109 protein-coding genes, 1 tRNA gene and 1 pseudogene (2 of these 111 only partly in view) are annotated in these 114,623 nt (G+C 73.5%); 85 read left to right on the top strand and 26 right to left on the bottom strand.

Annotation, left to right across the window (positions count from 1 at the left end):
* The 6 genes in view from QJ852_19170 to QJ852_19145 are tightly spaced (at most 50 nt apart) and all read right to left on the bottom strand, a layout consistent with a single transcriptional unit that may run on beyond the window.
* Positions 1-247 carry the 5' portion of a sec-independent translocase gene (locus QJ852_19170; GenBank protein WGX95270.1) on the bottom strand. Its footprint begins 101 nt before the window's first position, so 247 of the gene's 348 nt are visible here — the first part of the coding sequence; it begins with the start codon at positions 245-247; its stop codon lies off the left edge, out of view.
* 40 nt (positions 248-287) lie between these two features.
* Positions 288-1,433 (bottom strand): P-loop NTPase, encoded by a 1,146-nt coding sequence (locus QJ852_19165; GenBank protein WGX99480.1) that lies wholly within the window; start codon positions 1,431-1,433, stop codon positions 288-290.
* Between the two features lie 50 nt (positions 1,434-1,483).
* The gene (locus QJ852_19160; GenBank protein ID WGX95269.1) at positions 1,484-2,017 is read right to left on the bottom strand and encodes a DUF1003 domain-containing protein; all 534 of its coding nucleotides are present in this window, start codon (positions 2,015-2,017) and stop codon (positions 1,484-1,486) included.
* The gene (locus tag QJ852_19155; protein ID WGX95268.1) at positions 2,014-3,273 is read right to left on the bottom strand and encodes a CBS domain-containing protein; all 1,260 of its coding nucleotides are present in this window, start codon (positions 3,271-3,273) and stop codon (positions 2,014-2,016) included. Before QJ852_19155 ends, QJ852_19160 begins: the two co-directional genes overlap by 4 nt.
* A gap of 26 nt (positions 3,274-3,299) precedes the next feature.
* Positions 3,300-4,853, bottom strand: coding sequence for a sulfatase (locus QJ852_19150; protein WGX95267.1), 1,554 nt, complete (start codon positions 4,851-4,853; stop codon positions 3,300-3,302).
* Positions 4,850-5,860, bottom strand: a complete 1,011-nt coding sequence (locus QJ852_19145) for a formylglycine-generating enzyme family protein (GenBank protein WGX95266.1) — start codon at positions 5,858-5,860, stop codon at positions 4,850-4,852. The genes QJ852_19150 and QJ852_19145 overlap by 4 nt, the downstream gene beginning before the upstream one ends.
* Before the next feature lie 68 nt (positions 5,861-5,928).
* On the opposite strand from QJ852_19145, the gene QJ852_19140 reads away from it, so the two are divergent.
* From QJ852_19140 to QJ852_19110, 7 genes are all read left to right on the top strand, one after another.
* Positions 5,929-7,044 (top strand): endonuclease/exonuclease/phosphatase family protein, encoded by a 1,116-nt coding sequence (locus tag QJ852_19140; protein WGX95265.1) that lies wholly within the window; start codon positions 5,929-5,931, stop codon positions 7,042-7,044.
* Between the two features lie 139 nt (positions 7,045-7,183).
* Positions 7,184-8,590 carry a phospholipase D-like domain-containing protein gene (locus QJ852_19135; protein WGX95264.1) on the top strand — a complete coding sequence of 469 codons (1,407 nt, stop codon included), beginning with the start codon at positions 7,184-7,186 and terminating at the stop codon, positions 8,588-8,590.
* Positions 8,591-8,707: 117 nt separating this feature from the next.
* Complete coding sequence (locus QJ852_19130) at positions 8,708-9,757, top strand: hypothetical protein (GenBank protein ID WGX95263.1); 1,050 nt, start codon at positions 8,708-8,710, stop codon at positions 9,755-9,757.
* The gene (locus QJ852_19125) at positions 9,754-10,734 is read left to right on the top strand and encodes a glycosyltransferase family 2 protein (GenBank protein WGX95262.1); all 981 of its coding nucleotides are present in this window, start codon (positions 9,754-9,756) and stop codon (positions 10,732-10,734) included. The genes QJ852_19130 and QJ852_19125 overlap by 4 nt, the downstream gene beginning before the upstream one ends.
* A 243-nt stretch (positions 10,735-10,977) precedes the next feature.
* On the top strand, positions 10,978-12,519 hold the full coding sequence (locus tag QJ852_19120) for a hypothetical protein (GenBank protein WGX95261.1): 1,542 nt from the start codon (positions 10,978-10,980) through the stop codon (positions 12,517-12,519).
* A gap of 40 nt (positions 12,520-12,559) precedes the next feature.
* Complete coding sequence (locus tag QJ852_19115; GenBank protein ID WGX95260.1) at positions 12,560-12,769, top strand: hypothetical protein; 210 nt, start codon at positions 12,560-12,562, stop codon at positions 12,767-12,769.
* Positions 12,770-12,780: 11 nt separating this feature from the next.
* Positions 12,781-13,866, top strand: a complete 1,086-nt coding sequence (locus QJ852_19110; GenBank protein WGX95259.1) for a hypothetical protein — start codon at positions 12,781-12,783, stop codon at positions 13,864-13,866.
* On the opposite strand, the gene QJ852_19105 is transcribed toward QJ852_19110, so the two are convergent.
* Entirely contained in the window at positions 13,867-14,931 is a 1,065-nt protein-coding gene (locus tag QJ852_19105; protein WGX95258.1) for a hypothetical protein, read from the bottom strand.
* Positions 14,932-15,042: 111 nt separating this feature from the next.
* Between QJ852_19105 and QJ852_19100 the strand changes: the two genes are divergently transcribed.
* The 5 genes from QJ852_19100 to QJ852_19080 all read left to right on the top strand — a co-directional run bounded on the left by QJ852_19100 (position 15,043) and on the right by QJ852_19080 (position 21,418).
* The gene (locus tag QJ852_19100; GenBank protein ID WGX95257.1) at positions 15,043-15,297 is read left to right on the top strand and encodes a helix-turn-helix transcriptional regulator; all 255 of its coding nucleotides are present in this window, start codon (positions 15,043-15,045) and stop codon (positions 15,295-15,297) included.
* Positions 15,298-15,572: 275 nt separating this feature from the next.
* The gene (locus QJ852_19095) at positions 15,573-16,940 is read left to right on the top strand and encodes a hypothetical protein (protein ID WGX95256.1); all 1,368 of its coding nucleotides are present in this window, start codon (positions 15,573-15,575) and stop codon (positions 16,938-16,940) included.
* Between the two features lie 119 nt (positions 16,941-17,059).
* Complete coding sequence (locus tag QJ852_19090) at positions 17,060-18,256, top strand: acyl-CoA dehydrogenase family protein (GenBank protein ID WGX95255.1); 1,197 nt, start codon at positions 17,060-17,062, stop codon at positions 18,254-18,256.
* Positions 18,253-19,305, top strand: a complete 1,053-nt coding sequence (locus QJ852_19085; protein WGX95254.1) for a MaoC family dehydratase — start codon at positions 18,253-18,255, stop codon at positions 19,303-19,305. Before QJ852_19090 ends, QJ852_19085 begins: the two co-directional genes overlap by 4 nt.
* Before the next feature lie 19 nt (positions 19,306-19,324).
* Positions 19,325-21,418: a DUF2156 domain-containing protein gene (locus QJ852_19080; protein WGX95253.1), complete on the top strand. Its 2,094-nt coding sequence runs from the start codon at positions 19,325-19,327 to the stop codon at positions 21,416-21,418.
* On the opposite strand, the gene QJ852_19075 is transcribed toward QJ852_19080, so the two are convergent.
* Complete coding sequence (locus tag QJ852_19075) at positions 21,402-21,911, bottom strand: DUF6174 domain-containing protein (GenBank protein ID WGX95252.1); 510 nt, start codon at positions 21,909-21,911, stop codon at positions 21,402-21,404. The two genes, QJ852_19080 and QJ852_19075, sit on opposite strands and share 17 nt — an antisense overlap.
* A gap of 287 nt (positions 21,912-22,198) precedes the next feature.
* On the opposite strand from QJ852_19075, the gene QJ852_19070 reads away from it, so the two are divergent.
* The 6 genes from QJ852_19070 to QJ852_19045 are packed head-to-tail and all read left to right on the top strand — an operon-like array spanning position 22,199 to position 29,418.
* A complete protein-coding gene (locus QJ852_19070; protein ID WGX95251.1) occupies positions 22,199-23,686 on the top strand; it encodes an ABC transporter substrate-binding protein in 1,488 nt (495 codons plus the stop codon).
* A gap of 2 nt (positions 23,687-23,688) precedes the next feature.
* Positions 23,689-25,722 (top strand): ABC transporter permease, encoded by a 2,034-nt coding sequence (locus QJ852_19065; protein WGX95250.1) that lies wholly within the window; start codon positions 23,689-23,691, stop codon positions 25,720-25,722.
* Positions 25,719-26,510: an ABC transporter ATP-binding protein gene (locus QJ852_19060; GenBank protein WGX95249.1), complete on the top strand. Its 792-nt coding sequence runs from the start codon at positions 25,719-25,721 to the stop codon at positions 26,508-26,510. Before QJ852_19065 ends, QJ852_19060 begins: the two co-directional genes overlap by 4 nt.
* Entirely contained in the window at positions 26,507-27,214 is a 708-nt protein-coding gene (locus QJ852_19055; GenBank protein ID WGX95248.1) for an ABC transporter ATP-binding protein, read from the top strand. The genes QJ852_19060 and QJ852_19055 overlap by 4 nt, the downstream gene beginning before the upstream one ends.
* On the top strand, positions 27,211-28,836 hold the full coding sequence (locus tag QJ852_19050) for a choice-of-anchor P family protein (GenBank protein WGX95247.1): 1,626 nt from the start codon (positions 27,211-27,213) through the stop codon (positions 28,834-28,836). Before QJ852_19055 ends, QJ852_19050 begins: the two co-directional genes overlap by 4 nt.
* Before the next feature lie 3 nt (positions 28,837-28,839).
* On the top strand, positions 28,840-29,418 hold the full coding sequence (locus tag QJ852_19045; protein WGX95246.1) for a hypothetical protein: 579 nt from the start codon (positions 28,840-28,842) through the stop codon (positions 29,416-29,418).
* A gap of 502 nt (positions 29,419-29,920) precedes the next feature.
* On the opposite strand, the gene QJ852_19040 is transcribed toward QJ852_19045, so the two are convergent.
* A complete protein-coding gene (locus QJ852_19040) occupies positions 29,921-31,099 on the bottom strand; it encodes an MFS transporter (GenBank protein ID WGX95245.1) in 1,179 nt (392 codons plus the stop codon).
* Positions 31,100-31,154: 55 nt separating this feature from the next.
* On the opposite strand from QJ852_19040, the gene QJ852_19035 reads away from it, so the two are divergent.
* The 5 genes from QJ852_19035 (at position 31,155) to QJ852_19015 (ending at position 35,764) form a co-directional block, all read left to right on the top strand.
* Positions 31,155-31,715, top strand: a complete 561-nt coding sequence (locus QJ852_19035) for a histidine phosphatase family protein (GenBank protein ID WGX95244.1) — start codon at positions 31,155-31,157, stop codon at positions 31,713-31,715.
* A 64-nt stretch (positions 31,716-31,779) separates the two neighbouring features.
* Positions 31,780-32,475: a hypothetical protein gene (locus tag QJ852_19030; protein ID WGX95243.1), complete on the top strand. Its 696-nt coding sequence runs from the start codon at positions 31,780-31,782 to the stop codon at positions 32,473-32,475.
* A gap of 75 nt (positions 32,476-32,550) precedes the next feature.
* Positions 32,551-34,251 carry a phosphatidylglycerol lysyltransferase domain-containing protein gene (locus QJ852_19025; GenBank protein ID WGX95242.1) on the top strand — a complete coding sequence of 567 codons (1,701 nt, stop codon included), beginning with the start codon at positions 32,551-32,553 and terminating at the stop codon, positions 34,249-34,251.
* 35 nt (positions 34,252-34,286) lie between these two features.
* A complete protein-coding gene (locus QJ852_19020) occupies positions 34,287-35,159 on the top strand; it encodes a PHP domain-containing protein (GenBank protein WGX95241.1) in 873 nt (290 codons plus the stop codon).
* Entirely contained in the window at positions 35,156-35,764 is a 609-nt protein-coding gene (locus QJ852_19015) for a MarC family protein (protein ID WGX95240.1), read from the top strand. The genes QJ852_19020 and QJ852_19015 overlap by 4 nt, the downstream gene beginning before the upstream one ends.
* 121 nt (positions 35,765-35,885) lie before the next feature.
* On the opposite strand, the gene QJ852_19010 is transcribed toward QJ852_19015, so the two are convergent.
* Positions 35,886-36,647 carry an SDR family oxidoreductase gene (locus QJ852_19010; GenBank protein WGX95239.1) on the bottom strand — a complete coding sequence of 254 codons (762 nt, stop codon included), beginning with the start codon at positions 36,645-36,647 and terminating at the stop codon, positions 35,886-35,888.
* A gap of 69 nt (positions 36,648-36,716) precedes the next feature.
* Here QJ852_19010 and QJ852_19005 point away from each other — a divergent pair, with 69 nt between their 5' ends.
* The 3 genes from QJ852_19005 to QJ852_18995 all read left to right on the top strand — a co-directional run bounded on the left by QJ852_19005 (position 36,717) and on the right by QJ852_18995 (position 39,192).
* Positions 36,717-37,508 (top strand): ParA family protein, encoded by a 792-nt coding sequence (locus QJ852_19005; GenBank protein WGX95238.1) that lies wholly within the window; start codon positions 36,717-36,719, stop codon positions 37,506-37,508.
* 6 nt (positions 37,509-37,514) lie between these two features.
* Entirely contained in the window at positions 37,515-38,228 is a 714-nt protein-coding gene (locus tag QJ852_19000) for a L,D-transpeptidase (protein ID WGX95237.1), read from the top strand.
* 97 nt (positions 38,229-38,325) lie between these two features.
* Positions 38,326-39,192, top strand: a complete 867-nt coding sequence (locus tag QJ852_18995) for a hypothetical protein (protein WGX95236.1) — start codon at positions 38,326-38,328, stop codon at positions 39,190-39,192.
* A 98-nt stretch (positions 39,193-39,290) separates the two neighbouring features.
* On the opposite strand, the gene QJ852_18990 is transcribed toward QJ852_18995, so the two are convergent.
* Positions 39,291-40,766, bottom strand: coding sequence for a DEAD/DEAH box helicase (locus tag QJ852_18990; protein ID WGX95235.1), 1,476 nt, complete (start codon positions 40,764-40,766; stop codon positions 39,291-39,293).
* A 254-nt stretch (positions 40,767-41,020) separates the two neighbouring features.
* Here QJ852_18990 and QJ852_18985 point away from each other — a divergent pair, with 254 nt between their 5' ends.
* A complete protein-coding gene (locus tag QJ852_18985; GenBank protein WGX95234.1) occupies positions 41,021-41,722 on the top strand; it encodes a ferritin-like fold-containing protein in 702 nt (233 codons plus the stop codon).
* Between the two features lie 37 nt (positions 41,723-41,759).
* On the opposite strand, the gene QJ852_18980 is transcribed toward QJ852_18985, so the two are convergent.
* Positions 41,760-42,155 (bottom strand): DUF202 domain-containing protein, encoded by a 396-nt coding sequence (locus QJ852_18980; protein ID WGX95233.1) that lies wholly within the window; start codon positions 42,153-42,155, stop codon positions 41,760-41,762.
* A 103-nt stretch (positions 42,156-42,258) separates the two neighbouring features.
* Here QJ852_18980 and eno point away from each other — a divergent pair, with 103 nt between their 5' ends.
* The 5 genes from eno (at position 42,259) to QJ852_18955 (ending at position 47,335) form a co-directional block, all read left to right on the top strand.
* Positions 42,259-43,536: a phosphopyruvate hydratase gene (eno, locus tag QJ852_18975; protein WGX95232.1), complete on the top strand. Its 1,278-nt coding sequence runs from the start codon at positions 42,259-42,261 to the stop codon at positions 43,534-43,536.
* 16 nt (positions 43,537-43,552) lie between these two features.
* A complete protein-coding gene (locus tag QJ852_18970) occupies positions 43,553-44,152 on the top strand; it encodes a septum formation initiator family protein (GenBank protein WGX95231.1) in 600 nt (199 codons plus the stop codon).
* Between the two features lie 8 nt (positions 44,153-44,160).
* Positions 44,161-44,676, top strand: a complete 516-nt coding sequence (locus QJ852_18965; GenBank protein WGX99479.1) for a DUF501 domain-containing protein — start codon at positions 44,161-44,163, stop codon at positions 44,674-44,676.
* Entirely contained in the window at positions 44,669-45,601 is a 933-nt protein-coding gene (locus QJ852_18960; protein ID WGX95230.1) for an exopolyphosphatase, read from the top strand. The genes QJ852_18965 and QJ852_18960 overlap by 8 nt, the downstream gene beginning before the upstream one ends.
* Before the next feature lie 354 nt (positions 45,602-45,955).
* The gene (locus tag QJ852_18955) at positions 45,956-47,335 is read left to right on the top strand and encodes a helix-turn-helix transcriptional regulator (GenBank protein ID WGX95229.1); all 1,380 of its coding nucleotides are present in this window, start codon (positions 45,956-45,958) and stop codon (positions 47,333-47,335) included.
* 8 nt (positions 47,336-47,343) lie between these two features.
* Here the strand turns inward: QJ852_18955 and QJ852_18950 are convergent, their stop codons facing one another.
* Complete coding sequence (locus QJ852_18950; GenBank protein WGX95228.1) at positions 47,344-47,472, bottom strand: hypothetical protein; 129 nt, start codon at positions 47,470-47,472, stop codon at positions 47,344-47,346.
* Between the two features lie 525 nt (positions 47,473-47,997).
* Here QJ852_18950 and QJ852_18945 point away from each other — a divergent pair.
* From QJ852_18945 to QJ852_18820, 26 genes are all read left to right on the top strand, one after another.
* Entirely contained in the window at positions 47,998-48,615 is a 618-nt protein-coding gene (locus QJ852_18945) for a sigma-70 family RNA polymerase sigma factor (GenBank protein WGX95227.1), read from the top strand.
* Positions 48,615-49,208: a hypothetical protein gene (locus QJ852_18940; GenBank protein WGX95226.1), complete on the top strand. Its 594-nt coding sequence runs from the start codon at positions 48,615-48,617 to the stop codon at positions 49,206-49,208. The genes QJ852_18945 and QJ852_18940 overlap by 1 nt, the downstream gene beginning before the upstream one ends.
* A 10-nt stretch (positions 49,209-49,218) precedes the next feature.
* Positions 49,219-51,840, top strand: coding sequence for a CHAT domain-containing protein (locus QJ852_18935; GenBank protein WGX95225.1), 2,622 nt, complete (start codon positions 49,219-49,221; stop codon positions 51,838-51,840).
* 109 nt (positions 51,841-51,949) lie between these two features.
* A complete protein-coding gene (locus tag QJ852_18930) occupies positions 51,950-52,363 on the top strand; it encodes a hypothetical protein (protein WGX95224.1) in 414 nt (137 codons plus the stop codon).
* Between the two features lie 54 nt (positions 52,364-52,417).
* Complete coding sequence (locus QJ852_18925; protein WGX95223.1) at positions 52,418-53,374, top strand: hypothetical protein; 957 nt, start codon at positions 52,418-52,420, stop codon at positions 53,372-53,374.
* Entirely contained in the window at positions 53,352-54,836 is a 1,485-nt protein-coding gene (locus QJ852_18920) for a 50S ribosome-binding GTPase (GenBank protein ID WGX95222.1), read from the top strand. The genes QJ852_18925 and QJ852_18920 overlap by 23 nt, the downstream gene beginning before the upstream one ends.
* Positions 54,833-56,227, top strand: a complete 1,395-nt coding sequence (locus QJ852_18915) for a 50S ribosome-binding GTPase (GenBank protein ID WGX95221.1) — start codon at positions 54,833-54,835, stop codon at positions 56,225-56,227. Before QJ852_18920 ends, QJ852_18915 begins: the two co-directional genes overlap by 4 nt.
* A gap of 106 nt (positions 56,228-56,333) precedes the next feature.
* The gene (locus QJ852_18910; GenBank protein ID WGX95220.1) at positions 56,334-57,026 is read left to right on the top strand and encodes a sugar transferase; all 693 of its coding nucleotides are present in this window, start codon (positions 56,334-56,336) and stop codon (positions 57,024-57,026) included.
* A 16-nt stretch (positions 57,027-57,042) separates the two neighbouring features.
* Entirely contained in the window at positions 57,043-58,080 is a 1,038-nt protein-coding gene (locus QJ852_18905; GenBank protein WGX95219.1) for a glycosyltransferase family 4 protein, read from the top strand.
* Positions 58,081-58,087: 7 nt separating this feature from the next.
* Positions 58,088-59,431 carry a Wzz/FepE/Etk N-terminal domain-containing protein gene (locus tag QJ852_18900; GenBank protein WGX95218.1) on the top strand — a complete coding sequence of 448 codons (1,344 nt, stop codon included), beginning with the start codon at positions 58,088-58,090 and terminating at the stop codon, positions 59,429-59,431.
* On the top strand, positions 59,431-61,527 hold the full coding sequence (locus QJ852_18895) for a glycosyltransferase (GenBank protein ID WGX95217.1): 2,097 nt from the start codon (positions 59,431-59,433) through the stop codon (positions 61,525-61,527). Before QJ852_18900 ends, QJ852_18895 begins: the two co-directional genes overlap by 1 nt.
* Positions 61,524-62,819: an O-antigen ligase family protein gene (locus QJ852_18890; GenBank protein ID WGX95216.1), complete on the top strand. Its 1,296-nt coding sequence runs from the start codon at positions 61,524-61,526 to the stop codon at positions 62,817-62,819. The genes QJ852_18895 and QJ852_18890 overlap by 4 nt, the downstream gene beginning before the upstream one ends.
* A gap of 14 nt (positions 62,820-62,833) precedes the next feature.
* Complete coding sequence (locus tag QJ852_18885) at positions 62,834-63,376, top strand: hypothetical protein (protein WGX95215.1); 543 nt, start codon at positions 62,834-62,836, stop codon at positions 63,374-63,376.
* Entirely contained in the window at positions 63,373-64,182 is an 810-nt protein-coding gene (locus QJ852_18880; protein WGX95214.1) for a polysaccharide deacetylase family protein, read from the top strand. The genes QJ852_18885 and QJ852_18880 overlap by 4 nt, the downstream gene beginning before the upstream one ends.
* A complete protein-coding gene (locus QJ852_18875; protein WGX95213.1) occupies positions 64,179-65,345 on the top strand; it encodes a cellulase family glycosylhydrolase in 1,167 nt (388 codons plus the stop codon). The genes QJ852_18880 and QJ852_18875 overlap by 4 nt, the downstream gene beginning before the upstream one ends.
* A gap of 42 nt (positions 65,346-65,387) precedes the next feature.
* Positions 65,388-68,135: an O-antigen ligase family protein gene (locus tag QJ852_18870; GenBank protein ID WGX95212.1), complete on the top strand. Its 2,748-nt coding sequence runs from the start codon at positions 65,388-65,390 to the stop codon at positions 68,133-68,135.
* The gene (locus QJ852_18865; GenBank protein ID WGX95211.1) at positions 68,132-69,241 is read left to right on the top strand and encodes a glycosyltransferase family 4 protein; all 1,110 of its coding nucleotides are present in this window, start codon (positions 68,132-68,134) and stop codon (positions 69,239-69,241) included. The genes QJ852_18870 and QJ852_18865 overlap by 4 nt, the downstream gene beginning before the upstream one ends.
* On the top strand, positions 69,238-70,329 hold the full coding sequence (locus QJ852_18860) for a glycosyltransferase (GenBank protein WGX95210.1): 1,092 nt from the start codon (positions 69,238-69,240) through the stop codon (positions 70,327-70,329). The genes QJ852_18865 and QJ852_18860 overlap by 4 nt, the downstream gene beginning before the upstream one ends.
* The gene (locus QJ852_18855) at positions 70,326-71,126 is read left to right on the top strand and encodes a hypothetical protein (protein ID WGX95209.1); all 801 of its coding nucleotides are present in this window, start codon (positions 70,326-70,328) and stop codon (positions 71,124-71,126) included. Before QJ852_18860 ends, QJ852_18855 begins: the two co-directional genes overlap by 4 nt.
* A complete protein-coding gene (gene galE / locus QJ852_18850) occupies positions 71,123-72,130 on the top strand; it encodes a UDP-glucose 4-epimerase GalE (GenBank protein ID WGX95208.1) in 1,008 nt (335 codons plus the stop codon). The genes QJ852_18855 and galE overlap by 4 nt, the downstream gene beginning before the upstream one ends.
* Complete coding sequence (locus QJ852_18845; protein ID WGX95207.1) at positions 72,127-73,242, top strand: GNAT family N-acetyltransferase; 1,116 nt, start codon at positions 72,127-72,129, stop codon at positions 73,240-73,242. The genes galE and QJ852_18845 overlap by 4 nt, the downstream gene beginning before the upstream one ends.
* A complete protein-coding gene (locus QJ852_18840) occupies positions 73,239-74,702 on the top strand; it encodes an oligosaccharide flippase family protein (GenBank protein WGX95206.1) in 1,464 nt (487 codons plus the stop codon). The genes QJ852_18845 and QJ852_18840 overlap by 4 nt, the downstream gene beginning before the upstream one ends.
* Positions 74,699-75,223 carry an ACT domain-containing protein gene (locus QJ852_18835; GenBank protein ID WGX95205.1) on the top strand — a complete coding sequence of 175 codons (525 nt, stop codon included), beginning with the start codon at positions 74,699-74,701 and terminating at the stop codon, positions 75,221-75,223. The genes QJ852_18840 and QJ852_18835 overlap by 4 nt, the downstream gene beginning before the upstream one ends.
* Complete coding sequence (locus QJ852_18830; protein ID WGX95204.1) at positions 75,220-75,786, top strand: peptide deformylase; 567 nt, start codon at positions 75,220-75,222, stop codon at positions 75,784-75,786. Before QJ852_18835 ends, QJ852_18830 begins: the two co-directional genes overlap by 4 nt.
* A gap of 15 nt (positions 75,787-75,801) precedes the next feature.
* A tRNA-Leu gene (locus tag QJ852_18825) sits at positions 75,802-75,878 on the top strand.
* A 33-nt stretch (positions 75,879-75,911) separates the two neighbouring features.
* Positions 75,912-76,286, top strand: coding sequence for a hypothetical protein (locus tag QJ852_18820; GenBank protein WGX95203.1), 375 nt, complete (start codon positions 75,912-75,914; stop codon positions 76,284-76,286).
* On the opposite strand, the gene QJ852_18815 is transcribed toward QJ852_18820, so the two are convergent.
* Positions 76,283-77,701: an MFS transporter gene (locus tag QJ852_18815; GenBank protein WGX95202.1), complete on the bottom strand. Its 1,419-nt coding sequence runs from the start codon at positions 77,699-77,701 to the stop codon at positions 76,283-76,285. The genes QJ852_18820 and QJ852_18815 overlap by 4 nt on opposite strands.
* Before the next feature lie 76 nt (positions 77,702-77,777).
* Here QJ852_18815 and QJ852_18810 point away from each other — a divergent pair, with 76 nt between their 5' ends.
* Positions 77,778-78,266 (top strand): CGNR zinc finger domain-containing protein, encoded by a 489-nt coding sequence (locus QJ852_18810; GenBank protein WGX95201.1) that lies wholly within the window; start codon positions 77,778-77,780, stop codon positions 78,264-78,266.
* Positions 78,267-78,348: 82 nt separating this feature from the next.
* Positions 78,349-78,678, top strand: a complete 330-nt coding sequence (locus QJ852_18805) for a helix-turn-helix transcriptional regulator (GenBank protein ID WGX95200.1) — start codon at positions 78,349-78,351, stop codon at positions 78,676-78,678.
* Here QJ852_18805 and QJ852_18800 read toward each other — a convergent pair whose 3' ends face one another.
* Together QJ852_18800 and QJ852_18795 are read right to left on the bottom strand one after the other, a co-directional pair.
* Complete coding sequence (locus QJ852_18800; GenBank protein WGX95199.1) at positions 78,679-79,290, bottom strand: ATP-dependent Clp protease proteolytic subunit; 612 nt, start codon at positions 79,288-79,290, stop codon at positions 78,679-78,681.
* On the bottom strand, positions 79,287-79,913 hold the full coding sequence (locus QJ852_18795; GenBank protein ID WGX95198.1) for an ATP-dependent Clp protease proteolytic subunit: 627 nt from the start codon (positions 79,911-79,913) through the stop codon (positions 79,287-79,289). Before QJ852_18795 ends, QJ852_18800 begins: the two co-directional genes overlap by 4 nt.
* Positions 79,914-80,040: 127 nt before the next feature.
* Between QJ852_18795 and QJ852_18790 the strand changes: the two genes are divergently transcribed.
* The 3 genes from QJ852_18790 (at position 80,041) to QJ852_18780 (ending at position 83,243) form a co-directional block, all read left to right on the top strand.
* Positions 80,041-80,724 carry a methyltransferase domain-containing protein gene (locus QJ852_18790; protein WGX95197.1) on the top strand — a complete coding sequence of 228 codons (684 nt, stop codon included), beginning with the start codon at positions 80,041-80,043 and terminating at the stop codon, positions 80,722-80,724.
* Between the two features lie 74 nt (positions 80,725-80,798).
* Positions 80,799-82,280, top strand: a complete 1,482-nt coding sequence (locus QJ852_18785) for a cellulase family glycosylhydrolase (GenBank protein ID WGX95196.1) — start codon at positions 80,799-80,801, stop codon at positions 82,278-82,280.
* A 123-nt stretch (positions 82,281-82,403) separates the two neighbouring features.
* Positions 82,404-83,243 (top strand): Bax inhibitor-1/YccA family protein, encoded by an 840-nt coding sequence (locus QJ852_18780; GenBank protein WGX95195.1) that lies wholly within the window; start codon positions 82,404-82,406, stop codon positions 83,241-83,243.
* A 135-nt stretch (positions 83,244-83,378) separates the two neighbouring features.
* On the opposite strand, the gene QJ852_18775 is transcribed toward QJ852_18780, so the two are convergent.
* Positions 83,379-83,795, bottom strand: coding sequence for a hypothetical protein (locus tag QJ852_18775; GenBank protein ID WGX95194.1), 417 nt, complete (start codon positions 83,793-83,795; stop codon positions 83,379-83,381).
* Positions 83,796-84,551: 756 nt separating this feature from the next.
* On the bottom strand, positions 84,552-85,571 hold the full coding sequence (locus QJ852_18770) for an SGNH/GDSL hydrolase family protein (GenBank protein ID WGX95193.1): 1,020 nt from the start codon (positions 85,569-85,571) through the stop codon (positions 84,552-84,554).
* Between the two features lie 37 nt (positions 85,572-85,608).
* On the opposite strand from QJ852_18770, the gene QJ852_18765 reads away from it, so the two are divergent.
* Both QJ852_18765 and QJ852_18760 read left to right on the top strand, forming a co-directional pair.
* A complete protein-coding gene (locus tag QJ852_18765) occupies positions 85,609-87,000 on the top strand; it encodes a cystathionine beta-synthase (GenBank protein ID WGX95192.1) in 1,392 nt (463 codons plus the stop codon).
* A complete protein-coding gene (locus QJ852_18760) occupies positions 86,993-87,502 on the top strand; it encodes a GNAT family N-acetyltransferase (protein ID WGX95191.1) in 510 nt (169 codons plus the stop codon). Before QJ852_18765 ends, QJ852_18760 begins: the two co-directional genes overlap by 8 nt.
* Here QJ852_18760 and QJ852_18755 read toward each other — a convergent pair.
* Complete coding sequence (locus QJ852_18755; GenBank protein WGX95190.1) at positions 87,451-88,371, bottom strand: GNAT family N-acetyltransferase; 921 nt, start codon at positions 88,369-88,371, stop codon at positions 87,451-87,453. The genes QJ852_18760 and QJ852_18755 overlap by 52 nt on opposite strands.
* A gap of 137 nt (positions 88,372-88,508) precedes the next feature.
* On the opposite strand from QJ852_18755, the gene QJ852_18750 reads away from it, so the two are divergent.
* The 4 genes from QJ852_18750 to QJ852_18735 all read left to right on the top strand — a co-directional run bounded on the left by QJ852_18750 (position 88,509) and on the right by QJ852_18735 (position 92,265).
* Positions 88,509-88,835: a ferredoxin family protein gene (locus tag QJ852_18750; GenBank protein ID WGX95189.1), complete on the top strand. Its 327-nt coding sequence runs from the start codon at positions 88,509-88,511 to the stop codon at positions 88,833-88,835.
* A gap of 10 nt (positions 88,836-88,845) precedes the next feature.
* A complete protein-coding gene (gene dapC, locus QJ852_18745) occupies positions 88,846-89,973 on the top strand; it encodes a succinyldiaminopimelate transaminase (GenBank protein WGX95188.1) in 1,128 nt (375 codons plus the stop codon).
* Between the two features lie 151 nt (positions 89,974-90,124).
* A complete protein-coding gene (locus QJ852_18740) occupies positions 90,125-90,826 on the top strand; it encodes a response regulator transcription factor (GenBank protein WGX95187.1) in 702 nt (233 codons plus the stop codon).
* A 119-nt stretch (positions 90,827-90,945) separates the two neighbouring features.
* Positions 90,946-92,265 (top strand): hypothetical protein, encoded by a 1,320-nt coding sequence (locus QJ852_18735; protein ID WGX95186.1) that lies wholly within the window; start codon positions 90,946-90,948, stop codon positions 92,263-92,265.
* 94 nt (positions 92,266-92,359) lie between these two features.
* On the opposite strand, the gene QJ852_18730 is transcribed toward QJ852_18735, so the two are convergent.
* The 4 genes from QJ852_18730 to QJ852_18715 are packed head-to-tail and all read right to left on the bottom strand — an operon-like array spanning position 92,360 to position 95,601.
* Positions 92,360-93,319 carry a hypothetical protein gene (locus QJ852_18730; protein ID WGX95185.1) on the bottom strand — a complete coding sequence of 320 codons (960 nt, stop codon included), beginning with the start codon at positions 93,317-93,319 and terminating at the stop codon, positions 92,360-92,362.
* Between the two features lie 37 nt (positions 93,320-93,356).
* The gene (dapD, locus tag QJ852_18725; protein WGX95184.1) at positions 93,357-94,295 is read right to left on the bottom strand and encodes a 2,3,4,5-tetrahydropyridine-2,6-dicarboxylate N-succinyltransferase; all 939 of its coding nucleotides are present in this window, start codon (positions 94,293-94,295) and stop codon (positions 93,357-93,359) included.
* An 11-nt stretch (positions 94,296-94,306) separates the two neighbouring features.
* Positions 94,307-95,104: a thioesterase family protein gene (locus QJ852_18720; GenBank protein ID WGX95183.1), complete on the bottom strand. Its 798-nt coding sequence runs from the start codon at positions 95,102-95,104 to the stop codon at positions 94,307-94,309.
* Between the two features lie 14 nt (positions 95,105-95,118).
* Positions 95,119-95,601 carry a DinB family protein gene (locus tag QJ852_18715; protein WGX95182.1) on the bottom strand — a complete coding sequence of 161 codons (483 nt, stop codon included), beginning with the start codon at positions 95,599-95,601 and terminating at the stop codon, positions 95,119-95,121.
* Positions 95,602-95,885: 284 nt separating this feature from the next.
* Here QJ852_18715 and ileS point away from each other — a divergent pair, with 284 nt between their 5' ends.
* From ileS to QJ852_18675, 8 genes are all read left to right on the top strand, one after another.
* Entirely contained in the window at positions 95,886-99,137 is a 3,252-nt protein-coding gene (gene ileS / locus QJ852_18710) for an isoleucine--tRNA ligase (GenBank protein WGX95181.1), read from the top strand.
* A 76-nt stretch (positions 99,138-99,213) separates the two neighbouring features.
* Positions 99,214-99,627 carry a PaaI family thioesterase gene (locus QJ852_18705; protein WGX95180.1) on the top strand — a complete coding sequence of 138 codons (414 nt, stop codon included), beginning with the start codon at positions 99,214-99,216 and terminating at the stop codon, positions 99,625-99,627.
* Positions 99,628-99,864: 237 nt separating this feature from the next.
* Entirely contained in the window at positions 99,865-100,593 is a 729-nt protein-coding gene (locus tag QJ852_18700; GenBank protein ID WGX95179.1) for a GAF and ANTAR domain-containing protein, read from the top strand.
* Positions 100,594-100,636: 43 nt separating this feature from the next.
* Entirely contained in the window at positions 100,637-101,740 is a 1,104-nt protein-coding gene (dapE, locus tag QJ852_18695; GenBank protein WGX95178.1) for a succinyl-diaminopimelate desuccinylase, read from the top strand.
* Positions 101,737-102,465 carry a TIGR00730 family Rossman fold protein gene (locus QJ852_18690; GenBank protein WGX95177.1) on the top strand — a complete coding sequence of 243 codons (729 nt, stop codon included), beginning with the start codon at positions 101,737-101,739 and terminating at the stop codon, positions 102,463-102,465. Before dapE ends, QJ852_18690 begins: the two co-directional genes overlap by 4 nt.
* 11 nt (positions 102,466-102,476) lie before the next feature.
* Entirely contained in the window at positions 102,477-103,157 is a 681-nt protein-coding gene (locus QJ852_18685) for a DUF6278 family protein (protein ID WGX95176.1), read from the top strand.
* A 106-nt stretch (positions 103,158-103,263) separates the two neighbouring features.
* Complete coding sequence (locus QJ852_18680) at positions 103,264-103,431, top strand: DUF3117 domain-containing protein (protein ID WGX95175.1); 168 nt, start codon at positions 103,264-103,266, stop codon at positions 103,429-103,431.
* The gene (locus tag QJ852_18675) at positions 103,418-104,998 is read left to right on the top strand and encodes a leucyl aminopeptidase family protein (protein ID WGX95174.1); all 1,581 of its coding nucleotides are present in this window, start codon (positions 103,418-103,420) and stop codon (positions 104,996-104,998) included. Before QJ852_18680 ends, QJ852_18675 begins: the two co-directional genes overlap by 14 nt.
* A 70-nt stretch (positions 104,999-105,068) precedes the next feature.
* Here QJ852_18675 and QJ852_18670 read toward each other — a convergent pair whose 3' ends face one another.
* Complete coding sequence (locus QJ852_18670; GenBank protein WGX95173.1) at positions 105,069-105,725, bottom strand: O-methyltransferase; 657 nt, start codon at positions 105,723-105,725, stop codon at positions 105,069-105,071.
* 174 nt (positions 105,726-105,899) lie between these two features.
* Here QJ852_18670 and sigE point away from each other — a divergent pair, with 174 nt between their 5' ends.
* From sigE to QJ852_18655, 3 genes are read left to right on the top strand one after another with little or no spacing between them, the layout of a single operon-like run.
* The gene (gene sigE, locus QJ852_18665) at positions 105,900-106,514 is read left to right on the top strand and encodes an RNA polymerase sigma factor SigE (protein WGX95172.1); all 615 of its coding nucleotides are present in this window, start codon (positions 105,900-105,902) and stop codon (positions 106,512-106,514) included.
* Positions 106,511-107,005, top strand: a complete 495-nt coding sequence (locus QJ852_18660; protein ID WGX95171.1) for a hypothetical protein — start codon at positions 106,511-106,513, stop codon at positions 107,003-107,005. The genes sigE and QJ852_18660 overlap by 4 nt, the downstream gene beginning before the upstream one ends.
* Before the next feature lie 36 nt (positions 107,006-107,041).
* Complete coding sequence (locus QJ852_18655; protein ID WGX95170.1) at positions 107,042-108,496, top strand: trypsin-like peptidase domain-containing protein; 1,455 nt, start codon at positions 107,042-107,044, stop codon at positions 108,494-108,496.
* Positions 108,497-108,564: 68 nt separating this feature from the next.
* Here QJ852_18655 and QJ852_18650 read toward each other — a convergent pair whose 3' ends face one another.
* Entirely contained in the window at positions 108,565-109,971 is a 1,407-nt protein-coding gene (locus QJ852_18650; GenBank protein WGX95169.1) for a DUF222 domain-containing protein, read from the bottom strand.
* Positions 109,972-110,197: 226 nt separating this feature from the next.
* Here QJ852_18650 and QJ852_18645 point away from each other — a divergent pair.
* A pseudogene (locus QJ852_18645) lies at positions 110,198-110,530 on the top strand (IS481 family transposase).
* A 361-nt stretch (positions 110,531-110,891) separates the two neighbouring features.
* On the opposite strand, the gene QJ852_18640 reads toward QJ852_18645, so the two are convergent.
* Entirely contained in the window at positions 110,892-111,134 is a 243-nt protein-coding gene (locus QJ852_18640) for a helix-turn-helix domain-containing protein (protein WGX95168.1), read from the bottom strand.
* A gap of 200 nt (positions 111,135-111,334) precedes the next feature.
* Between QJ852_18640 and QJ852_18635 the strand changes: the two genes are divergently transcribed.
* The 4 genes from QJ852_18635 to QJ852_18620 all read left to right on the top strand — a co-directional run.
* Positions 111,335-111,973 carry a hypothetical protein gene (locus QJ852_18635; protein ID WGX95167.1) on the top strand — a complete coding sequence of 213 codons (639 nt, stop codon included), beginning with the start codon at positions 111,335-111,337 and terminating at the stop codon, positions 111,971-111,973.
* Positions 111,974-111,989: 16 nt separating this feature from the next.
* Positions 111,990-113,198, top strand: a complete 1,209-nt coding sequence (locus QJ852_18630; protein WGX95166.1) for a hypothetical protein — start codon at positions 111,990-111,992, stop codon at positions 113,196-113,198.
* A 426-nt stretch (positions 113,199-113,624) separates the two neighbouring features.
* Positions 113,625-113,810, top strand: a complete 186-nt coding sequence (locus QJ852_18625; protein ID WGX95165.1) for a type II toxin-antitoxin system PemK/MazF family toxin — start codon at positions 113,625-113,627, stop codon at positions 113,808-113,810.
* A 68-nt stretch (positions 113,811-113,878) separates the two neighbouring features.
* Positions 113,879-114,623: the start of an RHS repeat-associated core domain-containing protein gene (locus QJ852_18620; GenBank protein ID WGX95164.1), read on the top strand. 6,179 nt of this gene lie beyond the right edge of the window; the window shows 745 of its 6,924 coding nt (coding positions 1-745); the start codon lies at positions 113,879-113,881; its stop codon lies off the right edge, out of view.

Raw genomic sequence — 114,623 nt, 5'->3', positions numbered from 1 at the left:
GCTCAGCCATCGCCTCGGCGATGTGCTTGCGCACGATGGCGCGCGGATCGAGGTCGGTGAGCTCGAGGTCGGCGTACTCCGGACCGAGCTCGGAGCGCAGCTCGTCGCGGGCGTTGTTGGCGAACTTGCGCAGGTCGCGGACCAGACGGCCGGCCTGACGGGCCAGGTCGGGGAGCTTGTCGGGGCCGAAGACGAGCACGGCGAGGAAGGCGATGACCGCGAGCTCGCCGAAACCGATACCGAACACCCGCCAGCCCCTTCCTCCGTGCGTCGCGACAGCGTGCGGGTCAGAACTTACTGGTCGGGGTGAGTCCGAGCTGCATGCCGGCCAGTCCGCGGCCGCGTCCGTCGAGCCGGTCGGCGATCGCCTGGAGGGCGGCGGCGGCCGGTGCCGTGGGGTCGGCCTCGACGATCGGCTTGCCGACGTCGCCGCCCTCGCGGAGCGCGATGTCGATCGGGATCCGGCCGAGGACGGGTACGTCGTACCCGAACCGCTCGGACAGCGTCTCGGCCACCCGGTCGCCGCCGCCGGTGCCGAAGATGGCGAGCTGGTGATCCTTGCCCTCGGCCGTGCAGTGGGGGCAGGGCAGGTAGCTCATGTTCTCGACGACGCCGACCACGCGCTGGTGCATCATCGAGGCCATCGTGCCGGCCCGCTCGGCGACCTCGGCCGCGGCCTCCTGGGGGGTGGTCACCACGACCACCTCGGCGCCCGGCAGGTGCTGGCCCAGCGAGATGGCCACGTCGCCGGTGCCCGGCGGCAGGTCGAGCAGGAGGACGTCGAGGTCGCCCCAGTAGACGTCGGCGAGCATCTGGACCAGGGCCCGGTCGAGCATCGGTCCGCGCCACGCGACCACCTGGTCGCGGCGCGGCTTGAGCATGCCGATCGAGATGACCGAGACACCGGACGGCGTCGGCACCGGCATGATCAGGTCGTCGACCTGGGTCGGTCGGGCGTCGGCGACGCCGAGCATGGCGGGGACGGAGTGGCCGTAGATGTCGGCGTCGACCAGGCCGACCTTGCGGCCGGACCGGGCCAGGGCGAGGGCGAGGTTGACGGTGACCGACGACTTGCCGACGCCGCCCTTGCCGGAGGCGATGGCGAACACCTTGGTGAGCGAGCCCGGCTGGGCGAACGGGATCTCCCGCTGCGCCTGGCCGCCGCGCAGGGTCTCGTGCAGGCCGGAGCGCTGCTCCGCGCTCATCACGCCGAGCTCGACCTCGACACCGGTCACGCCGGGCAGCGCGGCGACGGCCGCGGTGACGTCGCGGTTGATGGTGTCCTTGAGCGGACAGCCCGCCACGGTCAGCAGTGCCCTGACCGTCACGACCGAACCGCCGTCGCCGGCGGCGACGTCCACCCCCTCGACCATGCCGAGCTCGGTGATCGGGCGCTTGATCTCGGGGTCGTTGACCTTGCTGAGCGCGGCCATGACCTGCTCGACGGACGGGGACTGCGTCGTACTGCTCACAACCCCTGAGTCTACGGAGCGCCCGGAGCGTCCTCGTCGGCGCCGTCCCCGTGAGACGGCGTGCGCTCGTCGAGGTCGGCCAGCAGGTTGCGCAGCTCGGAGCGCAGGAAGTCGCGGGTGGCGACCTCGCCGACCGCCATCCGCAGCGACGCGACCTCGCGGGCGAGGAACTCCATGTCGGCGTGGGCCCGGGCGTCGGCCTGCCGGTCCTGCTCGGCGATGACGCGGTCGCGGGCCTCCTGACGGTTCTGCGCGAGCAGGATCAGCGGGGCGGCGTACGACGCCTGCAGGCTCAGCATCAGCGTCAGGAAGATGAACGGGTAGTCGTCGAAGCGCAGGCCCGCGGGCGCGAGCAGGTTCCAGCAGATCCAGCCGACGACGAACAGCGTCATGTAGATGAGGAAGGTCGCGGTGCCCATGAACCGGGCGAACTGCTCGGCGAAGACGCCGAAGGTGTCGGCGTTGTACGACGGCCGGCGCACCAGCTGCCGGCGCTCCTCGCGGGGGGTGTCCAGCCGCTCCCGGGTGCGGCGCGGGTCGCTCACGGGGCACCCCTTCCGCGCTCACGCGCGCGCTCGCGCCAATTGGCCGGGAGCATGTGGTCGAGCAGGTCGTCGACCGTGACCGCGCCGAGCAGGCGGCGGTCCTCGTCGACGACCGGCGCCGCCACCAGGTTGTACGTCGCCAGGTGGGCCGCCACCTCGTCGATGGTCGCCTCCGGGCGCAGCCACTCCATCGAGTCGTCGAGCGCGCCGGCGACCAGCGTGGACGGCGGCTCGCGAAGCAGCCGCTGGATGTGGGCGACGCCGAGAAGCTTGCCGGTGGGCGTCTCCAGCGGCGGCCGGCAGACGTAGACCAGCGCGGCGAGCGCCGGGGTGAGCTCCGGGTTGCGAACGTGGGCGAGTGCGTCGGCGATGGTCGCGTCGGGGCCGAGGATGACCGGTTCGGAGGTCATCATCGCGCCGGCGGTGTTCTCGACGTACGACATCAGCCGCCGCACGTCCTCGGCCTCCTCGGGCTCCATCAGCTGGAGCAGGATCTCCTGGGTCTCCGGTGGCAGGTCCGCGACCAGGTCGGCCGCGTCGTCGGGGGACATCTCCTCGAGCACGTCGGCCGCACGCTCGGAGTCGAGGCCCTCGAGGATCTCGACCTGGTCGTCCTCCGGCAGCTCCTCGAGGACGTCGGCGAGCCGCTCGTCGTCGAGCGCCAGCGCGACCGCGGTACGCCGCTCCGGGGGCAGGTCGTGCAGGATGCTCGCCGCATCGGCGGGCCGCATCTCGTTGAGCGCCGCGATCAGGTGGGTCGCGCCCTGGGCCTCGTCGGCACGGTGCAGGCCGACCACGTCGCGCCACTCCACGACGTGGGTCTGCCCGCGGCGGCGGAAGCCCTTGGACGGCTCGCGCACGGCGACCCGGCTGAGCACCCAGTCCCGGGTCCGCGCGGGCTCCATCGCGACGTCGTACACCGTGCCGCTGACGCCGCTGTCGCGGATCGTCACGGTGCGGTCGAGCATCTGCCCGATGACGAGGGTCTCGGTGGTGCGCTGCTCGAAGCGGCGCATGTTGAGCAGGCCGGTGGTGTAGACGTGGCCGCTGTCGATATTCGTCACCCGCGTCATCGGGACGAAGATCCGGCGTCGGCCGAACACCTCGGCCACCATCCCGAGCACCCGCGGCTGGGTCCCCTCGGTGCGCATCGTGACGACCAGGTCGCGGACCTTCCCGACCTGGTCGCCCTGGGGGTCGAAGATCGGGAGCCCGACCAGCCTGGCCGCGAACACGCGGGAGGGGGTGGTGCTCACGGCACGAACGCTACCGGCCCGCGCGGCTACTTCATGAACGTCCGCGGGCACGTCGCGCCCGCGCAGTCCCGGGTCTCCAGCCACAGCCCGCGCAGCTCCTTGCGCATGGCCCGGTAGCGAGGGTCGCGATACAGGTTGGAGAGCTGGAACGGGTCGTTCTTCGTGTAGTACATCTCGCCGCGCCCCTTGCGGCCGCGGACATAGGTCCACGGTCCGACGATGACACCGGTGTAGAGCGGCTCGAGCCCGCCCTTGACCGGCCAACCGGCGATGGGGACGACGCGGCGCGTGGCGTCGCTGTCGAGCCAGGGCATCACGTCGACGCCGTCGGCGTCCCGGTCGAGGGTGGTGCCGGCGAGCGCGGCGAAGGTCGGTGCCCAGTCGGCGTTGGTGACCGGGGCCTGCGTGGTGGTGCCGGCGGGCAGGCCCGGGCCCCGGATGAGCATGGGGATGCCGATGCTGTCGCGGAAGTACCAGAGCTTGCCGTTGAGGTTGTGCTCGCCGGTCATGAACCCGTTGTCGGAGGTGACCACGACGTAGGTGTTGGCGAGCTGGCCGGTCTCCTCGAGTGTCTCGACGGTGCGGGCGATCGCCCGGTCGACGGCCTGCAGCGCCTCGACCCGCTGCTGGCGCTCCTCGCGCAGCCCGGCCCGGCGCTCCTTCGAGCTCTTCTGTCGGGCGGCCCGGATCAGCGCCTTGTCGCTGGGGTCCTCCTCGAACATCTCGGGGGTCGTGTCGAGGTCGAGGTCCTCGAAGGTGTTGCGGTCCTCCTTGGCCGGGACCGTGGTCGAGATGCCCTCGGGATCGTCGTCCTCGATCGGGCTGCCGTGATGCGGGGCGACGTAGTTGACCCAGAGGTACCACGGGTCGTCGCTGTCGGCCTGCTTCTCGATCAGGTCGTTGGACTGGTCGCTGAGGAGCGTCGTGGAGTAGGTGTCGTAGCGCTTGATCGCGCCGTCGACGAGCAGTTGCGGGTGCTCGAAGTCGTAGGTGGCGAAGTCGACGGTCGGCCGCCACACGGTCCAGCCCGGGGGCTCGTGGTCGACCTCGTGCCGGGTGTAGCCGTTGAGGTACTTGCCGACCATCATCGTGTCGTAGCCGGCGTCCTGCAGGCTGACCGGCAGCGTGTCGGCGTCCTCGAACGCCGGGTAGCCGCCGCCCTCGCCGCCGACCGTGACCGCGCCGTGGTTGTGGGCGTACTGCCCGGTCAGCAGGGAGGCGCGGGCCGGCACGCAGATCGGGGTCGGCGCGAGCCCGTTCGCGATCGTGACGCCCTGGTCGGCGACGACCTCCTGGAGGTGCGGCATGAACGCGATGTCCTTCAGCGCCGCGTCGTCCATGGTGATCATCAGCAGGTTGGGCCGGTCCGGCGAGGCCACCGGAGCCGGCGTCGCGTCGGGCCCGAGCACGGTGTCGTCCTTCGTCGGCGCCGCGACATCCGTCTGCTCGCCCGGAGGCTGGTACTTCACCACCGGCGGGCGTTCGGTGGAGGCACCGTCGCCCCCGCCCGAGCAGGCGGCGAGCACGCTCGCGCTCAGGACGGCGGCGGTGGCCAGACGGAGGCGGCCGGGGCGACTCACGCGTCGATCTCCTTCGTGACGGGGACGTCGTTGGGGGCGTCGATCGGGGTGTCGGCAGCGCAACGGAAGCCGAGATTGGAGGCGGAGGAGTCCGGCGGTGCCGCCGATCGGGCGGCGACCCGGTACCGGTTGCAGTACGAGTCGTGGCACAGGAAGGACCCCCCGCGCATCACGCGGACGGTACCAGAGGCCGGGCCGCGCGGATCGCGCCGCGCCCGGCCCTGGTAGGCCGCGGCGTCGAACCAGTCGGCGCACCATTCCCACACGTTGCCGACCATCTGGTGCAGGCCGTACCCGTTGGGGGAGTACGCCGTCACGGGGGCCGTCGTCGTCCAGCCGTCCTCGACGGTGTTGGTGGCCGGGAAGCTGCCCTGGAAGATGTTGCACCGCCAGCCGGCGCCGTCGGCCATCAGGTCGTCGCCCCAGGGGTAGCGGCGCCCGGACAGGCCGCCCCGGGCGGCGTACTCCCACTCGGCCTCCGTGGGCAGCCGCCGGCCCGCCCACCGGGCGAAGGCGAGGGCGTCGTCGTGGGAGACGTGCACCACGGGGTGCTCGTCTCGGCCGTCGAGGTCGGAGCGGGGACCCTCGGGGTGCCGCCAGTCGGCCCCACGCACGCCGACCCACCACGGGGTCGCGGGGGATCGGCCCAGCACGTCGGCGACCGTCGCCGCGACGTCGGTGTGGAAGACGGCGGAGTAGCCCTCCGCCTCCGCCGTGGTGCGGTGCCCCGTCGCGTCGGCGAAGGCGGCGAACGCGCGGTTGGTCACGGTGGTCGTGCCCAACCGGAAGGCGGACACCTCGACCTCGTGCACCGGCCCCTCCCCGTCGCCCGCGTAGCCGTCCCCGAAGTGGTCGCCGAGGGCGGCCCGGCCGGCCGGGATCGGCGCCAGCTCCGTGGAGTCGGTGCCGCGCGGTCCCGGTGCCGGGAGGCCCGCCGCGGTGTCGTCCCCGGCGCCCGCGGTGGACCGGGGGCCGGCAGGGACACAACAGGGACGCTGATCGGACATCGCCGACCAGTCTGCCCCAGCATGCGTTGCGGCCCGGCGAGGTGGGGGAGTCGTTTACCATTCCGGACGTGGAGGAGCAGGAGGAGAAGCGGCGCGGCGTGCGCGCGGGCAAGCGCCCGGGCTCGGCCGTCTCCTCCCTCGACGTGATCGTGACGCTGGTGGCCGTGGTGGTCGTCGTGGCCGGGCTCAGCTTCTCGCTGATCTTCCCGCCGGACAGCCCCGACGCACCCGTGGTCGACGAGGGCCGCCGGGTCCCCGCGGCAGCGATCCCCCCGCCGGCGGCCGCCGCCCCGGTCGTGCCCGAGGGCGGCGAGGTCCTGGTCCCGCCGCTGGCGATGGAGGCCGAGCGGCAGTCCGCCCAGCTCGTGTGCCAGGCGCTGATCGGCACCACGGAGGTCACCGCGCTCGCCTACAACATCAAGTCGGCCCGGGCGGGCAGCCTCGAGCGCCTGCTCGGCGTGATGCAGCGCTCCGGCGCCGAGATCATCCTGCTCCAGGAGGTCGACAACCGGCGCCGCAGCACCGGGAGTGTCGACCAGGCCGCGTGGTTCGCCGAGCGCCTCGGCGGGTGGAACTCCGCGTTCGGCCGCAATGTGACCTTCGGCGACGGCCTCTACGGCACCGCGATCGTCTCGAAGTACCCGATCGTGTCGTCGGTGAACACCCCCCTGCCCAATATCGGTCGCGCGCAGCCGCGGGGCCTGCTGCACGCCGTGATCGACGTCGAGGGCGTCGAGGTCAGCCTCTACAGCACCCACCTCGACAACACCTCGGCCAACATCCGCACCCAGCAGGCCAGCCGGATCTCCAGCATGCTGGCCGCCGACCCGCGGCCCAAGCTCCTCGGCGGCGACATGAACACCTGGCCGGGCTCCGGGCCGGAGCGGATCCTCACCTCGCGGCTCAGCGACAGCTTCGTCGACGCCGGCAGCGGCAGCGGGCCGACCCACCCGGCGAGCCGGCCGCGCACCCGCATCGACTACCTCCTCTACGGCGGTCCCGACCTCACCGCCACCAGCTCCGCGGTCCTGCCCGAGGGCGGGTCCGACCACCTGCCGGTCCGCTCGGTCTTCACCCTCGGCGGGATCAAGACGGAGAAGTGCAGCGACGGCGCCGCGTCCAAGAAGTCCAAGAAGGGCGGGGACGAGCAGCCCGCCCAGGAGGGCTCCGGCACGCCGGAGTAGCCGCGTCGTCCCACCGGTTTTCGGCGTGCCCAGGCGGGTATAGTGCCCGGGTCAAAGGGTCGAGAGTCGTCTGTTCCCCCCGGGAGCGCTCGTTCGGAGCCCGATCGGATCTCGGGTGGAGTGGCTAGGAGTCAGGGACGTGGCGAATGTGTGGGGGACCCGGTCGGCACGGACCCGGGCGGTGGCGGCCGTGGCCGCCCTGCTCCTCGCGGTCGGGCTGCTGGTCGCCGGACAGGCCGGGGTGACCCGGGCCGACGCCGCACCGGTCGCGCCCGCTGCCGCGGCCGAGGACGCGCCGGCGGCGCCCGCGGCGCGCACCAAGCCCAACCCGGAGTTCGTCGTCAAGCCCGGCATCACGTTCAACCACCCGTTCCGCAAGAGCAAGCGCGCCGCGATCCACCGCAAGATCGTCAAGACGCTGAAGAACGTCGAGGCGGGCCAGACGGTCCGCATCATGACGTGGAACTTCGACTCGCCGTACCTCGCGAGCAGGGTGATCGCGGCCCACAAGCGTGGCGTGTCGGTGCAGGTCATCATGGCCCGCGGCCTGGCCCGCGAGCAGGGGATGCACCGCTCCTACGGCGTGCTCCTGCGCGCGCTGAAGAAGGGCAACGCCGACCGGCCCAAGGAGCTGCGCAGCTGGATCCGCACCTGCAGCGCCACCTGCCGGGGCAAGGGCGGCGCGATGCACAACAAGATGATGCTGGTCAGCAGGTCCGGCGCCACCAACTGGATCGTGATGCAGGGTTCCGGCAACTTCACCGGCGCCGCGGCCGTCCAGCAGTTCAACGACTGGACCACGACCACCGAGAACCAGGCGCTCTACGACGGCTGGATGACGATGTGGAACCAGGCCAAGAAGGACAAGAACTTCCCGGCCCTGCAGTTCACCGTCCCCAGCACGACCATCCCCGGCGCCAACATCACCACGATGTTCGCCCCCCACCGCGACCAGGTCGACCCCCCGCTGCGGATCCTCAACAAGGTGCAGTGCAACGGCGCCAACACGGCCAACGGCCGCACCAAGGTGCGCGTCGCCAACGCCGTGTGGGGTGACGAGCGCGGTGCTCGGATCGCGCGCAAGGTGCGCGAGCTGCACTTCCAGGGCTGCGACGTCCGCGTCGTCTTCATGATGATGTCGGGCAACATCCGCAGCATCCTCGCTCCGGTCCCCGCGAAGCAGATGGTCTACATCACCGGCGCGACGGCCAACAAGTTCAAGGACCGCTACGTCCACCTCAAGGGTCTCTCCGTCGAGGGCAACCTCGACGGCAACCCGGGCGCGAGCGCGGTGCTGTCCAGCAGCGAGAACTGGACCCAGCTCGGCTGGTTCTCCGACGAGCACGACATCATCTTCTGGGACGACGCCGCGATGGCCTCGAAGTACGCCGGCTGGGTGGACATGATCTACAACGCCGCGCCGCGCACGCTCGCCAACTACGTCAACTCGGCCGACCCCGACCCGAAGGTCCGGATCAAGCCGGGCACCGAGTACCTCAGCCCGAAGGACTACCCCTTCCACGACCTCGAGGCCGAGCTCTCCTAGACGATTGATTCCCGGGGATCGTGCACGCGAGCGACGCTCAACGCCTGCGATGACAAGGCGCCGGCGCGCGCGCTGAACGACCAAGGACCTCCACCGAGGAAGGGGAGAGGCGACCTCATGGCGCAACGGGTGGTGCTGCACGTCGGCACCATGAAGTCGGGGACCAGCTTCCTGCAGAACGTGCTCGGTGAGAACAGGGCACCGCTGGCCGAGCGGGGAGTGCTCTTCCCCGGGCGCCGGTGGCGTCGGCAGGTGCGGGCGGTCAAGGAGGTGATCGCCCACGGCGGCCCCGGCCAGCCGCCGATGCCGGCCGACGGTCCCTGGCAGCAGCTGGTCGACGAGATCCGGGCCTGGCCGGGCACGGCCGTGGTGTCCATGGAATACCTCGCGCCGCGCGACGAGGGGCAGATCCAGCGGATCCGCAAGACGTTCCCGGAGAGCCGGGTCGAGGCGGTCGTCACCTGCCGCGACCTCGGTCGCAACGTGCCCGCGATGTGGCTGGAGTCGGTGCAGAACGGCGGGACGACCGCGTGGCCCGATTTCGTGGCCGCGCTCGGCGACCGCAGGGCCGAGTCCGCCGTGGCGAACCGGTTCTGGCGGCACCAGGACGTGCCGGCGATCGCCGCCCGCTGGGCCAAGGGCCTGCGCAGGGGGGCCGTCAGCCTGGTCACCGTGCCGCCCGCGGGCGCGCCGGGCGACCTGCTGTGGCGCCGGTTCGCCGAGGTTCTCGACATCAGCCCCGACGGCATCGGGCTCGACGTCCGCAGCAACCCGAGCATCGACCTGCCCAGCGCCCTGCTGCTGCTCGAGCTCAACCGGCACCTCCGTCCCGACGGCCAGGGCGACCTGCCGGCCTACTACGACCGGCAGGTCAAGCACCAGCTGGCCAAGCGCGGCCTCTCGCTGCGCACGGGCGGCGGCCAGCGGCTCGGGTACGACGACCCGTGGGCCCGTGCCCAGGGCGAGGAGCAGGTGACCCGGCTCCGCAAGGGCAGGCACCGCGTCGTCGGCGACCTCGACGACCTCCGCCCGCGTCCGGTGCCGGGACTCCAGCCCGCCGACCTGCCGACCGAGGACGTGCTGAAGGCCGCCGTCGACGCGCTCGGCATCGCACTGGACCGGTGGGCACGCGTCCGGGCCGGCCAGGACGACGGGGAGCAGGAATGAAGTGGCGAGGCCGTCGCGAGACGGAGCCCGGGCCGGCGCCGGCCACCGCCGCTCCGCCGGGCTCGCCGGCCGGCGCCCGCGCGTCGAGCGACGGGCTGCCGCGCGTCGCGGTGATCACGATGAGTCGCGACAGCGGCCCGGTGCTGCGGCACTGGGTCGAGCACTACCGGCGCCAGCTCGGCCCCGACGACGTCTTCGTCATCGACGACCACAGCGTCGACGGCTCGACCGACGACCTGCCCTGCACCGTGCTGCGGCTGCCGTACCTCGACAAGTACCCCTTCGAGCCCTCGCGGATGGGCATCCTCAGCGGACTGGCGACGTCGCTGCTCTTCGCCTACGACGCGGTGCTGCTCGCCGACGCCGACGAGTTCGTCGTCGCGGACCCGGCCCAGCACGCCACCCTGCGTCATTTCGCCGCGGCCCGCGCGGGCACCGAGGTGGCGGGTGTGCTCGGCTACAACGTGATCCACCGGATCGGCGTCGAGCCGGCCCTGGACTTCGACGCGCCCTCGCTGCTGCGGCAGCGCGCGTTCGCCCGGTTCACGCCGCTCATGTGCAAGCCGGCGCTCAAGTGGGTCGACGCCCCCTGGGGCCACGCCTCCCACGGCATCCGGCACCCCTTCGCGCCGGATCCCGAGCTGTTCATGTTCCATCTCAAGTTCGCCGATCTCGGCCAGCTCGAGCTGCTCGCCGAGCACCGCCATCAGGCGGCGGTCGGCGAGGGACGGGCCGTGAAGTCGAGCTGGAGCCGGCCCACCGACGAGATCGTCGAGGCCCTGCGCACCGCCGCGGCCCAGGTCGAGCAGGCCGAGGCGCAGGGGGAACTGGGCCGGTTCCGGCCCGGCCCGAAGAAGCTCGCGGCGATCGTGCAGAACGAGGGCGACCTGTGGCGGGCCACCGGCGCCGGGCAGCACCACGCGCTGGTCCGGCCCCCCTACGTCCGGATCCCCGACGAGTTCCGCGACGCGATCTGAGTTGTCTGGGCCGAGCGTGTCGGATATCGACCTCGCCGCCCGGTCCTCGCTGCGCTCGGACCGCGGGCTTCGGTCGATGCGGCTGCGCCGCCGTCCGCCACGCTGCCGGCCGTGCGGTCGGACCGCGGGCGTCGGTCGATGCGGCTGCGCCGCCGTCCGCCACGCCGCCGGCCGTGCGGTCGGGCGGCGTAGCTCCCGGCCTGGCATGGCGGCGACCGAACACCTTCTGACAGGCTGGTCTCCATGAGCAATGCGCCGGTGCTGGCCGTCACGGCCGTCGACGAGGAGGGCCTCGGCCTCTCCGGCGTCCAGGAGGACCGCGCGCTCGACGTCCTCTTCGACGACCGCCGGATCTGGTCCTTCTGGTCCCTGCGCGACACCGACGAGGCGGCCCCGGACCGACCCGATGAGCGCCGGGTCGCATGGCCCGAGCGGATGCTCCGCTTCCTCGACGGTCCGACCCGGCTCAGCATCCGCGACCACGTCGCGGGCACGGTGCTGCACGACGCGGAGACGGCCTTCGGGTCGGGGGCGGAGCGGGTCGCGTTCGTCAACAAGCAGGGCCTGCCGATCGCACTCGACAAGTCCGGCCGCTTCCACCCGGAGTTCTCGGTCCGCAGCGGCGATCAGCTCGAGCCGCTGCTCGACGCGATGCACCGAGTGATCGCGATCCTCGAGGATGAGGGGGTCGCTGCCTTCCCGGCGTACGGCACCCTGCTCGGCGCGGTCCGTGAGCAGGACTTCCTCGGTCACGACTCCGACGCCGACCTCGGCTACGTCTCCCGTCACGACTCGCCTGTCGACGTCGTACGCGAGTCCTTCCGGCTCCAGCGGGCCCTCGCCGGACGGGGGATGGCGACCTTCCGCTACAGCGGCGGCGCGTTCCGGATCGACGTCGAGGAGAGCGACGGCTCGGTGCGCGGGCTGGACCTCTTCGGCGGCTTCTTCGCCGGCGACGGCAGGCTCTACCTGATGGGCGAGGTGGGTGTGGAGTTCCGTGAGGAGTGGATCTTCCCGCTGTCCACGGTCACCCTCGCGGGGCACGAGTTCCCGGCCCCCGCGGAGCCCGAGCGGCTGCTCGAGGCGATGTACGGCCCGCACTGGCGGGTGCCCGACCCGGCCTTCAAGTTCGAGACCTCGGCCGAGACCAAGGCCCGGCTCGACAACTGGTTCCGCGGCCTCTCGCCGTACCGCCGGGACTGGCAGACCAACCGGGACCACCGCAAGGGCCCGGTCGACCGACCGGCCTCGACCCTGGCCCGCCAGCTCGCCGCCGCCGCCGCGCCGGGCACCCACGTCCTCGACGTCGGTGCCGGGCGGGGGAGTGACGCGCTCGCCCTGGCCCGGGAGGGCTTCCCGACGACCGCTTACGACTACGTGCCGCTGACCCTGCGCAAGGCCGAGCGTCGGGCCGGGCGCGACGGGGCCCAGCTCGACGTCCGGACGATCAGCCTCACCCAGCTCCGCTCGGTCCTCGCCGAGGGCGCCCGGGTCGCGCGCCAGGAGGGCCCGCGCGCCATGCTGGCGCGGCACGTCCTCGACGCCACCACGGAGCGCGGCCGCGAGGGCCTGCTGCGGTTCGCGGCGATGGCGCTGCGCGGCGGCGGCCGGCTGCATGCCGAGTTCGCCACGGGGGAGGGCGCGGCCGACGAGGGTTTGTATCCTGTTCCACTCGACGGCGTCCTCGCGTCGATCGGACGCTTCGGCGGGTCGGTCCTCTCAGCGGACGTCCGGCCCGGTGCCGAGGGGCGCGCCGGCCGGGCCGTCGTGGTCGCCCAGTGGTGAGTCCGGCGGGAGTCAGGTCGTGAGTGCAGTGAAGGATGAGATGACACAGAATCGCTGGAACCTGTTCGCGACCGTCCGCGCTCAGCGACTGCGCATCGAGGCCCTCGAGGCCGAGGTGGTCGAGCTGCAGCGTCACTACGTGCGCATGGCGGAGCTGGTCGACGTCGTCCAGGAGCTGCTGATCCCCGTCGCCCAGCGCGACGAGGCCCGGATCGCCGAGGCGATCGAGGCGTTCGACAAGAGCCTGTAAGGACCGGTCCGTTGGCCCGTCGCGTCTTCGTCCACATCGGCCTGCCCAAGACGGCCACCACCTACCTGCAGACCGTCGTCTGGTCCTCCCGCGACCGACTGCGCGAGGACGGCATGCTGCTGCCCGGCCGGGGCCGCTTCGACCACCTGTGGAGCAGCCGGATCGTGCGCGACGATCCGCGGCTGCCCAAGGCGTCCGAGGAGCACCGGACCGCCTGGGAGCGGCTCCGGGCCGAGATCGCGGCACACGACGGCGACGCGCTGGTCACCCACGAGTTCTTCGCCGCGGCGAGCGCCGAGCAGGCGCGCCGGATGGCCGAGCAGCTCGCCCCCGCCGAGGTGCACGTCGTGATCACCGCACGCGACCTGCTGGGCCTGTTCACGGCCAGCTGGCAGGAGAGCCTGAAGAACCGCGGCACAGCGCCGATGAGCGACTACTCGCGTGAGGTGTCCGCGGACCCCCGCGACGTGTGGAACTGGCGCACCCTCGACCTGCACCTGGTCCTCCAGCGCTGGTCGGAGGCCGTGGCGCACGAGCGGATCCACGTGCTGCCCCTCGACACCTCCGCCCCGCGGGACGAGATCTGGCACCGCTTCGCGGGGCTGCTCGGCCTGCGCGCGGACGCCTACGACCTGAGCCGGTCCTTCCCCAACGAGTCCATGGGCGTGGTGGAGGCCGAGGTGCTGCGCCGGGTCAACGAGCACCTGGTCGCCGGCAAGGCGCTGGGACCGGCCCGCGACCGCGGCATGTTCATCCGCACCTACCTCGCCGACGAGCGGCTGGTGCCGCGCCGGGGCGAGAAGTTCTGGCCGCAGCCGGACCGGGTCGCCGAGTGTCGCGCCCGCAACGACGCCGCGCTCGACTACCTGCGCGCCCACCCGGTCGACATCGTGGGGGACCTCGCCCGCCTGGAGATCCCGGCCGAGCTGCCGCCGCGCCGTACGCCGGACTCGGTGACCGACGCCGAGGTGGCGGCCGTCGCCACCGACCTGGTCGCGTCGCTGCTCACCGACGTCCGCGACCTGCGCGTCGCACCGCCGGCCGCACCTCCCGGGGGCGGGCGCCGGGGCCTGCTCGGCGCCCTGCGCCGGCGCTGATCACCCCGGCTCGCCGGAGCGGGACGTGAGGTCGTGGGCGACCCGGTCCCGGACGACGGCGTAGGCCGACCTGTTCTGCGAGGCGACGGCGCCGGTGAAGTGCCGCGCGGCGATCTTGAGCTGGATGAGCCGGCGGCGCTCGATCCAGCGGTCGGTGAGCGGGCCCGGCTTCAGCTCGCGCAGGTAGTGGGCACCGATCATGCCGGGCCAGGACACGACGTGGCGGTCCGAGCGGCGTGCGTCGGTGCGCATCGCGCGGTTGTTCTGCAGGTCCCGCGAGCCGTCGATCAGGGTGATCCGGGCCCGGTCGTAGCGCTCGGCCTGCTGCCGGTCGACCACCGACTTGACCTGCACGCCACGGATCCGCCGATGCTCGGTGTCGATGACGAGGAAGTCGGCGTTGGCCGACCGGGCCCACCGCTCGAACTGGGGCGGTCCGGGCAGGACGAGGACCCGGTGGTCGCGCCGGGTCAGGTCGAGCAGGGCGATATAGGCGTCGATCTCGGTGAGGGCGCCGGTGGTCACGCCCCGCAGGGCGCGACCGTCGGGGCCGAAGAAGAGGTCGTCGTCGATCAGGTCCTCACGAACCTGCGCGAGCATGAGCGCCTCGTTGGCCAGATGGAGGCAGCACCACTCCACGGTCTCGCGCCCGACCATGCTCGCCTGGCCGGACAGCAGGGAGGCCCAGAAGGGCAGCGCCTTGGCGTTCATCCGGTGGAAGTTCACCTCGCTGCCGAGCTGGGCCAGGCTGTCCAGGAGCGCGGTGACCTCCTCCGGTTCGGCGTCCGACTCCCACAGCTCGTCGAGCCGGGCCTCGACCCACGTCGTGGCCCACTCACTCACCCCGCCGAGGTGGTTCTGGGCCCACAGCCAGTACTGGTTGCTGAAGGCGTTCCACTCCTGCGGCAGCGGCGCGCGGCCGAGCGCCAGGACCTCGTAGAGCAGTTCACCCCACTGGGCGGCGATCCGGCGTACGTCGGCGAGGCGCGCCTCGACCTCCGCCTGGTAGTGCGGGTAGTGCCCCGGCTCCCGGCGATAGGCGCCCACGAACTCGTCGAATCTCATCTGCTTCCCCCCACTGGCATCAACGCGCCTTGTAACGGTGAGTTACATCATTCTATAGAAGGCCACACCTGTCTGGTGTTCTCCGCGAGCTCTGTTGCCGACGATGTCCTCGTGTCCTGGGATGATGCCGCCGCCGTCGTGCTGGGCCGGCGCGTGCGCCGGCTCCGCGAGGAGCGCGGGCTGTCCCAGGAGGCCCTGGCCCGCCGTGCCGACTGCTCCAAGAATCACCTGCAGGTGATCGAGGCGGCCGGGCGGGGAGTGGTCGCCCGCGTGGTCAACCCGCGATTGACCACGCTCTACGGGCTGGCCGACGCGCTGGGCGTGGAGCCGTGGGACCTGGTGCGGGACCCGGACGCGGACTCCTGATCCGCCGCTCCTGACCGGGAGCGCCCCGGGCGCGATCCGGGCGCGATCCGGGCGCGATCCGGGCGCGATCCGGGCGCGATCCGGGCGCGATCCGGGCGCGATCCGGGCGCGATCCGACCGGCGGCCCTGCCGCACGTGAATAACACTCATGTCATTCCCAGAATTACATCCTTGTAGTTATTAACGGCGTATTGCCATGGTGAAGTTGTTACTGGTGTGATTCCTGAGGCAATTGTTGGCTCGGTGCATTTCGGCACCGTGATTCGGGAGGTCCCATGCGCACCCAGAGCTCGCTCCGACGGCCCCGTTGGTCCCGTGGCCTACCGGCGACGGTGACGGCGCTGGCGGTCCTGGCGACCCTCCTGGTCCTCGCCGCGGCCTCGGGCGGGGGGCGCGGCACGCTCGAGAGCACCGCCGCCGCGGCCGACCCGGGCACGGGGAGCGGCATCCGCCTGGTGCAGGCGAACATCAAGTCCGGGATGTCGGCCGCCAACACCGCCTCCGACCTCGGGCAGGTCTTCGCCCAGCTGCCGGACTTCATCACCTACAACGAGGTCTCCAGCCGTCCCGACGCGATGCTGGCGCCTCCGGGCTACGCCATCCAGCGCACGCCGGGCACCTACACCGGCGCGACCGCGGTGGTGTGGGACACCAGCCGCTGGACCAAGCTCGCCTCCGGCACCTACAACATCTCCGAGGTGTGGGGGAAGTCGAAGAAGCAGAAGGTGCACTGGGGCGTGCGCTACGCCAACTGGGTGACCGTGCGCAACGCCGAGGGGCGGACCGTCTCGGTCATCGCCGTGCACTTCGCGCCGGCGACGAAGTACACGATGGGCCTCACCGTGCCGTCGTACCAGCGGATGGCCGCGCTCGCCCAGACCCTCTCGGCGCAGGGCCCGGTGCTCATGGGCGGCGACGTGAACGTCAACTTCCGCACGGCGGCCTATCCGCGCAACGAGATCGCGGCCCTGGGCCTGTCCAACGTCTTCGACCTGTTCGGCGTCGCCCCGGCGACCCACGACAGCGGCGCGGTGATCGACCACGCGTATCTCTACCAGGGCGACCCGCTCCTGCCGGTCACCAACCTGACGACGGTCGGCCTCCACTCCGACCACCACCTGGTCGTCGTCGACCTCGGCAACGTCGGCCAGCGCGCCGGCGCCTTCGCGCCGGGTTGGATGTCCAACAAGGACGACGCCAAGACCACGCTGCGTCTGGCCCGCAGCGCGATCGACCAGGCCCCGCCGGGCTCGGCCCTCCACCTCGCGACCAAGAAGCTGTCGGGCAAGGGTATCTACAAGTCGATCGTGAACGCCCGGGCCCGCGGGGTCGAGGTGCAGATCATCACCGGGCACCGCAAGGCCACCCCGCTCGACCGCAAGCTGGCAAAGCTGCTCGGCACGAAGAAGAAGCACAAGTCCTGGGCCAAGCGGAAGTCGAACTGGGGCAAGACCGGGCTGCCGCGCGCGATCGTGCTCGCCAGCAGCTCCGGCGGCACCCGCGCTGTCCGCATCGACTTCAACCGCACGTGGGTCCCCAAGGACCAGAAGCGCAGTGGCTCGGTCGCCCAGATCCGCTCCGACCAGCTCGGGTACGACGAGATGTTCATCCGCTTCTTCGCGGCGGTGGGACGCACCATCTGAGCGGGTCCCGAGACCGGTGACATGTCTCACGTCACCGGTCTCGGGCGCCGTTCGGGGGGCCCTGGGCGGTCGGTTCGCGGGTACAGTGCGCTCCGGCACGACCAGCGAAAGGGAGCTGAATGACCCGGCTTTGTCAGACCGAAGGCCTCTCCGAGGACCAGTCCGAGATCCTGAAGGCCGTGCGCGTCTTCGTGGACGAGCAGATCATCCCGGTGGCCCAGGAGCTCGAGCACTCCGACACCTACCCGCAGGAGATCGTCGACGGCCTCAAGGAGCTCGGCGTCTTCGGCCTGACCATCCCCGAGGAGTTCGGCGGCCTGGGCGAGTCGCTGCTGACCTACGCGCTCGTGGTCGAGGAGATCGCCCGCGGCTGGATGAGCGTGTCGGGTGTCATCAACACCCACTTCATCGTGGCCTACCTGCTCATGCAGCACGGCACCGAGGAGCAGAAGCAGAAGTACCTGCCGCGGATGGCGACCGGCGAGGTCCGCGGCGCGTTCTCGATGTCCGAACCGGGACTGGGCTCGGACGTGTCGGCCGTCTCGACGAAGGCCACGAAGCAGGACGACGGGTCGTACTCCATCACCGGCCAGAAGATGTGGCTGACCAACGGTGCGTCCTCCACGCTGGTCGCGCTGCTCGTCAAGACCGATGAGGGTGCTGAGTCGGTCTACAAGAACATGACGACCTTCCTCGTCGAGAAGGAGGCCGGGTTCGGCGAGACCGCCCAGGGCGTCACCGTCCCCGGCAAGATCGACAAGATGGGCTACAAGGGCGTCGAGACGACCGAGCTCATCCTCGAGGGCCACCGGATCGGCGCCGAGGCGATCCTCGGCGGCGAGCCGGGCAAGGGCTTCTTCCAGATGATGGACGGTGTCGAGGTCGGCCGGGTCAACGTCGCCGCCCGCGCCTGCGGCCTGGCCTGGCGCGGCTTCGAGCTCGGGGTCGCCTACGCCCAGCAGCGCAAGACCTTCGGCAAGGTCATCGCCGAGCACCAGGCGGTGCTCTTCCGGATCGCGGAGATGGCGACCAAGGTCGAGACCGCCCACAACATGATGGTCCGCGCCGCGCGTCTCAAGGACACCGGCCGGCGGATGGACGTCGAGGCCGGCATGGCCAAGATGGTCGCCTCGGAGTACGCCAACGAGGTCGTCGAGGACTCCTTCCGGATCCATGGCGGCTACGGCTACTCCAAGGAGTACGAGATCGAGCGGCTGATGCGCGAGGTCAAGTTCATGCTCATCGGCGAGGGCACCTCCGACATCCAGAAGATGATCATCGGCCGGTCCCTCCTGAAGGACTACAAGCTCAAGTGACCGACAAGACCAACCCCGGGAACTTCTTCGAGGACTTCGCCGTCGGGCAGGTTATCCGGCACGCCACCCCGCGCACGGTGACCGAGGGGGACCGGGCCGTCTACGGCTCGCTCTACCCGACCCGGTTCGCGGTGCCCTCGTCGGCGGTGTTCGCGGCCTCGGTCGGCCTCGCCGCGGCGGACGGGACAGGGCACCCGGTCGAGGAGCTGGTCGCCTTCCACATCGCGTTCGGCAAGACCGTCCCCGACGTCTCGCTCAACGCCGTCGCCAACCTCGGGTACGCCGAGTGCCGCTTCCACCGTGCGGTGGTTCCGGGCGACACGCTCAGCACCAGCTCCGAGGTGATCGGCCTCAAGCAGAACTCCAACGGCAGGAGCGGCGTGGTCTACGTCCGCTCGACCGCCACCAACCAGCGCGGCGAGGTCGCCCTGGACTGGGCCCGCTGGGTGATGGTGCACAAGCGCGATGTCGAGTCGCCCGCGCCGGAGACCGTCGTGCCCGAGTTGGCCCCGGCGGTCGCTGCGGCCGACCTCGTGGTGCCCGACGGACTCGACTTCTCGGCGTACGACTTCGCGGCGGCGGGCGAGCCGCACCGCTTCGACGACTATGTCGTGGGGGAGCGGATCGACCACGTCGACGGCGTCACGCTGACCGAGTCCGAGCACCAGCAGGCCACCCGGCTGTGGCAGAACACCGCCAAGGTGCACTTCAACAAGGAGGCGCGCCCCGACGGCCGCAACCTCGTGTACGGCGGCCACATCATCTCGATGGCCCGGGCGCTGTCGTTCAACGGACTCGCCAACGCGCAGCTGATCGCGGCCATCAACGCAGGCGCGCACACGGCGCCGGCGTTCGCGGGCGACACGGTCTATGCCTGGTCCGAGGTCCTCGAGAAGGCCGAGACCGGTGCCCCGGGAGTGGGTGCGCTGCGGCTGCGGCTGGTCGCGACCACGGGCCGCGACACCTCGATGACGCTGCGCGGCGAGGACGGCAAGTACGCCCCCGGCGTCCTGCTCGACCTGGACTACTGGACGCTCGTCCCGCGCTGATCCGCCGTACCCTCCGCTCATGACGCTGAGTGCTGCGGTGCGGCGGATCCCGTTCACGCTCGCGGTCGCCGGCGCGATCCTGGCGCTCGGGCTGGTGACCGGATCGCTGTGGTCGCCCCTGGAGTCGAAGGACTGGCTCGCCGACGTCGCCTATGGTCCGCAGGCGCTGGCAGAGGGCCGCTGGTGGACGCTGCTGACGGGTCCCTTCTTCGCGCTCGCGCCGTGGCAGTACCCGGTGGTCGTCGGCTTCTTCGTGCTGCTGTCCGGGCTCGCCGAATGGCGCCTGGGCACGAGGGTCGCGGGACTCTGCGTGGTCGCCGGGCAGCTCGTCGGTGTCACGGTGGGCTGCCTGTCGGTGCGGGCGCTGGCGACGACGGACTGGGTCTGGGCGCGCGAGATCGCCGACGATCTCGACCTGGGGTTCAGTGCCGGTGGGATGTTCGCGGCCATGGTGGCCAGTGCCGGCCTGCGCCGGCCCTGGCGTGGACGGGTCCGTGGCGCGCTGCTCGCCTACACGCTGACCTCGCTGACCTTCCTCGGCTTCCTGTACGACGTCGAGCACCTGGTCGCCGTCGTCGCCGGTCTCCTCGCCGGTCCGTGGGTCGTCGGCCGCCGCCCCGCTCCGCTGCGGGGCCTGCTGCGTCCCGCCCTGACCCGCCAGGACCTGCGGCTGGGCGCCGCCGGCTTCTTCTGGTTGAGCGCGGTGGTGACCCTGATCGCCCAGCTCTCGGACCGGGAGGGGCCCTTCGGCCGGGTCGGCGGTGATCCGCAGTCGTGGTGGTGGGTGCTCGTCCTGGTCGCGACGGACCTCGTCATCGCGCAGGGGCTGGGCCGCGGCCGGCGTACCTGGTGGCGGGTGGCGGTGGTCCTCACCGGCCTGACCTGGCTGGGCGAGGTCGTCACGATCGGCTTCGTGCTCGCCGGTCAGGCCGACAGCAGCGGCCTGCTCTGGCTGAGCGTGGTCCTCGACTCGACCGGTCTCGGCATCCTGGTGTGGGGCCGGCACGCCTTCCGCAACCCGGGCCGCCGCGGCCTGCGGACGGCGAGTCCGCGCCGGATCGGGGCGCTGCCGACCGACGCCCACCGCCAGCGTGCCCGGGACCTGCTGGTCGGCCACGGCTCGGCCAACCGGCTGTCGTGGATGACGACCTGGCCGCAGAACTCCTGGTGGTTCGGCAGCACCGACGGCGCCGTCGCCTACCGCCTGACCTCCGGCGTCGCCATCGGACTGTGCGACCCGATCGCCGGCTCGGCCGCGCCGACCACGGTCGCCGACGAGTTCGTCGCCGCCGTCCGCGAAGGCGGCGCCACCCCCTGCCTGTTCAGCAGCAGCCCCGACCTCGCCGCCTGGGCCCGGGACCGCGGCTGGATGGCGGTCCAGGTGGCCGAGGAGGCGATCATCGACCTGCCGGAGCTCACGTTCCGCGGGAAGAAGTGGCAGGACGTCCGCTCGGCCTTCAACCAGGCGGAGAAGAACGGCATCGGCGTGAGTCTGTACCGGCTCGCGGACGCCCCGCGCAGCATCCGGGTGCAGGTGGCCGCGATCTGCGACGAGTGGGTGCACGAGAAGAGCCTGCCGGAGATGGGCTTCACCCTCGGTGGACTCGAGGAGGCGGCCGACCCCGACGTGTGGATCGCCGTCGCCGTCGACCCCGACATGACCGTGCACGGCGTGACCAGCTGGATGCCGATCCACGGCCCCGGCGGCGGGGTCGCGGGGTGGACCCTCGACCTGATGCGCCGGTTGCCGGGCGGCTTCCGCTACGCGATGGAGCTGCTCATCGCCGGGTCGTGCCTGCAGTTCCAGGAGCAGGGGTACGCCGTGGTGTCGCTGTCGGGGGCGCCGCTGGCCAACGCCCGCGAGGACGAGTCGGCCGACCAGGGCGTGGTCGACACCATGCTCGACCGGATGGGGGAGATGCTCGAGCCGTACTACGGCTTCCGCTCGCTCCAGGCATTCAAGGCGAAGTTCCAGCCGCGCTACGAGCCGCTCTACCTGCTCGTCGAGGACGAGGGGATGCTGCCGTTCGCGGGCCTGGCCATCGGCCGCGCGTACCTCGCCGACGCCACGCTGGGCCAGCTGCTGTCGCTGTCGTTCACCCGGCGGGGCTGACCACCACGTCCTTGATCGTGTAGGTCACCTCGTCGTCGACGGCCTGGGCGATCCGGTCGAGCATCACCGAGCTGGGGTGGTCCTGGCCCTCGGGCCAGTCCACCTTCGCCTTGGCGACCTGCGGGTCGTTGGCCATGGCGATGATCTCGTCGATGGTGAGCCGGGCGAAGTCGGGCGCCGCGCGGCCGGCGGTGGGACCGTCGAGGGAGGTCGCCTCGGTGACCTCGCCGTCGCGCACGACGACCTCGACCGTCCCGACCTGGGGGCAGTAGCAGAGCACCTCGAGGTGGTAGCTGTAGTCCCGCGGGCCGTAGCCGGGGAAGGACGCGGTGCCGGGTGAGCCGGTCGTCGGCGTCGTCGGCGCGGTCGCGTCGGAGCTGGGGCTCGCCGAGGCCGTCGTCCGGTCCGCGGCGCGGTCGGACTCCTTGCTGCAGGCCGCGGCGGTCAGCAGCAGGGGGACGACCAGGGCGGCGAGGGCGGCGGTGGAACGCATGGTGCTCATGATGCCTGGGACGTCCCACCACGCCGATCGGTTCCCCCACCCACCCGGGTCGGGCTGGCGGGTCCGCCGCGCGGAACTGGAACAAGTTGCAGTTCCGGCCGTGACCTGAGTCACAGGCGGCTCGTTGGTCCCGCAACGGCCCGCCCGGGCCGGCGACCCGTGGTGCTCACCCCGAGAGGCGACGCATGCCCCGATCCGCACGTGCGCGACGGCCGCGTCGACCGGTCGGCGTGACGAACCCGGTCGTCAACTCAGGAGTAGGTGGCTGACCAGTGGTGATGAGCACGCGCACCCGCTTGCGCCGGACCGCGGGCGTCGCCCTGGTCCTGGTGGCGCTGACGGCCTGCGGTTCCCAACTCGACCCGGCGACCGTCGCGAAGGCCAGCGGCCAGGGCGGTACGACGGGGGCCGGCTCCGGCACGACCGGCGACACCGGGCTGCCGGCCGGCGATGCCCCGATCGCGGGCGACGTACCGGCCGGGGGAGACGCGCCCGTGCCCGGCGCGGTGGGCGACCCCGGTGCGCCGACCGGGGACGGGGCCGCCGACCCCGGCGCCGCGGCCGGCGGCGGGGGCAAGTCCAAGGGCAAGGGCTCGCCGACGGGCGGCACCAAGGCCGCCTCCTGTGAGGGCTTCAAGAACCAGACCGGCATCACCGACAGCACGATCACGCTGGCGAACGTCTCGGACATCTCCGGCCCGGTGCCCGGCATCTTCGAGTCGGCGCAGCAGGCGACACGGGCCTATGTGGAGTACTTCAACTCGCAGAACACCATCTGCGGCCGCAAGCTGTCCCTGGTCAACCTCGACAGCCGGGCCGACGCCGGCGCCGACCAGCAGGCCTACGTCAAGGCCTGCAGCGATGCCTTCGCGGCCGTCGGCTCGATGTCGGCCTTCGACTCCGGCGGCGCGGCCACGGCCGACTCCTGCGGGCTGCCCGACATCCGCTCGACGATCGTCAACCCGGAGCGCCAGTCGTGCAAGTCGTGCTTCGGCGCGTACTCGATCCGCACCAACCTGATCCCCGACGCGGCCTCGAAGTGGCTGGCGCAGAAGTTCCCCGACGCCGTCAAGAACGCCGCCGTCCTCTACATCAACGCCGGCGCCGCGCCGGTCAACTCCAAGAGCATGGCCGCCGGCTACGAGAAGGGCGCCGGCTGGAAGGTCACCTACCTGCAGGGCATCGACGTCGCGGAGTTCAACTTCGCGCCGTACGTCCAGCAGATGAAGGACAAGGGCGTGCGGGCGGTCGCCTACCAGGGGCCCTACCAGAACACGGTCAAGCTGCAGCAGGCCATGGCCCAGCAGGGCTTCAAGCCGGACTTCTTCCTGCAGGACCCGACCATCTACGACAAGCGGTACGTCCAGCAGGCGGGGGCCGCGGCGGAGGGCACCTACGTCTACGCGGCCAACGACCTCTTCGAGAACACCAAGAACGCCGAGGTGCAGCTGTACCTGTCCTGGCTGCAGCAGGTGAAGCCGGGCGCCATCCCCAACTACTACGGGCTCTACGCCTGGTCGGCGGCCCGGCTGTTCGTGGAGAAGGCGATCTCGCTGGGCGGCAAGCTGAGCCGGGAGTCCCTGGTCGGGGCGTTCAAGGCGACGACCGCCTGGACGGGCAACGGCGCGCACACCGCGATGAACCTCTCGACGCCGAGCTCGCCGCCGTGCCTGAAGGTCATCCAGTACACCGGAGGCCGGTGGCAGCAGGTCTCGCCGGGCGACTACATGTGCGGCGGCGTCGTCGACTCCGGCGTCGGAGGCTGATCGTGGGCTCCCTCTTCGCCTACGTGCTGCTGGGCCTGTTCACGGGCGCGGCGTACGCGATCATGGCGAGCGGCCTGGTGCTGACCTACACGACCACCCGGGTGTTCAACATCGCCCACGGCGCGTTCGGGATGTTCCTGTCCTTCGTGTTCTGGGACTTCACCCAGCGCCAGGGCATGCCGACCGTGCTGTCGCTGATCCTGGTGCTCGGCGTCGTGGCGCCGGCGATCGGCTGGTTCATCCAGCGCTTCGTGACCCGCGGCCTCGGCGAGGGACCGGTGTCGGTGGCGCTCGTCGTGACGGTCGGCCTGCTGGTCGGGCTGATCGGGCTGGCCCAGCAGATCTGGCCGCCGGAGCCGCGCGCGCTGCTGCCGTTCTGGCCCGACACCAGCTGGAACGTCGGCGGCACCTATGTCACCGCCCACCAACTGGTCACCCTCCTCTGCGCGATCGCGGTGGCCTTCGGCCTCTACCTGCTGCTCGGCCGCACCCGGATCGGGACGGCGATGCGCGCCTCGGTCGACAACCCCGAGCTGCTCAAGCTGTTCGGCGGCAAGCCCGACCGGGTGGCCGCGATGTCCTGGGCGATCGGGATGTCGCTCGCGGCCCTCGGCGGCATCCTGCTGGCGCCGGTCGTGCTGCTCGACTACTACGGCCTGACCCTGCTCGTCATCAACGCCTACGCCGCCGCCATGCTCGGCCGGCTCAAGAGCCTGCCGATGACCTTCGCCGGCGCCATGTTCCTCGGCGTGCTGGAGTCGCTCGCGGTCGCCTACCTCCCCAAGGACGGCTTCCTCAACTCCTTCCGCGCGGTGATCCCGGCGCTCTTCCTGTTCGCGATCGTGGTGCTGATGCCGCAGGCGCAGCTGCGGATCGGCCAGGTCAAGGGCATCGTCACCGCGCCCGTCCCCACGATGCGCACCTCGATCGGCTCCGGCGCCGGCCTGCTGGTGGTGGCACTGCTGCTCGTCAACGTGGTCGCGCCCAACCAGGTGCTGCTGATCGGCGTCGCGGCGACGTACGCGATGGTGATGCTCTCGCTGGTGCTGCTCACCGGGTACGGCGGTCACGTCTCGCTCGCGCAGTTCACCTTCGCGGGGGTCGGCGCGCTCGCCTACGCCAAGCTCGACGAGCCGAACCTCTTCGGGCTGCTCGTCTCCGCGCTGATCGCCGCCGCGGTCGGCGCGCTCGTGGCGCTGCCGGTGCTGCGGCTGACCGGGCTCTACCTCGCGCTGTCGACGATGGCGTTCGCCGTCCTCATGGACAAGGTGATCTTCAACGCCGACTTCGCGTTCAAGTTCAACGGCACCCTGGCCGCCGAGCGGCTCTCGATCCTCGGGCTGCGGATCGGGTCGGACACCTCCTACGTCTGGTTCATGGTGCTGGCGTTCGTGCTGCTCTCGCTGGGCCTGCTCGTGCTGCGCCGCGGCGCGCTGGGCCGACTGCTGATCGCGATGCGCGACAGCCCCTCGGCCTGCGGCACCCTCGGGCTCGACATGCGCTGGTTCCGGGTCGGCCTGTTCGCGCTGTCGGCGGGCATCGCCGGCCTGGCGGGCGGGCTCTTCGCCGGCCTGCGCGGCACGGTCGGTGCCGCCGACTTCCTCTACTTCCAGTCCCTGCTGGTGCTCCTGCTGGCCGTCGTCTTCGGTGCCACCTCGGTCACCGGCGCTCTGCTGGGTGGTGTCGCGCTGATGCTGCTGCCCGAGTTCCAGGCCGCGTCGCCGGGCATGGCCGGGCTGCTGTTCGCGGTGATCGGCTTCGGGGCGGTGCTGCTGGGCCGCGATCCCAACGGGATCGCCAACCACCTGTTCCGCGTGGGCCGCTGGCTGCGGGAGCGGATCGCCCCGGACCTGCCGTGGCTGCAGGGACTGCTGCCCCGCGGCGGGACGGTCGCCGGCACGGACGGCTCGGTCGACGTACCGCTGGTCGAGGTCCCGGGCCGCCCGGCCTCCGACGCCTCCGACGCCTCCGACACCTCCGACACCTCCGACACCTCCGACACCTCCGACACCATCGTCATCGAGAAGGTGAGATGAGCATGGCCCTCCTCGAGGTCGACGACGTCGTCGTCCGGTTCGGCGGCGTCACCGCCGTCAACCGGGCGACCTTCACCGCGGACCGGGGCGTGATCACCGGCCTGATCGGGCCCAACGGCGCCGGCAAGACGACCTGCTTCAACGTGATCACCGGCCTGCAGCGGCCCACCAGGGGGCGGGTCCACTACCGCGACCGCGACGTGACCTCCTGGCCGGTGCACCGCCGCGCCCGGCACGGGGTGGGGCGCACCTTCCAGCGGCTCGAGGCGTTCGGGTCGCTGTCGGTGCGCGACAACGTCCGGGTCGCCCACGAGATCCACGGGGGGCCGCTCACCTGGTTCGGCGGCCGACGCGGAACCCTCGGCGTCGACGTGCTGCTCGACCGCGTCGGCATCGCGGAGTACGCCGACGAGCGGGCCGACTCGATCCCGACCGGGACCGCGCGGCTGCTGGAGCTGGCCCGGTGCCTGGCCGGCGACCCCCAGCTGCTGCTCCTCGACGAGCCGTCGTCGGGCCTCGACGAGACCGAGACCGACGCCTTCGGCGCACTGCTCGTCGACCTCGCGGCGGAGGGCTGCTCGATCCTCATGGTCGAGCACGACATGGACCTGGTGATGAGCGTGTGCCACGACATCCACGTGCTCGACTTCGGCGAGATCATCGCCTCGGGCACCCCTGCCGACATCCGGACCGATCCCGACGTCCAGCGGGCCTACCTGGGCTACGCGGAGGGCGACGGCGACACGACCACGATGCAGGCCGTCGCGGAGGAGGTGAGCCCCGGATGAGCGTCCCGATCCTCGACGTGATCGACCTGCACGCCGCCTATGGGCGGATCGAGGTGCTGCGCGGGGTGGACCTCGCCGTGCCGCGCGGTGCGGTGATGGCCCTGCTCGGCCCCAACGGCGCGGGCAAGTCGACCCTAGTCAAGGTGGTCAGCGGCCAGAAGGAGGCCACGTCGGGGGACATCCACCTCGCCGGGGTGCACGTGCAGGGCGCCCGGTCCGACGACCTCGCCCGGGTCGGACTGTGCACGATCCCCGAGGGCCGCTCGGTGTTCCCGAACCTCACCGTCGAGGAGAACCTGGTCCTCATGTCGTACGCCGGCGTGCCGGCCCCGGCGATCCTCGACACCGCCTACGCCTACTTCCCGCGCCTCCACGAGCGTCGCCACCAGCTCGCCGGCACCATGTCGGGCGGCGAGCAGCAGATGCTCGCGATGTCGCGGGCGCTGGCCTCCGACCCGGCCCTGTTGCTGCTCGACGAGCTGTCCATGGGCCTGGCGCCGCTGATCGTCGACGAGCTCTACGAGACCGTCGCGCGGATCGCCGAGTCCGGCGTGTCCATCCTCTGCATCGAGCAGTTCGCCCGCACCGCGCTCCGGGTCGCCGACTACGCCGCCGTGATGAGCGGCGGTCGCATCGTGGCCACCGGTGAGCCGGGAGAGATCCTCGACACCATGGCCGACGTCATCCTGGGAGGGGCGGCATGAGACAACCCACGAAGGTCCTCGTCACCGGCGGCATGATCGGCTCCCTCGCCCTCCTGGCGACCGGGCCCGTCGCGTCACCGGCCGCGGCCGACGACGGTGCCGCGGCGGCGTACGGCGGCTACACGGCCCAGGCCTGGTCGGCCCCGATCCGGGTCGAGGTCTTCGAGCCGAGCCTGCCGATCCCGGTCGACGCCGGCGTGGCCCAACTGGAGTTCGACATGGGCTACAGCAAGGTCAAGGCGGACTCGGGAGAGTCGCGCGGCCGGGCCAGCCTGTTCTGGCCGGGCGACCCGGTCGGCGAGGGCCTGAAGACCTTCGCCGAGCAGCTCGGGCTGCCGCCGAACCCGCTCACCGACGGCGGCTACCCGATGCAGGTCAACTCCCAGTTCCCCGGGGACACCCCGACCCAGAAGGACGAGTCGATCCCGGGCGCGATCATGACGACGACGTCGGGCGACAGGACCGCGACGGCCGAGACCGGCTTCTCGCCCGACGGCACCGTGCTCGGACCCGAGGGCGCCGTCGCGGACCCGGGGACGAAGAGCGGCCTGATGGACCTGCTCAACGGCGTCACCGGCCTGCTCACCGGTGGGCTCGGCGGTGGGCTCGGCGGTGGGCTCGGCGGCGGCTCGGCCGCCGGGACGACGCGCGCGGCCGCGCCCGGCCTGCCGCCGCAGCTCGCCGCGCTGGTCGACATCGACGGCTACGTGTCGACCAGCCGGATGGACGCCACCCGGGGCAAGGTCGTCGGCGTCTCCCGGGCCACGCTCGGCGAGATCCGCCTCCTCGGCGGGCTGATCACCCTCGGCGGCGTCGAGACGGTCGCGAAGTCGACCTCGGACGGCGCCACCGGCACGGCCACCGGCTCGGCCACGTGGGGCAAGCTCGCGATCGCCGGCCAGGAGTTCGGGATCGGCCCGGACGGGGCGATCACGATGGGCAAGACCATGCCGATCCCCGGCCTCGACAAGCTGCCGCTCGACGCCCTCGAGGCCCTCGGTGTCAGCATCGAGGTGCCCCAGCAGGTCCGCACCGTCGACGGCGATGCCGGCACCAGCGTCTCGGAGGGCCTGCGGATCACCATCGACACCCACCTGCTCGCCCCGTTGCTCAAGGCATTGCCGACCAACCTGCTCGCCGAGCTGATCCCGGCCCAGGCCGGCCCGCTCAAGGGCGTGGTGTCCGGACTGTCCAACCTCGCCCCGAAGGTGGTCGTCACCCTCGGCATCGCCGAGGCCGAGGTGGACACGGTCCCGCCGATCGAGATCCTCGCGCCGCCGCCCCCGGACGCGGCGGCCCCGCCGGCAGCCGCGCCCGAGGCGGCGCCCGCTCCCGCGGCAGGCGGGGTCGGCGTACCGTCGGCCGTCGCGCCGGTGCCGCCGCCCGCGAGCGGGATACCGACCGCGGGCGGAACCCCGTCGGGCAGTCTCACCGACGCCGCCCCGGCCAGCGCGGGCCTGCCCGAGCTGTTCTCGATCCCCGGGATGCTCCTCGTCGGCGCCTTCGCCCTCGCGGCGGTCGCCGGGTCGTGGTTCCGCCGGCTCGGAGCCGCGGCGCTCGGCATCGGCGCCCCCTGTCCCCACGGCCTCGACAGCGGCCTCCCCGACCTCCGAAAGGCCTGAGCCATGACCACAGCCGCCACGCCCCCGAGCAGCCGCTCCGCCCGGTCCTTGGGGCTGCCCCGGGCCGGAGAACTGACCGGCGCCGGCCGCTCCGGTGTCGCGCCCCTGAAGGACAACCACTACGCCCTGCTCCAGGTCGTGCTGTTCTGGGCGGGCGCGATCATGCTGCCGCTCGGGATCGTGGTCATCATCCTGGGCTGGTACGGCGCCGCCAACACGCCCTACCAGTGGGACCAGATGTCCTATGTCGTCTCCGGCGGCATGCTCGGGCTGGGCCTGACCTTCGTCGGCGGCTTCCTCTACTTCGGCGCGTGGCTGGCCCGGATCGCCGCCGACGGGCGCGAGTCGTCCAAACGGCTCGCCGACACCCTGCTCGTGCTGGCCGAGGTCACCGCGACGACGGCCCGCACCGATGCCCAGGGCCTCGACGTGGGGGCGATCCCGGTGGTCGCCGGCGGCGGCACCACCATGCACCGGCGCGACTGCGCGCTGATCGCGCACCGCGACGACCTCGCCCCGGTCGGCGAGGACAACGCGCACCTCGCCACGTGCCGGGTGTGCCGCCCGACCGTGCGGCACTGACCTCGGCCTCGTCCCAGCGGCGCTGTGGATAGCTGGACGCGGAGGTCGGTCGCTGCTGCTCGGCTGGAGTGGTGCAGCCACCTCTTCCGTCGGGAGCGCACGTCTTCGTCGACGAGACCAAGGCGCGCTCGTTCCTGCTGGTCGCCGTTGCGATCGCACCGTCGGAGCCTTCTGCTGCTCGACAGGCCATGCGGGCCTTGGTGTCGACCGGCCACCGTCGGGTGCACTTCACGTTGACGGATCGCCAGCGGGCGCGGGTCGTCCAGGTCATCGCCAGCTTGGATGTCCCGGTCGTCGTCGCGCGATCCGCGGATCGTCACCCAGCAGTGGGGACGGTTGGCGACCTACGGTGGCAGATCCGGTCGTCGCCGATCTCGACGCGGACACGAAGAACGGGCCCCGCTAAGCGTCCCTAGGGGCGGCTTCCGGGCCCGCGCCTCCATGAGAGCACGATCGTCCGTCCTGATCCAGAGGAAACCCCCGGCCTGTGGACCATGGGTCGCTACGTCGGGTCGTCCTGACGGATCACCGCGACGTCGCGGACGGCGAACCAGCGGGCCAGGGGGAGCAGGGTCAGCACCAGCACCATCGGGACCACGAAGCCGAACCGCAGCTCGTCGTGCCCGACGACCCCGGTCAGCACCGCGCCGAGCAGGCCGCCGACGTAGTTGAACTGGTTGAACCGCGCGATCACCGCGTCCACCCGCTCGACCGAGCCGCCGGCGATCCGGGCCGCGGCGGAGAAGCTCAGTGGCGCCACTACGGAGATGCCCGCGCCGGTCAGGGTGAAGCCCAGGACGGCGACCGGCCAGGTGGGGGCGGCCGTGACCACGACCAGGCCGCCGCACGCGACCACCGCGCCGATGCGCAGGACCGGCGTGACGCCGTACCGCTCGACGAGCGTGTCGCCGGCCAGGCGCACCACCAGGCTCGCCAGGAGGTAGGGCAGCGTCGCCAGTGCCACCCAGCGCGACGGCGCGTCGACCACCTCGTCGAGGTAGACCGCGCCCCAGGTCTGCGCGGCGGTGTCGACCATGTAGAAGACGACCATCCCGAGGCCGACCATCAGGATCGGCCGCCAGGGGATCGCCGGCCCCGTGGTGCCGGCAGCGCCACCCGAGCCGTCGGTACCGGGGTCGCGGGGCAGGAAGGCGGCGGCCGCGGCGAGCAGGGGCACCAGTGCGACCAGGGCGGTCCAGGACAGGTCGAGGTCCGCGGTCGCGAGGGTGACCGCCGCTCCCAGGAGACCGCCGAAGGTCCAGCCGCCGTGGAAGCTCGGCAGGATGGTGCGGCCGTAGCGCCGCTCCAGGGCGACCGCCTGCATGTTGGAGGTCGCGTCGACCATGCCCAGCCCGACGCCGTACCCGGCGATGCCGAGGAGGAACGCCGCCCACACCGGTGCGGCGAGCATCAGGGCCGAGCCGCCGGCGACGAGGACCAGCCCGGTCCGCAGCACCCGCGCGCTCGCGGTACGGGCCGCGAGCCGCTCCGCGAGCACGGACCCGGCCCCGGCGAGCAGCACGATCGCCAGCAGCACCCCCGAGATGGCCAGCTCGGACAGGTCCCACCGGTCCTTGAGGTCGGGCAGGCGGGTGGTGAGTCCGATGAAGACGAAGCCCTGGGTGGCGAAGCCGAGCGCGACGGCGAGCCGGTACCGGGTCAGGGAGTCGGTCGGGGGCATGGCGGGATCCTGCCACCGCCGAGGTCGACGCGGGCGCGACTGGCAGGATGTCCCCATGGCCGACTCCGCGTTCCTGGCCCGCCACGGCGCGACGGAGTGGAGCATCGCGGGACGGCACACCTCCCGGACCGACCTGCCGCTGCTCCCCGAGGGTGAGGAGGTGGCGCGCGGGCTCGCCGCCCGGCTCGCCGGGACCGACGTCGCCGAGGTGCTCACCAGCCCTCTGCGGCGTGCGCGGCGCACCGCCGAGCTCGCGGGCTTCCCCGACGCGGAGGTCTGCGACGACCTCCGGGAGTGGGGGTACGGCGACTACGAGGGCCGCACCACCGCGGAGATCCGCGAGCAGGTGCCCGGCTGGACGGTCTGGACGCATCCCGCGCCGGGCGGCGAGCCGGCCACGGCCGTCGCCGCGCGCTGCGACCGGGTCGTGGCCCGGATCCGGGCCGCCACCGGCCCGGTCCTGGTGGTCGCCCACGGGCACGTGCTGCGGGCGCTGGCCGCCCGGTGGCTCGGCCTGCCCGTGGCCGACGGGCGGCTGTTCCGTCTCGACACCGCCACGCTCTCCGAGCTCGGACACGAGCGGGAGACGCCCGTCCTGCTGCGCTGGAACAGCTGAGTCGTCCGCCCGTCCCGCCGCGGGTGCTTGACGAACCGGCCGGTGGCGCAGGACGGTGTCGGACATGCCGACCGATCAGCCCGGAGCGCCACGCCGCGGCCCCGACGGGGTGCGCGTGGAGTGCCCGCGCTGCCCGGCGCCGGTGGCCGAGGTCGGCGACGGACGCTGGTCGTGCCCCGACCACGGGATCGTCGTCCCGCTCTGGCGTCCGGTCGCGTCGTCGTACGACGAGTTCGCGGCCCACCTGCTCCGGGTCGGGCCGCTCTTCCCCACCTTCCTGCCCTGGCCGCTCGGGCCGGGCTGGACGGTGAGCGACTTCGCTGCCGTGGTCGCGGAGGGCGACACCGCGCACGCCACGATGGCCTGCGTCTCCGGGACCAGCCAGCTCGACGGACCGGTCGACGTGATGGTGATCAGCGAGGAGCCCGGCACCGGTTTCGGGGCGCGGGTCGCCGGCCTGTCGGCCCCCGACGACGGGCGCCTCGACCCCGGCCACGAGGTCGGTGACGGCCCGGCGCCGGTCCGGGTGCGCGTCGACCAGTACCCCGTCGGGCTGTGGCCGGTCTCGGTGAGCGCCGCGCCGGGGGAGTGGGACCGGTCGGTGCTCGCCGGCGAGGCGGGCGGCCGGTGGCTGTGGCTGATCCTGCGTCCCGCCTCCGCGATCCTGCTGCTGCGCGACGACTGGATCCTCCGCGACATCTCCGCCACCGGCCCACAGCTGGTCGCGCTGCCGTTCGGGGGGCCCGCGCCCTCCTGGTGAGGGTGGTGCACGCACTACCCCAGGTCGGGTCGGTGCGCTACTGACCCGGCCGCCGTGCGCGGCGAGGCTGGAGGCATGTCAGCCAACGAAGCCACCGCCCGCGCGTCGTACCCCGCACCGCGTCGCTTCGCCGCGGTCCGCCGGCGGCCGTTCACCGTCGCCGGTCTGCTCCTCATCGTCGCCATGGGCATCGGCACCGGCGCCCTCACCAGCGGCGCCCTCGACCACGGGTGGGGGCGCTCCCTCGCCTACGGGCCGGGAGCGCTGCAGGCCGGCCACTGGTGGACGCTGTTCACCGGACCGCTGCTGGCGATCGAGCCCTGGTGCTATCTCCCCGTCCTGCTCAGCTTCGGGCTCTGCGTCGGCTATGCCGAGACCCGTCTCGGCACCCTGCGCACCGCCCTGCTCTGGCTGGGCACCCAGGTCGGCAGCGTGGTCGTCGCCAGCGCGCTGATCCTGGCCGCCGGGCCGGCCTCCCTCCGGCAGGCGATGGACGTGGGTCCCTCCGGTGGCGCGCTGGCCGTCGGTGCGGCCATGACGGCCTTCCTGAGCACCGCCCCGCGCCGCATCCTGCGGGCCGGACTGGTCGGCTACGCCGTCCTCTCGCTCCTCGTCGTCGGGCACCTCGCCGACGTCGTCCACCTGGTCGCGGTCGCCGGCGGCCTGCTGATCGGCTCCCTGATCGGCCCCCGGCGCCGTCCCGTCGTCAACCGCGACCGCGCGGTCGCCCACCTGCAGCGCGAGGGCGGCGGCTCCCTCTCCTGGATGACCACGTGGCCCGGAGTGCGCTATCTCTACGACCCGCGGGGCGAGGGCTATGTCGCCTACCGCCGCCATCTCGGCGTCGCGCTCGCCCTCGGCGACCCGGTCGGCACCGCCGGCTGGCGCGACCGCGCCCCGTCCGCGTTCGCCGCCTTCTGCGCCGACGAGCACCTCATCCCCAGCCACTTCGCGGTCAGCGGGCCGCTCGCCCGGGCCATCGGCGGGCGCAGCCTGCAGGTCGGGGAGGACACCCTGCTCGACCTGCCCGAGCTGGAGTTCCGCGGCAAGCGCTGGCAGGACATCCGTACGGCGCGCAACCGTGCCACCCGCGACGGCATCCGCTTCGAGCTCGTCGTCCTCGCCGATGCCGCCCCGGACGTCGTCGCGCAGGTCCGCGCGATCAGCGACGGGTGGCTGCGGCGCCAGCGGACGCCCGAGCTCGGCTTCACGCTCGGTGGCGTCGACCACGCGATGGACCCGCGGGTGCGGGTCGCGCTGGCCCTGGACGCCGACGACCGGGTGCACGGCTTCCTCTCCTGGCTGCCGGTCCACGGCGGCGAGGGCCGGGTGGACGGCTGGACCCTGGACCTCATGCGCCGCCCGGAGGACGGCTTCCGGCCGGTCATCGAGTTCCTCATCGCCGAGTCGTGCCTGGCCTTCAAGGAGGAGGGAGCGCGGGTCGTGTCGCTGTCGGCGGCGCCGCTGGCCCGCAGCACGGGTGAGCCGGAGGGCCGGCTGCAGCGCGGCCTGGAGCGCTCGGCGCGGATCCTGGAGCCGCTCTACGGGTTCGCCTCGCTGCACGCCTTCAAGGCCAAGTTCTCCCCGCGCTGCGAGCCCCTGCACCTGACCTACCGCTCGCTGGCCGACCTGCCCCGGATCGGTGCGGCCGTGCTGGTCGCCTATCTGGTCACGCCGAAGACCCGCGAGGTCGGCGTACCGGTGGCCCGTCCGCTGCCGCCCGTCACGGCGGCCGCCGCGGACCGGTCGGCCGAGCAGGTCGAGGTCGCGGCCTGACCGGGCGGGGCCGCCGCGGGCACTAACCTCGTACGGTGACGATCGACCTCCACACCCACTCCAGCGTCAGCGACGGCACCGCGTCGCCCGCCGACCTGGTGCGCGCCGCGGCGGCGGCCGGGCTCGAGGTCCTCGCCCTCACCGACCACGACACCACCGCGGGTTGGGCCGAGGCCGCCACCGCGGCCGAGGAGGCCGGGGTCGGCCTGGTGCGCGGGATCGAGGTCAGCACCCGCTACCGCGGCGCCGGCGTGCATCTGCTGGCCTATCTCCCCGACCCCGACGAGCCGGCGCTGCGGGCCGAGCTCGGCCGGATCGTGGCGGGCCGTGAGGACCGGGTCCCGGCCATGCTCGCCCGGCTGCGCGAGCTCGGCATCCCGGTCACGCAGGAGGCGCTGGCCGAGGTCAGCCCGGACAACCAGGTGACCGGCCGGCCCCATGTCGCCGACCTGCTGGTGCGGCTCGGCGCCGTCCGCGACCGCGACGAGGCCTTCGCCCGCTACCTGTACGACGGCGGCCCGGCCTTCGTCGACAGGTACGCCGCCGACCTGGTCGCGATGCTCGGCCTGGTCGCCGGGGCCGGCGGGGTCGCCGTCGTCGCCCACCCGTGGGGTCGGGCCTCCGCGGGGGTGCTCGACGAGACGGCCTTCGCGGAGCTGGCCGACGCCGGGCTCGGCGGCATCGAGGTCGACCATCTCGACCACGACCGGCAGGCCCGGTCCGGGCTGCGGGCGATCGCCGGCCGGCTCGGTCTGGTCGTCACCGGCTCCAGCGACCACCACGGCACCGGCAAGACCGGTCACGACCTCGGCAGCGAGACGACCGCCCCGGCCCAGCTGGACCGGATCCTCGAACGGGCCGCCGCCCTCGGCTCCCCGACGGCCCTGGTCGGAGGGCGGCGCCGGTGATCGAGTACGTCCTGCTCGTCGAGGTCTTCGTGACCCTCTTCGTGATCATGGACCCGGTCGGCACCGTGCCGATCTTCCTGTCCCTGACCGCGGGACGCAGCCCCGCCACCGCCCGCCGCGCCGCCTGGCAGGCCGTGGCGGTGTCCTTCCTGGTGATCACGCTGTTCGCGTTCTTCGGCCAGCAGATCCTCAACTACCTGCACATCTCGCTGCCCGCCCTGCAGTGCGCCGGCGGCCTGCTGCTGCTCCTGGTCGCCCTCGAGCTGCTGACCGGCAAGGAGGAGGCGATGACGGCCTCCACCGACGCCAATATCGCCCTGGTGCCGCTCGGCACCCCGCTGCTCGCCGGTCCCGGCGCCATCGTCGCCACCATGCTCTTCGTCCAGGACATCGACACCTGGGGCGACGGCGTCGCGGTCGCGCTCGGCGTCATCGGTGTCCACCTCGCGCTGTGGGCCGCGATGCGGTACTCGCTGCCCATCCTGCGCCTGATCCGTGAGGGTGGCGTCCTGCTCGTCACCCGGATCGCGGGACTTCTGCTCTCCGCCATCGCCGTCCAGTTGGTCGCCGACGCCGTGCGGGCGTTCATCGCCGGTGAGGGCTGAGTGTTGAGTTGCCGCTTCCTCGCCGTTGACTTGCCGCTTTCCGACTGTTGAGTTGTCGCTCAGGTGGCATCTCGACTACGAGGACGGGGCAACTCGATGGTGAGGAAGCGGCAACTCAACGTCACTTGCGACCGAGGGACTGGAGGCGCTGGAGGAGCGGGCGGGGTGCCAGGCGGCTGGCGGTGACGATGGTCTTGTAGCGCTTCGACGGGATCGACATCGCGCGGCCGCGGTCGAAGTCGGCGAGGGCGTCGCGGACCAGCCGGTCGGCCTCGAGCCAGAGCAGCCGGGGGGCGGAGGCGTCGCGGTCGATGCCGAGGCGCTGGTGGAACTCGGTCCGCACGAAGCCGGGGCACAGTGCCATCACGGTGACACCCCGCCCGGCGTACTCCTGGTGGGCCCAGGCGCTGAACGAGTTCACCCACGCCTTCGCCGCGCTGTAGGTGCCGCGGGGGAGGAAGGCGGCCACGCTCGACACGTTGATCACCCCGCCCCGGCCGCGCTCGACCATGCCGCCGAGCGCCGCGTGGGAGAGCCGGAGCACGGCCCGGACCAGGACGTCCTGCTGGGCCTGCTCGACGTCGACCGGGTTGTCGAGGAAGCGCTCCTTCAGCCCGAACCCGGCGTTGTTGACGAGCAGGTCGATCGGCGCGCCGCGGTCGGCCAGCCGGGCCTCGACCCGGGCCAGCGCGTCGGGCGCGGTCAGGTCGGCGGGGAGCACCTCCACCCCCACGCCGTACGACGACCGGAGCTGCGCGGCGACGGACGCGAGCCGCGTCTCGTCGCGGGCCACGAGGACCAGGTCCTGGCCACGGGCGGCGAGCTGGCGGGCGAACTCCAGGCCGATGCCGGCGGTCGCGCCGGTGACGAGGGCGGTGGGCATGCCGCAAGACTAGGGAACCGCGGGCCCGGCGCGGGGACGCGCCGTGGCCCATCCGGCATGATGGGGGCGATGAACAGCGTGCCCGCTCCCCCCACGATCCTCGCTGTCGCCAACCAGAAGGGCGGCGTCGCGAAGACCACCAGCGTCGCCTCGATCGGCGCGGCCCTCGCGGAGCGGGAGCAGTCGGTGCTGCTGGTCGACCTCGACCCGCAGGCCTGCCTGACCTTCTCGCTGGGCATCGACCCCGAGGACCTCGAGCTGTCGGTCCACCACGTGCTGACCAAGGGCACCGCGGTCGCGGAGGTGATCCTCGAGACCGACGACGGGGTCGACCTGCTGCCCGCCACGATCGAGCTCGCCCGCGCGGAGGCGGACCTGCTGACGCGCACCGGTCGCGAGCACGTCCTGCGCGGGGTGCTGGAGGACCTGCGCGGGAGCGGCCGGAGCTACGACTGGGTGCTGCTCGACTGCCCGCCGTCGCTCGGCGTGCTCACCGTCGCCGCGCTCACCGCGGCCGAGGGCGTCCTCATCCCGCTCCAGTGCGAGACCCTGTCGCACCGCGGGGTGGGCCAGCTCCTCGACACCGTGCACGACGTACGCCGCTTCACCAACCGCGAGCTCGCCGTGTGGGGCGTGCTGCCGACGCTGTACGACGGCCGGACCAACCATGCACGGGCCGTGCTCGACACCATCGCGGAGACCTACGACCTCGTGGTCGTCGGGCCACCGATCCCCAAGACGATCAAGTTCGCCGAGGCGCCCGCCGCGGGCCGTTCGATCCTCGCGACCAGCCGCACGAGCAAGGGCGCCGAGGCCTACCGCGAGGTCGCCGGGGCCCTGCTCACCCGCGCGGGGCGCTGAGCCGCCGTGGGCAAGCACGCGGTACGCCGGGGGAGCGGCCGGCATCGGGCTCCGGCCCGACCCCGCTACGGCCGGATCGGCGCGGTCGTGGCGGCGCTGACGGTGACCGCCGTGGCGCTCGCGGGCGGCTTCGGGCTGTTGCCGACCGGTGGCGGCGGGCCGGCCGCGGCCAGCTCGGCGGGTGCGCGGGCCGACCCGGCCACCGATCCGGCCACCGATCCCGCCACCGATCCGGCGGCCGACCCGTCCGCCGGCGCCGTCAACGGCGAGCTCGCCGACGTGAGCACGCCCATCGCCGCCGACTCGGACTCGACCGAGCTGCCGGCGGCGTCGGGCACCGGCCGTCGGGTGGTGTTCAGCGAAGGGCGCCAGCGGGTCTGGCTGGTCGGCAGCGGGGGATCGGTCGAGCGGACCTATCCCGTCTCCGGCAGCGTCTACGACAACCTGGAGCCCGGCACGTACGCCGTCTACTCCCGCAGCCGGCACGCGATCGGCATCGACGACTCCGGCACGATGGAGTACTTCGTCCGGTTCACCCAGGGCACACAGGGCGCCGCGATCGGGTTCCACACGATCCCGGTCGACCGGGGTCGGCCGGTGCAGACGATCGCCCAGCTGGGCACGCCGCTCTCGCACGGCTGCATCCGCCAGGCGCGGCCGAACGCGATCGCGCTGTGGGAGTTCGCGCCCGTCGGCACCTCCGTCGTCGTCACCGCCTGATCGACGCCGGCCCCACCGGCCCCAGGGGCCTCGGCAGCCCCAGCCCGGGGCGAGCACGATTTGCCCTGCTCGGGGGGCGTCTGTCTAGGGTGCCCGGATGCTCGCCCACCTCGGAAAGCACCTCGCCGCGACCGTCGCCGCCCTGACGATCCTGACCCTCGCCGTGACCTTCGCGCCCGCCCAGGGCGTCGCCGCGGCGCCCTCGAACCCCGAGCCGGCCGCGGTCCCGGACCCGGCCACCTCGCAGAAGGGCGGCGGCTTCGAGATCCGGGCGATGTCCTTCAACATCCTCACCGCCTCGATGGCCCCCGGCGGCGCGACCCGGGCACACCGGGCGGCCACCGAGGTGCAGAACAACAAGCGCACCGTCGCTGCCTTCCAGGAGGTGCACCAGTCCCAGCTGAAGGTGCTGCGCAACCGCCTGCCGCGCTTCAAGTTCTACCCGCGCCGCACCCTCGACAACTTCAGCGGCGCGATCCAGATCGCCTGGCACACCGGCGAGTACGACGTCCGCGACAAGGGCGAGATCTACCGGCCGTCGATGGGCAAGATGCGGGCGATCCCGTGGGTCAAGCTCAAGCACCGCGTCACCAAGCGCTCCTTCTACGTCATCGCGATCCACAACGCGCCCGGCGGCCTCGAGGCCGAGCGGGACATCTCCACCGTGCGCGAGATCAAGCTGATCAAGCGACTCGGCGCCAAGGGCAAGCCGGTCGTGGTGATGGGCGACATGAACGAGCGTGTCGAGTTCTGCCAGCGCGTGGCCAAGGCGACCGACCTGGTCTCGCTCGGCGGCACCAAGCGCAACCCGTGCCCGGTGCCGCCCAAGGCCGGCCCCGACTGGATGCTCGCGACCTGGACCGGCACCCGGTTCAGCGACTACCGCAAGGTCTACAACGGCATCAGCGACCACCCGATGCTGGTCGGCAACGTGTGGGTGGAGCCGCTGCCGCCGAAGGTCTGAGAACACGTTCGGAGGCCTCACGACCGGCGAGAGACGAGACGGAGCCCGGGCTGTGCCCGGGCTCCGTTCGCATTTCTCGGACCGTCGTCCGGTCGTGCTCAGGCCGAGGGGGTGGGCGCCGAGTCGGCGGCAGGCGCGGAGCCGCCGCCGCTGCCGCGGCGCCGCCGGCGACGGTTGCGGCCGGGCGCACCGTCGCCGCCGCCCTCGGCCGGCCCTGCGGAGGGGGTCGACCCCTCGGCGCCGCCCTCGACCGGCTTGCCACCGCGGGTCCGGGTGCGGGTCCGGGTCCGGTTGCGCTCGCCGGAGCGTCGCTCACCGGAGCGTCCGCCGCGCTCCCCGCGCTCGCCCGACCGCTCGCCCGACCGCTCGCCCCGGGGCGCCGGCGGCGCCGGCGGCGCGATCCGGCCCTTGGTGCCGGGGGCGATGCCTTGGTCGTGGAAGAGGTGCTCGGAGGTGGAGTAGGTCTCGACCGGCTCGTCGAAGGGCAGGTCGAGTGCCTTGTTGATCATCTTCCAGCGGTGCACGTCGGTCGCGTCGACCAGCGTGATCGCGATGCCGGAGGCACCCGCGCGGCCGGTGCGGCCGATCCGGTGGACGTAGGTCTTGTCGTCCTCGGGGCAGGTGTAGTTGACCACGTGGCTCACGCCCGACACGTCGATGCCGCGGGCCGCGACATCGGTGGCGACCAGGACCTTGATCTTGTCCTCACGGAACTTCGTGAGCGCCTTCTCGCGCGCCACCTGGGCCATGTCGCCGTGCAGCGGACTGGCCTTGAAGCCGCGCTCGACGAGGTCGTCGGCGACCCGCTGCGCCTGCCGCTTGGTGCGGGTGAAGACGATCATCTTGTCGGCGTCCTCGGCCTGCAGCAGCCGGCCGATGATCTCCGGCTTGTCGAGGTCGTGGGCCAGGTAGATGAACTGCGCGGTAGCCGGCACCGTCGCGTTCTCGTACGACGACTCGGCGCGGATGTTCATCGGGTGCCGCATGTGCATCCGGGCCAGCGACACGATCGCCGAGGGCATGGTCGCCGAGAACAGCATGGTCTGCCGGGTCTCCGGGGTCATCCGGAGCAGCTTCTCCACGTCGGGCAGGAATCCGAGGTCGAGCATCTCGTCGGCCTCGTCGAGGACCAGGGCGTGGACGTGGGACAGGTCGAGGACCCTGCGGTTGGCGAGGTCGATCAGCCGCCCCGGCGTACCGATGACGATGTCGACGCCGCTCTCGAGCGCCTCGATCTGGGGCTCGTAGCCGACGCCGCCGTAGATGGTGAGGACGCGCAGGCCGCGGTCGCGGCTGGCGATCTCGAGGTCGCTGGACACCTGGAGGGCGAGCTCGCGGGTCGGCGCGACGATCAGCGCCTGCGGCTTGCCCTGGGGGATCTCGGCGTAGTCGGGGTCGGTCGGCGCGACGCTGCGCTGGATCACCGGGATGCCGAAGGCGAGCGTCTTGCCGGTGCCCGTGCGGGCCTGGCCGATGAGGTCGGTGCCCATCAGCGCGACGGAGAGGGTCATCTCCTGGATGGCGAACGGGTGGGTGATGCCGGCGCGCTCGAGCGCGTCGCAGATCAGCGGCATCACGCCGAGGTCGCGGAAGGTCGGAGCCTCCGCCGCGGTCTCGGTGGTGGACGCAGCGGTGGTGTCGTTGGAAGTCAGTGTTCTGTTCGCTTTCGTGAGTGTCGTCAGCCGGTCGGCATGGCGCCAGATCGATGCGGCTGTTCACACTCAGCCGCGCACATACGTGGGCGGGTGCCCAGGCGGGCCGGTCGCGGTCCTGTTCAGGGGCTCGGACTGGCTCTCGCCACGCACTATCGTACTTGTACGCTCAGCGCATGGCTGAATCCGCCGCCGCGAGCCCCGACTTCGCAGACTCCGACCCGGCCTACCGCGAGGCTGTGATCGACCTGCTGGCGGCGATCGCCTACGGCGAGATCTCGGCGTTCGAGCGGCTCGCGGAGGACGCCAAGCTGGCGCCGACCCTGGCCGACAAGGTCGACCTCGCGACCATGGCGAGCGGCGAGCTGACCAAGGTGCACGCCCTCCACGACCGGATCCGGGCGTTCGGCGCCGACCCGTTCGCGGCGATGCTCCCGTTCCGGGCGCCGCTCGACGAGTTCCACCGCCACACCGCGCCGGCGGACTGGTACGAGGGCCTGGTCAAGGCCTACGTCGGCGATGGGCTCGCCAACGACTTCTACCGTGAGATCGCGGCCTATCTCGACCCCGAGACCCGCGACCTCGTCGTCTCCTCGATGGAGGAGGGCAGCCACGCCACCTTCGTCGTCGACCGGGTCCGGGCCGCCATCGCGCAGGACGCCCGCCTCGGCGGCCGCCTCGCGCTCTGGGGCCGCCGGCTGATGGGGGAGGCGCTCACCCAGGCGCAGCGGGTCGCCGCCGACCGCGACGCCCTCACCGCGCTCCTCGCGGGCGGCGTGGATCGTCCCGGCCTCGACCTGGCCGCGATGGGCCGGATGTTCACCCGGCTCACCGAGCGGCACATGGCCCGGATGGCGGAGCTCGGGCTCGAGGCCTGAGCCACCTCCGCCGCCCCGTGGGTCGGTCGCGTGAGGCTCAGTGACCGATCAGGGTGGCCGCCAGCGCGCCGGCCATCAGCAGCCCGACGGCGCCGAGCACGACCATGCCGCCGGTGAAGCCGGGCGGTGGCCCGCCGGTGCGCATCGCGACCTCCGTCCGGGTCCACCGGTGCCACCCGACGCCGAGGGCCACCGCCGCCACCAGGACCAGCCCCAGGGACAGCAGCAGCCGTGCGGTCAGCGGGAACTCCAGGGCCGGCGAGCTGACCGCGACCGCGCCCGCCACCAGCGCCAGCGACGTGCGCACCCAGGCCAGGAAGGTCCGCTCGTTGGCGAGGGAGTCGCGCGGCTCGGGGTTCTGTCCGACGTCGTACACGCGGTGCGGGCGCCGGCGTGGCCGGGGTGTCGCCTCGGGGTGATCGGGAGGAGCCACGGACACAGAGTCCCACGCCCGGTGGGTGCTGCCCGGAACCACACCCGCCGCGGTCTAGGCTGACCGCGACGACAGCCCGTCCCCGACTCCAGGAGCAGTACACGTGGCAGCGATCGAAGCCGTCGGAGCCCGCGAGATCCTCGACTCCCGCGGCAACCCCACCGTCGAGGTCGAGGTCCTGCTCGACGACGGGTCCTTCGCCCGCGCGGCGGTGCCCAGCGGTGCCTCCACCGGCGCCTTCGAGGCGGTCGAGCTGCGCGACGGCGGCGACCGGTACGCCGGCAAGGGGGTCCAGAAGGCCGTCGACGCCGTGATCCAGGCGCTCGGCCCGGCGATCGAGGGCCTCGACGCCGCCGACCAGCGGCTGGTCGACCAGACCCTGCTCGAGGCCGACGGCACGCCCAACAAGGCCCAGGTCGGCGCCAACGCCATCCTCGGCGTCTCGCTCGCCGTGGCCCGCGCCGCGGCCGACTCCGCGGACCTGCCGCTGTACCGCTATGTCGGCGGCCCCAACGCCCACCTGCTGCCGGTGCCGATGATGAACATCCTCAACGGCGGTGCCCACGCGGACACCAATGTCGACATCCAGGAGTTCATGATCGCCCCGATCGGCGCGTCCTCCTTCCGCGAGGCGCTGCGGGTCGGCGCCGAGGTCTACCACGCGCTCAAGTCGGTGCTCAAGGACAAGGGCCTGGCCACCGGCGTCGGCGACGAGGGCGGCTTCGCGCCCGACCTGGAGTCCAACCGCGCCGCGCTCGACCTGATCGCCGAGGCGGTCGCCAAGGCCGGCTACGAGCTCGGCAAGGACGTCGCGCTCGCGCTCGACGTCGCCGCCTCGGAGTTCTACGAGGACGGCGGCTACACGTTCGAGGGCGAGAAGAGGACGGCGGCACAGATGACCGCCTACTACGCCGACCTGGTCGCGAACTACCCGATCGTCAGCATCGAGGACCCGCTCGACGAGGACGACTGGGACGGCTGGAAGGCCATCACCGACGAGCTCGGCGCCACGACCCAGCTGGTCGGCGACGATCTGTTCGTCACCAACGTCGAGCGCCTGCAGCGGGGCATCACCGGCGGCCAGGCCAACGCGATGCTGGTCAAGGTCAACCAGATCGGCTCGCTCACCGAGACCCTCGACGCCGTCGAGCTGGCCCACCGCAGTGGCTTCCGCAACATGATGAGCCACCGCTCGGGCGAGACCGAGGACACCACGATCGCCGACCTCGCGGTGGCGACCAACTGCGGCCAGATCAAGACCGGCGCGCCGGCCCGGTCCGAGCGGGTCGCGAAGTACAACCAGCTCCTGCGCATCGAGGACGAGCTGGGCGACGCCGCGCGCTACGCCGGCGCGGCCGCCTTCCCGCGCTACCAGGGCTGATCGACCGGAGCAGCCGATGGCCGACGACCGCCGTACCTCCCGCAAGCCCGGGCGCCCCGTCTCGGGGCGGTCCGGGCCGCGGTACGCCGAGCGGCTCAAGGCCGAGCGCAAGAAGGCCGCGCGCGAGCGCGAGGCGGCCCTGGTCCGGGCGCGGGCCGAGCACCAGCACAAGGCCCGGCTGACCAGCCGCGCCGCGATCCTGGTGCTCGTGCTCGCCGTGCTCGCGGTCTCCTACGCCTCCTCGCTGCGCGCCTACCTCCAGCAACGGGGCAATATCACCGCGCTGCAGGCCCAGATCGCCGAGCGCGAGGCGAAGATCGACGATCTCAAGGACGAGAAGCGACGCTGGGAGGACCCGGCGTACGTCGCGCAGCAGGCGCGTGCCCGGTTCGGGTACGTCGCGCAGGGCGAGACGCCCTTCGTCGTGGTCGACGAGTTCGGCAACCCGCTCGACACGGCCGCCGAGCTCGGTGACCCGGCCGAGGTGGCCGACCCCGACGAGCGGACCTGGTACGAGGACGCGTGGGACTCGATGAAGATCGCGGGCGACCCACCGACCAAGGTGCGCGCCCCCAAGAACGACATCCAGGCGCCCCAGGAGGACCTGTCGGAGTGACCGAGGCCATGACCAGCAGCGACGAGGCGGTCATCGCGGCCCAGCTCGGCCGCCCGCCGCGCGGGGTGCACGCGATCGGGCACCGCTGTCCGTGCGGCAACCCCGACGTGGTCGCGACCCAGCCGCGGCTGCCCAACGGGACGCCGTTCCCGACGACCTACTACCTCACCTGCCCACGGGTGAACTCCCGGATCGGCACGCTCGAGGCGTCCGGGCTGATGAAGCAGATGCAGGAGCGGCTCGGCACCGACCCCGAGCTGGCCGCGGCGTACCGGGCGGCGCACGAGGCCTATCTCGCCGACCGTGCGGCCGTCGGCGCCGCGGGCGGCTTCGAGGTCCCCGAGATCGAGGGCATCTCGGCCGGCGGCATGCCCGACCGGGTGAAGTGCCTGCACGTGCTGGCCGGCCACGCCCTGGCGGCCGGGCCAGGGGTCAATCCGCTGGGCGACGAGGTGCTGGAGATCCTCGGCGACTGGTGGGCCAAGGGCCCCTGTGTGGCTCCGGCGGATCCCGCGGGTGGGTGACCCGGTCGCCGCAGTTGACTGCGGCACCAACACGGTCAAGCTGCTGGTGGGCGACCCCGCGGGCGATCCCGACGGAGTGCGCCGCGAGAGCCGGATGATCCGGCTCGGCCAGGGCGTCGACGCGACCGGCCGGCTGGCGCCCGAGGCGCTGGAGCGAGCCTGGGCGGCGCTCGACGAGTACGCCGTGCTGATCCGCGACGCGGGCGTCGGCCCGGACCGGATCCGGTTCTGCGCGACCTCGGCCACCCGGGACGCCGCGAACGCCGCGGAGTTCACCGCCGGGGTGCGAGCCCGGCTGGGCATCGATCCCGAGGTGCTGTCGGGGGCGGACGAGGCGCGTCTGGCCTTCGACGGCGCTGTGCGCGGCCTCGTCGCCGCACAGGTGGTGGTGCCCGGACCGATCCTCGTGGTCGACATCGGCGGCGGCTCGACCGAGCTCATCCTCGGTGCCCCGGCGACCGGGCCGAGCGCCGCGCACTCGATGGACATCGGCTCGGTCCGGCTCCACGAGCGCCATGTCCGACACGACCCGATCACCGCCGAGGAGGTCGCGGCCGTGGTCGCCGACATCGACGCCGCCCTCGACGCCTGCCCCGTCGACCCCCCCGCCGCGCGCTCCGTGGTCCTCGTCGCCGGCACCAACACCACGATCGCCGCCGGCACGCTCGGTCTCGCCGCCTACGACCGGGCGCTGATCCACGGCCGCCCGCTCGCCGTGGCCGACATCCGGGCGCAGGTCGAGCGGCTGCTCGCGATGAGGGTCGCCGAGCGGCGCGGGCTCGGCTGGATGCACCCCGGGCGCGCCGATGTGATCGACGCGGGTGCGCTGATCGTCGTCCGGGTCCTGGACCGGCTCGCGGTCGCGTCGGTCACGGTGGCCGAGACCGACATCCTCGACGGGATCGCCTGGTCGCTGGTGCGCTGAACACGCCCGCCGGTCGGTCGCGCGCCGGTCGCGGTGCTCCCGGCGGGCGTGTTGCCACATCCGGCGTCAGCCCGTGGACCTTTCCGAAAGATTTTACTTTCGCTCGTTCGTCGGCGTGTCGCGCCCTCGGCGGCCGGGGTGCCGGCCCCGCCGTGGGGCACCGCCGGACCCCCGCCACGCGAGGCCGGGAGACGGTGGGGAGGGCGGACCGGACGGGTCCTCCGGGAGGCCTCCGGCACGCGCTGTACCTGAGGGGACAGGACCGTCGGCGACGGGACGGCCGACCCCTCGGACGGAGCTCCTTGACACGATTTGTCAGCGGAAGTGAACAGGGCTCGCCTAACATGCATCCTCGTGAGTCAAGTCGACGCGCGCTGGGCGCAGCTCTTGGGGACGGTCGACCCGGTCGTCCTGGGCGCGCGCGTGCGCTCCGCGCGGCTGGCGCAGGGACTCAACCAGGCGGACCTCACCGGCGACGCGTACTCCGTCGGCTACATCTCGCGCATCGAGTCGGGGACCCGCCGCCCGACCCTCGCGGCGCTCACGGTCATCAGCGAGCGCCTCGGCACCTCGGTCGGCGAGCTCGTGGCCGGCGCCTCGGAGCAGCAGCTCGACGAGATCCGGCTCGGCTTCAGCTACGCCGAGCTCGCGCTCGAGAACGGCGAGGCGGTCGACGCCGAGCACCAGGCCCGCCAGACGCTGGCGCGCGCCGAGGGCGCCTCCGTGCCGGACCTCACCACCCGGGGTCGGTTCGTCGTCGCCCGGGCGCTGGAGGCGATGGGCCAGCTGGACGACGCGATCATGGAGCTCGAGTCGCTGTTCGCCGACATCGACGGCCTCCCGGCACTCCGCTGCGGCATCGCGCTGAGCCGGTGCTACCGCGAGGCGGGCGATCTCAACCTCGCCATCGAGGTCGGTGAGCGGATCCGCCCCGTCATCGCCGAGGGTGGGCTGGAGCGCAGCGACGAGGCGGTGCAGCTGGCGATGACCGTCGCGCTCGCCTACATCGAGCGCGGTGACCTCCACCGCGCGGCCCGGATCTGCACCGAGGCCATCGCGATGGCCGAGGAGGTGGCCTCGCCCACCGCACGCAGCGCGGCGTACTGGAACGCGAGCATCGTCTACTCCGAGCGGGGCGAGACGCAGGCGGCGCTGGCCCTCGCGACCCGGGCCCTCGGCCTGCTCGGCGAAGGACAGGACGCCCGCAACCTCGCCCGACTCCGGCTCGAGCTCGGCCGTCTCCAGCTCGCGCTCGACCCGCCGGACGCCGAGCAGGCGCTCGTCCAGCTGGAGCGGGCGAACGAGGAGCTGCGCAGCACGAGCGCATCGCGCGCCGAGATCGCGCAGGCGCAGGTCGTGCTGGCGCATGCGCTCATCGTCGACGGCCGTCCGGAGCAGGCGCTCGAGGTGGTGGTGGCGGCCCGCGACGCGACGCCCGGACAGGCGTCCCTCGGCGCGGCCGAGGCCGCGACCGCGCATGGTGAGGCACTGGCGGAGCTCGGCCGCACCGACGAGGCCATCGGCGTCTGCCGGGAGGCCGCCGCGCTGCTGACCGCCCTGCCCGGCGCCGATCGCTGGGTCGCCCAGGCCTGGTGCGAGCTCGCGGAGCTGTTCGACCTCCTCGGCGAGACGGCCGCGGCGCACGCCGCCTTCAAGTCGGCGGCGAGCGCCAGCGGCCTTCGGCTGCGCGGCGGGGACCGGCGGACGAGCCGGGTCCGCCAGGACGTCTCGTAGGGCGTGCTCTAGCAGCAGCCGGACGGCCGGTCGGCCATCACGACCGACGCGCCCTGGGAGGGCGTGCCCAGCGCGACCGCCAGCGTGGCGGCGAGGGCGGCGGCGGTGGCGGCGATGATCTTGCGGGTCTTCAACATGGGGTTCTCCTTCGGGGGGGAGGTGCGACCGGGCGGGGTGCTCGACCGCGGGATTTGCCAACGAGGTTGTCACATCTTGGTCAACCACGGAATGCTGAGGGGGCAATCCGGTGCTAAGGTCCTGTCTCGGACGCCGGCACGAGAAGAGCCACGGCAATCGGGAGCCGTGCTCGTGCCGGCGCGCTCGCGCCCGAGGTCGGATCCGGAGCGGGGTCGAACCGGTCGCCCGGAGCCGGGTGGACCGGACCGGACCGCTCCGTGGGGCCGACCGGGACGGGGCGCGGAGACGGTCATGCAGCACTGGTGCACGCGGGGCACCGGTCTGATCCGGCGCGCTGTGGACAGCCGGCGGGAGGCTTGTGGGCGTCGCGATCCGCCGCTTAGGGTCGAAAGCGACCCGAGGGCCAGCGCCGGCCGGGTCCAACCGACAGCTCTCTCGGGCGGATCGCAGCAGTATCTGGCGTGGGCTCTCCCTTCCCGGAACGCATGTGGGTGCGTTCCACGACTTTCTCCTGGGGACCCGACATGACGTCACTGAGCGAGCGCCCGTCTCGCGTCACCGAGCTGCGACCACCCGGCCGGTCCGCGCATCCTGATCGCGCGGATCGCCGCCGCGGCGAGGTGGTCACCGACACCGATCTGCTGCGCCGCTGCCGACGCCGCGACGGGGAGGCATGGAACCAGCTCGTCGGCCGCTACGAGCGGCTCGTCTACACGGTGGCCCTGCGCAACGGCCTCAGCGCGGAGGACGCTGCGGACGTCACCCAGGCCACCTTCGTGGCGCTGGTCGACGCGCTCGACCGGCTCCGCGACGACGAGAAGATCGCCTCCTGGCTGATGACCGTGGCTCGTCGCCAGGCCTGGCGCACCCGCAACCTCAGTCGACGCACCACGACGCTCGAGGCCGCGCCCGAGGGCGCCACCGATCCCTTCGCCGACTGGGCCACGACGACCGCCCTGCACGACGCCCTCGCCACTCTCGGCGGGACCTGCCGGGACCTCCTCGTCGCCCTCTACTTCGAGCCGGACGCACCGAGCTACGCGGAGATCGCCCAGCGCTTCGGCCGGTCCATCGGAGGCATCGGGCCGCTGCGCGGCCGGTGCCTCGACAAGCTGCGCGCGATCATGGGGGAGGAGGCATGATGACCGCCCGGCCGACCTTCGCCGAGCTGCTCGACTGGGTCGAGGGCCGCCTCTCCGACGAGGCCGCCGCCGCGGTCGCGGCGTACGTCGACTCCGGCGATCCGGCCACCTCCGCCAGCGTCGCGTGGATCCGCGACTTCCTCGCCGCGGCCGGCTCGATGCCGTTGAGCCAGCCGCCGGCCGACCTCAGTGCCCGGCTGCGTGGCGTCTTCGACCAGCTGCACCGCCCGACGCACACCGACGGCTGGTCCGACGCGTGGCTGCTGCACGACGCGCGCTCGGGTCTCGCTGCCGGCGTGAGATCCGGTGACGACGGCGGTGTCCACCTGGCCTTCGACAGCGAGCTCGGCCGGTTCGTCCTCGACGCCACCGGGGCAGGCGTCGGCGAGGTCGATGTCCAGGGCCTGGTCATGCCGACTCCGGGGACGGGCGGCGTGGACCTCGCGTTCCTCGCCCACGGCGACCTGCGCCGCGCGGTCCGGACCACGCCCGACGGCAGGTTCGATGCCCGCGGGGTGCCGGTCGACGTCGACGAGCTGTGGCTCACGGCCGGGGCGACCCGGGTGCGGGCGACCCTCGACCTGCGTCGCTGAGCGCCCGGACATGAGCATCGCGAGACACGCCGCGGCAGGGGCCGGGGCGGAGATCGACGAGCTGATCAGGGAGGCCGGGCGCTGGCTGAACCGCGACGTCGCGCGATGCCGCGAGCTGATCGAGTGTGCCGAGGACGGCCTCGACGGCCAGCGCGATGCCGCCCGGCTGGCGGCGATCGACATGGTCCGTGGCGACCTCGCCGTCGCCGGCGGCGAGCTCGGCACCGCGGCCGCCGCCTATCGCAGCGCGCGCCGCAACTGGCTCGCCGCCGACCAGTCCGTCGAGGCGGTCCGCGCCGCCGCCGGGGCGAGCGAGGTGCAGTTGCTCGTGGGGGAGTTCGAGGCCGCCGAGGCCGGGCTGCTGCGGCTCCAGGCCGACCTGGGGCGGATCCCCCACGAGGACACCCGGGTCACCGCGCTCGGCGCGCTGGTCCAGCGTCAGCTCGCCGACGCCCGTGCCGGCCGCGGTCAGGTCGCCGCGGCGCTGCGGCAGTACGACGCCGCCGAGAACCTGTACGGCGCCCTGGGCGACGCCGACAGCATCGCCCAGGTGCAGCTCAGCCGGGGCCGGGCCGCCCTCGACGCGGGGCTGCCCCACAACGCGCTGCTGGAGCTGAACCGGGCCCGGGTGTCCTACGAGGCCTCCGGCCAGGGGCACCGGGCCACCGTCGCGGCCGCGCTCGTGGCCGAGGCGTTCTCCGCCACGGGCCAGGTCGCCCGGGCGCTCGAGGTGCTCGACTGCCTGGCCGCCGAGCTCCCCGAGACGCAGTGGCACGTGGCTCTGCACGCCCTCGTCCGCTCCGATGCGCTGCTGCGGTCGGGGTTCGCCGCCGAGGCGCACGCGGAGGCCTGCGCCGCCGAGGAGGTGTTCATGCGGATCGGGGCGGTCGAGTGCTCCGCCCGCGCCGCTCTGGCGTGTGCCCGCGCCTCCCTGGCCTGGGGCCGGCATCGGGCCGCGGCCGCGGAGCTCGACGTCGCGGAGCGTCTCTTCGGCGACTGCGGCAGCAGGCTGATGCGGATCCACTCCTGGCTGCTCCGGGCCGAGGTCGCGTGGGCCCTCGGGGACGCCGAGTCCTGCCGGATCACCTGCGACCGGGTGATCGCCGCGGAGGTCGACGACACGCCGCCGCTCGTCGTGGTCCGGGCCCGGGTGCTCGCGGCCCGGGTCGCGGAGCCCGACGCCGCCGCCGCCCTGCTGGACGCCGCCGCCTCCCGGGCGGCCGGGCTGGGCACGCCCGAGCTGCGGGCCGACGTCCTCCTCGCCCGGGCGCGCCACGAGCGTCGTACCGGCCAGGTCGCGCAGGCGGTGGCCTCCCTGCGCCGGGTGCTGAGCGTGGGCCGGGGCTGGGCCCAGCGCCTCGGGCACCGCACCAGCGTCGGGTGCCCCTCGCTCACCGAGGCGACCGACGAGCTGATCCTGCTGCTCCTGCAGCGCGGTGACCACGCCGGCCGGGTGGAGGCGCTGCGCCGTGTCCGCGCGGCCAAGGCGGCGACGCTCGACCGGCCGCGTGCCGCGCCGGTGGTCGGCTCCCCGGGCTCCGGGCCCGGGATCTCCGACGTCCCCGGCGACGGCCGCCGTCGCCGCCTGGAGCGCCTCCTCTCCGACGCCATCGCTCCGGCCCCGGTCGCCGCCGGCGATGCCGAGGAGACGCTGCCGAGTCTTCCGGGCGGCTCCCTCGTCGAGTACTACGTCGCCGGTGACGACGTGGTCGTGTTCGTCCTGCGCGACGGTCACGTGGACGCGCGGGTGCTGCCGCGCACCGCCGAGAGCAGTCGGCGTCTGGTCAACGCCTGGCAGCAGGAGTGCACGCTGATGGCTCCCGGCGGCCGCGTCCTGCCCGGGTTCACCTCCTCGGCCGCACTGGACGGGCTCTTCGACCTGCTCCTGGCGCCCGTGGTGGAGCTGCTGGCCGACCTCGACGACGAGCTCCCCGTGGTCGGGCACCGGCACCTGCACGCCGTCCCCTTCGACGCTCTGCTCGACGAGGTGGGGCCGTGGTACGCAAGCCTCGCCCGCCCGCTGCTGCCCCCCGAGCCGACGCCCACAAAGGCTCCCGAGCTGACCGCGCTGGTGCTGGCCGTGCCCGACGAGAACGCGCCCTCCATCCAGCGGGAGGCGGCGATGATCCAGGGCCACCTCCCGGCGGCGGAGGTGCTCGTCGCGGAGGAGGCGACCCTGGCCGCGCTCGGGACACGCGCCCGGGGCGTCGACGTCGTCCACCTCGCCTGTCACGGGGTGTTCCGCCACGACGACCCGCTGTCCTCCGGTCTGCGACTCGCCGACGGCTGGCTGCGGGCCCGTGACATCGCGGCCGGTCGGGTCGCTCTCGAGGACGCGGTCGTGGTGCTGAGCGCCTGCAGCTCGGGGCGCTCGTCCGACCACACCAGTGCGCCGATGGGTCTGGTGTCGGCCTGCCTCGCCGCGGGCGCCCGCGGCGTGGTGGCGGCGCTGTGGGTCGTCGACGACGAGGTGACGCTGGAGCTGATGACCCACTTCTACGCCGCCCTCGCCGGCGGTGCCGAGCCGCCCGCCGCGTTGCGCCGGGCCCGGCGCCAGGTCGCCCGCCGCTACCCGCATCCCTACTACTGGGGGGCGTTCCGCTTCGTGGGCCGCGCCGACCCGGCCCGGTAGCACGGATCAATCCCGGTCCCGGGAGCACCAGTGATCCGAGACGCCGTCACCGGCGTCCGGATCTGGTGTCGAGGGGCCGTGCCCCGGCACGCGAGGGAGTGGTTCGAACGTGGTTCAGCAGGGGGGCGGGCGATCGGCCTGCGAGGGGGCGGGGGACGAGGAGCGGGCCGGCTGGCCACCGAGCTTCCCCCACCGGGAGATCGACGCGCTGATCGACCGGCTCGAGCGCGGGGGAGCAGCCGACCGGACCGAGGCGCACCGCCTGCTCGGCCTGGTGTCGGGGGAGGCGCAGCGGCTGCGCAGCACGGTGGTCCGGCTCGTGACGGCACGGCTGTCCGAGGCCGATCGCGAAGCCCAGCGGATCGTCGCCGCGGCGATCCAGGAGAGCGAGCAGTTGCTGGCGGCCGCGCGGGAGTCGATCCGGGTGCAGACCCGGGCCGGAGCGTCGGTCCGGGCGGAGCAGCCGGGGAGCCGGGAACCGATTCGCGCCGTACCGGATCAATCGGCTGGCCCGGCGCACTAGTTGCACATGTTCAGTCGATCCCGGTCCGCAGCAGAGGGTGAGCCGCAGGCGGATGTGTCTCCCGAGTCCACCGGTGACGAGGCCGCACGCGCCTTCGACCAGGTGCTGTCCGACCTGCAGCCGCCCGGCTCGCCCGCCGCCGAGCCGGACGTCACGGCGGTGGCCGCCGACGCGGAGGAGCATGCCGCGACGCTGCGGGCCACCCGCGGCGCCCATCGTGAGGCCCAGGCGATGCTCACGCTCGCCAGCCAGGCGCGGGAGGAGGCGAGCGAGGAGGCCGAGCGGATCGTGCTCGAGGCGCGCGACGCCGCCGAGCGCACCCGCCAGGAGATCGCCGGCTGGGCCGCCGCCCAGCGCGCCAAGGTCGACGCCCTCGCGGCCGACCTGGCCGCCACGGCGCGGCGCGACGCCGACACCATCCGGGCCGAGGCGCTGCGGACCTCGATGGCCGAGGCGGAGGAGACCGCCCGGAGCTATGTCGCCGAGGCGGCGGAGGGCGCGCAGCGCGACGCGGAGGCGATCCGGACCGAGGCCCGGCTGGTCCTCGACCGGGCGACCGAGCTCGGCGAGGAGGTGGGTGAGGCCATCGCCGATCTGACCGCCGCCGCGGCGGCCGTCCGGACGCGGCTCGACGACGCCGGCACGGCCATGAGGCGGTTGCTCGACGAGAACCCCGCCGCGGAGGTGCCGGACGGCTCGGACGGCGCGGACAGCGCGGACGGCGCGGGCGAGGTGGGCGCGGCGGCCGACGGCGATCCGGAGGACCAGGTGTTCACCGATGACGCCCACGACCGCGACGACCAGGGCGACGACGGCCCCGGCGATCCCGACGGCGTCGACGACCCGGACGACCCGGACGAGCGGGACGACCCGGACGAGCCGGACGAGCCGGACGACCGGGGCGGTCCGGAGGGTCCGGACGATCCGGGCGGCGCGGGCCAGCCGCAGGATCGGCAGCTCGGCTCCATGTTCCGGCGCCAGGGTCACCATGGTCGCGGCAGCGGTCAGTGAGGCCCGTCCGGCGCGCGATGGCGCCGAGTGGACCGACGCGATCCGCGGCTCCGGCGCCGGGAGCCCGGAGCCCCGACTCCTGGCAGCGGCGACCGCACTGCAGCGCGCACTGACCGAGGCCCGACTGCCGCTGAACCTCCCCGGCGTGGCGGAGGTGCGCGACGAGCGCAGCCACACGATCGACCGGTTCGCCGACCAGGTGCTGCCCCGGCTGGCCGAGCGGACAGCACCGGTCCTCGTCGTCGTCGCCGGCCCGACCGGCGCCGGCAAGTCGACCCTCGTCAACAGCCTGGTCGGTCACACCGTGACGACACCGGGCCTGCTCCGGCCGACCACCCGATCGCCGGTGCTGGCGCATCACCCCGCCGACCGATCCTGGTTCCGCGACGAGCGGATCCTGCCCGGGCTGCGCCGCGTCACCGGCTCGACCGGCGACCACGACAGCGTCCGGCTGGTGTCCGCGCCGACCGTGCCCCGCGGGATCGCGATCCTCGACGCGCCCGACTTCGACTCGGTCGACGACGACAACCGCGCCCTGGCGCGCAAGCTGATCGCGGCCGCCGACGTCCTGCTGTTCGCGACCTCCGCGGCGCGCTATTCCGACCGGCTGTCCTGGCGGCACCTCGACCTCGCCGTGGAGCGGGGCGCCTCGATCGCCGTCGTGCTGAACCGGATCCCGACGGCCGACCGCGCCACCGTGGTCCCCGACCTGCGCCGGATGGCCGCCGAGCGGAGGGTGCCGGCCGACCACGTCTTTCTCGTCGAGCAGGCCGACCTCGACGACCCGGCGCTGCTGCCGCCCGACCTGGTGCGCCCGATGCGGACCTGGATCGACGCGCTCGCCGCCGACCCCGTGGCGCGTACGGCGGCCGCCGAGCGGACCGTCACCGGCGCCGTCCGCCACGCCGTCACGGTCGCCGCCGCCGTCGCCGAGGCGGCCGCACGCCAGGTCGAGGCGATCGCGGAGCTGCTGAGCGTGGCCGACCGGGTCTACGCCGACGAGCTCGCCGCCCTGGAGCAGGCCGTACCGCAGCTCCTCGCCACGCAGTCCGTGGTCACCGACCGGGTCGACCGCGGCGCGGTCCTCTCGCCCGACCTCTCCGCCGATCTCGCCCTGGAGCGACTCCTCGTCGACCACGCCTGGCGGGCGGCCGAGCGCGCCAGCACGGAGCTGCGCGCCACCGCCCACGGCAGCGCGCTGCTCGACTGGAGCGCCGAGGATCTCAGCCGGCCCGGCAAGGGGCTCGGCCCGCGCGCCCGCAGGGCGATCCGCAGCGCCCGCCAGGCCGCGCGCCCGGTCGACGAGCTGCTCGCCGCGCTGCTGACCGAGGACCGCGACCGCTATCTGCGCCCCGTCCTGGACCGCACCCTCGCACCCGACGCGGCGCCACGGCTGCGCGCCGCCGCCGACCACGCCACCCGGGCCCTGGCCCGCCACGAGACGAGAGGCCCGCTGCGATGAACCTCCAGGCACGGCTCGACGGCCTACGCAGCGCCGCCGACGCGGCGGAGGGCCGCCTCGACCCGGCACTCCTCGAGGAGATCCGGGCCGGGGCCGACCGATCGAGCGGCCGGCTGCGGCTCTCTGAGCGACACACCGTCGTGGCGATCGCCGGGGCCACCGGTTCGGGGAAGTCCTCGCTCTTCAACGCCCTCGCCGGTGCCGAGATCTCGATCTCCGGAGCCCGTCGTCCGACCACCTCGACCGCGCAGGCGCTGGTGTGGGGCGAGGACGACGCGGACGAGCTGCTCACCTGGCTCGGCATCCGGTCCACCGACCGCCACGGACGCGGCTCGCTGCCGGTGTCCTCGCCCGGCCGGCTCCCCGAGGGGCTGGTCCTCCTCGACCTGCCCGACCACGACTCGATCGAGGTCGCCCACCACGCCGAAGCGCGGCGAGTCGTCGAGCTCGCCGACGTGCTGGTCTGGGTCGTCGATCCCCAGAAGTACGCCGACGCGGCGATCCACCGCGAGTTCCTCCAGCCGCTGGCCGGTCACCGGGCGGTGACCATGGTCGTGCTCAACCAGGTCGACACCGTGCCCGAGGACCGGCGGCGGGGCATGCTCGCCGACCTCAGGAGGCTGCTGGTCGTCGACGGCATCCGTGACCCGCGGATCCTGGCGACCAGCGCCCGGCACGGCACCGGGATCGACGAGTTGCGCCGCGCGCTCACCCGCCGGGTGCAGGAGAAGCAGAACACCGTGCTGCGCATCGACGCCGACATCCGCGCGGCCGTCGCCCGGCTCGAGGAGGCGGCCGGGCGCGCGGCGTACCCGGTGCCGGAGGTGTGGGTGGCCGACCTCGAGCGCCGGGTGGCCGACGCCGCCGGCCCGTCCCCGGCCCGCCGCGGACCGGTCGACCGGCCCGCGGTCGACAACGCCGTCCGCGGCCTCGTCGACCGGATCTGCCGTGACCTCGCCCCCGGCTGGGGCCGGGCGGTCCGGACCGCCGTCACCCAGCGACTCGGCGACACCGACGACCGACTCGACGCCGAGCTGGCCGCTCTCCCCGCCCCGTCCGGCCGCCGCGCCACGCCGGTGGGCGCACGCACCGGCGTCGCGGTCGCCGCCCTCCTGACGGTCGCGGTCGCCGGGGCCAGGGCAGCCGGCCTGCTTCCCCTGCCCGTGGCCCTCGGCGCCGCCTCCTTCCTCGCGATCGTCGCCGCGGCGGCCGGCCTGCTCGGCCGGCGTGCCTCACGTCGCGCCGCGGACCGGGCGCACCAGGTCGACGACGGCTGCCGCGAGGTGGTCGCCCGGGTCGTGCGCGAGCACGTGCTGGTCCCCGCGCGGCGCGAGCTGGCGTCGTACGCCCGTTTCGAGCGCGGTCTGCGCTCGGCCCGCGCTCCGGGCTGAGCTCCGGCTGGGGGTTCCCTCCCCGGTTTCGGCAGGGGGTGGATCAAACCGGCCGCTCACCGCACCAGTGTGATGTGAAGACCACCCGTGACGGACGGAGCGCGCGATGAGCGTCGCGCGCGTCCCGCTCGACCTGCCGGGAGCACCCGTCCCGGCACCTGTGGAGGTGTCCACCGAGGCACTCGTCGAGGTCGTCGCCCACGGCCGGGCCCGGCGTCTCCTCGAGCTGACGGTCGCGACCGGGCTCCTGGTGGCGCTGGCGCCGGTGCTCGCGGTCGTGGCGCTCCTCGTCAAGGGCAGCAGCCGGGGGCCGGTGCTCTACCGCCAACGGCGGGTGGGGGTCGGCGGCCGGCCGTTCGAGATCGTGAAGTTCCGCACCATGCGCCGCGACGCGGAGGACCACGCCGCCGCGCTCTTCGCGCAGCGTAACGACGGCTCCGGCCCACTCACGAAGATCCACGCCGACCCGCGCGTGACACGGGTGGGCCGGGTGCTCCGCCGCTTCTCGCTCGACGAGCTGCCCCAGCTGTGGAACGTGCTCAACGGCACCATGGCCCTGGTCGGACCCCGGCCGACGACGCCCACGGAGGTCGCCCGGTTCGCCGACCGCGACCACCGGCGGCACGCGGTCCGGCCCGGCATCACCGGCATCAGCCAGGTGAGCGGCCGCAGCGACCTCGACTGGGAGGACGCCGTCACCCTCGACCTGCAGTACGTCGCCGCCCGCTCGCTGCGCCTCGATCTGTTGATCCTCCTCCGCACCCTGCCCGCGGTCCTGCGCGGCCGTGGCGCCTACTGACGACGGGAGCCCGACGATGCGCGTCCTCCATCTCATCGAGTCGCTCGGCGGCGGAGTGCTGACCTCGGTGCTCGCCATGGTCGAGGCGACCCCCGGGCTGGAGCATCACGTCGCGGTGTGGCCGCGCCGGACCCACGCCGACACCGGTGACCGGCTCGACGCCTTCGCCGGCGTGCACGAGCTGCCCCGCGGGCTGCCCCGGGCGCTCCGATCCGCGGACGAGCTGGTCCGCAGCCTCGCGCCCGACCAGGTCCACGCGCACTCGTCGTACGCCGGGCTGCTGGCCCGGTTCCCCCGTCCCGCGGCGGAGGTCGTCTACAGCCCGCACTGCTTCGCCTTCGAGCGGCAGGACCTCGGCCCCGCGGCCCGCGCCGGCGTCCGTCGGATCGAGCGGTCGCTGGCCGCCCGCACCGCCGTCCTGGCGGCCTGCTCGCCCCGCGAGGCCGCCCTCGGCCGCGCCCTGGGGCACCGCCGCGTCGTCACCGTGCCCAACCGGCCGCTCCACGTCCCGGACCTGCGCGCCCGGTTCGCGCCGGATCTCCACGTGGTCACGGTCGGCCGGATCGGGCCGCAGAAGGACTGGCCCTACCTGCTGCGCGCCAAGGGCTACCTCGAGGACGTGCTCGGCTGCCACGTCTCCTGGGAGTGGCTCGGCGGCGGTGACCCCGGCGCGGAGCAGGCGCTGCGCGCCCACGGGGTGGCCGTCGCGGGCTGGCTCCCACGCTCCGAGGTCCTGCAGCGCGCGAGCCGGGCCCAGGTCTACGTGCACACGGCCGCCTGGGAGGGCGCCCCGATCAGCATCCTCGAGGCCGCCGCCCTCGGCCTGCCGCTCGCGGTCCGCGGCATCCCCGGCCTGCTCGGCCTCGACCTGCCGGGCACCGCGCGGACCGCGGCCGACCTCGCCGACCGGATCGCCCGGCTCCGCGACCCGGCGCGGTGGTCCGCCGAGCAGCAGCGCTCGCTGCAGGTCGCGGCCGGCCACACCCGCCGTCTCCAGCACGAGCGCCTGACCGCCGCCTACGGGCTCGCCGCCCCGGATCTCGTCCTCAGATAGGAAGCACATGTCCACCACCCACGCTGTCCCCGCGGAGTACGTCGACCGCCCGGAGCCGTCCGCGGTCCGGGGGAGTGCCCGCGCCCTCGGCGCCCTGCTGTGGCGCCGCCGCTGGATCGTCGCCCTGGTCGTGATCCTGGTGGCGAACGGCGTCGCCGCCGGCCTGGTCCTCGCGGACCGCGAGTACACCGCGTCGGCACGGATCGCCGTGACCCCGCGCGCCGACCTGCCGCCGTCGACGGTCGACTACACCGACCTGCTCGGCACGGTCGCCGACGTCGGCAGGTCGTGGCCGCTGCTCGAGGAGGTCGCGGACCGAGTACCGGGCCGGTCGGCCGACCAGCTGCGGGACGACGTCGAGGGCAAGGTCGTCGAGGGCACCGTGATCGTGCAGGTGGCGGTGACCGACACCGACGCCGAGCGCGCCGCCCGGACGGCGAACCTGATCCTCGAGCTGCTGCCGGCCAACGATCCCGCCGGTGGCGCCTTCGCCTACCACGTCACCGAGGACGCGGTCGTCCCCGACGAGCCGAGCTCGCCGAACGTCCCGGTGGCGGCCCTGGCCGGCCTGGTGCTCGCGTTCCTCCTCGCGATCGTGGCCGCGATCGTCGTCGACCGGCTGTTCCGCACCGTGAGCGACGCCGAGGAGATGGGCGAGCTCGCCGACACGCCGGTCCTGGGCGTGATCCCCAAGCCGGCCGACCCCCGACAGGCGAGTGCCATCGACTACTGGGCACCGGAGTTCCAGTCGATCCGCGCCCTGCGCATCGCCGTCGAGTTCGCGAGCGCCGAGGACCCGAGCCGGCTTCTCGTCGTCACCTCGGCCGGTACGTCGGACCCCTGGGCCGGCTGGATCGAGGTCAACCTCGCCGTCGCCCTGGCCGAGGTCGGCCACCGGGTCCTCGTGGTCGACACCAGCGGCGACCCCGACGTCCACCCCGCCCTGCGGGCGCCGAGCGGCGAACCCGGTCTGTACGACGTGCTGGCGGGCGAGGTCGACCTGGTGGACGCCGTCCGGGAGGGACCGACGGAGGACGTCGACCTCCTCGCCGTGGGACAGGCGCACCTGGCGCCGCCGAGCCTGCTGGAGATGAGGTTCGACGGCCTGCTGGAGAGCACCGAGGGCAGCTACGACGTGGTCCTCGTCCACGCCGCTCCCGTCGCCTCCTCCGAGGACGCCCGGATCATGGCGATCCACGGCGCGCTGCTGCTCACCGTGCCGTCCGGCTCGGTCCACCCCCGGACGGTGCAGCGGGCGGCCGAGCACCTGAGGGAGATCCAGCTGCGGATCCTGGGCAGCATCCTGGTCGGTGTCCGCGCGCCACGCCGGCGCCGGGTCGGCGAGGCCTGATGCGGACCGGGCTGCGGGTCGCCGTCGTCCAGCAGGGCGGCGTCCTCGGCGGCGCCGAACGCTGGCAGCTGCAGCTCGCCGACGCCACGGACCGGCTCGACGTGACGGCGATCGGGCTGGGCGCCGGCGCGACGACCGCGGCCTGGGCGCGGCGCGGCTGGCCGGTCGCGACCGTGCCGGCCGGCAGGTCGCTCGCCCGGCTCGCGACCGCCGCCCGGCGGCTGCGCCGGCTCCTGGCCCGGGAGCGTCCCGACATCGTGCTGGCGCACGGCGTGAAGGCGGGGCTGGTCGCGGCGGCCGCGGCCCGGCCCACGGGGATCCCTGTCGTGTGGGTGCGCCACGACGCGTCGTACGCCGGTGCGCCGGTGCGGCTGCTCGACCGGCTCACCCAGGGTCAGGTCGCCACCAGCTCCTGGCTGCTCGAAGGCCGCACGCCGCGCGCCGGCGTGGTCCTCAACCCACCCCGGAGACCCGGCCCGGTGCCGGCCGCGGAGGCCCGCGCGCTCCTCGGCATCGATCCCGCCCCCGGCGAGCTCGTGCTCGGCATGGCGGCCCGGGTGGTCCGGCACAAGGGCATCGAGGACGCGGTCCGCGCCCTGGCGCTGCCCGGCGCCGCCGCCTGGGAGCTGGTCGTCGCCGGGGTCCCCGACCCGGCGGAGCCGGACGAGCAGGACCGGCTGGTGAAGCTGGCCGCCGATCTCGGTGTGGCCGAGCGGGTCCGCTTCCTCGGTGAGATCCCCGACGTGGCGCGCGTCGTCTCGGCGTTCGACGCCCTCGCGGTCCTCACCAAGCCCACGGCGGCCGAGCCCTGGCTGCGCGAGGCCTTCGGGATGTCCGCGCTGGAGGCGCTCACCGGCGGCGTGCCCGTCGTCGCGGTGCCGCCGGTCGACGAGATCGCCGCCGCGGGCGGCCTGCCCGTGCGCGTCGCGCGGCCCGACGACGTCGCCGCCGCCCTCGCGACACTCGCCGACGCCGGCACCCGCCGACGGATCGGCGCCGCCGCCCGGCGACGGGCGCTGGACTTCCCCGACGCGGGTGCGGCCGGCCGGCGGCTGGCCGACCACCTGGCGCTGCTCGCGCACCGGCCGGGCGCCGGTCACCGCACCATGACGCCACCGCTGAGCGTGGTGACCACCGTCCTCGACGACGAGCAGGGCCTCACCGAGCTGCTGACCGCCGTCGTACCCCAGCTCGGCCCCGACGACGAGCTGGTCGTCGTCGACGGCGGCTCGACGGACGGGACGACGGAGGTGGCGCGGCGGGCCGCGGAGGCGGACTCCCGCGTGCGGCTGGTCGTCGAGCGCGGCGCGGGCATCTCCCGCGGTCGCAATGTCGGCATCGGGCTGGCCCGCCACGACGCCGTCGCCTGCACCGACGCGGGCTGCGTGCCCGCGCCCGGCTGGCTGGCCGCGTTGCGCGGGGCGTTCGACCGGCACCCGGACGTCGGCCTGTGGACCGGCACCTACCGGGTCCTCGCCGAGCGGCCCTGGGAGCTGGCCCTGGCGGCTGCGGGCTATCCCGCGATCGACGAGCTGGCGCGCCCCGGGCCGGGGGTCCGGGCCTACGGCCGCCTGTTCGGCCGCAGCTTCGACCCCTCGATGCCCACCGGCCGCTCGGTGGCCTTCACCCGCCGGGCCTGGGCCGACGCGGGCGGCTTCCCCGAGCACCTCGCGACCGGCGAGGACGTGCTCTTCGGGCGGAGCATCGTCGCGGCCGGGCACCGGGCGCGGATGGTCCGCGACGCCGAGGTCGCCTGGGCGCAGCGCCCGACCCTCCTCGCGAACCTGCGGATGCTGCGCCGCTACGGCGAGGGCAGCGGGCACTCGCTGGACCCCCGGCTGCTGGGCCGCGACCTGGCCCGCGCGGCGTCGTACGCGGTGGGGGCGGCGGTCCTCGCGCGCGGCGGGCGGACGTCGCGGGCGGTGGCCCTGGCCGGCGCGGCCGGCTACCTGTCGCTGCCCGTGGCCCGTGCCGCGCGTGGCCCGCGACCCCTCGCCGCGACCGCGCTGGTGCCGCCCGTCGCGGCGGCCCGCGACCTGGCGAAGGCCTGGGGCGCGCTGTCCGCCGTCGCCGCCGGCGTGCGGAGACGGCGATGAGAGCGGAGCGGCACGGGGCGCTCCGGGCGGGCGTCGTGGCCGTCGTCGTGCTGCTGCCCTTCGGTGACGTCGCGGTGCCCGGGCTGGGGATGCGGCTGATCCACGTCGCGATGCTGGTGCCGGCGACCCTCGCCCTGCACCTGGTGATCGTGCGCGGCGCCCGGATCCCGACCTCCGTCGTCCTCGTCGGGTGCGGCCTGGGCCTGGTGTCCGGCATCGTCTCCGGAGCCGACGGCGTCGACCCCTCCCGCTCGGTGCCGCTGGTCGTCGGCTCGGTGATCGCCACCTGCTACGCCCTGGCCGTGGTGCTCAGCCGGCCCGGCGCGGAGCTCGGGGTCCTCGACCTGCTGGTGCTCGTCGGCGGCGCGACCGCGGCGTCCGCCCTCGTGTCGGTGGGCCGCCTGCAGGCGGCGGAGGCGGGCAATGTCGTCAACGGCCGGCTGACCGGCCCCTTCTCCCAGCCCAACGAGCTGGGGATCTTCTGCGCCGCGCTGCTGCCCGTCGCGCTGGCGTGCATCGTGACGAGCTCCTCCCGGCGCCGTGCCGCGCTGCTGTCCGTGGCCGCCGCGAGCCTGGCCGTGGCCTGTGTGCTCAGCATGTCGCGCGGCGCCTGGATCGGCGCTCTGGCGTCCTTCGCCTGCCTGGCGGTCTGCGAGCCGGCCCTGCGGCGGGCCCTCCTGGCGATCGGGCTCGGCGCCGCCGCGACCTGCGGCGCCGCGCTGGTCGCGCCGGCCGGCGTACCGGTCCTGGGGGTGGTCGGCGCGCGGATCCGCACGCTCGGCGACCCCACGCAGAACCAGTACGACGACCGCCCGCTGGTGTGGTCGGAGGCGTGGCGTCAGGCCGCCGAGCATCCCTGGCTGGGCGTCGGGCCCGGTGGCTTCCGGTCGGCGGCCACCGAGTCGACGAGCGCCGTCGCGGCCCAGCCCCCGGAGCATCCGCACAACCTGCTGCTGACCGTGCTGGCCGACCGCGGCGTCGTCGGAGCCGCGCTGGGGATGGTGATCGTCGCCGGCTGCGTCCTCGCCGTCCGCCGGCACGTGCTGGCGCCGGAGCCCGGCGACCCGGCCGCCCGGTCGGTGCGGATCCGCAGCATCGCGGTCATCGCCGGGCTGGCCGCCGTGGCGGTCCACGGCGGCTTCGACATGCCGTTGCGCAACCCGATCGTGTCCGGCCTGGTCTGGACGCTCCTCGGGCTCGCAGCGGTGGCGGAGACCGTGCCGCTCGCGCGCTACGCGGCGGAGCATCACGCAACGACGAATCGGAGGAAGTGGGTCCCCGTGACATGTTGACCACGACACAAGAGGTGCAGCGTCTCCGCGACCGGTGGCGGACCATCGGCCTGCTCGTCGGCGGGCTGGCGCTGGTGGTCACCCTCGGTGCGCAGCTGATCCTGCTGGTGCCGACGACCTACACCGCGACCAGCGCCGTGGCCCTGCGACCGCTGACGGCCGAGCAGTCCGCCGACAGCATCGAGATGCAGGCGCACGAGTTCGGCGTGACGCTCGGCGCGAAGGAGTCCGCCGCCGAGGTCCTGGCCGAGGTCGCGCCCGACCGGCCGCCGCAGGTCGCCGTCACCGCCACCCGGGACCCGGGCACCGCGACGATCAGGATCGCGGTGTCCTCCACGAACCGCGACGTCGCGGTCGACGTCGCCAACGGCCTCGCCGAGCGCGCCGAGGAGCTCGGCGGGACCGACCAGATGGCCCAGGTCGTCGTGGCCGTGCGGGCCGGTGCGGCCGGCGTGACCTCCGGCCCGCCGCGCCGGCTCTACTTCGCGGCCCTGGTGGCCCTCGCGGCCCTGCTGCTGGCCGGCGGGCTGTACCGGATCCGGGAGCGGACGCCGTGAGCCGCCGTGCCCCGCTGGTGCTCATGTACCACGGCGTCGACCACGTCCCCGCCGACCGCGACCCGCACGCGATGTTCGTGACGCCGCAGGCCTTCCGCGACCAGGTCGAGCATCTCCTGGAGGAGGGCTTCGTCCCCCTCTCGGAGCGGGCGTACGTCGAGGGCCGATGCTCGGGCTCGCTGCCTCCGCGGTCGGTGCTGATCACCTTCGACGACGGCTACGTCGGCGTGGGTGAGCACGCGCTGCCCGTCCTGGAGTCGTTCGGCGTGCCGAGCGTGCTCTACGTGCCCGCCGCGCTGGTGGGCGGCTGCTCGGACTGGCTGGAGCCACGCCACCGCCACCCGCTGATGACCGGCGAGGAGCTGCGCTCCGTCGACCGGCGTGGCATGGCGGTCGGCGCGCACGGGACCGACCACCAGGACCTCACCCGGGTCTCCGGTGGCGAGCTGCGACGTCAGACCACGGGCGCCCGCCGGGCGCTGGGGGAGCTGCTCGGCCGGCCGGTCACCTCTTTCGCCTTCCCCTTCGGCAGCCACGACGCCCGGGTGCGCACGGCGGTGCGCGACGCCGGCTACGACACGGCCTTCGCGGTCCACGAGGCGGCCGGCGGGTTCGCCGTCGGCCGGGTCGACGTCAACGCGATCGACACCATGCGGACCTTCCGCCTGAAGCTCCACCGGCTCTACCCCCGCGCCCGGCGGGTGTCCGGCCGGGTGCCCGCCGTACGCCGCGTCGTCCACGACCTCCTCGGCCGGGCCCCGCGCGACCCGGGCGTCGAGCTCGCCGGCCGGGCGGGTGCGCGATGAGCGGGCTGCTGCGTCGCTCGAGTGCGGTGATCGCCATCCTGGCCGTGGCCGGGATCGTCGGCGTCCTGCTCATCGGCTCCACGGCGCCCTCGCCGATCGGCGCGCAGCCGGACCCGGCAGCGCCGTCGGGGGAGGTCGCCCCGCAGCCCGCCTCGCAGCCCGCCCCGCAGTCCACCGGGCAGCCCGCGCCGTCGCCGAGGACCGGCGCCGACGTCGACCTGGGCTTCCAGCTCTCCGCCCACCACAGCGACCGCGCGGACCAGGCGATCGCCGTGCTGGACCGCCTGCGGCGCGCCGGCGCGCGCTGGGTCCGCGTCGACGTGGGCTGGCAGACCCTGCAGCCGCAGGGGCCCGGTCCCTTCGACCAGTGGTACGTCGAGCTGCTCGACGAGGTCTTCACCGGCGCCCGGGAGCGTGGGCTGCGGGTCATCGTGTCCCTGTGGCTCTCCCCCTCCTGGGCCACGGACGGCGGCAGCCCCTATGCGCCGCCGGACGACGTCGGCGACTACGCCGACGCGATCGCCGCCGCGGCCCGGCGCTGGGGTGCGGACGTGGCCGCGTGGGAGATCTGGAACGAGCCGAACTTCCCCGTCTTCTTCGAGGGGGCGGACCCCGCCACCTACACCCGGCTGCTGTGCGCGGCCTACCCGGCGGTCAAGCGCTACGACGACGCGCCGGTCGTGTTCGGCGGGCTGATGTACAACGACGACGGCTGGCTCCGGCGGGCCTACGAGGCCGGCGCCCGCGACTGCTTCGACGTCCTCGCGACCCATCCCTATGTCGGCCCGAGCGACGCGCCGCCGGACACGCCGGCGGTCGGTGCGGTCTGGCGGCTCACCCACACACCGGCGGTGCGTGCCGTGATGGAGGAGTGGGGCGACGGCGCCAAGCAGATCTGGATCACCGAGCTCGGCTGGTCCTCGGGGCCCGACAGCGCCGGCAACCCGTGGGACCGGTCGGTCACCCCGCGCCAGCAGGCGGCGTACCTCGGCGACGCGGTCCGCCTGGTCCGCGCGCGCTATCCCTATGTCGGACCGATCATCTGGTACCGCGACATCGACGGGCCGAGCGACACCTACCAGGACGGCTTCGGCCTGCTGCACCCCGACCTCCGGCCCAAGCCCGCCCTGCGCGCGCTGCGCGACGCTGCCCGCCGCCGCTGACGCGACGCGGATCAATCCCGAACCGACCGGCACTGGAGTGACATGACGGTGATCGTCTCCCGCGCGGCCCCCGAGGTGGGGCCGTCCCCGGTGCGCGCCCGCGCCACCGGGGGAGCGGTGTCGTCCAGGTTCCCGGCGCTACCGCCCGGAACGGGCTGGCTGGCGCTCGGGGCGGTCGCGTCGAAGGCGTCGCAGACCCTGGTGCTGCTGCTCATGGCGGCCGTGCTCGATCCCGCGGCCCTGGGGGTCGTGGCACTGGGCGCCGCGCTGCTGAACGTGACGACCGTCCTGGCGGACCTCGGGACCGCCACCGCCCTCGTCCACTTCCGCGGCGACGCCGAGCGCGCGGCCCGGTCCGCGCTCACGCTGGCGCTGGTCACCTCCCTGGCGCTGGTGGCCGTGGTGTGGGTCGCGGCACCGTGGCTCGCCGGCCTGCTCCGGGTCGGCACGGCGGGCGCCGAGGTGTTCCGCGGCATCGTGCTGTGCGTGCCGCTCGCCGCGGCGGCCGGGATCAGCGCCGAGCTGCTGCGCCGCCGCCTCGACTTCCGCCGCCGGATCCTGCCCGACGTCGTGGGCAGCGCCGTCGGGGCGATCGTCACGGGGGCCGCCCTCGCGGCGGGTGCCGGTGCGTTCGCGCTGGTGCCGGGGCAGCTGGCACAGGCCGCGACCGCCCTGGTCCTGCTCGGCGTGCTGCGGCCGCCGGTGCGTCCGGGCTGGTCGGGGCGCGACGCCGCGACGCTGCTGTCCTACGGCAGCGCCCTCGCCGGCGGCGCCCTCCTGTCGCTCGTCATGCTCAACGTCGACTACGTCCTCGTCGCGCACCGGCTCGGTGCCGGCGACCTCGGCGCCTACTCCATGGCGTTCCGGATCGCCTTCATGCCCTACCTGCTGGTCGCGGTGGTGATCGGCGGCGCGGTGTTCCCGCGGCTGTGCCGCCTGCGGGGCGAGGCCGTGGGCGCGTCCGCGATCGCGGCGGCGGTCGTCGTCCACCGCCTCCTGGTGCCGGTCTACGCGGCGATGGCGCTCCTCGCGCCGCTGCTGGGACTGCTCGGCGAGGAGTGGTCGGTCGCCGTACCGGCACTGCGCTGGCTCGCGGCCTACGGCCTGGTGCTGAGCCTGCTCGAGCCGCTGCTCGTCGCGCTCCGGGCGGTGGGCCGCACGGCCGACACGCTCGGAGTCGCCGCTCTGCACGTCGTCCTGCTGGTCCTGCTCCTCGGCCGGTACGTCGACCACGGGATCACCCTCGTCGCCGTCCTGCAGCTGGTCGCGGCCGCCGTCACCCTGGCCGCGGCCGCGGTGCTGGTGAGTGTCCGGGTGCCGGGCTTCCGCTGGTCGCTGCTGGTGCGCCGGTCCCTGCCGGCGCGTCTGCTGCCGCGATCGAGCCCGGTCGTGGAGATCCGCCGTCTGCCGCGGCTCCGTCCGCCGCGGCTCGGCACCGGCCCCGCGCCGGTGGCGCCCATCCTGGCGGTGCTGCTGGTGACGGGCCTCGCCGTGGCCGCCGGGCTCGCCGCCGCGGGCGCGCCGTACCTCGTGCTGGCGCTCGTCGTCGGCCTGACGGTGCTGACGGCCGCCGTCCTGCGCGTCGAGTGGACGGCGATCGCGCTCGTCGTGGCCGCACCGTTCGCGCACCTGCTCCAGGAGCAGATCCACCCGGCGGCGTTCAAGGCCGTCGGCGCGCTGCTGTTCGTGTCCTGGGCGGTCCGGGTGCTGCACGACCCGCGCCCGCAGGGGCTGCGACACCCCGGCCTGGTCGCCCTGGGCGCCCTGGTCGTGGTCCTGATGGCGTCCTTCGTGGCCAACGGCGCGGACGTCGCCTCGGGTGGCGACCACGTCGTGAGCTACGCGGCCCATGCCCTGGTCGTCGTGGTGCTGGTGGACCTGCTGCGGCGCGGCCGGCCCACGCCCGCGGCGTTCGCGCGCCGGCTCGCGACCGCCTACGTGCTCTCCTGCACCGCGGCGGGCGTGGTGGGCGTGGCCTCGTTCCTGGTCCACGGCGGCCGGGCCGTCGGACCGCTGGCGGACCCGAACGACCTGGCGTTCTTCATGATCACAGCGCTGCCCTTCGCCGTCCTCGCCGGCCACCGCAGCCTCGCCCGCCACCGCTCCACAGCCGCTGCCTGGGGGAGTGGCTGTGGAGCGGTCCTCGTCGTCGCGACCCTCGCCACCTTCTCCCGCGGCGCTCTGGTCGGCCTGTCCGCCATGGTGGTGGCGGCCGTGCTGCTGCGCGCGGTCCGTCCGGCGGCCCTGCTCGGCATCGCGCTCGCCGCGGTCCTCGGCGCGGGCGTGATGACAGTGACCCACGGCGACGTGGTCGCCCGGGCCCTGGCCGAGAAGGAGCATGTCGCCGCCAGCAACGTCGACCAGCGGCTCACCGCGGCGTCGGTCGCCGTCGACATGACTGCCGCCGACCCGGTGCTCGGCCAGGGACCGGGAGGGTTCGCCGCCGAGCGGAGCCGCTTCGTCCCGGCCGGCGGCACCGCCGTGCGCGAGGACGTCGCCCACCAGATGTATCTCGACGTCGCCGCCGAGCTCGGTCTGGCCGGTCTGGCCGCCTTCGTCGCGGTGCTGGCGCTCGCCGGCCGCGGTGCCCTGCGGGCCCGCCGGGCGGCCCGCGCCCGGGAGGACCGCCGCACCGCCGACGCCGTCCTGGTGGCGCTGGCCGGCGCCGCGGCCGCGGCCTGCTTCCTCAGCGAGCAGTACTTCCTGCCGATCTGGCTGCTCGTCGCGCTCGGGCTCGGCATCGAGCCGCGGCGCGACCGCCCCCCGGCCGCCGGAGGCGAGGGCCGATGACCCTGCGCGTCCTCCAGCTGCTGACCCAGGCCCGCGGCGGTCCGGTCGACCATGCCGTCGACCTCGCGCTCGAGCTCGCCGCGCTCGGGCACGACAGCCACCTCGCCGGTCCGCCGGGACCCCACCTCGACCGGGCCGCGGTCGGCGGCGTGCGCACGCATCGTCTCGTCGTCCGCCGCGGCGTCGACGCCGTCGGTCTGCGCTCGGCGGCGGCGCTGCTCGGCGACGTGCGGCCCGACCTGCTGCACCTGCAGGACCGTCGCGCCGGGCTCGTCGGTCGGGCCCTCGCCCGGTGGCGTGGCCTGCCCGCGGTCTACACGCTGCACGGCGTCCCGGACCAGCTGGCCGGCCTGGTGCCGGGCAACCTGCCGATGGCCCCGGCCCGGCGCCGCGACCGGCTGGCGTATCTGACGGGCGAGCGGCTGCTGGCCGCCACCCCGCGCACGGCCGTCGTCACGCCGTGCGAGGCGCTCTCGGCGTACGCACGCCGTGAGGTCGGGCTGCCCCCGACCCGGGTCCGCACGGTCCCCAACGGCGTCGGCCGGGCCTGGTTGGACGCACCCGTTCCCGGCCCGCGGCGCACCGGCGTCGCTGCCGCCTGGCTCGGCGTGATGGAGCCGGTCAAGCGGGTGCCCGAGCTGGTCCGTGCCGCGGCCCGGGTCCCGGACCTCGACCTCCACCTGGTCGGCGACGGCCCCGAGCGCGCGCGGGTCGAGTCCGCGGTGGCCGGCGCGGGCAGCGCCGACCGCGTGCGCCTCCTCGGGTTCCGCCCGGACCCCGTGACGCACCTGCGTGCCGCGGATCTGCTGGTCCTGGCCTCCGCGGCCGAGGCCTGTCCGATGGCCCTGCTCCAGGCGATGGCCTCCGGGCTGCCTGTCGTCGCCACCCGCGTCGGCGGGGTACCCGAGATCGTCCGCGACGGCATCGACGGGTTGCTCGTCGATGCCGGCTCCGAGGACCAGCTCGTCACGGCGCTGCGGACGCTGAGCGCCGACGCCGCGCTGCGCGCCCGGATGGGGGCGGCGGCCCGCCGTCGGGTCATCGAGAGGTTCACCGCCGAGCGCTGCGCGCGTGCGCTGCTCGCCGTCTACGAGGAGGTCGGATGAGGATCCTGACCGTCATCGCCGAGCTCGGCATCGGCGGCGCCGAGACCATCGCCGTCACCCTCGCCGCTGCCGCGGCCGCGGAGGGCCACGAGGTGTGGGTGGCGAGCGGGCCCGGCCACCGGATCGCCGCGCTGGAGGCCGCTGGCGTGCGGCACGTGCCGGTGCCCCTCGTCGGCCGGGGGCCGGCCGGACTGGTCCGCGCCGCGCACCGGCTGCGCACGCTGCCGCAGCCCGACCTCGTGCACGCCCACAATCCCAAGGCATCCCTCGTCGCCGGACTCGCGCTGGGCGGCCGGGCGCCGCTGCTGACCACGCTGCACGGAGTGGCCGGCCCCGACGGCCGCCGCGCCGCTCGGATCCTGCGCCGGGTGAGCGATCGCGTCGCCGTGGTCTCGCCCCACCTGGCCGAGGCGTTGGCGGACGAGGGATACCCGGGCAGCCGGATCGACGTCGTCCCCACCGCACTCGAGCCGCTGCCGTCGTACCCGCGCGAGCGTGCGCGTGCCGAGCTGGGCCTCCCGCCCGATGTGCCGGTCGGGCTGTGCCTGGCCCGGCTGGTCCCGCAGAAGCGCCACGACCTGCTGCTCGCCGCCTGGCCCGCCGTCGCCGACCGCGCCGTCCTGCTCCTCGCGGGCGACGGACCCGGGCGTGGGCGGGTCCTGGCCGACATCGACCGCCACGGCATCGGCGCCGGCGTCCGTCCGCTCGGCGAGCGGGCGGACGTGCCCCGCCTGCTCGCGGCCAGCGACTTCCTGGTGCTGCCGACCGACTGGGAGGGACTGCCGGTGGCGGTCCTGGAGGCGCTCGGCGCCGGGGTTCCCGTGCTCGCCTCCCGGGTGAGCGGGCTCGTCGAGCACTTCGCCGGCGCGGTCCGCCTCGCCGAGCCCGGATCGGCCGCCGCGCTCGCCGCGGGCCTGGTCGACCTGGTCGACGACGCCGCCCTCCGCGCGGACCTGGCGTGGCGCGGGCGGGCGCTGGTGGCCGACCGCTTCTCGCGCGCCCGCATGGTGGCGCAGTACGACGACATCTACCTGCGTCTGGCCGGTCGTCCCGTCGGCCGCCGCCCGCGGACAGGAGTGACCCGATGAGCCGCCACCCGAAGCGCCGAGGCAGGCGCCCCAGTTGGCCGCTGTACGCCGGCGTGCTGCTCGTGCTGGCAGGGCTGGTCGCCGGCGGCCTGCTGCTGACCGGGACGATCGGCGGCGCCGAGGACAGCCGGGCACGGACGCCGTACCCGGCCGGCCGGGTCCCTCCGGTCGCGCTGCCGGCGGCCCCGGCCGGGGTGGGCGACGTGCTGGCCGTGCGGTCCTGGGGCCGCGCGGCCGGACAGCTGGCGATCGTGGTCGGCAACGAGTCGACCGAGCCGATCGCGAGCGCCCGGGTCCGGGTGACCGCCCGGGACGCGACCGGAGCCGTGCTCCTCGCGACGAGCGGCACCGACGCCGACGTGTGCTGCACGGTCGTCGGGCTGCCGCCGGGCGCGGAGTTCGGTCTCTTCGTCCCGCTCGACGCGGGGGTCGGCGAGATCGGCGCCGTCGACGTGGAGACGCTCAGCGCCGAGGCGGGCGCGTCGGCCGCGGACGCGTCGGTGCGGGTCGGCGACGCCGACCTGCGCCGCGACGACGACGACACGGTCGTCGCCGTCCGGCTGAAGGCGCGTGGCCGGCTCTCGGGCTATGTCGCCGTCCAGGCACTGCTCGTCGACGGCGAGGGCGAGCTGGCCCAGGTCATCTCGGGCCGCTTCTACTGCTTCCGGCCCGGCGCCGCCCGCACGGTCCGCCTGCACCTCTTCTACGCGGTGCCGCCTGGGCTCCGACTCGACCGGGTGCTGGCGTACCCGATCCCGGACGGCGTCCGCCCGCACGTCCCGGGGCGGTGTCGATGACCGCGGGCGCCGACGTCCTGGTCACCGGCGGGGCGGGCTACATCGGCAGCACCGTCGTCTCGGCGCTCCTCGACGCCGGGCACCGCCCGGTCGTGCTCGACGACCTGTCGGCCGGGCCGCGGTCGTTCCTGCGGGGGCGCGCGGCGTACGTCGGCGACATCGCCGACCACGACCTGCTCCGTCGGGTGCTGCGCGAGAACCCCGGCGTGCGGACCGTCGTGCACTGCGCGGCGAGGGTGGTGGTCCCCGAGTCGGTGCGCGAGCCGGCCGCTTACTACCGCACCAATGTCACGGGCACCTGCGAGCTCGCCGAGACACTGCTGGACTGCGGGGTCACCCGACTGGTGTTCAGCGGCTCGGCCGCGATCTACGCCCCCGGACCCGACCTGGGCGTCGACGAGTCGTCGCCCTGGGACCCGCGCAGCCCGTACGCCCGCACCAAGGCGGTCGCCGAGACCCTGCTGGGCGACCTCGTCGCGGCCACGCCGCTGCGCGTCCTGTCGCTGCGCTACTTCAACCCGGTCGGCGCCGACCCGTGGCTGCGGACCGGCCCCCACCAGCCGGACCCCAGCCACGTGCTGGGCCGGCTCCTGGCCGCGCACCGGACCGGGCGTCCCTTCCTGCTCACCGGGACCGACTACCCGACGGTCGACGGGAGCGGCGTACGCGACTACGTCCACGTCTGGGATCTCGCCCGCGCCCATGTCGCCGCGCTCCGTCACTTCGACCGCGCGCTCGGCGGCGCGCGCTATGAGGCGGTCGACCTCGGCACAGGCAGCGGTACGACGGTGCGCGAGCTGGTCACGACCTTCGAACGCGTCACCGGCCGGCCGCTGCCGGTGGTCGAGGCGCCTCGCCGCGCCGGCGACACCGTCGGCGCGTTCACCCGCAGCACCAAGGCGCGACGACTGCTCGGCTGGCGGCCGGAGCGGACCCTCGCGGACGGCATCGAGGACGCCCGGGCCTGGTCCCGGGCACGGCACCCGGATCGGGAGGCATCATGACGGCGGCACCGACGGCACACACGACCGCGGCGGCACGGACGACTGCGGGGGGCCGGGTCGAGACGGGCCCGGCCGCGCTCGCGCGGCTGGAGCGGCTGGCGGGCTGGATCGACGGGCGCAGCGCTGAGTTCTGCACCTCCGCCGGGTGGCTGCGGGCCGCGGCCCTGCATCTGCCCGGGGCCCCGGCCGTGCTCACCGTCGGCCCGGCCGAGGCGCCGGTGGCGCTGGCCGCGCTGACCACGTCGCGGCGTCGCGGTGTTCCCCGGATCGAGCTGCTGGGCGGCGACCTCAACGACTACGGCCGGCTCTTCCACGACGACGAGGCCGCCGCGGCCGGGCTCGCCGACGCCCTGGTCGGCTGGCTGGGGACGCGTCGCTCGTGGTCCCTCCACCTGGGCCAGGTGGATCCCGACGACGCGGCGGTGCGGGCGATCGTGGCGCGACTGCCCGGCTGCCGGATCGAGACCGGGCCGCCGATGCCGCGGATCGAGGGCGTCGGCGGCAGCTTCCGGATCAGCCGCAACCGGCGGCGCAGCATGCGCCGGGCGACCGCCCGCCTCGACGCGGAGGGCCGGACCTGGCGGACGGTGGCGGCGAGCGAGCCCGGCGACGTCGCCCGGTGGCTGCCCGCGCTGGTCGAGGTCCGGCGTCACCGGGACCACGCCGCAGGCCGGCGCAGCCACCTCGACGACCCGCGGCTGCGCGCCTTCCACGAGACCGTCCTGCTCGACGCGGCCGCCCGCGGCCGGGTGGTCGTCGACGTGCTGCTCGTCGACGACGACGTCGCCGGCTACGCGGTGACGATGGTCGACGGGGACACCTACCGCCTGTGGGACGGTCGGGTCGCGGAGGAGTGGCAGCGCTACCAGGGCGGCATCGTCTGCGACATGCTCGCCGTGCTGCGGGCCGCCGAGGCGCCCGGGGTCACCACCTTCGACTGGCTGCGCGGCCGCACCGAGGCCAAGTTCGGCGACCACGAGACCCGGCGGGTGGCCGTGCGGGCCGCCTCCGGCACGGTGGTCACGACCCTCGACGCCTGGGCCGACGCGGTGCGGCGCGGGGCGCGCCGTGCTGTGCCGGCGTCGCTCGCGCGCGCCCTCGTCGCGCGATGACCCAGGTCGCGGAGCAGGCCGAGACGCTGCGGCGTACCGGTGCGACCGTGCTCGCCCTCGGCGCCTCGGAGCTCCTGGGGAAGGTCGCCACCTTCCTCACCGTGCTGGTGATGGCGCGCCTGCTCGGGGTGGCCGACTTCGGGCTGCTCTCCTTCGGCCTCAGCCTCGGGCTGCTGCTGTCGGTACTGTCCGGGCTGGGCCTGGACGCGCGCGTGATCCAGCTCGGCAGCGCGCGGCCCGCGTTGCTCGACCGGTGCTACGGCGCGCTGGTCGGGATCCGGGTCGCGGTCTCGGGCGCGGTGCTCGCGGCGACGGCGGCGGTCCTGTCCGCCACCATGACGCCCCACGAGGCGGTGGTCGTCACGCTGCTGGTCGCGAGCTGTCTGCTCGACACGGTCACCGACGCCTCGCGGGCGGCCTGTGCCGCCCGCCAGCGCCAGCAGCTCTCCGCACTCGTGCTGGTGCTCCAGCGGTTCTCGGTGCTCGTGCTCTGTGCCGGGATGCTGCTGGCGACCCGGAGCGCGGTGGACGGCGCGGTCGGCTACCTGCTCGGCACCGCGATCGGCGTCCTCGGGATGCAGGTCGCCGCGCGCCGCGCCGGGGCGCGGATGCGGATCCGCGGCAGCGGGGCCGAGGCCCGCCTGGTGCTGCGGGCCGCGCCCGTCACCGGTCTCGGGGACATCGCGGCGATGGGTGTCTTCCGGATCGACGCGGCCCTGATCGGTGTCCTGCTCGGCACGACCGCCGTGGGCATCTACGGCGCCGGCTACCGGGTCTTCGAGTCGATCCTCTTCGTGAGCTGGACCCTCTCGCGCGCCTTCGTGCCGGTCATCGCGAGTCGACCCGACGACGCCCGGCACCTCCGCGACTGGGCCGAGCGCGGCCTGGTCCTGGCCTGTGCGGTCTACCTGCCCTACGGCGTGGTCATCGCGCTGCGGGGCGACGACCTGGTGGCCCTGCTCTTCGGCGAGCAGTACGTCCACCCCGGTGTGCTGCTGGGCCTGGCCGCCGCCCCGCTCCTGTTCGGCATCACGCATGTGTGCGCCTCCGTGCTCCTCGCGCTGCGGCCCGACCCCGTCGTCCTGGTCGCGAGCGTGCTCGCCCTGACGGTGAACATCGCCATGAACCTCCTCCTCGTCCCGCGGTGGGGCATCACCGCCGCCGCCGTGGCCACGACGACCGCCTTCCTCGTCGAGTCGGTCGTCCTCGGGATCGCGCTGTCCCGGATCGCCGGCCGGTTCTGCCGGTTGCGCCCGCTCGCCGCCTTGGTCCCGGGAGCGGTCGTCGCCGGCATCGTCGTCGAGCTGGTCGACGACGTCGCGCTCGCCGTACCGGCCGGGGCTCTCGGGTTCCTGCTGGCCTGGGCCGCCGCCGGGCGGGTGCTCGACCCGGTCCTCTTCGGGAACGTCGTGGCATTCCTGCGCCATCGGCCCCGTGGGGCTGGGATGATGGGCGCGTGAGCACCGACCTGTACGCCGTCACCGTCCTCGGCCACGACCGCCCCGGCATCATCGCCGCCACCACGGCCGGCCTCGCGGAGCTCGGGCTCAACATCGAGGACTCCACCATGACGCTGCTGCGCGGTCACTTCGCGATGATGCTGCTGTGCCGGGGCGGGTCCGACGCCGCCGCGATCGAGCAGGCGCTCGCGCCGCTCGCGGCCGGTGGCGACCTGGACGTGGCGGTCCGCCCGGTCGCGTCCGGTTCCGCCCCCGCGGCCGGCGGCAGCGCCTGGGTGCTCACCGTCCACGGCGGCGACCGTCCCGGCATCGTCTCGGCCGTGGTCAGCGAGGTCGCCACCGCCGGCGGCAATATCACCGACCTCACCACCCGCCTCGCGGGCGACCTCTACCTGCTGGTCGCCGAGCTCGACCTGCCGGTCGGTGCCGACGTCGCCGCGGTCGAGGGCGCCATCCGGGCCGCGGCCGAGCGGGTCGGCGTCACCGCCACCCTGCGTCCGGCCGAGGCCGACGAGCTGTGAGCCTCGATGCGGGCAGCGAGCGGGTCGCGGCCTGGACCGAGACCGAGCTCGGCGTCGAGGGTCGGGTCCTCGAGGTCGTCCGCGCGCCCGCGGGCGTGCTCTCGGCGCGCGGCGACGACGTCGACCCGACCTCCGCGGAGACCGTCCAGCTCGCCGCCGACCTGGTCGCGACCATGCGGGTCAGCCCGGGCTGCGTGGGCCTCGCCGCCAACCAGGTCGGGGTCGGCGTCCGCGTCTTCTGCGTCGACGTCACCGAGCACCCCAAGACCCGCACCCGGCACGGCACCTTCGTGCTCTGCAACGCCGAGGTCGTCGCGTCCAGCCGCAACGAGCGGGCACGTGAGGGCTGCATGAGCGTCCCCGACCTCACCGGCGACGTGAAGCGCGCCTCCCGGCTGACCGTCCGGGGCCGGCTGCCCGGCACCGGCGAGGAGGTCGAGTTCAGCACCGACGCCTTCGAGGCCCGGGCGCTGCAGCACGAGATCGACCACATCGACGGGTTCCTCTTCCTCGACCGGGTCGCCGGTGCCCACGCGATCTACCCGCGCCAGACCTACTTATAGGGATCCACCCGTTCCGCCCCCGTATCCCAACTGGCAGAGGACGCCGCCTTAAAAGCGGCTAGGTGTGGGTTCGAGTCCCACCGGGGGCACCATCGACCCGCCTCGCTGCGGTACCTGGACGAGAGATGGAGCTGGACGTCGACATGTGGCTGGATGCGGACGGGGTGTTCCATACCGCCGCCTTCGCCGACCCCCGGTCGGTGATGAGCGCCGACTTCGCGCGATCACTCGAACGACTGGCTCGCCGGTTCCGTGGGCGCCGGAGGATCGCGACTCTCGTCAGCGACCTCGAGGAGCAGATGTACGAGCTCGATCCGGCCGAGGTGATGCGGCTCCGCGACCAGATCGACAACGACCTGTTCGCGGAGCAGCCGGCGCCCGACGGTCTGCTGTCGGCGCCGTTCGACGACCTGGACGGACTCCGCGACCTGCTCGCGACCATCCCGCTGCGGTGGCGGCTCGACGCCCTGTTCGCCGTCGAGAGCGCCCTGCTCCGCTAAGGAGCGACCTGGACGCCGGGGTCCTGGTCCCGCAGCAGCGCGAGGACCGTCCCGCCCGCGAGGGTGGCGACCACGGCACAGGCCCCGAACGCCCGGGCCGTCGCGGCGGTGCCGGGGTGCGCGGTGAGGCTGCTGCAGACCGCGACGCCGACCGCGAGGCCGAGCTGCCGTACGGCGTTCACCGCACTCGTCGCGGCACCTGCCACCTGCGGAGGTGCCGTCGTGAGCGTGAGCATCGGCAGGGCGGGCGAGATCACTCCCGCTGCGAGGCCGGACAGGACGAGGAAGGGGAGCAGGCCGATCCCGCCGGGGCCGAGCAGGACGCAGGTCCCGCTGGCGGCGGCCACTCCGATCGTCAGGGTCGTCGCGCCGAGCGTCCACGACGGTCGGGTGTGGCGGAGCCGGGGGCTGAGTAGTCCCGAGGCGGCGATGAACGCGACGAGCTGGACGACGAGCAGCATCGAGACGGCGAACGCGCCGAGACCGGAGGAGACCTGCAGCCAGGTGGCGATGCCGGGGAGTGCTCCGAAGGTCGCGAAGTAGTAGGCGAACGAGGTGATGAGCACGGCCACGAACGGGCGCGACCGCAGGAGCCCTCGCGGGAGCACCGCATGCGCGCGGCCGCGCTCGACGGCGACGAACCCGGCGAGCGCGAAGGTCGCGATGCCGATGGATCCGAGCACCTGGGGATCGCGCGCCGTGCTGTCACCGAGGCGGGCGATGGCGTAGGCCAGGCTCGTGACCGCGGTCGTCGCCAGCACCAGGCCTGCCCAGTCGACCCGCGCGGAGGCGCCCGGCCCCCGTCCGCGGTCGGCTCCGGGGAGCCTGAGCCCGCGGATCAGGAGCAGGGACAGCACGCAGAACGGGAGCGCGGCGAGGAAGAGCCAACGCCAACCCAGGAGCTCGGTGAGGACGCCGCCGGCGACCGTGCCGACCGCCGAGGAGGCACCGGCCACGGCGCCCCAGATCGCGAACGCACGTGCCCGCCGGCCCGCCTCGGGATAGGCCGTGCCGATGAGCGCCGGGATGCAGCCCAGCATCAGCGCGCCCGCGACCCCCTGCGCGCCGCGGCCGGCGATCAGCCAGCCCGCGTCCGGTGCGAGCCCGGCGAGGAGCGTCGCCCCGGTGAACGCGGTCACGCCGACGACGTACACGCGCCGCGTGCCGAAGGCATCGCCGAAGGAACCGGCGCCGAGGAGGAGGCCGGCCAGCGCGACCGAGTAGCTGTTGACGACCCACTGCTGAGCGCCCGGTCCCGCGTCGAGGTCGGCGCCGATCGCCGGGAGGGCGACCGTCAGGACAGCGACGTAGGCCATCAGCAGGAAGGTGCCGAGACAGCAGGCGACCAACGGTCGCCAGTCGGCGGTCGCGGACCTCGGGGAGGCCGGGGCAGTCGTCGTGGGCGTCGCGGTCATGGGATCACGGTGCTGTAATGCTCTTGTGCGGGTAAACCCTTACGTTTCGGAACTGCTCGGCGTCGTCGTCTCCCTCGTGAACGACCGCCCCACCGACCTGCTCGCCCTGGAGGAGCGGTGGCGCTCCCACGGGATGCCGGTCGACAACCCGCCGCGGTCGGAGGACGCCGAGCTGGTGCGGGCGTTCCTGGACGCCTGGGAGGCGCTGGTCGACGAGAGCGGCGAGCCCGACCGCGTCGCGCTGCTCAACGGGCTGCTGCTCCGCTTCTCCAGCGCCCCTCTCGTCACCGACCACGACGGCAGCGGCTGGCACCTCCACTACCGCCCCGACGACGCGAGTCTCGGCGAGACCCTTGCCGCCTCGGTCAGCGTCGCGACCGCCGAGCACCTCACCCGCAACGGGATGCACCGGATCGGGCGGTGCGCGCTGGTGGAGTGCCGCCGCGCCTTCGCCGACCTCAGCCGTCCCGGCCGCCAGCGCTACTGCTCGCACCCGTGCGCCAACCGGGACGCGGTACGCCGCCACCGCCGCTCCCGGGACGCGGCTGCCCCGGGAGCGCCCTGAGTCCGGGACCGCCGACTTCTGCTGAGAGCAGAACTCCGCACGGAGGCCCGGATCGGCCCGGGGGATCGACCTACGATGAGGCATGGCCGAGGAGCAGAGGGATGCCGAGCCGCTGTGGCGGGATCTGGTGGGACGACGGCTGCGCGACCTGCGTCGCGAGCGCGGCGAGACGCTGACCGAGACGGCCGGCCGGGCCGGCATCTCGCCGCAGTACCTCTCGGAGATCGAGCGCGGCGTGAAGGAGCCGAGCAGCGAGATGATCGCGGCCGTGCTCGGCGCGCTCGACACGACCCTGCTCGACCTCACGACGTCGGTCGCCGGCGATCTCCGTCCGGTGCCGGTCCCCGTCCCGCTCCGGGCGTCGGCCGCCGTATCGACCCACGCGGTGTCGGCGTACGCGCTGGCCGCCTGATCAGCGCGCGGCCACGACGGCGGGCCCACGCTCCTCGATCACGTGGTCGATCAGGCCGTACTCCCGCGCGGCCACCGCGGTGAAGACCCGGTCGTGGTCCGTGTCGGCCCGCAGGGTGGCGGTGTCCTGGCCGGTGTGCCGCGACAGGATCCGCTCGATGTCGGAGCGCACCCGGACCACCTCGTCGGCCTGCAGGATCAGATCGGGGATCGCGCCGCGGCCCTGCGCGGCCGGCTGGTGCAGGACCACCCGGGCGTGGGGCAGCGCCGCCCGCTTGCCCGCCGCCCCGGCGGCGAGCAGCACCGCGCCGACGGCGATCGCCTGACCGACGCAGGTCGTGGCGACCTCGGGCCGGATGAACTGCATGGTGTCGTGCACGGCCAGCATCGCGCTCGGATCGCCGCCCTCGCAGTTGATGTAGAGCTGGATGTCCCGGTCCGGGTTGTCCGCCTCGAGATGCAGCAGCTGCGCGACGAGCGCGTTGGCGACGCCTGCGTCCATCGCGGTGCCGAGGTAGACGACGCGCTCGGTGAGCAGGTGGGAGTAGACGTCCATGATCCGCTCGCCGCGCGGGTGCTGGGCGATCACGTTCGGGACCAGGTAGGAGCTCATCGGGCCGCCCCCAGCCCGTGTCCCAGGCCCAGCGGCGCGCGACGGGGCGGCGCCAGGACGTCGTACGACGCCACGATCTCGTCGACGAAGCCGTACTCCAGTGCCTGCGGGGCGGAGTACCACCGGTCGTGCAGCGAGTCCTCGAAGATCCGCTCCAGCGGCTGCCCGGTGTCCTCGGCGATGAGGGCGAGGACGGTGTCGCGGGTGTGTCGTAGGTCCTGGGCCTGCAGCTCGATGTCGACGGCGGTGCCCGCGATCCCGGCCGAGCCCTGGTGCATCAGCACCCGCGCGTGGGGAAGCGCCCGGCGCTTGCCGCGGGCTCCGGACGACAGCAGGAACTGACCGGCACTGCAGGCGATGCCGAGCGCCAGGGTCGCGACGTCGCAGGGCACCAGTCGCATCACGTCGCGGATCGCCAGCATGGCCGGCACCGAGCCGCCGGGGGAGTGGATCCACAGTGCGATGTCGGCACCCGGGTCCTCGGCGGCGAGCCCGACCAGCTGGCTGGTCAGCAGCATGCCGTTGTCGTCGTCGAGGGCTCCGTCGAGGACGAGCACGCGCTGCTGGAGCAGCTCGCGTCGTACCCGGTCGTCGAACATGCGGGGTCGGTTGTCATCGCTCATGTCCCCACTGTCGGCGCGGTCCCGGCACCGGACCAGGCGGATCCGCCGACGGCAGCGGGCCGCTGCCGACAGCAGCGCGCCGGGCGGGTCTTGACTTCAGGTCCACCTGAAGCGGGACAGTGGTGCCATGCACCGTCACGACCACGATCACGACCACTCGCTCGAGGCGCTCCGCGACGCCCTGACCGCCGGCTTCTGGGACGAGCGGTACGGCGGCAGCGACCGCGTCTGGAGCGGCCGGCCCAACCAGCGGCTGGTCGAGCAGACCGCGGACCTGAGCCCCGGGACCGCGCTCGACGTGGCCTGCGGCGAGGGCGGCGACGCCGTGTGGCTGGCGAAGCAGGGCTGGCAGGTCACCGCTGTCGACGTGTCGCAGGTCGCCCTGTCCCGGGTGGCGCGGCATGCGGAGGACGAGGGGGTCGGCGACCGGCTGAAGGTCGGCTTCTACGACGCGCTCGCCGACCCGCGCCCGGCGGGACGGCACACCTTCGACCTGGTCTCCGTCAGCTTCCTCCACGTCCCGCAGCCCGACTTCGCCGCGGTCTACCGCGGCATCGCGGACGCCGTCGCCCCGGGCGGCCGACTCCTCGTGACCGCCCATCACCCCGACGACGTCGCCACCGGCGCCCGCCACGACCACGGCCCGGGCCTGATGTTCGAGCCCGAGCGCGTCGTCGAGACCCTCGGCGCCGACCGGTCGGCGAGCGGGTGGGAGGTCGAGGTCGCCGACACCCCGGTCCGCGAGCAGGTCACGCCCGACGGCCCGCTGCTCGTGCGCGACACCGTGGTCCGACTGCGCCGCGTGAAGTGACCTGAGTCACTTTCGGCAGTCGTTCTCGTTGATGGGATGTGCCCCGTAGAACACGTTCCATCCCGCTGGCGGTCGTGACCGCACTGGTGGCGGGGGTCCTCGCCACCGCGACCCCGGCCGTCCCGGCCACGGCTACGGCGACGACGACGCCTGCTCGGGTCGCACCCGCCGGCCAGGACGACCCGCCGCCGCAGCTGCGGCGCCAGGGACGCTGGCTGGTCGACGAGCGGGGCCGGGTCGTGATCGTCCACGGCTTCAACCTGGTCTGGAAGCTCGACCCCTACGTCCCGCCGGACACCGCCGAGGGCTTCACCATCGCCGACGCGCGGTGGCTGGAGCGCTACGGCTTCAACGGTGCCCGTCTCGGCACCCTGTGGGCCGGCATCACCCCCGACGCGCCGGGCGTGGGCGACCCGGCGTACCGCGACGGTTGGCAGCGGGTCATGGACCTGCTGGCCGAGCGGGGGATCTGGATGCAGCTCGACATGCACCAGGACCAGTGGCACGAGACGTACGGCGGCGAGGGGGTGCCCGACTGGGCGCTGCGCCGCCCGCCGCTGCTCGGCCTGCTGCCGCCGGTCAACCTGCCCTTCCCGATGGGCTACTGGACGCCCGAGAACTCGGCCGTCTTCGACCAGTTCTGGGCGGGCCGGCACGGCGGTCTCGACGGCTGGGCGCGGGCCTGGCAGGTCGCGGCGGAGTGGTGGAAGGACCAGCCGCACCTGATGGGCTACGACCTCATCAACGAGCCGTGGATGGGGCTGGAGTGGCTGACCTGCTTCACCAACGGTTGTCCCGGCTCCTACCGACGCGAGCTGCAGCCGGCGTACGAGAAGGTCACCCGGGCGATCCGCGAGGTCGATCCGGCCAATGTCGTGTGGTGGGAGCCGCAGCAGCTCGCCGCCGGGCGCCCGGTGCCGACGTACCTGGAGCCGATGGCGGGGGAGGACCAGCTCGGCTACTCCTGGCACAACTACTGCCAGGACGTCTTCCTGGAGTCCCAGGGCCTGCCGTTCGGCAAGGTCGAGAACTGCTGGCGGTTCAGCCGGGAGCGGACGGCGACCGCGCTCGCCCAGGCCGCCACGATGGGGGCCGCGCCGATGATGAGCGAGTGGGGCGCGACCGACAACCTGCGCGCCATCGAGATCGACGCCGCCGTCGCCGACGAGAACCTGATGGGCTGGAGCCACTGGGCCTACAAGCGCTGGCAGGACCCCACCACCGCCGACGACGCGCAGGGCATGTTCCGCGACGACACCGACTTCGGATCGGTCAAGGAGGGCAAGCTGCGCCGCCTGGTGCGCACCTACGCCCAGGCCACCGCCGGCACGCCGCTGGCGATGGCCTTCGACGCCGGCACCGGCGACTTCTCCTACCGGTACCGCTCCAACGCCGTCGACGCCCCGACCGAGATCTTCGTCAGCCCCCTGCACTACCCCGCCGGGTACGACGTCACGGTGACCGGCGGGCAGTGGACGGCGGGCACCGGCGGACGGATCGAGGTGCGGCCCGACGTACCCGGTCGGGAGGTGGCGGTCCGGATCACGGGGCGCTGAGATCGCCGGTCCGGGAACCTTTGGCAACGTCCGCACGTTGCACCAGCATCGAGACACCTAGACTGTAGGTGGAGGGCGTCCGCCGTGGGCGCCCGGCAGACTCGCAAGCCTGCGGAGGAGACCATGCAGAGCAACAACCCGGTGTTCCGGCGCTCCGAGGAGTTCAACCGGTCCGGAGCCGCTGCCTACCAGGGCTTCGGTGAGCCGCAGTACGGCGGCTACCAGCAGCCCGGCTACCCCGCCCCGGAGGCGCCCACCGGCGCCCGCCAGGGCCGGATGACCATCGACTCGGTCGTCCAGTCGACCGCGATCACGCTGGCCGTCGTCTTCCTCACCGCGGCGGCGACGTGGATCCTCACGCCCTCCATCGAGGGCGCCGACGTCGCCGAGGACCTGGCCCCGCTCTACGCCGCGTCCGCCATCGGCGGCATCCTGGCCTTCGTCCTGTCCCTGGTGAACTCGTTCAAGCGCCAGATCAGCCCGGCGCTCGTGCTCGCCTTCGCCGCCGCCGAGGGTGTCGCCCTCGGCGCGATCAGCAAGACCTTCGACGCCTTCATCGGCGACACGATCGTCCTGCAGGCCGTCCTCGGCACCATGGCCGCGTTCGCCGGCACCCTGGCGGCGTACAAGTTCTTCGACATCCAGGTCGGCAACAAGTTCCGCACCATGGTGACGGCCGCGATGTTCGGCATGGTCGGCCTCGGCCTCATGGAGATCGTCCTCAGCATGTTCAGCGCCGACCTCGGCCTGTTCGGCTTCGGTCCGCTGGGCCTGCTGTTCGCGGTCGCGGGCCTCGTGCTCGGTGTGTTCATGCTGGTCATGGACTTCGACTTCGTCGAGCAGGGCGTCCGCAACGGCATCCCGGAGCGGGAGTCGTGGCGCGCGTCGTTCGCGATGACCGTCAGCCTGGTCTGGATCTACACCAACCTGCTGCGCATCCTCGCGATCCTCCAGCAGGACTGACCTCTCGTCGTACGACGGCCCCGGCCCACCTCGGTGGGTCGGGGCCGTCGTGTTTTCGGTTCACCTACCGAATTCGTCGCCCCCGAGCGGTCTGAGCGACAATTCCGGTAGGTGAACCGCGCGCCGCGACCGACCTCACGCCACCTGCCGCCGCAGCCAGATCCGCCGGTCCTCGTCGCCGAGGGCGCGCCGTCGGTCCACGGTCGACGTGTCGATCCACCACCAGGGCTGGTCGAGGGTCCACTCCGGGGTCGGGCGCCGCTGCCCCGCTCGTCGGTACGCCGTCGCCAGCCTGCCGTCGAACGAGCGCAGGTCGCGCAGGTCCGCCGAGAGCATGGTCACCACCTCGAGCCCGAGGCCCCGGCACCGCTCCTCGACCTCGAGGTCGCGGCGGCGTACCCGCGTCCGATCGTGCACGATCCCGTCGTACTGCCCGATCACCCCGGCCTCGGCGTCGAGGAGGTCCGGTGTCATCAGGTGGTTGCCGCGGAGGTCGAAGATCGGCGGGTTGCAGAGCAGGCGGGCCCCCGCTCGCTGATCGCGCCAGCGCATCAGCAGGGTGACCTCCTGGGGCGACCAGAGGTTCGTCGGAGAGATCGATCGCTGCGTTGAGGCGCCGCGTGTGGGGCCTCCCCTTGATCCGCGCTGCATAGGAGCGGATCTCGCCGAGGCTCACGAGGTCGTCGGCCATCGCCATGCAGATGACCCGGACGGTGTCCTCGAGCGAGCGGGCCCGCAGCGCGGCGGCGCAGACCGATCTCTCGGCCCGGGTGATGGGCAGGCCGTCCCACCGGCCGATGTCGTCCTCGAAGAGCCAGTCCCGCCACAGCTGGACCCCTGCGCGTGGCGCCAGGTGGGCCGAGTCGCCGATCGCCAGTGGCACCGGAAGCGGATCGCCGCGAGCGGTGCGGCCCGGGAACCACCGTGCCTGCTGCCAGTGCAGGGCCGCCCAACCCGTGGCTGCCGAGCCTTCCGGCGCTCCGGCGACCGCCTCGACGATGCGTTGGAACTCGCTGTCCGGCACCTCCGAGGGCACGAACAGCCCCGGCCCGCTCGCACGGCGCCAGCGGGGTCCTCGCGCCTGCCCCGGCGTCGGCCCGGTGCGGCCCGACGGGTCGGCGCGTACCGGGACCACGATGTCGCTGCGGTCGATCTCCAGATCCATCCGCCCAGCATCGGCGAATCCGGGTACCCGCCGGGGGCTCCTCCACAGGCTGCTCCCGGAGGTGCGGTTCACCTACCGAATTCGTCGTGAACCGCCGCCGGAGACGACAAATTCGGTAGTTGAACCGGAGACCCGGACCAGCCTCAGGCCGGATCCGGGGCGGTCTCGTGCTCCTCGGGCGCCTCGCCGGGGACGTGCTTGCGACCGCGGCGGTGCCGCAGCTCCACCCAGAGGCCACGGACGCCGGCCCGGCGACCGCCGACCTCGGTGCCGCCCAGCTCGGTGCCGGGTTCGTTGACGGCCTGGACAGCGGCCCGGGTGACGGGCAGGACGCCCTCGCCGCGGTAGGCCTCCAGTCCGGCCTCATCGGGCGCGTGCTCGAGCGCGGCGAGCACCGACGGGACGAGGACGCCGGCCAGTGCCCGGTAGCCCCGGGCGGAGGGGTGGAACTGGTCGGGGCCGAAGAGCAGCGCGGGCGCCGCCGCGAACTCCGGGCCGAGGATGTCGCCGAGCGAGACGGTCCGGCCGCCCTCCTCGACCACGGCGATGGTCTGCGCGGCGGCGAGCCGGCGCGACCAGGCGCGCGCGACCTGGCGCAGCGGGGGAGCGATCGGCTGGATGGTGCCGAGGTCGGGACAGGTGCCGACGACGACGGTCGCGCCCGCGCCGATCAGCCGGCGTACGCCGTCGGACAGCGAGCGCACCGAGTGCGAGGGCCGCACGGTGTGGGTGACGTCGTTGCCGCCGATCAGGATGACGGCGGCGTCGGGCTCGATCGGCAGCGCCCGGTCGACCTGGGCAGCGAGGTCGGAGGACTTCGCGCCGACGACGCAGAACTCGCGCAGGTAGACCCGGCGGTCGGCGTGCTCGGCGACGGCGGAGGCGATCAGCGCGCCCGGAGTCTCCTCGACCCGCTCCACGCCGTAGCCGGCCGCGCTGGAGTCGCCGAGCAGGGCGATCCGGATGGCCGGGCCGGGGCGGCCGCGGCCGTACCACCCGGTCGCGTCCGGCGGCGGCTCGTCGCGAGCGGGGCCGATGGTCTTGCGGGCGAGCCGCGCCTCCGCGGAGAGCACGCCGTAGAGGCCCGCGCCGAGGGCGGAGAGCCCGCCCCCGCCGTACAGCGCGGCGGCGGCGAGCTTGCGGGCTGCGGACGCCTTGCTCACAGGCCCCACCCTACGGAGACCCCGATACGGTGGGGCCATGGAGTACGTGGAGTCCCTGCTGCAGCTGATCGGCAACACCCCGCTGGTCCGGCTCAACCGTTCCCTCGACCTTCCCGACGGCGACGGCGGACCGCTGGTGCTGGCCAAGGTCGAGTACCTCAACCCCGGCGGTTCCGTGAAGGACCGGATCGCCACCCGCATGATCGAGGCCGCGGAGGCGTCCGGTGCGCTCCAGCCCGGCGGCACGATCGTCGAGCCGACGTCCGGCAACACCGGCGTCGGGCTGGCGATGGTGGCCCAGCAGAAGGGCTACCACTGCATCTTCGTGTGCCCCGACAAGGTCAGCGAGGACAAGCGCAACGTGCTCAAGGCGTACGGCGCCGAGGTGGTCGTCTGCCCGACGGCGGTCCCGCCCGAGCACCCCGACTCCTACTACAACGTGTCCGACCGGCTCGCCAACCAGCCGGGAGCCTGGAAGCCCGACCAGTACTCCAACCCGCACAACCCGCGCTCCCACTACGAGGAGACCGGTCCCGAGCTGTGGCGCCAGACCGAGGGTCGGATCACGCACTTCGTCGCGGGCGTCGGCACCGGCGGCACGATCTCCGGCATCGGTCGCTACCTCAAGGAGCAGAACGGTGACGTGCAGGTCGTCGGGGCCGACCCGGCCGGCTCGGTCTACTCCGGCGGCACCGGCCGCCCCTATCTCGTCGAGGGCGTGGGTGAGGATTTCTGGCCCGAGACCTACGACCGCGGCGTGGCCGACCGGATCATCGAGGTCTCCGACGCCGACTCCTTCGCCTTCACCCGCCGCCTCGCCCGCGAGGAGCAGATGCTCGTCGGCGGCTCGTCCGGCATGGCCGCCTTCGCCGCGCGCCAGCTCGCCCAGGAGCTCGCCGCCGAGGGGAGGAACGACGCCGTCATCGTCGTGCTGCTGCCCGACTCGGGCCGCGGCTACCTCAGCAAGGTCTTCAACGACGACTGGCTGGCCCAGTACGGCTTCAGCACCGGACAGCCGCGGCCGGCCCAGACCGTCGGTGAGGTGCTGCGGAGCAAGTCGGTCGGCATGCCCGCTCTCGTGCACACCCACCCCAACGAGACGATCGCCGAGGCGGTCCAGATCCTCCAGGAGTACGGCGTCTCGCAGATGCCCGTCGTGCGTGCGGAGCCGCCGATCGTGGCGGCCGAGGTCGCCGGCTCGGTCTCCGAGCGAGCGCTGCTCGACGCGCTGTTCACCGGCAAGGCCAAGCTGACCGACTCGGTCGAGCTGCACATGTCGCCGGCCCTGCCGACCATCGGCTCGACCGAGGACGCCACCGCCGCCGTACCCCTGCTGGAGTCGGCCGACGCGGTGCTGGTGCACGAGGACGGCAAGCCGGTCGGCGTGCTGACCCGGCACGACCTGCTCAACTTCCTCGCCCGTGGCTGAGGCCGGGCCCGGCCTGCCGGCCGGGGTCCGCGCCGCGACGCCGGCGGACGTCCCCGACGTCCTCCGGCTGATCCGGGCGCTCGCCGAGTACGAGCGCGAGCCCGACGCCGTCGTGACGACCGAGGCCGACCTCCACCGCTGGGTGTTCGGTGACGACGCGGTCGCCCGGGTCCTGGTGGCCGATTCCGCGGAGGGGGCCGTCGTCGGCATGGCGCTGTGGTTCCGCACCTACTCCACCTGGACCGGCGTGCCGGGCATCTACCTCGAGGACCTGTACGTCGAGCCGGCCGCGCGCGGGGGCGGTCTGGGCAAGGCGCTGCTGACCGCGCTCGCCCGGATCGCCGTCGACCGCGGGTACCGCCGCGTCGAGTGGGCCGTGCTCGACTGGAACACGCCGTCGATCGAGTTCTACGAGGCCCTCGGTGCCCGGCCGATGCAGGAGTGGACGACCTACCGGCTGACCGGCCCGGCGCTCGCGGAGCTCGGCGCCCCCGGCACGTAGTAGCGGCAGCTGTGGTGGGCCGCGAAGCCCAACCGCTCCCAGAACGCCTGCCCGCCGGGGTTCTCGGCCTCGACGTGCAGCCACGCGGTCAGCGCGCCCTGCTCGGCCGCCCAGCCCAGCAGCCGCGCGACGACAGCGGCGCCCAGCCCGCGCCGACGGTACGACGGGTCCACCGTGACGCCGTGCAGGCCGACCCAGTCGCCGTCGACCGCCGCGTGCCCCTCGGCCACGGGGTCGCACCCGCTGCCGGCGCTGACGACCGCGCGCGAGCCGGTGACGGAGAGCTCGACCGGCGTGGCCGGTGCCGTCGCGGACGGTGGCAGCGCCCGGCGTACCCGCGACACGGAGGCGAGCCACAGCTCGGCGTCGCCCACGCCCAGCGGCGCCCACCCCGCGGCGGCCACGGCCGCCTCGACCTCCGAGCCGGTCTCGACCTGGACCAGCGGGTCGCGGCCACGCTCGGCGTAGAAGGCGGCGACGGTGGCGAGCGCCTCCGGGACCGGACGGTCGGGATCGCCCATCGCCAGGCAGGAGTTCGCGCGCTTGAGCAGCCGGCCAGACGGCCGGGTCTCGCTGCGCAACACCCAGGCGCCCAGCGGCGCGGTCTCGACGCCCGGCCAGAGCGCCGCGGTGTGGGCCTCGGCGTCGCGGGAGCTCACCCGCATCCGCGCCGGCGCGCGCGGTGGCACCGGCTTACCGGAGACGACGTCGGCCAGCGCGATCCGGACCTTCTCGCCGTCGGCCCGCTCGACCAGGCAGCTGTCGGCGTCCCACGCCAGGCAGGTCCCGAGGACGTCGGTGAAGGCCGGCCCGCCGCTCGGTCCGGTCCGCCCGCGCAGCACCCGGCGGACGACGATCCGCTGGCCCACGACGTGGGGTCCGAGGAGATGGCGTCCAGAATCCGGGGGTCTGCGCGCGTCGGGCACGCCGGGGATACTAGGCTGGCCCCGATACGAAACACATTCGTGTCTGACTTTTGCCGCTAGTCCTGGTCCAGGAGGAACAGATGACCTACATCATCTCGCAGCCGTGCGTCGATGTTAAGGACCGTGCGTGCGTCGATGAGTGTCCGGTCGACTGCATCTACGAGGGCAAGCGGATGCTCTACATCCACCCCGACGAGTGCGTCGACTGCGGTGCCTGCGAGCCGGTCTGCCCGGTCGAGGCGATCTTCTACGAGGACGACGTCCCGGAGGAGTGGAAGGACTACTACGACGCCAACGTGAAGTTCTTCGACGACCTCGGCTCGCCCGGCGGTGCCGCCAAGATGGGCGAGATCGACAAGGACGCCGAGTTCATCGCTGCGCTCGAGCCGCAGAACCAGGATCACTGAGCCCGCCTTGGTGACGTTGGGTGCCGTCTCGGGCCGGCTGCCCGACTTCCCCTGGGACAAGCTGCCCCAGTACGCCGAGCAGGCCCGTGCGCACGCCGGCGGGATCGTCGATCTCTCGATCGGGACGCCGGTCGACCCGACGCCGCAGGTCGCGCGCGCCGCGCTGACCCGGGCGGCCGACGCGCCGGGCTACCCGGTGACGATCGGCACTCCCGAGGTCCGGCAGGCGGTCGTCGACTGGCTGGCCGGCACCCATGGCGTGACCGGCCTCGGTCTCGACCAGGTGCTGCCCCTGATCGGCTCCAAGGAGTTCATCGCCTCGCTGCCGACCTACCTCGGCCTCGGGCCCGGTGACCTGATCGGCTACCCGGCGCTGGCCTACCCGACCTACGAGGTGGGCGCGGCGCTGGTCGGCGCCCGCGCCGTCGCCACCGACGCACTGACCACCTTCGGCCCCGAGACGCCGAAGCTGCTCTGGGTCAACTCGCCGTCGAACCCGTCCGGCCGGGTGCTCCCCAAGGAGCACCTCAAGAAGGTCGTCGACTGGTGCCGCGAGCGCGGGGTCCTGCTCGTCTCCGACGAGTGCTATCTCGACTGCGTCTGGGAGGGCGAGGCGTACTCCGTCCTGCATCCCGACATCTCCGGGGGATCGGCCGAGGGCATCCTCGTGGTCCACTCACTCTCCAAGCGCTCCAACCTCGCGGGCTACCGCTGCGCGTTCGTGGCCGGCGACCGCGACGTCATCGCCGAGTTGCTCGCGGTCCGCAAGAACCTGGGGCTGATGATGCCCGCGCCGCAGCAGCACGCCATGGCCGCCGTGCTCGGCGACGAGGCGCACGTCAAGGAGCAGCACGAGCGCTACCGCGCCCGTCGTACGGTGCTCCGGACGGCGCTGGAGGCCGCCGGCTACACGATCGAGCACTCCGAGGCGTCGCTCTACCTGTGGACCACCCGGGGCACTGCCGACGATGGCGGCCCGGACTGCTGGCAGCTGGTCGCCGATCTCGCGGCCCGGGGGATCCTGGTCGCGCCGGGCGCGTTCTACGGCGCCGCCGGCTCCCACCACGTCCGGATCGCACTCACCGCGACCGACGAGCGGATCGCCGCCGCGGCGGAACGGCTCGCCCCAACCCGTTGAGTTGACTCGAACTCACCGTTGAGTTGCCCGAGACTCACCGTTGAGTTCGAGGAAACTCAACGGTGAGGTTGGGGAAACTCAACGAATACGTCGATGTGGTCATGCGGGTGCCAGCCGGTGCCGCGGGCACGTGCGAGCCGGGAGCAGTGAGATGAGTCGGATCAAGGTCGTCCTCGCCGATGACCAGGCCCTGGTGCGCAGCGGTGTCCGCGCGATCCTCGAGGCCGACGACGACATCGAGGTGGTCGCCGAGGCCGAGGACGGCGTCACGGCCGCGCGGCTCGCGCTGGCCCACGACGCCGACGTCGTGCTGATGGACGTCCAGATGCCGGGGTCCGACGGGCTGGAGGGCCTGACCCGGTACCAGGACGACGGTGGCCGGGCCGGCGTGGTGATGCTGACCCTCTACGACCTCGACGAGCACGTCGACCGCGCGCTGCGTGCGGGCGCCTCCGGCTTCCTGCTCAAGACCGCCAGTCCGGCCGAGCTGACCGCCGCCGTCCGCGACGCCGCGGCCGGACGAGCCGTGTTCGCGTCGTCGGTGACCGACCGGCTGGTGCGGGCCTACCGTGCCCTGGAGCCGCAGCGCGCGCTGAGCGCCGCGGCCGGGCGCCCGCCGGCCCCGTTCGACGAGCTGAGCATCCGCGAGCGGGAGGTGCTGCGGGCGATGTGCGACGGGCTCTCGAACGCCGAGATCGCGGACCTGCTGTTCCTGAGCGAGACCACCGTCAAGACCTATGTGACCCGGATGCTGGCCAAGCTCGGCGTGCGCGACCGGGTGCAGGCCGTGGTCCTGGCCCACCGGGCCGGCCTCCACCACCTGGCGACGCCGGGCATGTCATCCGAAGGTTGACCCTGGTCGTCACCCGCAGGACGACGCGACGCCCCCGCGACGGTTCCTAGGCTGCTCTCTCCATCGTCCGCCGGCCCGACCGGCTGTTGCGGGCGTTCCCCTTCTCGAGGAGCTGTTCCATGGGTCTGCGCCGACTGCTGCGCTCATTCATCGTCGTCGTCACCACCGTGACACTCGGTCTCGCCACCGGCTTGCTGGCGACTCCCTCCGCCGGGGCCGCGGTGTGCCTCGACTGCGAGGAGCCGGAGCTGCCCGGTCCGGGCGGGCCGTCGTGCCCGACCATTGTCGCGACCACCGACCCCGCCCTGGCACCCGGGAACACCTATCGGGTGGGACGGACGGTCACCGCGACGACGGGAACCTGGAACACCGCTGCCAAGACGCTCAAGGTCTGGTGGTACGCCGGGACGGCTCCGGTCACGCCGGGGACGTCGTACGCCACGCCGTCCTCGCGCACGGTCAGCTACACGCTCAAGGCGGCCGATCTCGGCAAGCCGATCCGGCTCATGGCCGTCGCGTACGGCACCGACACCGCCTGCACCAAGTCGGAGTACTCGGCGCCGGGGACGGCGACGAGCCTCGGTGACCGGCCGACGACCACGGCGGTGCCGACCATCCAGGGCAGCCTCGTGGTGGGGGCGACGCTCACCGCCCAGCCGGGCACCTGGTCGCCGACGCCCACCTCGTTCGGGTACAGCTGGCGATGGGACGGGGACAGCGCCGTCCGCGGCACGGCGCAGACCTACCAGCTGACCGGGGCCGACCTGGGCAAGCGGATCCAGCTGTACGTCACTCCCGTCCTGGCCGGGCACGAGCCCACGTCGTTGACCAGGGTCACGCCGGGTACGGTCGCGGCGGCAGCCGCTCCGGTGCCGACCACCCCGCCGGCCGTGGGCGCTACGCCGGCGGTGTTCGGCACGGCGACGGTGCTGGACCCCGGCAGTTGGTCGCCGACGCCCGACAGCGTGAGCATCCAGTGGCTGCGGGACGGCACGCCGATCCCCGGCGCGACCGACCGGAGCTTCGTCCCCGGCCTGGCCGAGGTCGGCACCCTCCTGTCCGTCCGGGTCACGGCGCGGCGCGCCGCGCACGCGGACGGGGTCGCCGTCGTCGTGGCGGGCCGGGTGCAGCGTGCTGCCGCGCCGGTGTGGGCCGGCGGAACGGTCGAGGTGAAGGGCAAGGGCCGGACCACCCTGGGCAAGAGGATCCGCACCCGCTGGACCGCCGCCAAGGTGCGCGCCGCGCTGGGGGCACCGGACGCCCGGGTCTCCTACCAGTGGCTGCGGAAGGGCAAGCCGATCGCCGGTGCCACCCCGGCGCACAAGGCGGTGAAGAAGGACCGCCGCAAGCGGCTCCAGGTGGTCATCACGATCTCGGTGCCGGGGCACGACGACCTCGTGCTCGTCTCGAAGGCCGTCAAGATCAAGCCGCGGCGGTAGCCGGCTACACGCGGCTGATCGTCGCGGTCCGTCCGAGGACCGACAAGAGATGGTCGAGGTCGCCGGCATCGGAGGGACAACCCGCGCCGAGCGGTCAGCGGAACACGTCGATGTGCACGTGGTCGCGGTGCTCGAGGATCTTCCGGTCGCCGGGTCGGTCGGGCGGGTCATAGTCGCGCCAGCCTTCGCGGCCCGCGGTCCAGATCCGGTCGTCGAAGATCACGGTGCGGACGCCGAGGCGTGCGGCGTTGGCGACGGCCCAGTGCGCCATCGCCCAGCCCTTGGTCCGGTTCGGCTTGCTGATCGGCCGGACGAACACGTCGATGGCCCGTCCGTCGTAGTGGGCGGAGCCCTCCATGTGTCCGGTGGACACCCCCTCCGGCTCGAAGCCGCCGAGCTGCAGCCGGCCGAACCGGGTGAGCAGCTCGGTGCGGACCGCGTCGGCCCGCGGGGTGAGGCCGCTGGCGACCAGCTCGACGTCGGTCTCGGGGGCGCCGCCGGCGAGGTCGCAGCTGAAGGTGGCGGGGGAGTAGCCGGTCAGCGCGGAGGCCAGGGCGCGGCCGTCGGCCTCGTGGTCGGCGTACGCGTTCGGGAAGGCCGAGCGCTGCACGGCCTGCGCCGCGACGGTGATCTCCATCGTCTCGTAGCCCTCGATCCGGACCAGCGCGTCGAAGAAGGCATTCGTGGCGTAGACCGGGTCGAGCACCTGGGCGGGCGTGCCCCAGCCCTGGGACGGCCGCTGCTGGAAGAGGCCCAGCGAGTCGCGGTCGCCGTAGTCGATGTTGACCAGCTTCGACTCCTGGTACGCCGTGGCGAGGGCGATCGAGGTCGCCCGCGCAGGCAGCCCGCGGCGTACGGCGATCGCGGCGATCAGGGCCGCGTTCTCGGCCTGCTCGCCGCTGACCTCGACGGTGTGGTCCCCGACAGTGACGGTGCAGTCGCCGTCGGGCCCACCGGTCAGCCGGTCGGTCGCCCGGAGCGCGCCGATGCCGACAGCGGCGACGGTCGCCAGGACCGCCAGGCCGATGACGACCGCCCAGGCAGGGTTCTTCACGGCACCCAGTGTGCGTGGGGGCTGGTGACCCGCTCGCTCAGTTGGCGTGCAGCGCGGCGTTGAGGGCGATGCCCTCGCCCTGCCACGGGACGGCCTCGATCGCGCCGGACACCGAGTTGCGGCGGTACAGCACGTTGCTGGCCCCCGAGAGCTCAGCCGCCTTCACGACCCGGGCGTCCTTGCCGGGCTCGAGGACGGTGACCTTGGTGCCGGCGGTGACATAGCAACCGGCTTCGACCACGCAGTCGTCGCCCAGCGAGATGCCGATGCCGGCGTTGGCGCCCAGCAGGCAGCGCTGCCCTACGGCGATGACCTGCTTGCCGCCACCGGAGAGGGTGCCCATGATCGAGGCGCCGCCGCCGATGTCGGAGCCGTCGCCCACGACGACGCCCGCCGAGATCCGGCCCTCGACCATCGAGGTGCCGAGCGTGCCGGCGTTGAAGTTCACGAAGCCCTCGTGCATGACGGTGGTGCCCGCGGCGAGGTGCGCGCCGAGGCGGACCCGGTCGGCGTCGGCGATGCGGACACCGGCCGGGATCACGTAGTCGACCAGGCGCGGGAACTTGTCGACGCCGTACACGGTGACGTGCTGGCCCGCGGCCTGCAGTCGCGCGCGGGTGAGCTCGAAGCCCTCGACGGCGCACGGTCCGGCCGAGGTCCACACGACATTGGTCAGCAGTCCGAAGATGCCGTCGAGGCTCTGTCCGTGCGGCTGGACGAGCCGCGTCGACAGCAGGTGCAGGCGCAGCCACACCTCGACGGTGTCGGCCGGCGCCGCGGCCAGGTCGGGGATCTCGACCAGGGAGACCTCGCGGGTGACGCCGCGCGCCTCGTCGGTGCCCTCGAGCGCGACCAGCTCGGCGGGAGCCTGCGCGTCGGCGGGCCGCTCGCCCAGCGCGGGGGCGGGGAACCAGGTGTCCAGAACGGTCCGGTCGGCGGCATAGGTCGTCAGGCCGAAGCCCCAGGCAGCAGTCACGTGAGCAGATCCTAGCCCTCGGCGATGATCGCCAGCTGCCGGCTCTGCGCGATCAGCCGGCCCTGCTCGTCCCACAGCTCGACGTCCTCGTCGTGGTAGCCGGCGATGACGTGGCGGGCCGTGACGTGACCCAGCGCCCAGACGGTGCCGGTCGGCCGCCGGCGGTAATGGACGGTGAGCTGGATCGTGGCCGAGGCGAGGTGACCGAGCTCGGCGGTGGCGGGCGGGAAGGCGTCGACCATGGCGCCGGCGAGGAGGGCGTCGACCGGACGCTCGTCCGCGGTCCGGATCCAGCAGACCGCCTCGCTCGCCCCGGACGGCTCGCCGTGGAACCAGCCCGGGACGACCGGGGCGCGGTAGCGGTACCGGTCGAGGATCGCCATCATCCCCTCCGGGATCAGGGCGCTCACGTCGGCGCAGTCCTCGGGGCGCGGCACGTCGGGCGCCGCGTGCGGCGTGTGCTCGACCGCGCCGGTGGCGTCCCAGTCGTGGGTACTGACCACGGCGTGCGCGATCTCCTTGGCGTCCTGCACCAGCACCGCGTCGTACGTCGACACCCGGCGGCCCTTGCGGACCTCCCGCACCTGGATGTCGGCCGGACCGGGCAGGGCGGGCCGGAAGTAGGTGATCGAGATGCTCAGCGCGTCCGGGTGCGCCGAGTCCTGGAGCACGGCGTGCTGGAGCAGGGCGAGGACGTAGCCGCCGTTGGGTGTCTGGTTCGCGGTGTTCCAGTCGGCGGTGACCTGGACCCGGTACCGGCCGTCGCCCAGGGGCTCCGCGGTGACCGCGTCGTCGAGGAGGTAGCTCACCGGATCATCCTCGCTCACTCCCCGGTGACACCGTCGAGGCACTCCCGCAGCAGGTCGGCATGCCCGCAGTGGCGCGCGTACTCCTCGATCATGTGGACGAGGATGTCGCGCACGCTGGACGTCTCGGTGCCCTGGCGGAAGGTGACCGTCCGGCCGAGATCCTCGTCACCGAGCCCGTCCAGCCAGGCGTCGGCGAGCGCGACCTGCTCGCGCCACGCCGCCCAGGCCTCCGCGACCGCGTCCTCGGTCGGCTCCACGATCGCGAAGCCGGCGTCGCCGTCGTCGTAGATGCGCTCGCCCTCGACCTCCACGAGCGCACGCTGGAACCAGAAGTGCTCGACCCGGGCCAGGTGCCGGACCAGGCCCAGCAGGCTCAGCCAGCTCGGCGGGACCGACCGGGTGGCGAGCTGCGCGGGTGTCAGGCCCGCGCACTTGCGCTCGAGGGTCGCGCGGTACTGGGAGAGGTAGTCGCGGTAGTTCGCCAGCTCGCCGGTCATGGGCCCACGGTAGGACGCGGCGCAATCCGGTTTCCGCTCCGGCCGCCCACCGCCGTAGGCTGGGGGCACAGCGTTCGAGCCGTCATCAGCGGCGAGCTCCGGGAAGAAAGCCACCAGCAGCCAGCAGGGGCCACTAGAACCCGGCGGGCAGGCCCGTCACAGCCGACAACGAGCGGTCGTCCCGAGCAGTCGGCGAGACGGCAAGCGAGGTGGTACCGCGGCAGACGTCGTCCTCGTGGTTTCGACAAGCTCAACCACCGGACGCACCGCAGGAGACCGCCACCATGACCTACCCCAAGGTCACCACCGACCCCGCCGCCGGCCCTGCCGCCGAGCACCGAGCCGTCCCGTCCTCGCCGCGCTTCCCGCGCATCGAGGAGGGGGTTCTCGCCTACTGGGCCGAGGACGACACCTTCCGCGCCTCGGTCGAGCAGCGCGACCCTGGCGCGAACGGCGAGAACGAGTTCGTCTTCTACGACGGTCCGCCGTTCGCCAACGGCCTCCCGCACTACGGCCACCTGCTGACCGGGTACGTCAAGGACATCGTGCCGCGCTACCAGACGATGCGCGGCAAGCGCGTCGAGCGCCGCTTCGGCTGGGACACCCACGGTCTGCCGGCCGAGCTGGAGGCGATGCGGCTCAACGGCATCAAGACCACCGACGAGATCGTCGAGATGGGCATCGACAAGTTCAACGACGCGTGCCGGGAGTCGGTGCTCAAGTACACCGGCGAGTGGCGCGACTACGTCACCCGTCAGGCGCGCTGGGTGGACTTCGACAACGACTACCGGACGATGAACCCCGAGTTCATGGAGTCGGTGCTGTGGGCCTTCAAGGGCCTGTTCGACAAGGGCCTGGTCTACGAGGGCTTCCGGGTGCTGCCCTACTGCTGGAACGACGAGACACCGCTGTCCAACCACGAGCTGCGGATGGACGACGACGTCTACCAGATGCGCCAGGACCCGGCGGTCACCGTGGGCTTCGAGATCACCGGCGCCAACGAGCGGACCGGTGACCTCGTGGGCGCCAAGCTGCTGATCTGGACCACCACGCCGTGGACGCTGCCCAGCAACCTCGCGGTGATGGTCGGCTCCGAGATCGACTATGTCGTCGTCGAGCACGACGGCGAGCGGTTCGTGCTGGCCGAGGCCCGCCTGGCGGCGTACGCCCGCGAGCTCGGCGACGAGCCCGCCGTGACCTGGCGCGGCACGGGTGCGGACCTGTTGGGCCTGACCTACGCCCCGCCGTTCTCCTACTACGCAGAGCACGAGAACGCCTTCCGCGTCGTCGCCGCCGACGAGGCCGTCACCACCACCGACGGCTCCGGCCTGGTGCACAGCGCCGGAGCGTTCGGCGAGGTCGACAAGGAGGTCACCGACCGCGAGGGCATCGAGCCGGTCATGCCGGTCGGCAAGGACGGCCGGTTCACGCATCCCGTCACCGAGTACGCCGGGATGCTGGTCTTCGACGCCAACCCGCACATCATCGACGACCTCAAGGCGCGCACCGGCGCGGTCACGCCGGGCACCGTGCTGTTCCGGCGCGAGACCTACGACCACTCCTACCCGCACTGCTGGCGCTGCCGCGAGCCGCTGATCTACAAGGGCGTGAGCAGCTGGTTCGTCGAGGTGACGGCGATCAAGCAGCGGATGGCCGAGCTCAACCAGGAGATCCGCTGGGTCCCCGAGCACATCAAGGACGGCCAGTTCGGCAAGTGGGTCGACAACGCCCGCGACTGGTCGATCACCCGCAACCGGTTCTGGGGCTCGCCCGTGCCGGTCTGGAAGTCCGACGACGAGGCCTACCCGCGCATCGACGTCTACGGCTCCTTCGCGGAGATCGAGCGCGACTTCGGCCGACTGCCGCTCAACGCGCAGGGCCAGCCCGACCTGCACCGCCCGTGGGTCGACGAGCTCACCCGGCCCAACCCCGACGACCCGACTGGCCGGTCGACGATGCGGCGGGTGAGCGACGTGCTCGACGTGTGGTTCGACTCCGGCTCGATGTCGTTCGGCCAGGTGCACTACCCGTTCGAGAACGCCGAGTGGTTCGAGCAGCACTTCCCGGCCGACTTCATCGTCGAGTACATCGGCCAGACCCGCGGCTGGTTCTACACGCTGCACATCCTGGCCACCGCGCTCTTCGACAAGCCGGCGTTCTCGTCGTGCATCAGCCACGGCATCGTGCTCGGCTCCGACGGCAACAAGATGTCGAAGTCGCTGCGCAACTACCCCGACGTCTCCGAGGTCTTCGACCGCGACGGCGCCGACGCGATGCGCTGGTTCCTGATGGCCTCGCCGATCCTGCGCGGCGGCAACCTGGTCGTCACCGAGCAGGGCATCCGCGATGCCGTGCGCCAGGTGATGATCCCGCTGTGGAACACCTGGTACTTCTTCGCGCTCTACGCCAACGCCGAGAACTACGAGGCCACGGTCGGCCGCGCGGAGTCGCTGGGCTCCACGGACCCGCTCGACCGCTACCTGCTGGCCAAGACGCGCCAGTACGTCGAGAAGCTCACCGCCGAGATGGATGCCTACGCCATCGCTGACGCCTGTGAGACCACGCGCTCCTTCCTCGACGTGCTCACCAACTGGTACGTCCGCCGCTCCCGGGAGCGGTTCTGGGAGGGCAAGCCGGAGGCGTTCGAGACCCTGGCCGCCGTCCTCGACGTCGTGTGCCGCGTCGTCGCGCCGCTGCTGCCGCTGACCACCGAGGAGATCTGGCGGGGCCTGACCGGCGGCCGTTCGGTGCATCTGGCCGACTGGCCCGACGTCTCCACGCTGCCCGCCGACGACCGGCTCGTCGGCGCCATGGACGAGGTGCGCGAGGTCTGCTCCACGACCTCGGCGCTGCGCAAGGCCGCCCGGCTCCGCAACCGGCTGCCACTCGCCGGGCTCACCGTCGTGGTCGACGACCCGGCCGCGCTGGAGCCGTTCGCCGCGATCGTCGCCGACGAGCTCAACGTGAAGTCGGTGCGTCTGGTCGCCGCCGGCTCCGACGAGGCCGCCGGCTACGGCGTCGAGCAGAAGCTCACCGTCAACGCCCGCGCCGCCGGTCCGCGGCTGGGCAAGGAGGTGCAGCTCGCGATCAGGGGCGCCAAGTCCGGCGACTGGTCGGTGGCCGCCGACGGCTCCGTCGTGGCCGGTGGGCTGCCGCTGGTCGAGGGCGAGTACGCGCTCGAGACGGTCGTCGGCGCCGCCACCGAGGGCGTCGCCACCGGCATGCTGCCCTCCGGCGGCTTCGTCGTGCTCGACACGGTCGTCACCCCCGAGCTCGCCGAGGAGGGCCTGGCCCGCGACCTGGTCCGCGCCGTGCAGCAGGCGCGCCGCGACGCCGACTTCCAGGTCACCGACCGGATCGAGCTCACCATCGCCGGTCCGGCCGCGGTGCTGGCGGCGGCCCGCGCCCACGAGGCGCTGATCGCGGGGGAGACCCTCGCGACGTCGTACACCGTGACCGAGGAGACGCCGGTCGACGCCACCGAGGTCGCGGTCGGCGACGGCGACAAGGCGGCGATCGCGGTCGGGCTCGCCTGACCCGGCGCCGCGACGACGGCCGGCCATGACCCGCGAGGTCATGGCCGGCCGGCGCTCCGCCGCCGAGGATGGGCGGATGCACCCCATCGCCCGTACCTGGATCGACGATGTCCTGGCCGGCTCGCCGGTCGCCCGCACGATCGGGATCGAGGTCGTCTCCGCCCGCGCCGAGGAGGTCGTCCTCGCGCTGCCGTTCCGCGACGACCTCACCACCGTCCCCGGCGTCCTGCACGGCGGCGTCGTCGCCACCCTCGTCGACGTCGCCGGTGCCGCGGCCTCCGCGTCCGGGCTCGGCGACGCGGACGGTGCCACCGGCGGGGCCACCACCCAGTTGGACGTCTCCTACGTCAGCGCCGCGTCCGGTGACCTGCGCGCGACGGCGAGCGTGCTGCGGCGTACCCGGTCGACCACGCACAGCCAGGTCGTCGTGCGCGACACCGAGGAGCGGGTCGTCGCGATGGCCCAGGTGACCAGCCGCATCTTCCACTGAACGCGGACGCCGGCGCCGGGCCAGTGGTGCATCTCGGAAATGGCTCACCCGTCCGCGCGTCCCGAGCACGCACCTCGCCGCGTTGGCGACGCTCGGAAGACAATTCGGTATGCCGTCGCGCCGCCTTGCGATGCACGCACTCGGAACACGCCTACGGGCAAGCCATTTCCGAGCCACACCACTAGAGTGTGAATGCGCCGGGAGGGAACATCCCGCCGGGTCCGCGAAGGGGGCACGGTGAGCCAGTCCGACGGGGAGTCGCCCGGCTCCGACCAGCCGGGTGACGAGCTGGTGCAGGTGTTCGGCGCGATCGCCGCGCTGGCCTACGCCGGCTCCTCGAACGAAGACGTCTACCAGGCGGTCGTCCTCGCCGCGACGAGGCTCGTTCCCGGAGCCGACCACGCCAGCCTGATGATGCGCAGGGGCGACACGTTCGTCACCGTCGCGGCCACCGACGCGGTGGCCCGGGCCATCGACCAGGCCGAGATCCGGCTGCGCGAGGGGCCGTGCGTCGACGCGATCATCGACGAGGGGATGTACCTCGATCCCGATCTCGCCGTCGGCTCCGCGTGGCCCCGACTCAGCCGGTTCGTCCTCGACCGGACGCCGGTGCGCGGGGCGGCCGGGGTGCGGATCGTCGTGGACCAACAGAAGATCGGCGCATTGAACCTGTGGAGCGACATCCCGGGGCGCCTCGACGCGGCCTCCGCCGACCGGGCCATGGTGCTCGCCCCGTTCGCCTCCCTGGCCGTGGCCGCCGAGCACCACCGCGAACAGGCGGCCACGCTGCGCGAGGGCCTGCACAGCAACCGGGAGATCGGCAAGGCCATCGGTCTGCTCATGGCCTTCCACAAGGTGGACGAGACCCGGGCGTGGGAGATCCTTCGCGAGACGAGCCGCGACCTCAACCAGAAGGTGTCGGCGGTGGCGCGCACGATCGTCGACTACCACAACTCGCCCTGGTGAGCCGTGCCGCCGGGGCGAACACGGGGCTGGTTGACTGTCACCCGTGCCCGCTCCGCAGCTCGACCTTGCCGCCGATGTCGTGACCCTGACCCGCCAGCTGGTCGACATCGAGTCGGTGAGCCGTGACGAGCAGGCGATCGCGGACGCCGTCGAGACCGCCCTCCGGGAGCTGCCGCACCTCAGCGTGACCCGCCGCGGCCACACGGTCGTGGCCCGCACCGCTCTCGGCCGCCCGGCCCGCGTCGTGATCGCCGGGCACCTCGACACGGTGCCGGTCAACGACAACCTCCCGAGCCGGTACGACGAGGCGGCGGGCATCCTGCACGGCCTCGGCACCTGCGACATGAAGGGCGGCGACGCCGTCATCCTCAAGCTCGCGGCGACGCTGACCGAGCCGGTGCACGACGTCACCTACGTGCTCTACGAGGCCGAGGAGATCGAGTCCGCCCACAACGGCCTGCGCCTGCTGGGGGAGTCCGACCCCGAGCTGCTCGTGGCCGACTTCGCCATCTTGATGGAGCCGTCCAACGCCGGGGTCGAGGCGGGCTGCCAGGGCACCCTGCGGGTCGAGGTGCGGACGACGGGCGAGCGCGCCCACTCGGCGCGCAGCTGGCGCGGGGTCAACGCGATCCACGGCGCCGCCGAGATCCTCGCGCGGCTCGACGACTACCAGGCCCGGCGCCCGGTCATCGACGGCCTGGAGTACCACGAGGGCCTGAACGCGGTCGGGATCCGCGGCGGCGTCGCCGGCAACGTGATCCCCGACGAGTGCGTCGTGACCGTCAACCACCGCTTCGCGCCGGACCGCTCGGAGGCGGAGGCGCTGGCGTTCGTCGAGGAGTTCTTCGCCGGCTTCGAGATCACGCTGACCGACACCGCCCCCGGCGCGCTGCCCGGTCTCGAGCGACCCGCCGCGAGGGCGTTCATCGAGGCCGTCGGCGGCCAGGTCGCCCCGAAGTTCGGCTGGACCGATGTCGCCCGGTTCACGGTCCTCGGCGTGCCCGCGGTCAACTACGGCCCGGGCGACCCGATGCTGGCGCACAAGCAGGACGAGCACGTCGAGGTCGCGCAGATCGAGAGGTGCGAACGACAGCTGCGGGCGTGGCTGACCGACACCCGCGGCCACACCGAGGAGGAGCAGGCATGACCAGGCGCAACGGACCCGGGCCGCGACCGAGCAAGGGGCGCCCGGAGGGATCCACGACCGACCAGCGCCTCCTCGACAGCCGCGGCGACGGCGGCTGGGTGCACACCGACACCTGGCGGGTGCTGAAGATCCAGGCCGAGTTCGTGGAGGGCTTCAACGATCTCGCGGAGGTCGGGCCGGCGATCTCGGTGTTCGGGTCGGCCCGGATCGCGGAGACGCACCCGGCGTACGACATCGGCGTGCGGGTGGGCGCGGCGCTGGCGGAGGCCGGTTTCGCGGTCATCACCGGCGGCGGGCCAGGTGCCATGGAGGCGGCCAACCGGGGTGCGATGGAGGCCGGCGGCGAGAGCATCGGCCTCGGCATCGAGCTGCCCTGGGAGGCCAAGCTCAACGACTACGTCGGCTTCGGGCTCAACTTCCGCTACTTCTTCGTCCGCAAGATGATGTTCGTCAAGTACAGCCAGGGCTACGTCGTGCTGCCCGGTGGCCTCGGCACGCTCGACGAGCTCTTCGAGGCGATGACGCTGGCCCAGACCCTCAAGATCACCCAGTTCCCGATCGTGCTGATGGGCGTGGAGCACTGGCAGGGCCTGATCGACTGGATGCAGGGCTCGATGCTCGAGGACGCCCGGATCAAGCAGTCCGACCTCGACATGCTGACTCTGACCGACGACGTCGACGAGGCCGTGGCGCTGATGGTCGCGGCCCGCGAGCGGCACGGCTGAGGCCCCTGTCGATGTCCCACCCGATGATGTGGGTGTTCGCCGTCCTCATCGTGCTCGCGATGGGCGGTGTCGCCCTGCTCGCGGCGGGGCGGGGAGAGCCGATGGCGCCGGCGTACGACGACCGGCCGGACGCGCTCGTCCCTGCGACTCGTGCCCTCGGGGCCGACGATCTGCGCCGGGTGCGCTTCTCGCTCGCCCTGCGCGGCTATCGGATGGGCGAGGTCGACGAGCTGCTCGCCCGGCTGGCCCGCGAGCTGGAGGGCGACCGCGCTCCCGGCGTACCGGGAGCGGGGGGTGGGCCGGCGCCCGCGGTCCTGGTGCGTGTGCTCGCCGAGAGCTGGGCCGGCGGCCACCCGGCCGGCAGCGACATCCTCGACTTCTCCACCGAGAGTGTCGACCAGGTGGAGTCCTCCCTCGACCAGTGGTCGCGCCGCGACGGGCGCGGCCCGGCCACGGAGGACGCCGACGTGTGGGCGGCGGGCAGCTACCTCGGGGAGGTCCTGGTCCGCGCCGTCCCCGGCGCCCGCTGGTCGCAGCACCTGGCCTACGACGGCACCCCCGTGGTCGAGATGCCCTCGGGACGATTCGCGAACCCGATCGGCCGGGCGATGGAGCGCTACGACGGTGACGAGGGCGACAGCGTCATCGCGTTCGTCGAGGCCGCGCTGGCGGCCGAGGAAGGGACCCGCTGACAGTCCGCCTGCGCCTGCTGTGCGGCATGAGGGATAATGATCTGGCGCACAGTCGGATGCACAGGGCGTCCGGCGGATCGCAGAGGTAGTGGAAGAGGGGTCCCGCATGGCGGCGATGAAGCCTCGGACCGGCGACGGTCCGCTCGAGGTCACCAAGGAGGGTCGCGGCATCGTGATGCGCGTCCCGCTCGAAGGTGGTGGCCGACTTGTGGTCGAGCTCAATGCCGAGGAGGCTGCCGCGCTCGGCGACGCGCTCAAGAATGTCATCGGCTGACCCACGGCGCCCGGTCCTCCCGGGCCAGGTCTCACCCCCTGAGTTCGCTGCCAGCGAGCTGCCCCCCGGCGCCATCAAGGGCGTCGACGTCGTCGCGCTGCCGGTCCTGCCGGGGGACGACGGCGGGGTGCTGCTCGGCCCGGGGGCCGCTGAGCTGGCCGAGGAGCTCGGCCTCGACCTGGTCGGCATCGCCGAGGTGCACGGCCTCACCGGTGCGAGCGCCGAGGTCGCGGTCGTGCCCGTGCCCGATGGCACCCCGGCCAACCCCGCGCTGCGCGTCGTGCTGCTCGTCGGCGTCGGCGCCGGGCGGCCGATCGACCTGCGTCGCGCCGGTGCCGCCCTGGCGCGGGCCGCCCGTGACCGCGCGGCCGTCGCCACCTCGATCCCCGCCGTCGCCGAGGATGCCTCGCCCGACGACCCGGTGGCGCTCGAGGCGTTCGTGGCCGGCGCCATGCTCGGCTCGTTCGTCTTCCACTGGCGCTCCACCGGCCCCGAGCATCAGCCCGTGCGTCGCGTGGTGCTGGCCGGCGCGGCCACCGACCGGTCCGCGCTGGAGCGCGCGGTCGCGCTCGGCGGCGCCGGCTGGCGCTCCCGCCTGCTCGCGACCGTCCCCTCCAACCTGAAGAACCCCGCCTGGCTGGCCACGCAGGCCGAGGAGATCGCCACCGCGAGCGGGCTCGGCGTCCGGGTCTGGGACGAGGGCGACCTCGACCGCGACGGCTTCGGCGGCATCCTCGCCGTCGGCGCCGCCTCCGCGACCCCGCCCCGCCTGATCCGTCTCGACTACACCCCGACCGGAGTGTCGGCCCGCGCGGCCAAGAAGCTGCCCGTCGTCGTGCTCGTCGGCAAGGGCATCACGTTCGACTCGGGCGGTCTGTCCATCAAGCCCGCCGCGTCGATGGGCTCGATGAAGCGCGACATGACCGGCGGTGCCGTCGTCCTGGCGACCATGGCGGCACTCGCCGACGTCGACTGCCCGGTCCGTGTGGTCGGACTCGTCGCCGCCGCCGAGAACGCCATCTCCGGCAGCGCGCTGCGTCCCGGCGATGTGATCCGGCACCACGGCGGCCGCACCACCGAGGTCGGCAACACCGACGCCGAGGGCCGCCTGGTCCTCGCCGACGCCCTCGCGTACGCCACGGCCGAGCTCGACCCCGCGGTCGTGGTCGACATCGCCACCCTGACGGGAGCCGTCAAGGTCGCCCTCGGCCAGCAGATCGGTGGACTGTTCGCCAACGACGACGCCCTCGCCGCCGCGCTCGACACCGCCGGCGCGCGGGCGGGGGAGCCGCTGTGGCGTTTCCCGCTCTACCGCGGCTACGAGGACAAGCTCGCCTCGAAGGTCGCCGACGCGGCCAACGATCCCGGCGGTGCCGGGGCGATCACGGCCGCGCTCTTCCTGCAGCCGTTCGTGGGCGACGTCGCGTGGGCGCATCTCGACATCGCGTCGGTCGGCGACGTCGAGAAGGAGTGGCACGAGTGGACCGTCGGCCCCTCGGGCTTCGGCTCCCGCCTGCTGCTGTCGTGGCTCGGTTCGGCCGACCCGCTGGCCGGCATCCGCTCCTGACATCGTCGTACCGGACAGAACGGTCGTGATTCGGCCGACTTCGCGACCGATCTGTCCGGTACGACGGGGGTCAGTCGCCCTCGGGGACCCACTCCTTCTTCGCCACGAGCAGCCCGTCGCCGACCGGAAGCAGCGTGGGGATGAGGCCCTCGGTCGCCGCGACCTGCTGCACCAGCTCGCGGATGGCGACCGTCTCGTCGTCGCGCTGGGCCGGGTCCGCGACCCGGTCGTGCCACAGCGCGTTGTCGAACGCGACCACGCCGCCGGGGCGGAGCAGGCGCAGCGCCTCGGCGAGGTAGGCGGCGTACTCGCGCTTGTCGCCGTCGGCGAACACGATGTCGTAGTGACCGTCGGTCAACCGGGGGAGCACGTCGAGGGCGGAGCCGGCGATGGTCCGCACCCGCTGCGGTGCGACGCCGGCCTCCTTGAACGACTCCTTGGCGAGGCGCTGGTGCTCGGCCTCCACGTCGACGGTCGTCAGGACGCCGTCGGGGCGCATCCCGCGCAGCAGCCACACCCCGGAGACGCCGGTGCCGGTGCCGATCTCGACGACGGCGCGCGCCTCGAGGGCGGCGGCGAGGAAGCGCAGCGTAGCGCCCGTCCCGGCACCGATCGGGACGACACCGACCTCCTCGGCGCGCGTCCGCGCGGCCGCGAGGACGTCGTCCTCGGCGACGTAGGTGTCGGCGAAGGTCCAGCTGGTCGCGTTGATCGGTGTCGGAGCCACAGGCTCACCCTATTGCGTCCGGCGCCCGGGACCGTGGACCGTCGCCGGGAACACCCGATGCTCGCCGATCGTTGTGGCGAATGATGAGGGAGTTCACAGGGAACGCTCAGTTCCCACCCCTACGGTGAGAGGAGCCAGGACACCTTGGCGCTGATCCAGCGGAAGAAGGCCACGATGAAGGAGCCCGTCGATCCTCACCCCCAGCCCGCCGGGCAGGGGCAGTCCGACCTGGACTGGGGACGCATCGTCGAGGAGCACTCCGACCGTGTCTACCGGCTCGCCCTGCGGCTGACCGGCAACCGCCATGACGCCGAGGACCTCACCCAGGAGGTCTTCGTCCGGGTCTTCCGCTCGCTGCACACCTACACGCCCGGCACCTTCGAGGGCTGGCTGCACCGGATCACCACCAACCTGTTCCTCGACCAGGCCCGCCGCAAGCAGCGGATCCGGTTCGACGCCCTCTCCGACGAGCGGGCCGCCCGACTCGCGAGCGCCTCGCCGGCGCCCGACCTCGCGTACGCCGACCAGACCTTCGACGACGACGTGTCCGCCGCGCTGGCCGCCCTCCCGCCGGACTTCCGCGCAGCCGTCGTGCTCTGCGACATCGAGGGGCTCAGCTACGAGGAGATCGCCGAGATCCTCGGCGCCAAGCTCGGCACGGTCCGCTCCCGGATCCACCGCGGTCGCGCGCTGCTGCGCACCGCGCTGGCCCACCGCGCCCCGGCCGCCGGACGGACCCGGTACGCCGGTCCCGCGCCGTTGGCCGTCGGCGGGGGAGCGGCGACGTGATCGGCCACCTCGGCACCCGGGTCAGCGCGCTGCTCGACGGACAGCTCTCCGCTCGGGAGACCGAGGAGGCGTGGTCGCACGTCTACACCTGCCACGCCTGCCGGGACCTCGTCGAGCGGGAGGGCTGGGTGAAGACCCGGCTGGCCGGCCTGTACGAAGGTGAGCGCGGCGCGCCGTCCGGGCTCAAGGGCTCCCTGCTCAGCATGCCTCCCGGGGAGGCGCTGCTGGCGGGTCACGAGCCGCACACCCCGCACCGCCGGACGGCCGGTGCGGTGTTGCTCGGCGGCGGCGCGATCGGTGCCGCGATGCTCGGTGTCATCGCGCTCGGCTTCGCGCCGGGCGCCGGCCCGCCGGCCGACCGGCGTCCACCCGCCTCCCAGATCAACACGACGGTTCCCCCGCCGTCCGGCTCGCCGGGATCGACCGGCGTCGGCACCGTTGGGCGCTCCGGCGTGCCCGGCCTCGCGCCGGTACGCCGGATGCTGCCCTGACCCTGTCGGTGTGGGTCCATCGGACATGATGGACCCGTGAACGACGCGCCCGACTCCGACCGCGAGCCCACCGAGCCGCTCCCGCCGCTCGAGCAGGAGGCCGTGGACCCGGAGTCCGTGGTCCCGGAGTCCGTGGTCCCGGAGCCGGCCGACACGGATCCGGTCGAGCCGGTCGATCCGGTCCGGCCGCAGTGGGCGCCGCCTGCGCCCGGCGCCGTACCGGAGCCGACGACCCCGCTGCCGGGGCTCGCTCCCTCCCTGATGCCACCCCCGCCCGGCCCGCCCTTCGCTGGTCCGCCGGCCGCTGGTCCGCCGGTCGTGGGTCCGCCGGCGGCCGACCTGACGGTCCGGATGCCCTCCGCGCCCGCCGACCGCCGGGCCTCAGGTGCCCCCGGCTGGCTGATCCCGGTGGTCGCCGCGGTGGCCCTGGTCGTCGGTCTCGGCGGCGGCCTGCTCGGGGCGCTCGCCTACGACCGGATCTCCGACGACTCCCCGGACGGACCCGGCTACTCCGGCGACGGTCTCGCGGGTGTCGACCTGAAGGAGAACCCACCGTTGGCCGCGCCCGGCTCGGTCGCTGCCGTCGCGCAGGCCGTGCTGCCGAGCACGGTCCAGATCATCGCCGAGTACGGCGGCGAGGCGACCGGAGCGAGTGGCTCCGGCTGGGTGATGGACGGCAACGGCCACATCGTCACCAACAACCACGTCGTGGCCGACGCCGCGAAGAACAACGGCCCGATCGTCGTGGTCGACCACGACCGCAACCGGTACGACGCCGAGGTGGTCGGGCGCAGCCCGATCTACGACCTCGCCGTCCTCTACGTCAAGGAGAGCGACAAGCTGAAGCCGGCCACGATGGGCGACTCGGCGAAGCTCCAGGTCGGTGAGCCGGTGGTCGCGATCGGCTCCCCGCTGAGCCTGCCGGACACGGTGACCTCGGGCATCGTCAGCTACCTGCACCGGCCGGTCACGACCGGCGGCGCGGACTCCCAGTCCTGGATCGACGCGATCCAGACGGACGCCGCCATCAACCCGGGCAACTCGGGCGGACCGCTGGTCAACCAGCAGGGGGAGGTGGTCGGCGTCAACTCCGCCATCGCCACCGCCGGTGGCGGCTCGATCGACTCCGAGGCCGGCAATATCGGTGTCGGCTTCGCGATCCCCGTCGAGCAGGTCCGGGTCACCGCCGACCAGATCCTCAAGACCGGCAAGGCGCAGTACCCCCTCATCGGGGCCGAGGTGAGGACCGGCGGAGCGCCGGCCGGAGCCGGCGCGGAGATCAGCAAGATCAACTCGGGCAGTCCCGCCGAGGACGCCGGCCTGCGCAAGGGCGACGTGATCACCCACGTCAACGGCACCCGGGTGAGCGACGGCAACGCCCTCATCGTCGCGATCCGCACCCATCAGCCGGGAGAGACCATCGAGTTCACGCTCACCCGCGGCTCGAAGGAGCAGAAGGTCAAGGTCACCCTCGACGGCAAGGAGGGGTAGGCACGCCCTCTCCTCGCTCCGGCGCCGAGCGTGGGACGCGGCCCGACCGTGCCGGCTGGGCGCCACCTCTAGGCGGCGCGCGGTCGGGCGGGGTGGTAGGTGATCTTGCCGTGGAGTGAGGTGAGGGTGGCGCGGGGTGGTGGGGTCCAGACGGGTTGACCTGTGTCGAGGTCGATCCTTACGGCCCAGGGGGTGTGGTGCAGGACGGTGTGGTGGTGGCGGCAGACCATCACGAGATTCGACAGCGCGGTGGGGCCGCCGTCGGCCCAGTGGGTGACGTGGTGGGCGTCGCAGGCCAGGGGCATGCGGGTGCAGCCGGGGAACGCGCAGTGCCGGTCGCGGGCGATGAGGGCGAGCCAGAGAGCGGCGGTCACAAGCCGCTGCGCTCGGCCCACGTCCAACACTTGGCTCTCGGTGCCGAGGACGGTGGGGATGATCTCGGCGTCGCAGGCCATGCGGCGGATGGTGGTCGCGGAGAGTCGGGCGCCGGTGGGGGTGTGGCCCTCGTGGGCGAGTCCGGCGTCGATGATCTGTTGGCGGAGGGATTCTTGGTCGATGAGCACGATCACGCGGGGTTTGGTGCCGTGGTCGCGGGGCAGGTCGTCGCTGTTGGCGAGTCGGTCGCAGGCGTCGACGAGGGCGTCCCAGAGGCGGGCGCCGGCGTCGCGGGGGTCGCGGCCGTCGTGGCCGCAGCCCGGGGTCAGGCACGGGGTCTGGGTGGAGAAGCCGTGGTCGTCGAACATCGGCTCGCCCGGTTGGCGGTTGGTCCCGCCGCAGGCGCCGGGCTCCGCGGTCGCGGGGGCGGCCAAGGGATGCAGGGTGGTCTTGATCTTCTCGGCGTCCTCGAGGGTGCCGTAGCCGGTGAGTTTGACCCCGCCGTGGCCGTCCTCGGTGAAGCGGAGGTGGCGGGCGTGGTGGGCGCCGCGTTCGGCCTTGACGCGTTCCTTCTCCGCGTTGACGATCGCTGCGTCGGGGTCGAGGGTGCGGACCACGTCACCGAACGCGGTCTGCAGGTCGGAGGCGTCGAGGCCCTCGGTCGCGACGAGGTCGAGCATCGCGGCGGCGACCTGCTCGCGGAACTCGGGCACCCGGGGCAGGGTGTGCACCTTCGACGCGATCGCGCGTGCCTGGGGCAGGGTCACCTGTCCGGAGTCCAGGGCGGCTTGGACCGCGGGCAGGTCGCGGAGTTGCTCGGTGGCGCGGATCAGCCCGCCGCCGGTGCCTTTGTGGCCACCGGTCAGGTGGGTGAGGAAGTCCTTCGGGGAGGCCCAGCCGAGCTCGCGGAGAGCGTCGGTCGCCTCGAGGTGGGTGATGCCGCGCAGCAGGGCGGCGTCGAGGAGTGAACGGGCCGCGGTGATCGACTCCACGGCCGCCACGGTGTCGGGACCGTCGAGCACATCCCAGTCACTGCCGGCCAGCTCCCGGGCATGCGCGAGCACGGCGGTGGCCGGGTCGAGCGCTCCGGGAGTTGTCATGCGCTCATCCTATCGAACATATGTTCGAACAGTCAAGACCCGTCTCCTCTCTGTGGATGTCATGTCTCAAGACATCGGTGACAGTTCTGCATCAGGACATCGGTGACAGTCCGGATGGTGTTGGTGGTGACACTTCTGACGTGACGCTTCGGCGGTGGCTGAACCCATCGATCCCCGCATCCGGCTCGGGATCTCGCAGTGGCCCGATGGCGCACCGCGTGGCGCTGTGTCGACGCTCTGTGCCGAGCACGACATCTCCCGGACGTCCTTCTACGCGCTTCGCAAGAGAGCCAAGAGTGACGGGCCGGCCGCGGTGCTCGAACCGAGGACGAAGCGGCCGTCGTCAAGCCCGACCCGGCTGAGCGATGAGGTCAAGGACCAGGCCGTGCAGGTCCGTGCCGCGCTGGAAGCCTCGGGCGTGGACCATGGCCCGATCAGCGTCCACGACAAGATGAAGGCGATGGGTCTCGAGCAGGTGCCCTCGATCGCGTCGCTGGCGCGGATTTTTCGACAGGCCGGCGTCGCCAGGTTCGAGCTGCGGAAGAAGCCGCGCTCGGCGTAGCGCGGGTTCATCGACCCCGCACGTACCCGCGCCGGCACCAGCCACATCGACACGGTGACCTCTCTGGTCGACGTGGACCACATCTCCACCAGGTCCTCGTCATCGCCGAGCGCGACCAGGCCGGCGAAACGCGATCACCCTGACCGAGCTCGACGGCGAGATCCTCGCCGAACACATCCGCGCCCGCACCGGAGCGATCGACGTCGGCAACGGCCGGCGCCCAGGACTCCGGCCGAAGAAGCCGGCAGTGTCACCGAAGTCCTGACCCGCCAACTCTCACCGATGTCCTGATGCAGCGCTGGCACCCGTGCCCTGGCCGACCACCTGGCCTCTCCGGGGCGGGTCCGCCGGCGCGCCGCTACTCGGGCTCGCTCTCCACGAAGGGGTGCTCGGCGACGTACTGCTCGGTGTGCCGGTACTGCTGCGCGATGTACTCCTCCAGCCGGTTGCGCTCCACCCGCCACTGCCCGCGGCCGCCGATCTTGATGGCCGGCAGCTCCCCGCGGCGCACCAGCGCGTAGACCTGCGCGCTGGAGGTGTTGAGCGTCTCGGCGACGTCGGTGAGCGTCAGGAACCGCGGTCCGTCCTGGCTGTCGGGCATGCCCCCATCGTCGCATCCGGGGCCGACCGGTGGGGCCAGCGGCACTGCGCGCCTGTGGATGAGCAGGTGACGTCGCCGCCGGCACCCGGCATGATGACCCGGTGACTCGGGATCTCGGGAGTTCGACGGGCACACCTGCGCCACCACCCGCCCAGCGGGTGGTGCGTCCGGCATGGCGTGACCCCCGACTGTGGTGCGGTGTGCTGCTCGTGACCGGCTCGGTCGTGCTCGGCGCGCGGTTGCTCGCGGCCGCCGACGACACGATGACGGTGTGGGCGATGACCGGCGACCGCGGCGCCGGGACGCCGGTCGCCGCCGACGCCCTCACCGTCCGCCGGGTGCGCTTCGCCGACGAGGCCACGGTGGAGCGGTACTTCGCCGCGGACGAGCCGGTGCCCGAGGGCCTGATCCTGGTCCGCGGCGTCGGCGAGGGCGAGTTGTTGGCCCGCTCGGCGGTCGGCCCGGTCGCGGAGGAGGCGGTGCTGCGGGTGCCGCTCGCGGTCGACCCGCACCGGGTGCCGCCGGACGTGGCGACCGGCTCGATCGTCGACGTCTGGCTGACCGACGCCTCCGCCCCCGGCACCGCCCCCGGCACCGCGCCCGGCACGGGCAGCTCCGGCAGCTCCGGCAGCTCCGGTCGCGGCACGGCCGCCGAGGCGCAGGACGGCCCGGCGCTCAGCGGCGTCACCGTCGTCGCCGCCCCGGCCTACGACGACGCCTTCGCCGTCACGGGCACGCGGCAGCTCGTCGTGGCGGTCGACGACGAGCGGGCGGCGGAGTTCGAGCGGCTCCTCGGTGCCCTGCAGGACCCGGTCATCCGGATCCTGCAGCGATCGTGAGGCGCGGATGCCGCGCGTGAGCGTCGTCCTGCTGGTCTCCTCGGGCGCGGCCTGGGAGTCGCGAGCGCTGGCCGCGCTCACCGAGCACCCCGCCACCGTGCTCCTGCGGCGCTGTGTCGACGTCGCCGATCTGCTCGCCGCCGCCCGCACCGGCCAGGCCGACGTGGCTGTCGTCGCGGTCGACCTGCCCGGCCTCGACCAGGGCGCCGTCGACGACTTGGTCCAGCACGGCGTCCGGGTGATCGGCGTCGCGACCGACCCCGAGCTCACCCGACCCCGCGCCGTCCGGGCCGGCATCGTCACCATTCTCGCCGCCGACCGCGCGAGCGAGCTGGCCGAGCTGGTCGCTCGACTTCCCGCCGACGCGACCCAACCCGCCCCGCCGTACGACGACCGCTCGGTGCCCGACCCTGTGGAGTCCGCGCCGCCGCGGGTCGGCGGCCCGATGGGCCGGGTGATCACGGTCTGGGGCGCCGGCGGTGCGCCCGGTCGGACCACCGTGGCCGGCGGCCTTGCCGGCGAGCTGGCTCGCCGCGGACTGAGCACGCTGCTGATCGACGCTGACCCGTACGGCGGTGCGGTCGCGCAGCAGCTGGGGATCCTCGACGAGGTCTCCGGACTGCTCGCCGCCGCCCGGCTGGCCGGAGCGGGCCCCCTCGACGGGCGCTTCACGACCACGCAGCGGCGGCTGTCGGACCACCTGCGGGTGCTGACCGGCCTGCCCCGCCCGGACCGCTGGGTCGAGCTGCGGCCCGGCACCCTCACGACGATCGTCGAGCGCGCCCGCCAGGACGGGCAGGTGGTGATCGACACCGGCTTCAGCCTCGAGCCCGACCTCGGCGAGCTCACGGGCCGGCCCGAGCGCAACGGCCTGACCCGCGAGGCCGTGGAGGTCGCCGACGAGCTGGTCCTCGTCGGCTCCGCCGACCCGGTCGGCCTGGCTCGGCTGGCCCGGGCCCTCAGCGAGATCCACGAGCTGCTGACCGGCCCGCGGGTGCGGGTCGTGGTCAACCGGATGCGCCCGACGCTCGGCTGGCGCGAGGCCGACGTCGTCGCGATGCTCGCCGGTTTCGGCGACCATCTCGCGGTGCACTTCCTCCCTGACGACCAGCCCGCGGTCGACCGGGCCCTGGTCGCCGGACGGTTGCTCGTCGAGACCGGCGACGGCGCTCTGACCCGGGCGATCGCCGACGTCCTCGACGCGATCGCGGGCGTCACCGCATGAGGGTCATACCTGGTCATACTCGTGGCATGGAGACGGCCATCTCCGTTCCGGACGATGTGTTCGCTCGTGCGGAGCGAGTGGCGGCTCGGCATGGGATGAACCGTTCCCAGTTCTATGCCGCAGCGGCCAGCAGGTAGGCCGACGAACTCGAGTCCGGCGACGTCACCGCTGCCATCGACGCGGTGGTCGACCAGGTGAATGCCGACGGCTCGAGCCGGTTCGCCGTGGAGGCCGGAGCCCGACTGGTGGCCGGGGCGGTCGACGAATGGTGAACCGCGGCGACGTGCACTGCGCGACTTCGGGGACCCGGCCAGCAGCGGTCCGGCCCAGCGGCCCGGCCCTGGTGATCCCGTCCGACGACGACAACCGGAGCCGGCTCGCCAGCACGATCGTGGTGACGCTGGCCTCGAACACCCCGCTGGCCGCATGCCGGGCCACGTCTTCCTCCCCGCGTCGGTCACCGGCCTGCCGAAGGACTCCGTCGCCGACGTGACCGCCTTCGCGACGGTCGACCGTCGTGATCTCGGCACCCGTCCTGTGGGCAGGGTGCCTGACCCTCTCATGGGTGAGGTGGACCAGGGGATCCGAGGGCTCCTCGACCTGTCCTCCTGACCCCGGAGGCGCCCGGATCCGGGACCCCACATCTTGGCGAGTCCTGTGAAAAATGGTCCCGATGGGCTATGGCGTCGAGCTCCGGGGCACTCGAGCCGGCGACCGAGTACCGCTACTACCCGGTGGTGACGACCTGCACCGGCGAGGCACGCAAGGCGTGCGACCTGTCCGGATCCGTGTCCGCCGGCGGCTGGCTCAAGGCGGTTGTCGACCCCGAGGGCGAGAAGATCGTCTACGCCTACGACGTCGCGGGCAATGTCGCCCGCACCTGGGACCGCAACGCCGCCCAGGGCAAGGACCTCACCGCGGCCTGGGCCGACGCGTCCGCGCCGCCCACGACGCGCTTCGTCGACACCGTCTCCGCCAACCCGGTGACCTCCGACGCGCTCAGTGTCTCCAACACCGCCCTGGTCGCCATCGCCCCCGACGGGACGGTCACGGGGGCCGGCAGCAACGCGAGTGGGGAGCTGGGCGACGGCAGCACGACGAACCGGAAGACCCCCGTCCGTGCGGATCCGATGACCAACGCCGTCCAGGTCGTGCAGACCGCGACGGGTACGACCTCCGGGTGCGCGTCGACCGCCTACCTGACCGGTGGCGGCGAGGTCTGGGTGACCGGAGCCGGCACGACCCGGCCCGAGAAGCGCACGGGCCTGCCGTCGGGCATCCTCTCGATCGCGGCCGGCGGCTGCCATCTGCTCGCGCTCGACTCCGAGGGCGGACTGTGGGCCTGGGGAGCCAACGGCTCCGGGCAGATCGGCAACGGCTCCACCGCCGCAGTCGGCACGCCGGTCCAGGTCCTCGACGACGTGT

Source organism: Nocardioides sp. L-11A, assembly GCA_029961745.1.
Lineage (GTDB): Bacteria > Actinomycetota > Actinomycetes > Propionibacteriales > Nocardioidaceae > Nocardioides.
This window is presented reverse-complemented; position numbering and strand designations above follow the sequence as displayed.

Coding starts and splice junctions, on each gene's coding strand:
- QJ852_19035 (WGX95244.1), top strand. CDS start 31,155: ATGGCCGACTCCGCGTTCCTGGCCCGCCACGGCGCGACGGAGTGGAGC.
- QJ852_19115 (WGX95260.1), top strand. CDS start 12,560: ATGACACAGAATCGCTGGAACCTGTTCGCGACCGTCCGCGCTCAGCGA.
- QJ852_19105 (WGX95258.1), bottom strand. CDS start 14,931: ATGAGATTCGACGAGTTCGTGGGCGCCTATCGCCGGGAGCCGGGGCAC.
- QJ852_18790 (WGX95197.1), top strand. CDS start 80,041: ATGCACCGTCACGACCACGATCACGACCACTCGCTCGAGGCGCTCCGC.
- QJ852_18950 (WGX95228.1), bottom strand. CDS start 47,472: ATGTTGAAGACCCGCAAGATCATCGCCGCCACCGCCGCCGCCCTCGCC.
- QJ852_18935 (WGX95225.1), top strand. CDS start 49,219: ATGAGCATCGCGAGACACGCCGCGGCAGGGGCCGGGGCGGAGATCGAC.
- QJ852_18945 (WGX95227.1), top strand. CDS start 47,998: ATGACGTCACTGAGCGAGCGCCCGTCTCGCGTCACCGAGCTGCGACCA.
- QJ852_19080 (WGX95253.1), top strand. CDS start 19,325: ATGACGCTGAGTGCTGCGGTGCGGCGGATCCCGTTCACGCTCGCGGTC.
- QJ852_19090 (WGX95255.1), top strand. CDS start 17,060: ATGACCCGGCTTTGTCAGACCGAAGGCCTCTCCGAGGACCAGTCCGAG.
- QJ852_18895 (WGX95217.1), top strand. CDS start 59,431: ATGCGGACCGGGCTGCGGGTCGCCGTCGTCCAGCAGGGCGGCGTCCTC.
- QJ852_18860 (WGX95210.1), top strand. CDS start 69,238: ATGAGGATCCTGACCGTCATCGCCGAGCTCGGCATCGGCGGCGCCGAG.
- QJ852_18905 (WGX95219.1), top strand. CDS start 57,043: ATGCGCGTCCTCCATCTCATCGAGTCGCTCGGCGGCGGAGTGCTGACC.
- QJ852_18780 (WGX95195.1), top strand. CDS start 82,404: ATGCAGAGCAACAACCCGGTGTTCCGGCGCTCCGAGGAGTTCAACCGG.
- QJ852_18900 (WGX95218.1), top strand. CDS start 58,088: ATGTCCACCACCCACGCTGTCCCCGCGGAGTACGTCGACCGCCCGGAG.
- QJ852_18650 (WGX95169.1), bottom strand. CDS start 109,971: ATGACAACTCCCGGAGCGCTCGACCCGGCCACCGCCGTGCTCGCGCAT.
- QJ852_18740 (WGX95187.1), top strand. CDS start 90,125: ATGAGTCGGATCAAGGTCGTCCTCGCCGATGACCAGGCCCTGGTGCGC.
- QJ852_19025 (WGX95242.1), top strand. CDS start 32,551: ATGTCAGCCAACGAAGCCACCGCCCGCGCGTCGTACCCCGCACCGCGT.
- QJ852_18685 (WGX95176.1), top strand. CDS start 102,477: ATGTCCCACCCGATGATGTGGGTGTTCGCCGTCCTCATCGTGCTCGCG.
- QJ852_19095 (WGX95256.1), top strand. CDS start 15,573: ATGCGCACCCAGAGCTCGCTCCGACGGCCCCGTTGGTCCCGTGGCCTA.
- QJ852_18985 (WGX95234.1), top strand. CDS start 41,021: ATGGCTGAATCCGCCGCCGCGAGCCCCGACTTCGCAGACTCCGACCCG.
- QJ852_19050 (WGX95247.1), top strand. CDS start 27,211: ATGAGACAACCCACGAAGGTCCTCGTCACCGGCGGCATGATCGGCTCC.
- QJ852_18845 (WGX95207.1), top strand. CDS start 72,127: ATGACGGCGGCACCGACGGCACACACGACCGCGGCGGCACGGACGACT.
- QJ852_18990 (WGX95235.1), bottom strand. CDS start 40,766: ATGCCGCTGATCTGCGACGCGCTCGAGCGCGCCGGCATCACCCACCCG.
- QJ852_18815 (WGX95202.1), bottom strand. CDS start 77,701: ATGACCGCGACGCCCACGACGACTGCCCCGGCCTCCCCGAGGTCCGCG.
- QJ852_18995 (WGX95236.1), top strand. CDS start 38,326: ATGCTCGCCCACCTCGGAAAGCACCTCGCCGCGACCGTCGCCGCCCTG.
- QJ852_18865 (WGX95211.1), top strand. CDS start 68,132: ATGACCCTGCGCGTCCTCCAGCTGCTGACCCAGGCCCGCGGCGGTCCG.
- QJ852_18875 (WGX95213.1), top strand. CDS start 64,179: ATGAGCGGGCTGCTGCGTCGCTCGAGTGCGGTGATCGCCATCCTGGCC.
- QJ852_18640 (WGX95168.1), bottom strand. CDS start 111,134: ATGCCCGACAGCCAGGACGGACCGCGGTTCCTGACGCTCACCGACGTC.
- QJ852_19040 (WGX95245.1), bottom strand. CDS start 31,099: ATGCCCCCGACCGACTCCCTGACCCGGTACCGGCTCGCCGTCGCGCTC.
- galE (WGX95208.1), top strand. CDS start 71,123: ATGACCGCGGGCGCCGACGTCCTGGTCACCGGCGGGGCGGGCTACATC.
- QJ852_18675 (WGX95174.1), top strand. CDS start 103,418: ATGTCATCGGCTGACCCACGGCGCCCGGTCCTCCCGGGCCAGGTCTCA.
- QJ852_19145 (WGX95266.1), bottom strand. CDS start 5,860: ATGTCCGATCAGCGTCCCTGTTGTGTCCCTGCCGGCCCCCGGTCCACC.
- QJ852_19165 (WGX99480.1), bottom strand. CDS start 1,433: ATGGCCGCGCTCAGCAAGGTCAACGACCCCGAGATCAAGCGCCCGATC.
- QJ852_18855 (WGX95209.1), top strand. CDS start 70,326: ATGAGCCGCCACCCGAAGCGCCGAGGCAGGCGCCCCAGTTGGCCGCTG.
- QJ852_18775 (WGX95194.1), bottom strand. CDS start 83,795: ATGCGCTGGCGCGATCAGCGAGCGGGGGCCCGCCTGCTCTGCAACCCG.
- QJ852_18680 (WGX95175.1), top strand. CDS start 103,264: ATGGCGGCGATGAAGCCTCGGACCGGCGACGGTCCGCTCGAGGTCACC.
- QJ852_19070 (WGX95251.1), top strand. CDS start 22,199: ATGAGCACGCGCACCCGCTTGCGCCGGACCGCGGGCGTCGCCCTGGTC.
- QJ852_19060 (WGX95249.1), top strand. CDS start 25,719: ATGAGCATGGCCCTCCTCGAGGTCGACGACGTCGTCGTCCGGTTCGGC.
- QJ852_19055 (WGX95248.1), top strand. CDS start 26,507: ATGAGCGTCCCGATCCTCGACGTGATCGACCTGCACGCCGCCTATGGG.
- QJ852_19010 (WGX95239.1), bottom strand. CDS start 36,647: ATGCCCACCGCCCTCGTCACCGGCGCGACCGCCGGCATCGGCCTGGAG.
- QJ852_18840 (WGX95206.1), top strand. CDS start 73,239: ATGACCCAGGTCGCGGAGCAGGCCGAGACGCTGCGGCGTACCGGTGCG.
- QJ852_18940 (WGX95226.1), top strand. CDS start 48,615: ATGACCGCCCGGCCGACCTTCGCCGAGCTGCTCGACTGGGTCGAGGGC.
- QJ852_18910 (WGX95220.1), top strand. CDS start 56,334: ATGAGCGTCGCGCGCGTCCCGCTCGACCTGCCGGGAGCACCCGTCCCG.
- QJ852_19125 (WGX95262.1), top strand. CDS start 9,754: ATGAAGTGGCGAGGCCGTCGCGAGACGGAGCCCGGGCCGGCGCCGGCC.
- QJ852_18890 (WGX95216.1), top strand. CDS start 61,524: ATGAGAGCGGAGCGGCACGGGGCGCTCCGGGCGGGCGTCGTGGCCGTC.
- QJ852_18690 (WGX95177.1), top strand. CDS start 101,737: ATGACCAGGCGCAACGGACCCGGGCCGCGACCGAGCAAGGGGCGCCCG.
- QJ852_18750 (WGX95189.1), top strand. CDS start 88,509: ATGACCTACATCATCTCGCAGCCGTGCGTCGATGTTAAGGACCGTGCG.
- QJ852_18795 (WGX95198.1), bottom strand. CDS start 79,913: ATGAGCGATGACAACCGACCCCGCATGTTCGACGACCGGGTACGACGC.
- QJ852_19005 (WGX95238.1), top strand. CDS start 36,717: ATGAACAGCGTGCCCGCTCCCCCCACGATCCTCGCTGTCGCCAACCAG.
- QJ852_18970 (WGX95231.1), top strand. CDS start 43,553: ATGGCCGACGACCGCCGTACCTCCCGCAAGCCCGGGCGCCCCGTCTCG.
- QJ852_18800 (WGX95199.1), bottom strand. CDS start 79,290: ATGAGCTCCTACCTGGTCCCGAACGTGATCGCCCAGCACCCGCGCGGC.
- sigE (WGX95172.1), top strand. CDS start 105,900: ATGAAGGAGCCCGTCGATCCTCACCCCCAGCCCGCCGGGCAGGGGCAG.
- QJ852_19075 (WGX95252.1), bottom strand. CDS start 21,911: ATGCGTTCCACCGCCGCCCTCGCCGCCCTGGTCGTCCCCCTGCTGCTG.
- ileS (WGX95181.1), top strand. CDS start 95,886: ATGACCTACCCCAAGGTCACCACCGACCCCGCCGCCGGCCCTGCCGCC.
- QJ852_18965 (WGX99479.1), top strand. CDS start 44,161: ATGACCAGCAGCGACGAGGCGGTCATCGCGGCCCAGCTCGGCCGCCCG.
- QJ852_18920 (WGX95222.1), top strand. CDS start 53,352: ATGGTCGCGGCAGCGGTCAGTGAGGCCCGTCCGGCGCGCGATGGCGCC.
- QJ852_18735 (WGX95186.1), top strand. CDS start 90,946: ATGGGTCTGCGCCGACTGCTGCGCTCATTCATCGTCGTCGTCACCACC.
- QJ852_19130 (WGX95263.1), top strand. CDS start 8,708: ATGGCGCAACGGGTGGTGCTGCACGTCGGCACCATGAAGTCGGGGACC.
- QJ852_19045 (WGX95246.1), top strand. CDS start 28,840: ATGACCACAGCCGCCACGCCCCCGAGCAGCCGCTCCGCCCGGTCCTTG.
- QJ852_18870 (WGX95212.1), top strand. CDS start 65,388: ATGACGGTGATCGTCTCCCGCGCGGCCCCCGAGGTGGGGCCGTCCCCG.
- QJ852_18625 (WGX95165.1), top strand. CDS start 113,625: ATGCCGGGCCACGTCTTCCTCCCCGCGTCGGTCACCGGCCTGCCGAAG.
- QJ852_18805 (WGX95200.1), top strand. CDS start 78,349: ATGGCCGAGGAGCAGAGGGATGCCGAGCCGCTGTGGCGGGATCTGGTG.
- QJ852_19120 (WGX95261.1), top strand. CDS start 10,978: ATGAGCAATGCGCCGGTGCTGGCCGTCACGGCCGTCGACGAGGAGGGC.
- QJ852_18765 (WGX95192.1), top strand. CDS start 85,609: ATGGAGTACGTGGAGTCCCTGCTGCAGCTGATCGGCAACACCCCGCTG.
- QJ852_18705 (WGX95180.1), top strand. CDS start 99,214: ATGCACCCCATCGCCCGTACCTGGATCGACGATGTCCTGGCCGGCTCG.
- QJ852_18715 (WGX95182.1), bottom strand. CDS start 95,601: ATGACCGGCGAGCTGGCGAACTACCGCGACTACCTCTCCCAGTACCGC.
- QJ852_18820 (WGX95203.1), top strand. CDS start 75,912: ATGGAGCTGGACGTCGACATGTGGCTGGATGCGGACGGGGTGTTCCAT.
- QJ852_19030 (WGX95243.1), top strand. CDS start 31,780: ATGCCGACCGATCAGCCCGGAGCGCCACGCCGCGGCCCCGACGGGGTG.
- QJ852_18915 (WGX95221.1), top strand. CDS start 54,833: ATGAACCTCCAGGCACGGCTCGACGGCCTACGCAGCGCCGCCGACGCG.